Genomic DNA, 113,327 nt, shown 5'->3' on the forward strand with positions numbered 1-113,327 from the left:
ATGGCCACTTTCATGGGATTCGCAACCTCCGTCGCAAGTTTCTGCACCTGCACAATAGACTGGCAGGTCTTTTCTACAAAGCTGCGACAAGCTGCCGGCGACGCCTTGCGGTAAAAGGCCTTCCTTGACCCGTTCCCATTAGCGCGGTTGTTACAGAGCTGTGCTGCACTGCAGATAACACAGGAGACGCCCATGTTCTCGCTCGACGGAACCACTGCTCTCGTCATCGGCATCGCCAATGCAAACTCCATCGCCTACGGCTGTGCCGCCGCCTTGAAAGCGCAGGGCGCGAAACTGGCGGTCACCTACCTCAACGAAAAGGCCCGGCCCCATGTCGAACCCCTGGCCGAGCGGCTGGGGGCCGAGATTTTCCTGCCGCTCGACGTGCGGGATGAGGCGCAGGCCGATGCGCTCTTCGACGAGATCACCGAGACATGGGGGCGGCTGGACACTCTGCTGCACTCGATCGCCTTTGCCCCGCGAGAGGACCTTCACGGCCGGGTGGTGGATTGTTCGGCCCATGGCTTCGGGCTGGCGATGGATATCTCGGTTCATTCCTTCCTGCGGATGATCCGCCGGGCCGAGCCGCTGATGCCGCAGGGCGGGACCTGCATGACCGTGTCCTTCCAGGGCTCGGAAAAGGTCGTCGAGCATTACAACCTGATGGGCCCGGTCAAGGCCGCGCTGGAGGCCAGCGTCCGCTACGCCGCGGCCGAGCTGGGGCCAAAGGGCATCTCGGTCCATGCGCTGTCGCCGGGGCCGCTGAAGACGCGGGCCGCCTCGGGTATCGCCGAATTCGACGAGCTGCTTGAGGCCGCCGCTGCCCGCGCGCCCACCCATCACCTGGCCACGATCGAGGATGTCGGCGCCTATTGCGCCTTTCTCGCCAGCCGCGAGGCCGCGAACGTGACCGGTGGGGTTCACCTGATCGACGGAGGATATGGCATTGTCGCCTGAACGTTCCGACACTTTCGACGCCGCAGAGCTGACCGCCGCCCCGATGGAGGCGCTGCAGCGCCGCCTTGAAGCAAGGTCCGAGCGGCTGGCCCGTTCGGGCGCGCTGATGGATCTGCTGATGCGGACCTCGGCGATGCATTCCGAGGCGATCTCGCGCACCCATGGCAAGCGCAGCAAGGCCAGTTTCGACCGGATGTCCGAGATCATCGACGGCATGACCCCCGACACGATCCTGGACGCCTGGCGCGCCTATGTGGTGGACGCGGCGCAGCGCGCGGTGCTGACGATGGATACGCTGCGCGAACGGGGCGATATCTTTCTGGAGCACGAGGCGGCCGGCTGCCCGCCGGTTCTGATCTATGATTACGAGGTCGTGCTTGACGGCGCCGACCTGCCGCGGCCCAGCAACTACGTGCTGCTGCGCATCATCCCGCCCGAAGGCGTCGAGGTCCGGCAGGACAAACGCCCTTACATCATCATCGACCCGCGCGCGGGCCACGGCGGCGGCATCGGCGGCTTCAAGCCCGACAGCCAGGTGGGCGTCGCGCTGAAGGACGGGCACCCGGTTTATTTCGTCAACTTCAAGCGCGACCCGGAGCCGGGCCAGGTTCTGGCCGACGTGACGCGGTCCGAGGCCGCCTTTGTCCGCAAGGTGATGGAGCTGCATCCCGACAGCCCCAAGCCCGTGGTCACCGGCAATTGCCAGGGCGGCTGGGCCACGCTGCTTCTGGCGGCGACAAACCGCGATATCGTCGGCCCCATCGTGCTGAACGGTGCGCCGGTGGCGCCCTGGTCGGGCGAGGTGGGCAAGAACCCGATGCGCTACAACGCGGGCGTCCTGGGCGGCACCTGGATCCCGATGTTCCTGTCGGACCTGGGCGGCGGCGTCTTCGACGGGGCCAACCTGGTGATGAACTTCGAGATGCTGAACCCCAGCCGGACCATGTTCCGCAAGTACACCGACCTTTACGAGACGGTGGACGACGGGCGCGAACGCTTCCTGGAGTTCGAACGCTGGTGGGGCGGCTATTTCCTGATGAACGAGGCCGAGATCCGCTGGATCGTGGAAAACCTCTTTGTCGGCAACAAGCTCACGCGCAACATGGCCCAGCTGGAGCCGGGCCGCTCCGTCGACGTCAGCAAGGTCGAGGCGCCGATCATCGTCTTTGCCAGCCACGGCGACAACATCACCCCGCCGCAGCAGGCGCTGAACTGGATCATCGACAGCTACACCGACGAGCAGGAGATCCAGATCCGGGGCCAGCGCATCGTCTACATGGTCCATGAAGAGGTCGGGCATCTGGGCATCTTTGTCTCCTCCTCGATCGCGAAGAAGGAACATACCGAGGTCACCTCGACCCTGAAGACGATCGAGGCGCTGGCACCGGGCCTGTACGAGATGAAGATCGACAAGGTCGAGGGGGAGGGGCAGGACAAGTCCTTCCTCGTCAGCTTCCACGCCCGCACCTTCGACGATATCCGCGCGGTGGACGACGGGCGCTCGGACGAACGCCCCTTCGCCGCCGTGGCCCGGTTCTCGGAGATCCAGGCCGAGCTTTACGACATCGCGATGCGGCCCTTCGTGAAATCCATGGTCACGCCGGAAAGCGCCAAGGCGCTGCGTCGCTTCCATCCCATGCGCTTCCAGCGCGAGCTGATGTCGAGCGCGAACCCCTGGATGCAGATGGCCACCGCCTTCGCCGCGACGGTAAAGGAGCGCCGGCAGAGGGCCGAGCCCGACAACCCCTTCGTGCAGCTGGAAAAGACCTGGTTCGAGCTGGTCGGCCAGCTGATCGACATGGGCCGCGACGTGCGCGACGCGGGATACGAGGAGACCTTCTTTGCGCTTTGGGGGACGCCCTGGGCGGACCGCTTCGGCGCACCGCGCTATGCGGCACGGACGCTGAAGACCCACGAAGAACTGCGCGGCCTGCCGGCGGTCAAGACCGCGCTGCGCCAGATCGCGCGCGGGGGCTTTGTCGAGGCGGTGATCCGCATGCTGGTCCTGATGGCCGACAGCCGCCACAGCGTGCGCCGGGACCGGCTGGAACGGTCGGCCCGGGTGATGACGCAGGACGAACCGTTCAAATCCCTGACGATGGAATGCAAGGCGCAGATGATCCACGAACAGACGCTTGTCGCCACCTTCGAACCCGACCGCGCGCTGGAAACCCTGCCGGAGCTGCTGATCGAGCCGGAAGAGCGCCGGCTGGCCGTCGACGCCGTGTCCTTCATCGCCGGCCCCCTGGCCGAGATGGCGCCGCATACGGTGACGCTTCTGGAAAGTTTCCGAAAGACCCTTGGCCTGGAGGGCCAGCCGTCGGATGTTACCGAGGATCCCCTGGCGCACCTGACCGCCGGGGCGCCCCTGGTAACGGCCGCGGAATGAGAGCGGAATGAAACTCGAGAACAAGACCTACGACGAGCTGAGCGTCGGCGACTCCGCCACGCTCAAGCGCATCGCGCGCGAGGATGATTTCCTGATCTTCGCCAATGCCTCCGGCAACCATAACCCCCTGCACATCGCGGCCTATGACGGTGATGGAGACGGCCAGGCCGAGGCCATCGCGCCCTCGCTCTGGGTCGGCTCGCTGATCTCGGCGGTGCTGGGCAACGTGCTGCCAGGGCCGGGAACCGTCTACATGGGCCAGAGCTTTGCGTTCCATGGCAAGGTCGAGGCCGGAGACGAGCTGGAGGTCGCCGTCGAGGTGGCCGAGAAGATGCCCGGCGATTGCGTCCGGCTGGTCACCTCGGTGACGCGGCTGTCGGACGGCGTTAACGTCGTCACCGGCGAGGCCATCGTGCGGGCGCCCGCGCACAAGCTTGGCTTCGACGCGCTCGACGTGCCGGGGCTGGTGGTCCAGCGCCACCGCCATTTCGAGAAGCTGCTGGACCGGGTCACGGACCTGCCTGCGCTGGTCACTGCCGTGGTCGCCCCCGAAGAGCCCAATTCGCTGGGAGGCGCCCTGCTGGCGGGCGAGCGCAAGGTGATCTTGCCCATCCTTGTCGGCGCGGTCGAAAAGATCCGCGCCGCGGCCGAGATCCTGGGCCGCAGCCTCGACGGGATCGAGATCATCGACGAGCCCGATCACCGGAAGGCGGCGAACCTGGCCGTCGACCTGGTGGCCGATGGCCGGGCGGGGGCGCTGATGAAGGGGCACCTGCATACCGACGACCTGCTGCACGCGGCACTTCGCAAGGAACGCGGGCTGCGGGCCGGGCGGCGGTTCACCCATGTCTTCGTGATGGACGTGCCGGGGCTGGCGCATCCGTTGCTGGTCAGCGACGCAGCGGTTAACATCCAGCCGGACCTGAAGACCAAGGTCGACATCGTGCAGAACGCCATCGACGTGGCGATCTCGATCGGCATCGAGGAACCCAAGGTCGGCGTGCTGTCGGCGGTGGAGACGGTGAACCCCGACATGCCTTCGTCGATCGACGCGGCGCTGTTGTCGAAGATGGCCGAGCGCGGCCAGATCACCGGCGGGCTGGTCGACGGGCCACTGGCGATGGACAACGCCATGGACCTCGGCGCGGCCCGGACAAAGGGCATTCGGTCCCCCGTTGCCGGTCGGGCAGAGGTGCTGATCGTGCCGAATATCGACGCCGGCAACATGCTGGCCAAGCAGCTGGCCGTCGTCTCCCATGCCGAAGGGGCCGGGCTGGTGCTGGGGGCCTCGGTTCCGATCATCCTGACCTCGCGCGCCGATGACGACATGGCGCGCCTGGCCTCCTGCGCCGTCGCCGCCCTGCATTACGCGCGCACGAAACAGCCCTCGACGTTGTCCAAGGCGGCCGAGTGACATCTTGAATTCCTTCATCCTCACGCTGAACGCCGGCTCATCCTCTCTGAAGACCGCGTTTTACGACACCGCGACGGGCGGTGCGTCGTTGATGACCGGCCAGGTCGACCGGATCGGCTCGGCGCCGCATCTAAAGGCCACCTGGGCCGATGGCACCCGGGTCGAACGTGACCTGGACAATCCCCAGGCTGGCCATGCCGGGGCGATGAAGGCCGTGCTGCGGCTGGTCGAGGAGGGCGCCCCGGAGGCGCGGATCGAGGCGGTCTGCCATCGCATCGTCCACGGCGGCCCCGACCGGACCGACAGCGTGGTGCTGACCGAGGCCATCATCAAGGAGCTCTCGGCCCTGGCGCCCTATGCCCCGCTGCACCAGCCGCACAACCTGTCGGGCGTGCGCGGCGCGATGGAGGCCTTTCCCGACGCGCTGCAGGTCGCCTGTTTCGACACGGCCTTTCACCGGGGCCACCCCTGGGTGAACGACACCTTCGCCCTGCCGCGCGAATATTACGACAAGGGCGTACGCCGATACGGCTTCCACGGGCTCAGCTACGATTACATCGCCTCCAGGCTCGCCGCCGATTATCCGACCCTTTACGCGGGGCGGGTCGTGGTGGCGCACCTGGGCAACGGCGCCTCGATGTGCGGCCTGCATGGCGGCCGGTCCATCGCCTCGACAATGGGGTTCTCGGCCGTCGACGGCCTGCCGATGGGAACGCGCACCGGGCAGCTGGACCCGGGCGTCCTGCTTTACCTGATGACGGAAGAGGGGATGGACGCTGCGGCGATCACCGACCTGATCTATCGCCGCTCCGGGCTGCTGGGATTGTCGGGCCTGTCCAACGACATGCGCACCCTGGAAGCCTCGGACGACCCGGCGGCGAGACAGGCGATCGAATATTTCACGTTCCGCATCCGGCGCGAGCTGGGCGGGCTGGCCGCGGCGCTCGGGGGGATCGACGGGCTCGTCTTCACCGGCGGCATCGGCGAGCATTCGGCCCATGTGCGCGCGGCGGTCTGCGAGGGGATGGGCTGGATCGGCATCGACCTCGATCGTCAGGCCAACCGGACCCATGGCCCGGATCTCACGGCGCCCGGCGGGCGGGTGAAAGTGCTGACGCTGGCGACGGATGAAGAGGGGGTGCTGGCCCGGGAAGGGCGTCGGCACCTGGCCGCCTGAGGGAGAAGAAGCGGCCAGGTGCTCGGGGTCCCGGTCCCGGACGGGGCAGAAGGGACCGGGGGGCCTTGCCGACAAGAGCCTGAGACGGCGAGGCCGGATCGGGACTGCGGGCCCGATCATCCTTTCATGACAGCCGGACTTGGCGCCGGTTCTGTGTCACGGGTTCTCCGTTCGTTGCCCCGGTTGTCCTGCAGCAGGGCCGGGGAAGGCCTGTGGCCTGTCGGGCTGGGCCCAGCGTGTCCGGACCCGTTGCCGCCAAGGCCGTCCCGGGACGTGCCGTTTCAGGCGCGGCCCGGGGATGGCCGTAGGTGCGGTGTCTTTGAAGGCGCGCCGCATGAACAGGGCAGACGCGGCGCGCCAGATGATCCCCGGGGTAAACTCCTCCTCCTTATCCTGCCCGGGGTATCTCTCGGGATCAGACCCAGCTGGCCGGCGCACCGCGCGAGACAGAGGGGATCGGCCCGCCCGAGAAGGCTTCGCGCATCATGGCGGCGAAATTCGCGTGGGTCGTGTGCTGGTCGTCCTGCTGGGTCAGGGCCTCGCGCATCATGGCGATGGCATTTTCCGCTTCGGGGTCCGCCGGGCGGCTGCGCGTCAGGAAGTGCAGCTGATGCGCGCGGGCGGCGGGTTCGTATTTCTCGAAGAACGGCGGATCGGCGGGGCGCAGGGCGGCGACCATCTGATCCCAGGCGGCCGCGCGTGCCCCGGCGTTGCGCCGGATCGTGTCCAGGCTGACGCGCTGGCGGGTCAGGACATCGGGCAGGCCCATGATCTCCCATCCGGTGGTCAGCGCCATGCGCAGCCAACATTCGAAATCGTCGTACCCTTTCAGCATCTCGTCGAAGACCCAGTCGCGCTGATCCTCGCAATAGGGGCGGTACGAGACATCCTCGAGCGCCTCGCGCCGGGCGACAACTGTCGAGATCACGCCGACCGGGTTGCGCTTGAACAGCAGCGAGGGCGACAGGCTCTGGCCTTTCGGGCGCTGCACCTCGCCCAGCGGACGGCCGGCCTCGTCCACCAGGGCGGCGGCCGAGAAGCTCACGCCGATGTCCGGGTTCGCGTCCAGGTGGGCGACGTGGCGGGCGAGTTTCTCCGGATGCCAGGCGTCGTCGGCGTCACAGAAGCCGATGTAGCGCCCGCGTGCGGCGGCGATGCCGGTGTTCCGCGCGGCCGCCGCGCCCCGGTTGATCTGACGCACCACCCGCATGCGCGGATCGGCGCAATAGGCCTCGGCCAGGCGGCGGGTCGCATCGGTGGATCCGTCATCGACGAGGATGACCTCGAAATCCGGGAAGGTCTGGGCCAGCAGCGAATCCAGTGTTTCCAGCAGGGTCGGCGCGGCGTTGAAGGCGGGAACGATGATCGAGCATTTGGGCATGGAAACGACCTTTCTGTTGAGCCGGTCAGGCGAAGCTTCAGGCGTAGGCAGGGTTGGGGGCAGAGCGCCGCGCACGGGCGGGCGGAGAGACGAAGGCGGCCGGGTTGCGGGCCAGTCCCGCGAGACCGAGGCGGATGGCGTGGACCGGGCCGGCCCCGACGCGCAGGGCGCGCTCTGCCAGGCGGCGCAGGTGGCGGGCCTCGGCGCGGGCACAGGCGCGGTAGCCCAGCCGTTCGGCCGAGGCGAGCACCTGGGCCCGGCTGCGGCACTCGGCCACCAGGTCCGAGGTCAGGCCGGTGCGGCTGCGGCGATACCAGACCTGCAGGGCGTCGATGCCCTGGATCCTGGCGCCGGCGTCGATCATGCGAACCAGGAAATCGAGGTCGGCATTCTGTATCATCTCTTCGTCGAAGCCGCCGGTGGCCACAAAGGCGTCGCGGCGCAGCGAGAGGTTCGACAGCGTGCAGACCGGGTTGTCGCGCAGCAGCGCGGACACGGTCAGCGGGTCGCGCCGCACCGTGCTGTGGCGGCGCACGTCTCGGGGGCACGCGTCGAAGAAGGCGACCTGGCCATAGGCGCCCTCGGCGCTGTTGTTCAGGTAGAAGCGGTGCAGCTGCGAGAGCTTCTCGCTCGACCAGATGTCGTCGGCGTCGCAGAAGGCGATGATCCGGCCGCGGGCAACGGCGAAGGCGGCATGGTTGCGCGCGGCGCTCGGGCCCTGACCGGGGTTCGAGACGACGATGAAGCGCGGATCGCGGGCGGCGCGGTCCCGCAGCAGCGTGGGGCTGCGGTCGGTCGAGCCGTTGTCGATGATGATGGCTTCCCAGTTCTGGAAGGTCTGCGCGACAAGGCTGTCCAGTGTGGCGGTCAGCGTGGCTTCGGAATTGTAGCAGGGCACGATGATCGAGAAGTAGGGCATGGTGGAGGCTCGCGTCGCGGCTGGAAGTCTGTGGGCGGCGACGGTCGTCTTGGGGTCGACCGTCGCCATCGAGGTTGCCGGTTGGGTGGCCGGCGTGGTGGAAATGCACCGACCCGAACCCATGTGCGGTGCGGCAGCGGCCATTCCCGGGGGAAGGATGTCAGGCGCTTGGGGGGAGCGCTGGAATGAGCCGGTGCAGAACTGAGGCTGGGTCATGGGGCGGTGATCTCGCTTGGTGTAAGATCTTTTAACGCGCCGGCCTGGGACCTGTCGTGGGAGCGGAGGGAGGGCCGGCGGGGACGTACGGGTCGGGAACTATCCGATGGTGTCGAAGCCCTGTTCGATTGGGGCTGTTCTGGCGGTTGTCGGGAGTGTTTTCCGCGGGGCGCTGTGCCGTGGCGATGGCGGCCTGCGCGGCAAGGGGATGCGGTTGCGCGGGATCGCGGGTCGCGCTCAGGCCTCCAGAAGTACGCGCGTGCGCTGCCAGCAGGGCGCCAGGCGCGCCAGCAGTTCGGGCAGGGGCATGTCCAGCTCGCCTTTGGCGGCGCGCTCGGTGTCGTTCAGCAGTTTGCGGAATTCGGTGGTGCCAAAGCTCGCGGCACTGCCCGAGACCTTGTGGATGCGGCCGATCATGTGCTCGGCGATATCCTCTTGCGGGTCCTGTGCCGAGAGATCCCTGATCAGCGTATCCGCCTCGTCCAGGAAGCGGCCGAGCAAGCGCTCGAATCCTGCGTCGCCAAGGGTCTGGCGCATATCGCTGATCTTGTTGGCGTCAATCGACGACGTCTGAGCGTTGGAAGTTGGGTTGGAAGATGGCCGGTCCGTCGCGCCGGGGTCTTTCGCCGCGGCCGCGCGGTCGCCGGGCGCCCCGGCGTGTCGCGGTTCTGCTGCCCGCCCGCTCCCGGCCTCTTCGACGCCGGTCGGTCCGCTGTAAACGGTGCAGAGCGCGCGGCGCAGGGCATCGAGCGTCAGCGGCTTGCCGAGGAAATCGTCCATCCCCGCCGCGTGGAAGCGTTCGGTATCCTGCGGCAGAACGTTGGCGGACAGCGCGATGATCGGCGCCTGCGCCGAGGGGCCGCAGCCTGCGCGGATCTGCCGGGTTGCCTCCAGCCCGTCGAGCACGGGCATGGAGATATCCAGCAGGATCAGGTCGAACCGGTGCGCATTGGCCTTCTCGACCCCCGACTGCCCGTCCCGGGCACAGGTGACACTATGCCCTTCGCGTTCCAGCATGGAGCAGGTGACCTGCAGGTTGATGTCATTGTCCTCGACCACAAGGATACACAGCGCGCCGCGCACGGGATGGCGACTGGGCGGCTTGTCCTTCGGCGCCGGTGCTTCTGTCGGAATGACCGGCAGGCGGACCCAGAAGGTGCTGCCTTCGCCGGGCATGCTCTCCACCCCGATCTCGCCGCCCATGGCGTTGGTGATGCGCCGGCAGATGCCCAGCCCCAGCCCCGCGCCCCCGGCGGCGCGCCCGAAGGAGGTGTCGCTGGTGTGGAAATCGTCGAAGATCGTGGTGATCTGGTCCTCGGCGATGCCCTGGCCGGTGTCGCTGACCCGGAACTCGATCATCAGGCGCTTTGGCGCGTCGGGCAGGGGGGCCGGATCGGTCTCGGCCTCGATCGTGATGCGGCCCTGTTCGGTGAACTTGATCGCGTTGCCGACGAGGTTCAGCAAGATCTGGTAGATCCGCTGCGCATCCGAGTTCACCCAGTGCTGCGGCGGGCCGACCCACGCCCAGTCGAGCCGGTTGCCGCGGCCCGCGGCATTGCCGATCTGCCCGCCGACAAGGTTCTGCATCAGCTCGTCCACGTGCACCGGCTCCTGGGCCAGCTGCAGCTTGCCGGCCTCGAACCTGGCGATGTCCAGCACGGCATCGACGTGTTTCAGCAGGATTCGCCCGGAGACATCCATGTTGCGAAGAAACTGCCGCTGCTCCTCGGTCAGGTCCGAGCCGCCGAGCAGCGACAGGTTGCCCAGCAACCCATTGAGCGGCGTGCGGATCTCGTGGCTCATCACCGTGAGGAAATCTGCCTTGGCCTTCTCGCCTGCCAGCGCGCGGTCATGGGCCTCGACCAGTTTCTTCTCGTCGGCGTCCTGCTGGGACACGTCGCGCACGAAGGCGATCAGGATCTCGTCCTCGCCGTCGTGGGCGGCCTGCACGGCCAGTTCCATGGGAAAGATCTCGCCGTCGCTGCGCCGTGCCTCGCGCCGGACCCGTCCCTGGCCGACGATCTGGCGCGCGCCGCCTTCGCGCAGTTGGGCCATCGCCGCCGGGCCGCCGTCTCGCAGGCGATCGGTGTGAAACAGGTCGGTGACAAGCCGGCCCTTCATCTCGGCGCTGCTGAGGCGAAAGATCGTCTCGGCCGCGCCGTTGAATTCCAGCACGCGGCCCGTGGCGTCGGTGACGATCACCCCGTCCAGGGACGTGGAAAGGATCGTGTTCATGCGGTGGTTGGCCTGTTCCAGCGCGATGCCGCGGCGGGACTTCTGACGGTTCACCAGCAGGAGATAGAGGCTGAGCGCGGTCAACAGGACCAGCAGCGAGGCGGCGTCGAAAGCCAGCCGGCGCAGGGTCGCGGCGATTTCGCGGCGATGAAGATCGGCGTTTACGGCGAAATAGGCCAGCCCGGTGGTGGACAGTCTGCGGACTTCCTGCCGGGCGGCGCGTGTCTGCTCGGCCAGCGCCGGAAGGGCCGCGCGCAGGGCCTCGTCCGGCCCGTCGATCAGGGGCATGGCGGCCTTCATGAAATCGTGCACACCGGTGAGCGCGGCCCGAAACTCGGGTTTGGTCGCCACGAGATCATGAAACAGGGACCCGTTGCGCAGCGTGGCGAGCCGGCTGAAGAGCACGTCGTAAGCCTCGCGCACGCGGGGCAGGTCGGCCTCTCCGTCGGCCTCCCGCCGCTCCAGCGCGTTCAGGAACGAGAGATGTTCGACCTCCACCTGGGTCAGCGTCCATTGCACGTTGTCCGATCGTGCCGACTGAAGCTGTTCGAGACGGTTCAGGACATCGCGGCTGTAGAACAGAGACAGCGACAGGACGACCGTCAGCATGAGCGCCAGGCAGCAGCCCAGCACGACGTCGAAGTCGCGGGGCGTATGTCTCTGGGTAAGATCGGGCGCCTTGGCCATGGGCGTCGATTACGTGGCGACGATGATGCGGTCCAATTGCCGGCCTGGGGGGGGACAGATCAATTCGGTGCGACAGTCCGCGCCCGTGTCGTGGAGATGGACGTCGTGGGGATGGACGATCCACCCAGGCCGCTTGGTGCGCCGCGACAGCGAGTCACCGTCCATCGGCCGAAAGGAGTTCCGCAAATTGTCTGTCAGATCGATCACGGACAATCTGGCGGCATAGGCCCTGACCTTCATGGCCGCTCCGCCCGGCTTTTGAATGAGCGTCGAGAGAGGAACGCCGAGGAACGACTTTTCGCCATCGGGGCATATGGTCCTTTTCCTGAAGTCCGCTTGCGATAAAGCCCGCAGCTGCTCCCGGTCGAACCGTGCCGCATCCCCATGCGTCGCGGCGTGAATATCGCCCGACACGGTCGGAAGACCCTGCCCGGATGGCGCTGGCGTTGCCTCCGGGGACAATACCCCGGTCGTGAGTGGCGGCATAAGCCTGGCGGCCAGGCCGAAAATGATCCTGCGCAAGCTGAACATTCCGGCGGTCCTCTCTCGTGAAACCTCTTTAGCCCGGTCCGATCTCGGGATCATGCGGGCATGGGGATAGCTCCCTATCCGTTCGAGGTAGCGAAAGGATGTTAAGAAAGGACTGTCGGATCCCGTGAAATCCGCAGTCAAATTAAGGCGCATTCTCCGCATTGTCCCGGGCAAATTCGCGTTTGATTAACCTCTGCCGCGCAGATTGGCGACCAGTAGCAAGGCTCGCCAGAGGGGGTTGGCGTGAAGATCCTGATAGCCGATGACCATGACCTCGTCCGGGATACGCTTGTCGCCTTCGTCGAGGCGTGCGGTGATATCCAGACGGAAACCGCACCCGACCTGGACACGGCCTGTTCGCTGGTGGACAGCAGCGGGCCCTTCGATCTGGTGCTGCTGGATCTCAACATGCCGGGGATGAACGGGCTGGATGGCCTGGAACGGGCCCTGAGCATGGACAAGGCGCCACGCGTGGCGCTGATCTCGGGCCAGGCCTCGCGCGAGGTGGCGGAAAAGGCACTGGAATGCGGCGCCGCCGGCTTCGTGCCCAAGACCCTGCCGGCAAAATCGCTGGTCAACGCGATCAAGTTCATGGCCATGGGAGAACAATACGCGCCGGTTGATTTCATGACGGCCGAGCCCGCGACCGCCGAACACCCCATGGCCAGCCAGCTGACCGGGCGTGAAAGACAGGTGCTCAAGGGCCTGACGAAGGGCCAGTCGAACAAGGAGATCGCCCGCGATCTCGACCTGTCCGAACCCACGATCAAGCTGCACGTGAAGACGCTTTATCGCAAGATCGGCGCGGCCAACCGGACTCAGGCGGCACTTCTGGCGCGCGAGGTCGGGCTGTTCTGATCCGCCACGAAAGGGCGGCTCAACTGGCGGTTTGCGGGCCATGCCGCGGGCCTGTCGTGGCCGGTTCCCGGAACTGATTGACGTACCTCAGAAATCGCGCCACCCTTGTTGTTTCAGGAGGGCGCATGGCACGGCCGACCGTTCATGACATCGCACGAGAGGCGGGTGTGAGCCTGGCAACCGTGGACCGCGTGCTGAACGCGCGCCCGGGTGTGCGCGCGCAGACCGTCAGCCGCGTGCGCGAGGCGGTGGAGCGGCTGGGCTATGTCCGCGACACCTATGCCGCCAACCTCGCACGGCAGCGGCATTACCGCTTCGCCTTCGTGCTGCCGGACGGGCCGAACCAGTTTCTCGACACCTTCCGCGCCGCCCTGCGCGAGGCGGCCGAGGCCCAGGCCGCCGATCGTCTGTCCGCAAGGATCGAGGCGGTTCCGGCCCACGATCCCCACGCGGTGGTGCGGATGCTGAACGGGTTACCCCTGTCGCGGCTCGACGGTGTGGCGATCATGACGCCCGAGACGCCGCAGGTTCGCGACGCGGTGGGCCGGCTCAAGGCCGAAGGGATCCCGGTTGTGGCGCTGGTCTCGGACCTGCCGAATTCCCCAAGGGACCATTTCGTCGGCATCAACAGCTTCCAGGCGGGGCGCACCGCCGGCGTCCTGATGGGCCGCTTTATCCGAAGCGATGCCGCGCGGATCCTGGCCGTGACCAATTCCATGCAGGCGCGGGATTCAATCGAACGCCGCCTCGGCTTCGATCAGGTCATGGCCGAGGATTTTCCCGGCATGGCGGTCCTGCCGTCCATCGAATCCCACGACGATCCCGAACGCATGGCCCGGATCGTCGAGGAAGCCTTCCGCTCCACCCCCGACATCGCCGGCGTCTACTCGATGGGGCCGGGCAACGTGCCCCTGCTGGAGACGCTGCGCCGCATCGGCCGGGCCCGCGACCTTGTCGTCGTGGCGCATGAGCTGACGCCGACCACCCGTGCGGCCCTGCTGAACCGCGAGGTCGACGCGGTGATCAACCAGAACGTGGGGCACCTTGTCCGCAGCGCCCTGCGTGTGCTTCGGGCCAAGTGCGACGGGGCCGAAATCTTCGAGGCGCAGGAGCGGATCCGCATCGACATCGTCCTGCGCGAGAACCTGCCCTGACGGGCCAATGCGCCCTCGATTCGGTAGCTTCATAGCCCGTGACCAGGTGACGCGGTGCATGGCCAGATATCGCTAACCTCATTCCTCTCAGCAAGAATCTATCTGTGAGGTGCGTACCTCAAGAATTTTCTTTACGTGATGAGCGTACCTCAACTACGCTTTCCGTAGATCCTGCGGGCGTCGATCGGGGAGGTGGCCGGTGCGGATCGACAATAGGGAGGAAAGCAAATGACAAGACCCGGACTTCTGGCCGCGACGATCCTGTCGGCGGCCGGGCTGGCGGCTTCGACAGCCGCGGCCGAGGATCTGACGCTCTGCTGGGCGGCCTGGGATCCTGCCAATGCGCTGGTCGAACTGTCCAAGGATTTCGAGGCGCAGTCGGGCCACACGATGAATTTCGAATTCGTGCCCTGGCCCAATTTCGCCGACCGCATGCTGAACGAACTCAACTCTGGCGGGAAACTGTGCGACCTGCTGATCGGCGACAGCCAGTGGATCGGCGGCGGGGCGGAGAACGGCCATTACGTGAAGCTGAACGAGTTCTTCGAGACCGAAGGGATCAGCATGGACGATTTCGCGCCCGCGACCGTCTATGCCTATTCGACCTGGCCCAAGGGCGAGCCGAACTACTATGCGCTGCCGGCGATGGGCGACGCGAACGGCTGGTTCTACCGCAAGGACTGGTTCGAGGATCCCGACATCCAGGCCGCTTTCAAGGACGCCACGGGCCGGGACCTGGGCGTGCCGGAAACCCAGATGGAGCTGATGGAAATCGCCCAGTTCTTCCAGGGCCGCGAGATCGACGGGCAGACCCGATACGGGGTTTCGATCTTCACCGAGCGTGGCTCGGAAGGGATCACCATGGGCGCGACCGGGGCGCTCTATGCCTGGGGTTTCAAGTACGAGAACGAGCCCGGCAGCTATGACATGGAAGGCGCGGTGAACTCTGCCGACGCGGTGGAAGCCCTTGAGTTCTATAAAGAACTTTATGAGACCGCGACGCCGCCGGGCTACACCGACAGCTACATGGAGCAATCTCTCGACGCGTTCAAATCCGGCCAGGTGGCGATGGCGATGAACTGGTTCGCCTTCTTCCCTGGCCTTTATGCGGACCCGGACGTGGGCGGCGACAAGATCGGGTTCTTCGTGAACCCGCCGCAGAAGGTCGCGGCCTCGACCCTGGGCGGGCAGGGGATTTCCGTTGTCTCCTATTCCGACAAGCAGGACGCGGCGCTGGAGTACATCAAGTGGTTCGCGCAGCCCGAGGTCCAGCAGAAATGGTGGGACCTGGGCGGCTATTCCTGCCATGTCGACGTGCTGAACGCGCCCGGCTTCAAGGACAGCGCGCCCTTTGCGCCGGACTTCCTGCAGGCGATGGATGCGGTGCAGGACTTCTGGCAGGAGCCGGCTTATGCCGAACTGCTGCTGGCCATGCAGAAACGCCTGCATGACTACATCGTGGCCGACCAGGGCACGGCGCAGGAGGCGCTGGACATGCTGATCGAGGACTGGACCGAGGTCTTCGAGGACGAAGGCAAGATCTGAGACCGGCGCGGCGGGGATCTCCCCGCCGCCCCCACTCGAGCCGAGGCACCCAACATTGACCGACAGTCCCATTACCCGCGTGGCCCGGGCGACGCCCCCCGGCATGGCCCGCCAGGTGCGCGGCCTCAGCGACCGCGCCATCGCCTGGATCTTCGTGGCGCCGACGATCTTCCTGCTTCTGGCGGTGAACATCTTCCCGCTGATCTGGACGATCCGGCTGAGCTTCACCAATTTCAAGGCCAACCGGAACCGTCCCGTCGAATGGATCGGCACCCGGAATTACGAGCGCATCCTGACCGACAGCGACATCTGGCTGTCCATGCAGGCGACCGCGCATTTCCTGTTCTGGACGATATTTTTCCAGGTTCTGATAGGGTTTACCCTGGCCTGGCTGATCAATCGCAAGTTCAAGGGCAACGATCTGTGGACCACGATCATCGTGCTGCCGATGATGCTCTCGCCCGCGGTGGTGGGCAATTTCTGGACCTTCCTCTACCAGCCGCAGATCGGGCTGTTCAACTACGTCATCTCCTTCTTCACGGGCGTCGACCCAAGCTCGTTCCAGATGATCGGGGACGTGAACCTGGCCCCTTGGGCGATCGTGATCGTGGACACCTGGATGTGGACCCCTTTCGTGATGCTGATCTGTCTCGCGGGACTGCGGTCGATCCCCGAGTACATCTACGAGGCGGCCGAGATCGACCGTGCCTCGAAATGGCGGCAGTTCTGGACCATCACGGTGCCCATGGTGCTGCCCTTCCTGATGCTGGCGGTGCTGTTCCGGGGGATCGAGAATTTCAAGATGTTCGACCTTGTGGTGCAGCTGACCGGCGGGGGGCCGGGGTCGGTGACCGAGGTGACCAGCATCAACCTCAAGCGCGAAGCCTTTGAAAAGTGGCGCACGGGCTATGCATCGGCCTATGCGATCATCCTCTTTGTCACCGTCTTCGGGCTGGCGTCGATTTACGTGAAGGCGCTCAACAAGGTGAAGGAGCGCTGAGATGGCGGATGTCGTTTTGGAGTATTTTGCCCAAGAAGAAGCAGCAGGGTGCGCCATGGTCCGGAGATGGGTCGCATGAGCGCCTGGTCGATCACCGAGCCGACGTCGCGGCAGAAATGGATCGCGGGAATTCTTGTTGTTTTGTATGCGGTTATAACGATCATCCCGCTGATCTGGATCGTCGCGACGGGGTTCAAGTCGCCGGCGGATGCGATTTCTTACCCGCCGAAGGTGCTGTTCGAGCCGACGCTGGAGGGATACGTCAATCTCTTTACCACGCGGACGCGGCAGACCGAGGAATACCTCGCCGCGAACCCGCCGCAGACCTGGTACGAGGAGATCGTGCGGCAGTATGACATGGTCATCGCGGGGCCATCCAGATACGGCGAAAGGTTTGTAAACTCTGTCATAATCGGGTTCGGGTCGACCTTCCTGTCGGTCTTTCTGGGCACCCTGGCGGCCTATGCGTTCAGCCGGTTCAAGGTGCCGCTGAGCGATGACCTGCTGTTTTTTATCCTGTCGACGCGGATGATGCCGCCGATTGCCGTGGCGATCCCGATTTTCCTTATGTTCCGGACACTTGGCCTGTCGGATACGCATCTGGGGATGATCCTGCTGTACACGGCGGTCAACATCTCGCTCGCGGTCTGGCTGCTGAAGGGGTTCATGGATGAAATCCCCCGAGAATACGAGGAAGCGGCGCTGATCGATGGCTACACGCGCTTCCAGGCGTTCCGAAAAGTCGTTTTGCCTCAGGCCACTACGGGGATCGTGGCGACCGCGATCTTCTGCCTGATCTTCAGCTGGAACGAATATGCCTTCGCGGTTCTGCTGACCTCTGGCACCGCCCAGACGGCGCCGCCGTTCATCCCGACGATCATCGGCGTGGGCGGCCAGGACTGGCCCGCCGTGGCCGCGGGGGCGACGCTGTTCCTGCTGCCGGTGCTGGTGTTCACCGTGTTCCTGCGCAAGCACCTGCTGCGCGGCATCACCTTTGGGGCGGTGCGGAAATGACCGTTTTGTACAAGCCCGCGAAGCCCGGAAACAGCGTTTTGACCATTTTGTACAAAGTCGGAAGAGGCCCCCATGCGCGCGTTTCTTAACGGATTGTTCAGGCTCAGGCGCGGCCCCTGGGAGATGATCGCCTCGATCCTGATCGGCGTCGGCATTGTCATGTTGATGCAACCCTATGTGCTCATCCTCTACACCTATTCCTTTGCCGTCACGCTGACCGGCACGGTGATGTTCCTGGTGGTCAGCCATTTCCCGGAGGACGAGACATGACATCCGGGGTGCGGGCGGTCTTCGATGCCATGAAGAAACCGGAACGGGACCGCGCGCTGGCGTTGCGCGCGCTGGTTCTGCGCGTGGCGGAGGCCGAGGGGATCGCCGTGGAAGAGACGCTGAAATGGGGGGAGCCGGCCTATTTGCCGGGGCCGGGCGGAACGACTGTGAGGATCGGGCCGGACAGGGCCGGGGATCACGTGAAACTGCTGGTGAATTGCCGGACCAGCCTGGTCGAGGACTGGCGGGCGATGTTCGGTGACCGGCTGGCGTTCGAGGGGAGCCGGGCGGTGCGTATCCCGGCCGATGGTGCGGTGGACGAGCCGGCGCTGGAGATCTGCGTGGCCATGGCGCTGAGCTATCACAGGGACAAGCGCGCAGGCGCGGCAACGGGACGGAAGGTGGCGCATGGCTGAGATCGTGATCGAGAACCTGCGCAAGGAGTTCGGCGACTTTACCGCCGTGCAATCCTCGTCCTTCCGGATCGAGGATGGCGAGTTCTTCATGCTGCTGGGGCCATCGGGCTGCGGCAAGACCACGACGCTGCGCATGATCGCGGGGCTGGAGCTGCCGACCAGCGGCGAGATCTATATCGACGGCGAGGAGGTCGCCAATCGCCCGGCCAGCCAGCGCGACATCGCCTTCGTCTTCCAGATGTTCGCGCTCTATCCGCATATGAACGTGCGCAAGAATATCTCGTACCCGCTGATCAGCCAGGGGATGAAGCGGGCGCAGGTGAAGGCCAGGGTGGCCGAGGTGGCGCGGATCCTGGGGATCGAGGATATTCTCGACCGGCCGGTGGGCGGGCTGTCGGGCGGGGACCGGCAGCGCGTCGCGTTGGGCCGGGCCATCGTGCGCGAGCCCAAGGCCTTCATGATGGACGAGCCGCTGGGCGCGCTGGATGCCGAATTCCGCGAGCGCATGGCCGAGGAGCTGCGCGCGCTGCATGACCGGATGGGGGCGACGACGGTCTACGTCACCCACGACCAGCTCGAGGCTATGCAGATGGGCGACAAGATCGTGGTCATGAACCACGGCGTGATCGAGCAGTTCGGCGTGCCGCAGGATATCTATGACAAGCCGGCCAGCATGTTCGTGGCCGATTTCATCGGCTCGCCTCCGATGAATTTCCTGAAGTTCCCGGGCGTTCTGGCCAGAGGCGACCGCGCAGTGCGCATGCATGACGTGGAGCTCGGCGTGCCCCTGGCCGAGGAGGGCTTTCGCGGCGATCTCGTGTTCGGGGTGCGGCCGGAGCATGTGCGCTTTGACGATGCGGCGGCCTACCGCGGCCGGGTGCTGGCCACCGAATACCTGGGCACGACGCAGATCGTCACGGTGGACACGGAGGGCGGTCAGCTGAAGGTGCGGGCGCCCTCGGACCAGAGGGTGACGGTGGGCGACCAGGTCGGGCTGGCCTTTGACCGGCGGACGATCACGCTGTTCGAGGCGGCGAGCGGGCGCGCGCTGTGCTCGGAGCTGAACGCGGGGGTGCTGGGCCATGGCTGAGGTGATCCTGCAGGGCGCAACCAAGCGGTTCGGGTCGACCGTCGCGGTGGATGACGTGAGCATGGAGGTCGCCGATGGCGCCTTTGTCGTGCTGTTGGGGCCGACGGGGGCGGGCAAGACGACCATGCTGCGGCTGATCTCGGGGCTGGAAAAGCTGGACTCGGGGGACATCCGCATCGGCGGCCGGTCCGTCGTGGGCGAGACGCCGGCGCAGCGGGACGTGGCGATGGTGTTCCAGCAATATTCGCTTTATCCGCATCTGACGGTGCGGGAGAACCTGGAATTTCCCCTGCGCTCGCCGATCCTGAAGACGCCGGAGGACCAGATCCGGCGCAAGGTGGGCGAGGTGGCCGAGGTGCTGCATATCGCGCACAAGCTGGACAACAAGGCGACGGCGCTGTCGGGGGGCGAGATGCAGCGGGTGTCGATCGGGCGCGCGCTGGTGCGCGATCCGGCGGTGCACCTGATGGACGAGCCGCTGTCGAGCCTTGATGCCAAGCTGCGATCAGGCCTGCGGGTGGAGCTGAAGCGGATCCAGTCGAGCCTGGGGGCCACGATGCTGTACGTGACCCATGACCAGATCGAGGCCATGACCATGGCGACCCATGTCGGCGTGCTGGATCATGGGCGGCTGGTGCAGTTCGGCACACCGCGCGAGATCTACGAGACCCCGGTGAGCCTGTACGTGGCGAGCCGGCTGGGCCTGCCGCGGATCAACGCGCTGCCGGCGGATGTCTTTCCGGGCGCGCCGCCGGGGGCGCGGACGATCGGGCTGCGGCCCGAACACCTGGTGCATGGCGCGGGGCAGGAGGGCGAGGTCACGCGGATCGAACAGCTGGGCGATCAGACCCGGCTGCATCTGCGGCTGGCGGGCCATGACATCGTGACGCTGACGGATGTGCATACGGATCTGGCGCCGGGCGACCGGCTGGCGGTGGCGCCGCGCAATGCGCTGTATTTCGACGCCGCGGGCGCGCGGATCGGCTGAGGGAGGACAGACATGACCCAGTTCATCAACACGCGCGAGACGCTTGTGACCGAGGCGATCGACGGGACCCTTCGGACCGGCGGCGGGCGGCTGGCACGGCTGGACGGCTATCCGCATGTGAAGGTCGTGCTGCGCACCGATTGGGACAAGTCGAAGGTGGCTTTGGTCTCGGGCGGGGGATCGGGGCACGAGCCGGCCCATGCGGGCTTTGTCGGGCAGGGCATGCTGACGGCGGCGGTCTGTGGCGAGGTCTTTGCCTCGCCGTCGGTGGACGCGGTGCTGGCGGGGATCCTGGCGGTGACCGGCAAGGCGGGCTGCCTGCTGATCGTGAAGAATTACACCGGGGACCGGCTGAACTTTGGCCTGGCGGCGGAACGGGCGCGGGCGCAGGGGCTGAAGGTGGCGATGGTGATCGTGGACGACGACGTGGCGCTGCCGGATCTGCCGCAGGCGCGCGGCGTGGCGGGGACACTGTTCGTGCACAAGATCGCGGGCGCGCTGGCGGACCAGGGCGCGGACCTGGAAACGGTGGAGAAGGCGGCGCAAAGGGTGATCGGCGGGGTCGTGTCGATCGGCATGTCGCTGGACACCTGCACGATCCCGGGCTCGCCCAAGGAGGCGCGGATCGGGCCGGGCAAGGCAGAGCTGGGCCTGGGCATCCACGGCGAGGCCGGGGTGGAACAGGTCGATTTCTCGACCGCCGCGGATGCGATGGAGATGGTGGTGGACCGGCTGGCGCCGAAACTGGGGCCGGGACCGCATGTGGCGCTGCTGAACAACCTTGGCGGGGCGACACCGCTGGAGATGGCGGTGCTGGCCGAGGAACTGCTGGGCTCGCGGATCGGATCCCAGGTCCGGTGGATGGTGGGCCCGGCGCCGATGATGACGTCGCTCGACATGCAGGGCTTTTCGGTGTCGCTTATGCCGGTGAGCCAGGCCGACGAGGCGGCGCTGAGCGCGCCGGCGGCGCCCTGGGCCTGGCCGGGGTGCCTCTCGGTCGGGCCGGTGGCGGTGCTGCCGCTGCCCGACGGGCTGAGCCCGATCCAGCCGATGCCCTCGGCCAGTCCTGAGACGCGGGCCTTCATCGAAAGCTGCTGCAGGCGGCTGATCGCGGCGGAGGCGGAACTGAACGCGCTGGACGCGAAATCCGGCGATGGCGACACCGGGAGCACGCTGGCCACGGCGGCGCGGGCGCTGATCGGCGCGCTGGACCGGCTGCCGCTGGCGGACCTGACGCAGCTTTACCGGGCCATCGGGCTGGAGCTGAGCCAGACCATGGGCGGATCCTCGGGCGTGCTGCTGGCGATCTTCTTCGCCGCCGCCGGCGATGCCTCGGCCAGCGGGCGGGATGCGATAGGCGCGCTGTCGGCGGGGCTGGAGCGGGTGATGCAGGTCGGCGGCGCGCGGCCGGGGGACCGGACGATGATCGACGCGCTGGCCCCCGCTCTCGAGGCCCTGCCGCAGGGCTTCGGGCCGGCGGCGCAGGCGGCGCGCTGCGGCGCGGATCACACCGCAACGATCACCCGGGCCCGGGCGGGGCGGGCCTCTTACGTCGGGCAGGACAAGCTGGCGGGGCACAATGATCCGGGGGCCGAGGCGGTCGCGCGGCTGTTCGAGCACCTGGCAGGGTGAGGACGGCGCCGCTGGCGGGCGTCGGGGTGGAGTATTTTTGCATATATTTTTGCATAGATGAAGCAGGGGGACGGCGCGCCGGAGCGATGCAGGCGCCCTTGAAGGGCGGGTCCTGCCGGCGTTTCGGGACTTTTTTGGCCGCTCACGAGGCTGTGGGTCCGGGGGGCCGGGACCCGGGGTGGCCGGGCGGTGCGGTGGGACGGACGGTGTGGTGTCGAGGCGCCCGGCGGAGCGATCATGGAGGGGGCCGAGCGGGATCGGGAGGGCGGTGCCGGACGGGGTCACGCCGGCGTGTGATGTCGTGAGGAGAGGGCGACCGGGGCGCCGGGTGCCGTAAGGTAACCCTCTGTGGCAGAGCGATTTTCAGGAACGATCCGACGAGGTCGCCGTTGTCTCACCAGCAACGCAAGACGAAAGGAAAACGTCATGAAGACCGCACTCATTACCTTCGCCAGCGCCACCGCACTCTCCGCTTCGCTCGCCTTCGCGCAGGGCGCATTTGCCCCGATGGACTTCGGCGACACCGCCGTGATCGAAAGCGTGAACGGCTCCGAGCTGCACACGATCGACGGCAAGCTGATCGGCACCGTTTCGGACGCCAACGTGGACGCCAACAAGGCCGAATTCATCGTCGACGTGAACCCCGAATCCACGCTGACCGAGGAAGAACTGTACCTGACGGTCGAAGAAGGCATGCTGGGGCAGGACGCCTCGGGCCTGGTGGTCAACGCCACGATGCAGGACATCAGCGTTGATACCGTGGGCGACGAAGGCGACGCGAACGAGCCGGCCCGCGCGATGATCATGAACAAGTAACATCGCTTTCGCGATACGCCACCTCCGGGTTTCCGGGGGTGCGGAACCAGGCGTCGGGTTTATCCCCGGCGCCTGTCTTCGTTTCGGAACCGGTGCAGACGGGTCGCAGATATCCCTGCCGGCGAAGACAGGGCACGCGGTCCTGTCTTCTTCTTGGCAAAAATACCTCACTGCACCGTCGCCTCCGCCGCGACGCCGGACATTCAGGCGGCAGCGCTGCCTTCCGACAGGTCCGACAGGATCTCTGCCGCGATCTGAAGCGACCGGATCCGCGCCCCGTGGTCGTGGATCATGCCGGTGATGATCAGCTCGTCGGGCGCGTGGGCTTCGATGATCCGGGACAGCTGTTGCCGGACCGTCGCCGGGCTGCCGGTGGCCGAGACCGACAGCGCGGCCTGCACCTGGTGCATCACCTGCGGCGGGATCTGCGCCTCGACGTCGCGAACCGGGTGGGGCAGCTTGCCGGGGCGGCCGGTCCGCAGGCGCGCGAAGGACAGCATCTGCGAGGACCTGTGATAGGCCGCTTCTTCGTCCGTATCCGCGGCGCAGACACCGGCCGCCACCATCACGTGGGGCCGGTCGAGGAAGACGGAGGGCTTGAACGTCTCGCGGTAGATCCGCAGCGCCTCGGTCAGGGCCTGGGGCGCGAAATGCGAGGCAAAGGCGTAGGGCAGGCCGAAATGCGCTGCGAGCTGTGCGCCGTAGAGGCTGGAGCCGAGGATCCAGACCGGGATATGCGTGCCTTCGCCGGGGATCGCGCGGACCGGCTGGTTCGGGTCGCCGTCGCCGAGAAAGCCCAGCAGTTCGATGACATCCTGCGGAAAGCTGTCTTCGGGCGCCATGTGACGGCGCAGCGCGCGGGCGGTGTTCATGTCCGATCCCGGCGCGCGGCCAAGGCCAAGGTCGATGCGGCCGGGGTAGAGCGTGGCGAGCGTGCCGAAGTTCTCGGCCACCATCAGCGGCGAATGGTTGGGCAGCATGATGCCGCCGGCGCCGACGCGCATGGTGGAGGTGACGGCCGCGACCTGGCCGATGACCAGCGCGGTCGCGGCGCTGGCGATGCCGGGCATGTTGTGATGCTCGGCCAGCCAGTAGCGGTGATAGCCAAGCTTTTCAGCGTGTTGCGCGAGATCCGTGGTGTTGGCCAGTGCATCCGCGACGGTGCCGCCTTCGGGCACCGGCGAGAGATCGAGGAGGGAATAGCTTTGCATGTGGAGCCCCTTTCGGGACGCAAGCTAAGGGCGCGGGACCCCGGTTCCAAGGGCCCGGGACGCCTTAGTGGCGCCGTTCCTCCATCCGGTGCGTGGCGTAATTATGCGCGCCCAGCAGTCCGAAATCGGGATTGCGCAGCAGGTAGAGGTTCATTTCGCCGCGCAGGCGGGTGAACCGGCCGCCCTGGTTGAACCCGTCGACGAAGCTGTCGTCGAAGAGCCAGGGGTTCTTGGTCGCGACGCCGCCCACGAGAAAGACGCTGTCGGCGCCGGAGGCGAGCCCGAGATCGCCGGCAAGCCGGGCGAGATGGGATTTGAACAGCATCGCGACGCGATGGGCGACCGGCGAGCGGTCCTCCTGCGCGGCGGTCAGCACGCCCTTTGCGTCGAGATGCGGGCCGGTATCGCCCATCACCGCCTGAACCGCCTGGTACAGCAGGGGCAGGCCGGTGCCGCTGAGCATGGCCTCGGCCTCGCAGGTGAGCCCGTCGCCGAAGAAGGTTTCGGGCCAGAGGGCGCGGAAGGCTTCGAAGATCTCGACCTCTTCGCGGGAATTGGGCGCCAGCGAGACATGGCCGCCTTCGCCGGGCATCGCCGTGTGGACGCCGTTACGGAAGATCAGCGTGCCGACGCCCAGCCCGGTGCCGGGGCCCACGACGACGTGGATGCCTTCGTCGGTGGGGGCGGGGGCGCCCTGCAGGCACAGAAGGTCTTCGGGCGCGACCCGGGCGGTGGCCCAGGCGGCGGCGCCGAAATCGTTGATCAGCCAGGCCTCGGCCGCTCCGGTGGTGCGTTTCAGATCCTCGCCGCAGAGGGATTTCGCCGCGTTGGTCAGTTGCACGCGGTTGTCCGAGACCGGGCCGGCCACGGCGGCGGCGACCAGCTCGGGTGCGGAGCCCCGTTCCGCGGCGAAGGTGCCGAAGATGTCGGCCAGTTCCCGGGCGCCGCGGGTGTCGTGCTGCTCGGTGGCGAGCGTCGCCCCGCCGTCACAGGCGAAGGCGCGCAGCCGCACGTTGGTGCCGCCGATATCGGCGCAGAGAAGCCAGGGGGTCGTCATGGGATCGGATTCCGTCAGGTCAGGGACTTTTGCAGCGCGTGATAGGACGCTTTGGGCGTGCGCGCCAGCGTGTCGAAATCCATGTGCACGAGGCCGAAGCGCTTTTCATAGCCCAGCGACCATTCGTAATTGTCCAGCAGCGACCACAGGAAATAGCCCTTGACGGGTGCGCCGTCGGCCATGGCGCGCCGGACCTGGGCGACATGGTCGTTGATATAGGCGATGCGGGCGGCATCGTCGACCACGCCGCCGGTCAGCACGTCGTTGTTGGCCAGGCCGTTCTCGGTGACGAGGAGCGGCAGGTCCCCGGTATAGTCCTGCGCGGTGCGAACGAGGAACTTGTAGAGCCCCTCGGGGTAGATTTCCCAGTCGGTCTGGGTCTTGGGCAGGGGGCCTTCGATCTCGTCCAGCGAGGGCCAGGGGCCGGTGTTGGGAGCGATGACCTTGCGGGTGTAGTAATTGACGCCGCACCAGTCGAGCGGGGCGGCGATCGTGTCGAAATCGTCCTCCCAGCCCTTGGGCATGTGGGGTGCGAAGCCTTCCATCACGTTGTCGGGGTAGCATTTTTTGAACACGCCGGAAAGGAAGAAGCGGTTGTAATAGCCGTCGTATAGGGCTGCGGCCTTCTGTGCCTCGGGGCTGCCGTCGGCGGGGGTGGCCCATTCCATGTTGAAGACGCCGCCAAGGTTGCCCATGCCGAGGCCGCGCATGGTTTCGATGGCGCGGCCATGGGCGAGCAGCACGTGGTGCATGGCGCGGGCGGTGGCGCGGATGTTGCGCAGGCCGGGCGCGTGGTGGCCCATGAAATGGCTCAGCCAGCCGACGCACCAGGGCTCGTTGATCGGGGCCACCGAATACATGCGGTCGCCGATGCGGGACATGATCACTTCGGTGAAGTCCGCGAACCAGTTGGCGATGTCGGGGTTGGTCCACCCGCCGAGGTCGGCCAGCGGCGAGGGCAGTTCCCAGTGGTAGAGCGTCGCGCAGGGCTTGATGCCGCGTTCGAGCATCGCGTCGGTCAGGCGGTCGTAGAAATCGAGGCCGTCGGCGTTCGGCGTGCCGCGGCCCTCGGGCAGGACGCGCGCCCAGGAGGTGGAGAAGCGGTAGCAGTCGAAGCCCGCGGCGGCGATCAGGTCGAGGTCTTCCTCGTAGCGGTGGTAATGGTCGCAGGCGATGTCGCCGTTTTCGCCGCGCACCACGTTGCCGGGGGTGGCGGCGAAGGTGTCCCAATGGGTCGATCCGGCGCCACCGAAGGAATGGCCTTCGATCTGGTAGGCCGAGGTGGCGGTGCCGAAGAGGAAGTCTTCGGGAAAGTCCTTGCGCGTGAAATCCATGGGATCAGGTCCTTTGGGGTGCCGGGCCGGTGGAACGGCCCACGAGGAGGTCTGCCTCGAGCATCCTCTGCTCGGGCGGGGCGTCGGGGGCGTTGATCTGGTCGACAAGGCACTGGGCGAGGATCTCGCCGGCCTTGCGGACCGATGACCTTATGGCGGTGAAGATCGGCACGTCCTGGCCGTTCTTGAGGTAGCTGAGGTCGTCGTCATGGGTGATGACCGACACGTCGCGGCCCATGGTCAGGCCGGTCTCCTCGATCGCGCGGCGCACGCCGAGGGCGGCGATCATCGAGGCGGCCATGATCGCTGTCGGCGGGTCTTCCTGCGCCAGCAGGGCGCGGGTTTCGCGGTAGCCGAAATACTCGGTCATCTCGTCCGAGCGCATCAGCGCGGGATCGACGGGAATGCCGGCGGCCTTCAGCGCGGCCTCGTAGCCGGCGCGGCGGCGCTGGGCGAAATCCATGCCCTCCAGCCCGTTTATCAGGGCGATGCGGCGGTGGCCGAGATGCACGAGAAACTCGGTCGCGTGCTGGAAGGCGCGGGTGTTGTTCACGTCGACGAAGGCATAGGGTTCGGTGATGCCGGTGGAGCGGCCATGCACGATGAAGGGCAGGCCGATCCTGTTCAGCAGCGGGATGCGCTGATCGTTGACCAGCGGGCCCTGCAGGATCACCGCGTCGACGGCGCCGCGCGCGCGGTATTCGCGGTAGATGTCGCTTTCGTCCACGTCCGGAACCCGGCTGAACATCATGTCGTAGCCATAGCGCGAGAAGGTCTGCGAGGCGCCGGCGACGAAATCCCCGAAGATCGGGTTGACCATCTCGTGCTGAACCGAGGTCGGGATCACCTGTCCGATCACCATGGCGCGCCCCGTGGCCAGCCCCTTGGCGCGGCTGTTGGGCCGGTAATTGTACCGGCGCGCGGCCTCTTCGACCCGCTTGCGCGTGGCTTCGGACACCTCCGGATACCCGTTGAGCGCACGGCTCACCGTGGTCTGCGACAGGCCCAGTTCTTCGGCGAGTCTCTTGAGGTTCATGGGTTCAAAGCGCTTTGGGAAACACGACCCCTTGTGTGGGTGCAACGGCGCAAAACGTCAACGCATTTGTCGTGGCAAAGTTCCGATTGGTCGGAAAAGGACTGAAAACACGAAACTTCCAGGGGATTTGGACGCCCGTGTTGACAGAAGGTAACGGAAGCGCGTTTATCCCCGGTATCCAAAGCGCTTTGAAAACGATTCGCCTTGGACGCTGGTGAGAGGGCGCCGAGGTCTGATCGGGAGGTAAAGACAAATGACAAAGACGACACTATTCGCCGGGGCCGCCGTGGCTGCCCTGATTGCCGGTTCCGCATGGGCCGACAACGTGACGGTCTTCGGCCCCTGGCTGGGCCCGGACCAGGAAGACGTGGAGGCGGTGCTGGACGGTTTCGCCGCGGCGACCGACCACACCTATTCCTATGTCGGCTCTGACAGTTTCGAACAGCAGATCCGCATCGACGCCGAGGCCGGATCGGCCCCCAACATCGCGATCTTTCCGCAGCCGGGGCTGGCCGCCAACATGGCCGAGGCCGGGTTCCTGACGCCGCTGCCCGAGGGCACGGCGGAATGGGTCGAGGAGAATTACGCTGCCGGCCAGTCCTGGGTCGACCTGGGCACCTACGCGGGCCCGGACGGCGAGGATCACCTCTACGGCTTCTTCTACAAGGTCGATGTGAAATCGCTGGTCTGGTACGTGCCGGAGAACTTCTGGGACGCGGGTTACGAAGTGCCAGAGACCATGGAAGAGCTGAAGGCGCTGACCGAGCAGATCGCCGCGGATGGCGAGACGCCGTGGTGCATCGGGCTGGGCTCCGGCGGGGCGACCGGCTGGCCGGCGACCGACTGGGTCGAGGACATGATGCTGCGCACCCAGCCGCCCGAAGTCTATGACGAATGGGTCAGCAACGAGCGCCCGTTCAACGACCCCGCCGTGGTCGAGGCGATCGAGGAATTCGGATGGTTCGCGCGCAACGACGATTTCGTCGCCGGTGGGGCGGGCGCCGTGGCCACCACGGATTTCCGCGACAGCCCCAAGGGCCTCTTCGACGCGCCGCCGCAATGCTACATGCACCACCAGGCGTCGTTCATCCCGTCCTTCTTCCCGGAAGGCACGATGATGGGCGAGGACGCGGATTTCTTCTACTTCCCGGCCTACGAGGAAAAGGACCTGGGCACGCCGGTGCTGGGCGCCGGTACGCTTTGGGCGATCACCGACGAGAGCGACGGGGCCAACGCGCTGATCGAATATCTCAAGACGCCCGAGGCGCATGAGATCTGGATGGCACGCCAGGGCTTCCTGACGCCGCACACCGGTGTTGATCCCGAAGTCTTCGCCGATCCGGCCCTGCGCCAGATGAACGAGATCCTGCTGGACGCCACCACCTTCCGCTTCGACGCCTCGGACCTGATGCCCGGCGCGGTGGGCGCGGGCAGCTTCTGGACCGGCATGGTCGACTACGTGGGCGGCAAGGATGCGCAGGCCGTGGCCGACGACATCCAGTCGTCCTGGGACGGCATCAAGTAGATAACCGACGACAAGAGGGGGGCATTCCGGCATGATCGGGATGCCCCCTTTCCCTCCTGACCAGCGGAGCGCGTGATGGCCCAAGCCCTGCAAGCCCTGACAACGATCCTGATCGGCCTGGGCGCCTGTGTCGGTTACTTTTTCCTGTCCAACAAGCTGGTGGACGTGATCTGGCCGCCGCGCGGCGCCAACGCGGGGCGCAACATCAACCGCGCCAACATGATCCGGCCCTGGCTGTTCCTGTTTCCCGCGCTCTTCGCGCTGGGGCTCTACCTGGGCTACCCGGTGTTCGAGACGCTGCGCCTGTCGCTGCTGGAACGGGTGCCGGGGGGCGGATACCAGTGGGTCGGGTTCGAGAACTATGCCCGCATGAGCGGCGAGGCGAAGTTCTGGGAGGCCATGCGCAACAACATGCTGTGGCTGCTGGTGGTGCCGGCGGCCTCGACCGGGTTCGGGCTGCTGGTGGCGCAGCTGACGGATTCGATCCGCTGGGGGCGCATCGCGCAGATGCTGATCTTCATGCCGATGGCGATCTCTTTCGTGGGTGCGGCGGTGATCTGGAAGCTGGTCTACGATGCGCGTCCCATCGACCAGGAGCAGATCGGCATGCTGAACGCGCTGGTCGTGACGCTGGGCGGCGAGCCACAGACCTGGCTGACCATTCCCTTCTGGAACAACTTCTTCCTGATGCTGGTGCTGATCTGGATCCAGACGGGCTTTGCCACGGTGATCCTGTCGGCGGCGCTGCGCGGCATCCCCGAAGAGACGATCGAGGCGGCCATCGTGGATGGCGCCAACCCGTTCCAGATCTTCTTCAAGATCAAGGTGCCGCAGATCTACGGCACGATCCTGGTGGTCTGGACGACGATCACCATCGTGGTGCTGAAGGTCTTCGACATCGTCTACGCGATGACCAACGGCCAGTGGCAGACGCAGGTTCTGGCCAATTACATGTTCGACAAGCTCTTCGTCGCCAATGACTGGGGCGTGGGATCGGCCTCGGCCATCGTGATCATGGTGCTGGTGCTGCCGATCCTGGTCTGGAACGTGCGCAACGCGCGCAAGGAAATGGAGTAACCCGGATGTCGGACATGCATTACGGGCCGAGCGGGGTTGCGGGGCAGAAGGCGATCCTGACCTGGGCGGTCCACCTGTCGGTGGGACTGTTGGTGCTGCTTTGGGTGGTGCCGACGCTGGGGCTGCTGGTGTCGTCCTTCCGGACCGCCGACCAGATCTCGTCCACCGGCTGGTGGAAGGCGCCCTTCGCGGCGGAACAGGTGCTGCAGGTGCGCACCGCCGATCCCGGGACCCAGGTGCAGGAGGGCGATCTTTACGTGATCGAAGGCCAGCTGCTGGACGAGACGCAGGCGGAGAAGATTGCGTCCTGGGGCACGTCCTCGCGCGATGTGGCGGCCTATCAGCCCGGCGACGTGGCCGAGGTGCGCGGCGGCGGGACGATCACGGTGGGCGAAGACGGCGCCTACCGGATGGAGAACACCGAACCCTTCGAGGGCGGGCGCGGGCAGCGGGTGTTCATCACCGCCATGGTGCCGCCTGAGCTGACGCTGGAGAACTACCGCTACATGCTGTTCGACGACAGCAACGTGAACGGGATGAGCCGGGCGTTCTTCAACACGCTGACCGTGTCGATCCCGGCCACGGTGATCCCGATCCTGGTGGCGGCCTTCGCGGCCTATGCGCTGGCGTGGATGGAATTCCCGGGCCGCGCGCTGCTGGTCGCGGTCATCGTGGGGCTTCTGGTCGTGCCGCTGCAGCTGGCGCTGATCCCGCTGCTGAAGCTGCATCTGGGGATCGGCATCGGCAAGGGCTACCTGGGCGTCTGGCTGGCGCATACCGGCTTTGGCCTGCCTCTGGCGATTTACCTGTTGCGCAACTACATGGCCGGCCTGCCGCGCGACATCATCGAAAACGCCCGCGTGGATGGCGCGACCGAGTACCAGATCTTTGTCCGCATCATCCTGCCGCTGAGTTTCCCGGCGCTGGCCTCCTTCGCGATCTTCCAGTTCCTGTGGACCTGGAACGACCTGCTGGTGGCCAAGGTCTTCCTGATCGACGCGACGGGCCAGACCACGGTGATGACCGCCCAGATCGTGGAGCTGATGGGCACGCGGGGCGGCAACTGGGAAATCCTGGCGACGGCGGCCTTCGTGTCGATCCTCGTGCCGCTGCTCGTCTTCTTCTTCATGCAGAAATACCTGGTCCGCGGCCTGTTGGCCGGATCGGTGAAGTAAGGTTTACATCATGAACGACCAAACCCTTGTGCAGCCCGAGACTCAGGCCGACCAGGACTGGTGGCGCGGCGGCGTGATCTACCAGATCTACCCGCGCTCGTTCCAGGACAGCAACGGCGACGGCATCGGGGATCTGAACGGCATCACCCGGCGGTTGGAGTACCTCGCCGGGCTTGGCGTGGACGCGATCTGGATTTCGCCCTTCTTCACCTCGCCGATGAAGGATTTCGGCTATGACGTCAGCGATTACTGCGACGTCGACCCGATGTTCGGCACGCTGGGCGATTTCGACGGGCTTTTGGCCAAGGCGCACAAGCTGGGCCTGAAGGTGATGATCGACCTGGTGCTGTCGCATACCTCGGACGAACATCCCTGGTTCCAGGAAAGCCGCGCCAGCCGCGACAACCCGAAATCCGACTGGTACGTCTGGGCCGATCCGAAGGAGGACGGCACGCCGCCCAACAACTGGCTGTCGATCTTCGGCGGGCCGGCCTGGCAATGGGACAGCCGCCGCCAGCAATATTACCTGCACAATTTCCTGATCGCGCAGCCCGACCTGAACTTCCATTGCGAAGAGGTGCAGGTGGCGCTGCTGGACGTGGCGCGGTTCTGGCTGGATCGCGGCGTCGACGGCTTCCGCCTGGACACGATCAACTTCTACGTCCACGACAAGGAGCTGCGGTCGAACCCGGCGCTGCCCTACGAGCTGCGCAACGATTCCATCGCGCCCCAGGTGAACCCCTATAACCACCAGGAGCACCTGTATTCCAAGAACCAGCCCGAGAACATCGCCTTCCTGGAACGGCTGCGCAAGCTGACCGACGCCTACGACGCCCGCGCCTGCCTGGGCGAAGTGGGCGAGGCGCAGCGCGGCATGCAGATCCTGGGCGAATACACCAAGGGCAACAGCCGCGTGCACATGTGCTACGCCTTCGAGTTCCTGGAAAACCGCCGCGCCACGGCTGACTGGGTGGTCGAGACCTTCCGCCGCTTCGACACCCATGCGCCGGACGGCTGGGCCTGCTGGGCGTTTTCGAACCATGACGTGCGCCGCCATGCCACCCGCTGGGACCTGAGCGACGCAGCCAACCGGGCCTATGTCATGCTGATGATGTGCCTGCGCGGCTCGGCCTGCCTGTACCAGGGCGAAGAGCTGGGCCTGCACGAGGCGGACGTCCCCTACGAGGCGCTGCAGGATCCCTATGGCAAGGAATTCTGGCCCGAATTCAAGGGCCGCGACGGCTGCCGCACGCCCATGGTCTGGGAGGCGCAGGACGAGTTCGGCGGCTTTACGACCAACGATCACCCCTGGCTGCCGGTGAGCCCCGCGCAGCTGGAATGGGCGGTGGACCGGCTGGAGGACGATCGCGGCTCGTTGCTGCACCATTACCGCCGCGCGGTGGCGCTGCGGCGCGATAACCCGGCGCTGGCCAAGGGCGCGCAGAGCAGCCCGGTCAACGAGGGCGACCTGCTGACCTTCACCCGGTCGGATGGCGAGGAGGAGCTGTTCTGTGCCTTCAACCTCAGCGACATCGCCGCCCATCTGGAGATGCCCGAGGGGCAGTGGCGCGCCGTGGCCGGCGTACAGACGGAGCTGTCGGCGGGGCCGATGGACCTGCCCGGGTGGGGCTACGTGATCGCCAAGCGCGAAGGGGAGTGAGACCATGGCCGAGCTGGTTCTGAGAGATGTCGAGAAGACCTACGGCAAGTCCGTGCAGGTGCTGCGCGACATCAACCTGGAGATCGAGACCGGGGAGCTGATCGTCTTCGTCGGGCCGTCGGGCTGCGGGAAATCCACGCTGTTGCGGATGATCGCGGGGCTGGAGCGGATCACCGGCGGCGAGCTGACGATCGAGGGCCAGCGCATGAACGACGTGCCGCCGGCACAGCGCGGCATCGCCATGGTGTTCCAGAGCTACGCGCTTTACCCGCATATGACGGTGCGCGAGAACATGGCCTTTGCGCTGAAACTGGCCAAGAAATCCAAGGCCGAGATCGACGAGGCGGTGGACCGCGCCGCCGCCGCGCTGCAGCTGGAGCCCTATCTGGACCGCCTGCCCAAGGCGCTGTCCGGCGGGCAGAGGCAGAGGGTGGCGATCGGCCGGTCGATCGTGCGGGATCCGAAGGTCTACCTCTTCGACGAGCCGCTTTCGAACCTCGACGCGGCGCTTCGGGTGGCGACCCGGATCGAGATCGCGCATCTGAAAGAGGCGATGCCGGATCGCACGATGATCTACGTGACCCACGACCAGGTCGAGGCGATGACGCTGGCCACCCGGATCGTGGTGCTGGCCAACAAGGGCATCGCCCAGGTCGGCACGCCGCTGGAACTGTACGAGACGCCGGACAACGAGTTCGTGGCGCAGTTCATCGGCTCTCCGGCGATGAACCTGCTGCCGGGCAAGATCACCGGCACGGGCGAGCAGACGACGGTTGAGCTGGCCCATGGCGAGGTCGCGGTCTCGGCCATTCCGACGACGGAAGAGGACAAGGGCAAGATCGTCAATATCGGCGTGCGGCCCGAGGATCTGGTCCCGACAGAGGACACGCCGCTGTTCCGGGGCCGGGTGGATTTCACCGAGGCGCTGGGCGAGGTGACGCTGATCTATTTCGAGGAGGTCAACGGCGCGCCGGCGATGACGGCGAAGCTGCCGGGGATCCATCGGGATCTGCGCGGCAACGACGTGAGCCTGGCGGCGGATCCGGCGAAGGTTCACCTGTTCCACAAGGGGCAGAGCATGCGGCGCAGATAGGTCCGCGGCCGGAGGTTTGAGTGGACGGGGGCGCCTTGCGGCGCCCTTTTCGCGTTTCCCGGGGCCGCCCCTTCGGGAGGGATGGGGTGAACGGCCTCCCGTTCGTGAGGATTGGGATAAGCGGCCTCCCGTTCGGGAGGCCGAGGCGCGCTGCGCGCGGGGTGACGGTGGCGCGCTGCGCGCGCTTTCCGGGGGCGGGGCGCTGGCGCGCCCCGGTCACCAGCGGCGTCGGGGCACCAGGGGATGCCGGCGCAGACGCCAGCTGCAGCCGTCCGTCGCCGGATCGGCGCGGCGCCGGTCCGAAAGGCGGGCCGGGGCGCCGATGTCGCGCGCCAGGTGCGGGGTCATGCCGAGGAGGTAGGTGCGCTGCCGGGCGCGGCGGCGGCGGCGGAGAGCGGTGTCCAGCACTGCGGCGGCGAGGGAGCGGAGCCTGGCGGGGCGGGTCGGAGCGTTCACGGTCTTGTCCTTTCACGTACGGGGAACGCTGGCGAAGATGGTTTCTCAAGTGCACTTGAGGTCAAGCGGTTTTTCGGGGGACGCTGTGAGGGGCCCTGGAAGCATCGGGCAGGGGCGCCGCACCTGGGGCTGTGCAACCTGGGCGGGCGGGGATCCGCAGGGGTTTGTATGCATTATGGGGCCAGAGAGCCCCTATTTAGCGTTATTGACAGGTTAATGTATACAACCTAGCGTCCTTCACCGAGGGTAGGGGGATGTGCCGCGATGGCCGACCGGTCCACGCAATTTGAAAAGGCGCTGCTGGGACTTCGATCGCTGATCCTGGAAGGCGCGTTCGAGCCCAATTCGAGATTGCCGGAGGTCGCCCTGTCGGAACGGCTGGGCCTGTCGCGCACGCCGCTGCGCCGCGCCATGGACCGGCTGATCGAGGAGGGGCTGCTGGAGCGGATCGAGACCGGCGGCTGCCGGGTCGCGCGCTTCACCTTCCAGGACATCATCGATTCCATCGAGCTGCGCGGTGTCGTCGAGGGCACCGCAGCGCGGCTGGCCGCCGAACGGGGCGTGCCCGAGGCGTTGATGGCGCAGGCCGACGGGATCCTGGCGCGGATCGACAGCGCCCTGGCCGGAGAGGTCGACTTCGACGCCTATGTCGAGGGCAACGCCGCCTTCCACGACCTTCTGGCGCAGCTGGCCGGCAGCCCGGTGATCCAGCGCGAGGCGACGCGGATCCGCAACCTGCCGCTGGCCTCGCCCTCGGCCTTCCTGCACCGCCAGGACCTGCTGCCGGATTTCCAGGCCTCGCTGACCCGGGCCCAGGTCCAGCATCGGGCCATGATCGAGGCCATCGCCGCCCGCGAGGGGAGCCGGGCCGAGGCGCTCGCCCGCGAGCACGCACGGCTGGCGCGGCAGAACCTCGAATACCTGACACGGACCGAGCCGGGCCTCGCGCCGCAAGTGCCGGGGCTGGCGCTTGTGTCCAGTGAAGACACCTGAGACAGGAGGAGTTCCAGGATGACCAGTCTGACCGAGAAGATGGCGGACTATGCCAACCCCGTCGAGATGCTGCGCAACAGCCAGATCGGCATGTATGTCTACCCGGTGGTGACGCCGGAATTCACCAACTGGCGGACGGAACAGGCCGCCTGGCGCGAGAGCGCGGTGCTGTTCGACCAGAGCCACCACATGGACGAGCTGATCGTCGAGGGCCCGCAGGCCGAGGCCTTCCTGGCCCATCACGGCATCAACAGCTTCTCGAACTTCGGGCTGAACCGGGCCAAGCATTTCGTCCCCGTCACGCCCAATGGCCACGTGATCGGCGACCACATCATCTTCCGCGAGCGCGAGGACAAGTTCATCCTTGTGGGCCGCGCGCCGACCTCGAACTGGCTGATGTTCTGCGCGGCCTGGGGCAACTGGAACGTGCGGCTGCGCTATGACCCGCGGTCTCCGTCCCGGCCCGAGGGCGAGCGGGTGCTGCGCGAACATTACCGCTTCCAGATCCAGGGCCCGGACGCGCCGAAGATCTTCGAGAAGATGAACGGCGGGCCGATCCCGGAGATCAAGTTCTTCCATGTCGACTGGATCAACATCGGATCGAAAAAGGTGCAGGCCCTGCGCCACGGCATGTCCGGCGCGCCGGGGCTGGAGGTCTGGGGGCCCTACAAGGACAAGGATTACATCCACTCGACCATCATGCAGGCCGCGAAGGACGCCGGCGTGACCCTCGTGCAATGTGGCAGCCGGGCCTATTCGACCAACACGCTGGAAAGCGGCTGGATCCCCAGCCCGCTGCCGGGGATCTACACCGGCGATGGCATGCTGAAGGAGTACCGCGACTGGCTGGGTGCCGACATGTACGAGGCCGCCGGCGCGATCGGCGGCAGCTTTGTCAGCGACAACATCGAGGATTACTACGTCAATCCGTTCGAGTTGGGCTATGATTTCTACATCGGCTGGAAGAAGGACGATTTCATCGGCAAGGACGCCCTTCTGAAGATGAAGGAGAGCAAGACCAACCGCAAGAAGGTCACCTTCGAGTGGAACAAGGAGGACGTGCTGAAGGTCATCGCCACCGCCTTCGAACAGGGCCGGCCGGCCAAGTGGATCGACTTCCCGCAGCCCAATTATGCCTCGTCCTCGGCCGACATGGTGATGGACGGCGACAGGATGGTCGGCATGTCCATGTTCAACGGCTATTCCTGGAACGAACGCTGCCTCTTGTCGCTTGGCGTGGTGGATGCCAGTGTTCAGGTCGGGGATGTCCTGACGCTGAAATGGGGTGAACCGGACGATACCGCCAAGACCTCGGCCGAGCCGCATGACCAGGCCGAGATCCGGGTGCGCGTCTCGCCCACGCCCTATGCGCGGGAAGCCCGCGAGAACTATGCGGACAGCTGGCGGTCCAAGACCGCCTGAGACCAAGACCCAACAGAACTGACCGCAGACCAAACGAGTGGCGGGGGGCGACGGGAGAGAGCGCCCCTTGCCTGGACATGGGCGCAGAGGAGGCGCCCGTATTGGGAGGACACCATGAAGATCAAGACCCTTGCGGCCACCTGCGCCGCGGCGGCGGCGCTGGCCATGCCCCTTGCGGCAGAAGAGCTGAGCTTTGCCAACTTTACCCCGCCGTTCCACACGATCAACGCGTCCGTCATAGAGAAACTGAATGCCGACCTGTCCGAGGCGACGGGTGGCGAGCTGACCGTGCGCGGCTATCACGGCGGAGAGCTGGGCGCCGGCCCGGTGGAGCAGTACGTGCGCGTCCTTCAGGGCGTGGCCGACATGGGCTGGGGGCTGCCGGGCTATACCTCGTCGCAGTTCGGCAAGACCATGATCGCCGAGATGCCCAACGCGATCCCGCTGGACGCGCCGGGCTACGAGGCGCTCTGGGCCGCCTATGACGAGATCTCGGGCGAGTTCCCCGGCACGGTGCCGCTGGCGCTTTGGACGTCGGAGCCCAACATCTTCATCATGAAGGACCACGACATCCGCACGCCCGCGGACCTGGAAGGGCTGAAGATCCGGGTGGCCGGGGCCACGGCGGCCGAGGTGGCCAGCGCCATGGGCGCAACCCCGGTGCAGATGCCGATCAACCAGGTCTACAACGCCCTGCAGACCGGGCTGATCGACGGGGTGATCACCGGGGCCTCGACGCTGTCAGATTTCAAGCTGGACGAAGTCGCCAATTCCTACACGCTGGGCGCCAACCTGGGCCGGCTGGTGTTCTGGACGGTGATGACCGAGGCCAAGTACGACAGCCTGACAGATGAGCAGCGCGCGGCGCTGGATTCCGTGTCCGGAATGCCCCTGTCGCAAAGCGCCGAGGAGGCGTGGAACGCCACCGCCGATGCCGCGCTGGAGGCCGCACGCGCATCGGGCGACAACACCGTCATCGACCTGAGCGACGCCGAGATCGCCGCCTTTGCCGAGGCCGTGGCCGCGGTGACCGACGCCTACGTGGCCGAGGTGGATGGCGAGGCGGCGCTGGCCGCGATGAAGGGCGAGTAAATGCGCGCTGTCAGGCGGGCTGCGGACGGGCTGATCGGCCTGTCCGCGACCATCGGCGCGCTGGGCCTTTTCGTCGAGACCGGGGTGATCCTGATCGACGTGATCGGCCGCGCCTTCGGATCGCCTCTGTTCGGGTCACAGGACGTGATCACGATGACCATGGTCGTCGTCGTCTTCGGCGGCATGGCCTTGTGCGACCGGGTGGGGGGCCATATCGGCGTGGACATCTTCGAGGCGCGCTATCCGGACTGGCTGAACCGCTGGATCGACATCGTCTCGGCGCTGCTGGGGGCGGCGATCTTTGCCGCCATCGCCTGGGCGGTGTGGGAGTCGTCGAAGATCAGCCAGATGCTGAACCTGTCGACCAACCTGATCGGCCTGCCCAAGGCGTGGTTCCAATGGGCCCTGGCCGGGTTTTCCGCGCTGACCGCGCTGGGGCTGCTGCTGCGCGCGGCCGAGCTGACGGCGACGGGGCGCGATGTGCGCAAGGATGACACGCGGCTGACGGACAGCCCCGCATGAGCGCCGAGCTGACCGGCACGCTGGGCATCGTCGTGCTGCTCGTGCTCCTGCTGCTGAGGGTGCCGGTGGCCTTCGCGATGTTCGCCGTGGGCTTCGCCGGGATCACGATCCTGCAGAATGTCTCCTCGGCCATGGCGCTGCTGGCCTCCGAAAGCTTCACGCTGGCCTCCTCGCCCGAACTGGTGATCATCCCGCTCTTCATCCTGATGGGCAACGTCGCCTCGGCCACGGGGATGAGCCGGCAGCTTTACGATGCGGCCTATGCGATCGTGGGCCAGATCCGGGGCGGGCTGGCCTCGGCCACGGTGATCGGCTGCGGCGGCTTTGCGGCGCTGTCGGGGTCGTCCGTCGCTTCGGCCCTGACCATGGGCAAGGTGTCCCTGGCCGAGATGGACCGCTTCGACTACGACAAGCGCCTGTCCACCGGCGTGGTCGCGGCGGGCGGCACGCTGGGCATCCTCATCCCGCCGTCCACCGGTTTCGTGATCTACGCGATCCTGACCGAACAGAGCATCGGCCGGCTGTTCCTCGCCGGCGTGCTGCCGGGGCTGCTGCTGCTGACGTCATTCGTCACGGCCATCGCCATCATCTGCCTGCTGCGGCCCGGCGCCGGGCCGCGCGGCCCCTCGACCACGATGTCGGAAAAGGCCCGCGCCATCGCCGGCGCTCTGCCGATCCTGACGGTGATCCTGCTGACCATCGGCGGCATCTACGGCGGCCTCTTCTCTCCGGTCGAGGCGGCGGGCGTGGGGGCCGGCGCGGTGATCCTCTACGGCGCGGTGACCCGCCGCCTGTCGTTCCGCATCCTGTTCCAGTCAGCCCGCGACAGCGTGGTAACCACGGCGACGGTGATGCTGATCCTGATCGCCGCGCATATGATCAACCCGTTCCTGGCGCTGTCGCACATCCCCACCTTCGTGGGCGAGGCCCTTCTGGGGCTGGAGCTGTCGCGCCTCGGCACGCTGGCGGTGATCCTCGCGGTCTACCTCGTGCTGGGCTGTTTCCTCGAAGGCTTCGCCATGCTGGTGCTGACCCTGCCGATCTTCTTCCCCGTCGTGCTGGACCTCGGCATCGACCCGATCTGGTTCGGAGTGCTGGTGGTTCTGACGCTTGAGATGGGGCTGATCTCGCCGCCCGTGGGGCTCAACGTCTTCATCGTGAAATCCGTCGCGCCCTCGGTGCCGCTGGGCGACATCTTTCGCGGAGTGATCCCTTTCTGGCTGGCGATGCTGGCGACGCTGCTGATGCTGATCGCCTTCCCGCAGATCTCGCTTTTCCTGCCCGACACGATGATGAACTGAAGGAGCCATCCATGACCGAGCCCTGTTTGGATGTCGCCCACCTGGGCCACGTGGAACTCCTGACCGACCGCTTCGATGAAAGCCTCGATTTCTTCACCCGCGTCTACGGGCTGAAGGCGAGCCTGGTCGAAGATGGCATCGCCTGGCTGCGCGCCTGGGACGATTACGAGTACCACACGCTCAAGCTCACCGCCTCCGACTCCACCGGCGTCGGCCACATCGGTTACCGCACCTCTTCACCGGAGGCCCTTGCCCGCCGCGTCGCCGCCATCGAGGCCTCCGCCTACGAGACCCTCGGCTGGACCGAGGGCGACGCCGGACACGGCCCGTCGTTCCGCTTCCGCGACCCCTTCGGCCACATCTTCGAGCTCTACTGGGAAACCACCCGCTACCAGCCCGGCCCCGACGACACGCCGGCGCTGAAGAACATGTCCAGCCGCTTCCACGCCCAGGGCGCCTGCCCACGGCGGCTCGACCATCTGAACCTGCTGGCCGAGGACGTCACCGCTTTCCGCGATTTCATGACCACCTGCCTCGGCGCGCGCGTGACCGAACAGATCCTGCTCGACAACGGCCGCCTCGGCGGCTGCTGGTTCACCATCAACAACAAGACCTACGATCTCGCCTGCACCGAGGAACACGGGCGCGGCGAGGCCCGCCTGCACCATGTCACCTACGCCACCGATCAGCGCGAGGACATCCTGCGCGCCGCCGACATCTTCCTTGAAAACGGCGTCCACATCGAAACCGGCCCCCACAAGCACGCGATCCAGGGCACCTTCTTCCTCTACGTCTGGGAACCCGCCGGCAACCGGGTCGAGCTGGCCAATGCCGGCGCCCGCCTAATCCTCGCTCCCGACTGGGAAACCGTCACCTGGACCGAAACCGAACGCAGGAAGGGCCAGGCCTGGGGCCTGAAGACGATCGAGACCTTCCACACCCACGGCACGCCCCCCGCCAGGGATTGACGCGCCCAAGGCCCGCCCCGGCGGCTCCTACGATGCGTCACAAGCCCCAACCGGGGACGCCTCTCACCGTCCCCCTGCTTCTTCTTGGTCCAAATACTCCAGCGCGGCCCCGGCCAAAGGCGGTCCTCCAGACTGACGCGGCCGCCACTGCCACCTGCGGGTCCCCAAACCCACCGCGCGCACGAACAGGGGGCGGCTCTCACCACCCCCTGTCTTCACCTTTGCCCAAATACTCAACGCAACACCGGCAAGCGGACCGCGGCCAGCCTGATTCACCACGCCGGCCGCGCCCCGGATCACGCGTCCACGCCGCCCCAGATCGCCTCGGCCGTCTTCACCACCAGCTCCAGCTTGCGCCGCTGGTCGTCCGCGGTGACGGTGTTGCCTTCCTCGGTCGAGGCAAACCCGCATTGCGGCGCGATGCCCAGCTGGTCGAGGTCGGCATGTTTCGACGCCTCCTCGAACTTCGCCTTCAGATCGTCGATGCTCTCCAGATCGCCGGTCTTCGTCGTGATGAACCCCGGCAGCACCCGCTTCTTGCCCTTGGGCAGCAGGCGCAGCGGCTCCAGCCCGCCGGCGCGGTCGGTGTCGTATTCCATGAAGTAGATATCGACATCCGTCTTGTTGAAGATCGCGTCCGCCGCCGGGTCATAGGCGCCCTCGGCCGCGTGGGTCGACCGGAAGTTGCCCCGGCACATGTGCATCCCGATCACCATGTCGTCGGGGCGGTCCTTGATCGCCTCGTTCATCATCCAGGCGTAGCGGTCGATCAGCCAGTCCGGGTCCTGCCCGGCGGCCTCCTTCTCGGCCCGGTGCTTCGGATCGCAGAGATAGGCGAAGAAGATGTCGTCCATCTGCAGGTAGCGGCAGCCGGCATCGTAGAAGGCCTGCACGGCCGCCTTGTAAGTCGCGGCGATATCGGCGGTCAGCACCTCGATGTCGCGGTATTCCGGCACGTGGATGTCCTCGGGCGCCGTGCGGAAATGGCAGCAGGACGGCCCGGGGATCGAGATCTTGGGCGTGACCTTCGTGTTTTCGGCCACGAATTTGAAATGCGCGAGATGCGGGTGATCGGCCGGGAAGCCCAGCTTGCCGGTGATCGTCGGGAAGATCGGGCGCAGCTTCACCCCGGCGAATTGCACGCCGCCCTCCGGGTCGCGCTCGTCCAGGTCGAGCCCGGTCAGCGCCCCCATGAAATCGTAGTGCCAGAACGACCGGCGCTGCTCGCCGTCGGTCACCGCCATCAGGCCAACCTCTTCCTGCATGGCGATCAGCTCGCGGATCGCGGCATCCTCCACCGCCTCCAGCTCGGCTGCGGTGATGCTGTGATCCTCGAAGTAGCCCTTGCGCGCGGCCTTGACGCTTTCGGGCCGCAACAGGCTGCCGACATGGTCGGCGCGATAGGGCGGGGTGGGCATGGTGCATCCTCCGTTACACATTGCCTCCCCGGTCTAGTCCCGATGCACGGAGCTTGGCAAATCCCGATATCGGCGCAGGGCCCGGGCCGCCTCGGCCGCGTTGACAGGGCGTTCGAATATTGTCTACTTGGAAACAGAATTGACCGGGCAGGCCCGGAGCAGGGGGGGAACAGTCGATGGGCGGGACCGAGCACAGCGGACCGGACGCGACGGGGGCGGACGGGGACGATCTTGTCACCTACGACCTGCAGGGGGATGTCGCGATCATCGGGCTGAACCGGCCCGACAAGCGCAACGCCATATCTGACCGCGTCGTCGAAGCCATCGGCGCCGCCGTCCTGCGCGCCACGGACGAGGCGAAGGCCGGGGTGATCTGGGGCGAGGGCACGCATTTCTGCGCCGGGCTCGACCTGGGTGAGCATTCCAAGAAATCGCTGATCGACTCGGTCAAGGGCTCGCGCCGGTGGCACCGGATCTTCGACCTGATCGAACGCGGCTCGATCCCCTTCGTCTCGGCGCTGCAGGGCGCCGTGGTGGGCGGCGGGTTCGAACTGGCGGCCTCCACCCATATCCGCGTGGCGGAAGAGAACGCCTTTTTCGCCCTGCCAGAGGGCCAGCGCGGCATCTTCGTCGGCGGCGGCGGATCGGTGCGGATCGCGCGGCTGATCGGCTCGGGGCGGATGGGTGACATGATGCTGACCGGCCGGGTCCTGAGCGCGCAGGAGATGGAGCGCTGGGGCGGGGTGTCATACGTGGTGCCCGAGGGCGGGGCGAAGGAGAAGGCCATCGAACTGGCCACGCAGACCGCGACCAATGCCGAGATGACGAATTTCGCCATCCTCAACGCCCTGCCGCGCATCCGCGACATGTCGTCGGAGGACGGGCTGTTCACAGAAAGCCTGATGTCGGCGCTGACCACCGGCACGCCCGAGGCCGAGGAACGGCTGCGCGCCTTCCTCGAGAAACGCGCGGCCAAGGTCGCGGCGCCGAAGGATGCGTGACGGCGGGGGCAGCGACGACGGCACCCTTGGTGTCCGGTTCGGCCCCCTCACGGACTCACTGGGCTTCCTGCTGAGGCTGGGGCAGTTGTCGGCCTTCGAGGCCTATTACGACGAGATCGGCGCGCTTGGCGTGCGCCCGGGCGAGATGTCGGTGCTGTTCCTGGTCGCCGAGAACCCCGGCGTGCGGCAGGGCGTATTGGCCAGCAGCCTGCGGATCAAGCGCGCGCATATGACCAAGATGATCCGCGCAATGGAGGACGCCGGGCTGGTGCACCGCACCGTGCCCGAGGATGACCGCCGCTCGGTGGAACTGTGGCTGACCGCGGCGGGTAGGGCGCGGGTGGCGGAACTGACCGGCCCGGTCCTGGCGCACGAGAGCCGTGCTCAGGGACGTCTCGACCAGCGCGAGGCGGCACAGCTGAAGCGTCTGCTTCGGGCCTACCTGAACATCCCGGAGGACCCCTCCGGGCCCGGACACGACCCGTTGGAGGAGAGCGGATCATGAATGTCGACGACCTTGTCGCGATCGATTTCCACACCCATGCCGAGGAGCCCTGCTGCGGTCCGCGCGACGATGGCTACGACGATTTCCAGGCCGGCATGGCGAAATACTTCCGCAACCCGGCGGGGGCTGACGGCATGCTGCCCTCGGTCCGGCAGACAGCAGAGTACTTTCGCGACAGGAAGATCGGCGCGGTGATCTTCCCGGTCGATGCCGAGCGCGAGACTGGGTTCCGCCGCTATTCCAACGAGGAGGTCGCACAGATCGCGGCCGAGAACAGCGATATCCTGATCCCCTTCGCGTCCATCGACCCCGCCAAAGGCAAGGCCGGCGCCCGCGAGGCACGGCGGCTGGTGCGCGAGTTCGGCGTGAAGGGGTTCAAGTTCCACCCCACGATGCAGGGGTTCTACCCCAACGAACGCTGGGCCTATCCGCTTTACGAGGCGATTGCCGAGGAAGGCTCGATGATGCTGTTTCACACCGGCCAGACCGGGGTGGGATCGGGCATGCGCGGCGGCATGGGGATGCGGCTGAAATATTCCAACCCGGTGCATGTCGACGACGTGGCGGTGGATTTCCCCGACACACCCATCGTTCTGGCCCATCCCAGCTTTCCCTGGACGGAAGAGGGGCTGATGGTCGCCCAGCACAAGCCCAACGTCTACATCGACATGTCGGGCTGGTCGCCGAAGTATTTTCCGCCGATCTTCGTCCATTACGCCAATTCGATCCTGAAGAAGAAGATGCTCTTCGGCTCCGACTGGCCGGCGATCACGCCGGACCGCTGGCTGGCCGACTTCGACGGGATCGGCATCAAGGACGAGGTCAAGCCTCTGATCCTGAAGGACAACGCCCGCAGGCTGCTGAAGCTCTGAGTCGTGCACGCGGCCGGCAGGCGCAGGGCGGACATGCTGCGCAACTACCCAAAGGTGGAATTGACGCAAGGTGACATTCTGTCCTCCGATAAGATGGCGGGACTGCCCTGGCCGAACCCGGTCGGGCCCCGCCATCCCAGGGAGGAAAACAATGTCTCACAAGTATGAAGGTGGCTGCGATCACATCTCGACACATGCCGATGCCGAGCCCATCGACAACCACACCTGCCATTGTTCCGTCTGCAAGGGCGTGACCGGGCAGCCGACCACCCATGTGGTCTTCTTCAAGCACTCCGACCTCGACGCGGAGGGCGGCGCGATGAACCGCCAGCCCTTCAATGCCAACAACCCCGACGGCCCGCTTGAGCTGTGCACCTGCGGGGAGTGCGGCGCGCCGATCATGCTGGACGACAAGCAGAGCCGGATCCGCGCCATCGTGCCCAACCTGATGGGCTTCTCGGCCGACATGCCGGCGACGTACCACGCCTTCTACGATCCCGGCACGGGCGAACCGGCGCCCACGGACGGCCGCCCGGTCTACGAGGCGCTGCGCCCGGACTTCGTCTGGCCCGCACCGAACTGACACCGGCTGCGGACCTGCGACCGCCGCCCGGGTCTCCCTCCCCGGGCGGCGGCCTTTTCTTTCGGATGCGGCATGGACGGGCGCCGCGATGCGGCGGAAAGGAGGCTGGCCACGGCCACGTCTCCCGCGCTATCGCAGAAGTCCGACACTGTTCCGGAGGTTCCGATCCATGCCCGATACCGCCCCCGTAGCGCAGCCCGACGCGCCCGCCGTCCTGATCGCCGGCGCCGGCATCGGCGGGCTTGCCACCGCGCTGACCCTGCACCAGCTGGGCGTGCCCTGCCGCGTGTTCGAGGCCGTCTCCGAGCTGAAGCCGCTGGGCGTGGGGATCAACCTGCAGCCGAACGCGGTGCGCGAGCTTTTCGACCTGGGCATCGGTCCCGACCAGCTGGACCGCATCGGCATCGCCTGCCGTGAATGGGCGCTGGTCGGCCTGAACGGGGCCGAGATCTATGCCGAGCCGCGCGGGCTCGATGCCGGCTACAACTGGCCGCAATATTCCGTCCACCGGGGCGAATTGCAGATGCTGCTCTACCGCACGGCGCTGGAGCGTCTGGGGCCCGAGGCGATCTGCACCGGACAGAAGGTGACCGGGTACGAGGCGACGGCCGAGGGCGTCACCGTCACGCTGCGGGCGTCGGATGGCGCCGAGAGCACGGCCAGCGGCCGGCTGCTGATTGGCGCCGACGGGATCCATTCGGCGATCCGCGCGCAGATGCATCCCGACCAGCCGCCGATCAACTGGGGCGGCGCGATCATGTGGCGCGGCACCACCCGGGCCCGGCCAGCGCGCACCGGCGCCTCCTTCGTGGGGCTTGGCACCCATCGCCACCGGCTGGTCTTCTACCCGATTTCGCAGCCCGATGCCGATGGCCTGGCCGACATCAACTGGATCGCCGAGGTCACCGTCGACAATTCCCGGGGCTGGACCAATTCGGACTGGAACAAGAAGGTCGCGGTCGAGGATTTCATCCACCATTTCGACGGCTGGGATTACGGCTGGCTGAACGTGCCCGAGCTGCTGCGCGGTGCCGGCGATGTCTGGGAATACCCGATGATCGACCGTGACCCGGTGCCGACCTGGGTCGACGGACCCGTGGCGCTGCTGGGCGACGCGGCGCATGCGATGTATCCCACCGGATCGAACGGGGCGAGCCAGGCGATCGTGGATGCCCGCGTGCTGGGCTCCAGCCTGCTGGAGCACGGGATCACGCCGCAGGCGCTTTCGGCCTTCGACGCCCGGCTCTGCGGCCCGATCTCGAAGGTGGTGCTGCGCAATCGCGGGGCCGGGCCCTTCGGCCTGCTGAACCTGGTGGACGACCGCTGCGGCGGCACGTTCGACGATATCGACGCGGTTGTCTCTCCCGCCGAGCGGGCGGAGTTCATGGCGGCCTACAAATCCGCCGCCGGTTTCGCGATCGAGACGCTGAACGCCGCGCCCCGGACCATCGCGCTGGAGGCGAAGGTGCGGCCGGTTCCGGTCGGCTGAGACCCCGGCGTGCCGGTCTCTCGGACCCCGGTCGCGGGGCACCCGGGGCGGCCCGGGACGGGGGATCGCGGCGGCGGTCCGGACCCCGGCGGCGATCCGTGGAAGGGGCGCGCCGGGGAGCGGACCCGCGACAGGCCCCGCCCATATCGCCTGCCGGCCGGACCCGGCGACGGGATAGTTTCCAAACTATTCATCTATCCGGTCGTGTTCCTCAGTTGGATGGAGCCCCCCCGGATGCTACCAGATTTGAATAAGATCGCGTTTCGAGGGAGGATTACATGAAACGACGTTCGTTGATGGCGGCCGTGGCCGCCGGCGCTGTTGCGCTGGCCGCCGGTCCCGCACTTGCACAAGACGTCACCTTGCGCCTGCACCAGTTCCTGCCGCCGCAGGCGCCGCTGCCGGCCCACGTGATCAAGCCCTGGGCCGAGAGCATCGAGGAGGCCTCGGACGGGCGGATCGAGATCCAGCATTTCGACGCCATGGCGCTGGGGGGCACGCCACCCTCGCTGATGGACCAGGCGCGCGACGGGGTGGTCGACATCTCGATGACGCTGACGGGCTACACGCCGGGCCGTTTCCCGCGCTCCGAGGTGTTCGAACTGCCGTTCATGATGACCTCGCCCGTTGCCACCTCGCTGGCCTTCTGGGACCTGGTCGAAAGCGACCTGCAGGAGAGCGAGTTCAAGGACGTGCATGTGCTGGGCGCCTGGGTTCACGGGCCCGGCCTGGTGCACAGCCGCGACGGCGTGACCAGCCTGGAGGACATGCAGGGGCTTAAGCTGCGCGGGCCGACCCGGGTCATCAACGATCTGCTGGCCGAGCTGGGCGCGACGCCGGTGGGCATGCCGCTGCCGGGGATCCCCGAGGCGCTCTCGACCGGGGTGATCGACGCCACCGTGATCCCGTGGGAGGTCACGCCCTCGATCCGGCTGGCCGAGCTGCTGGACAACCACACCGAGTTCGGCGGCGACCGGGCGCTGTACACGGCGGCGATTGTCATGGTCATGAACAAGCGCAGCTACGACAACCTGCCCGACGACCTGAAGGCGATCATCGACGAACAGAGCGGCGCAAAGCTGTCGCAACTCGCCGCCGAAGTGATGTGGGAATACGATGCGCCGGGCCGCAAGATCGCCGAGGACGCCGGCAACACCATCGTGACGCTGGACGAGGCCGAGGTGGCGCGCTGGCAGCAGGCGGCGTTGCCGGTGGTGGACCGCTGGGTCGCCGAGATGGACGGCAAGGGCATCGACGGCATGGCGCTGATTGACCAGGCCCAGGGCCTGATCAAGAAGAACGAGACCGAGTAACCCGCTCCTGACGCCTTGGGGCCGGGCGCGCGCCTGGCCCCCCTTCATGGGATATCCCGCATGTATGCCCTGCTGTCCCGCCTCGCGGAGCTGATCGCGCGTGGCATGGCCCTTCTGGGGGGGCTGGCCCTTGTGGCGCTGGTGGTGATGACCTGCGTGTCGATCACCGGGCGCGCCCTGATCCCGGTCGGCCTGCAGCCGGTGAAGGGCGATTTCGAGCTGATCTCGATCGGGATGGGCTTTGCCGTTTTCGCCTTTCTGCCCTGGGGCCTCTATGCCCGTGCCCACGCCACGGTGGACCTGTTCCTGACCCGCTTTCCGGCGCGGGTGAACCGGGTGATCGACCTTCTGTCGGACCTGGCCTTCCTGGGCGTTGCCGTGGTCATGGCCTGGCGGCTGTGGCTGGGGATGCTGGACAAGAAAAGCTATTACGAGACCACGCTGATCCTGCAGTTCGACATGTGGCAGGCCTATGCGCTGGCTCTGGTGGGGGCTGTGGCCTTCGCGCTGGTGGCGGCCTTCTGCGTGCTGCGTTCGGCCCGGGCCTTGGCCGGCTACGCGGAGGAGGCGGGCCATGTCTGATTTCGATCTGGCGCTCTGGTCCTTCCCGGTCCTTCTGCTGCTGATCTTCCTGCGCTTTCCCATCGCGCTGGCCATGCTGCTGGTGGGATTCTTCGGCACCTGGATGGTCACCGGTTCGCCGATGATGATGCTGGCGCAGCTGAAATCGCTGACCTATTCGACCTTTTCGCAATATTCCTTCTCGATCATCCCGCTGTTCTTGCTGATGGGGCAGTTCGCGACGCTCTCGGGCATGTCCGCCTCGCTGTTCCGCGCGGCCGAGGGGTTCCTGGGCCATCGCAAGGGCGGCATGGCGATGTCGGCCATCGGCGCCTGCGCGGGCTTCGGCGCGATCTGCGGATCGTCGCTGGCCACGGCCGCCACGATGGGGCAGGTGGCCCTGCCGGAGCTGCGGCGCTACGGCTATCCCAACACGCTGGCCACCGGCGCGCTGGCCGCGGGCGGCACGCTGGGGATCCTGATCCCGCCCTCGGTGATCCTGGTGATCTACGCGATCCTGGCCGAGCAGAATATCGCCAAGCTCTTCGTCGCCGCGATCGGGCCGGGGATCCTGGCGGCCCTGGGCTACATGATCGCCGTGGCGGTCTGGGTCCGGGTCTCGCCCAATTCCGCCGCGCTGGCGCCGCGCGTGCCCTGGGGCGAACGGCTGAAGATGCTGGCGGGGATCTGGCCGGTGCTGGTGATCTTCGTGGCCGTGGTGGGCGGCATCTACCTCGGCATCTTCACCCCGACCGAGGCGGCGGCTGTGGGCGCGGCCGGCACCGGGGTGGCGGCGCTGTTCTCGGGGCAGATGAGCTGGAAGACCTTTTCGCAATCGGTCTATTCCACCGCCGCCTCGACGGCGATGATCTTCATGATCGTGCTGGGGGCGGGGATCTACAATTCCTTCCTGGCGCTGACCCAGCTGCCGCAGGAAACCGCCGCCTGGGTGTCGATGCAGGACCTGTCGCCCTGGATCGTGCTGGCGGTGGTGCTGGTCATGTACCTCGCCTTCGGGTGCATCATGGATTCGCTGTCGATGGTGCTGGTGACGGTGCCGATCATCTACCCGATCATGATCACGCTCGACTTCGGGATGAGCTTCGACGATTTCGGACTGTGGTTCGGCGTGCTGGTTCTGATCGTGGTCGAGGTCGGCCTGATCACGCCGCCCGTCGGCATGAACCTGTTCATCATCAACAACATGGCGCGTGACGTGCCGATATCGGAAACCTTTCGGGGCGCTCTGCCGTTCGTCCTGACAGATATCGTCCGCGTCGTGATCCTGACGCTGTTCCCGGCGCTGACGCTGGGTCTGGTCTGGGCGATCTACTGATGAAGAGGGAGACCCTGATGCCACTGCCGAAGCCCAACCTGCGCCATGTCTGCGACCTTGACGTGGAGCTTGCCCCGATCCGAGACATGGGACGGGGGCGCGGCGGGCAGCGGCGGATCATCCCGATCGTCGGAGGCACCGTGCAGGGGCCCGAGCTGCAGGGGAAGATCCTGAACGTGGGCGCCGACTGGCAGACGATCTTCGATGACGGCCTGGCCGAGCTTGACACGCGCTATGCGATGGAGACGGAAGACGGTGCGACGATCGAGATCATCAACTACGGCTACCGCTTCGGCCCGCCAGAGGTCATCGCGGCGCTGGCGCGCGGCGAGGTGGTGGCGCCGACATCTTACACGATGCGCACCATGGCGCGGCTGGAAACCGGTGACGAACGGTACGATTGGGTGAACCGGACGCTCTTTGTCGGGACCGGCGCGCGGCAGGCGGAGAAGGTGCACGTCACGCTCTTTGCAGTGGAATAGGGGGCGAAGCGCCCGGGCCCCCATCGAGGGGGCCCGGGCGCTGCCCGGCCGGGGCCGGGCGGCGCGGCGGCGACCGCTGTGCCCCGAAGGGCGGCCGGTGCGCGGGCGGGAACCGCGGGACCGGGCGTTTCGCGAGCGAGGCCATTGACGTCGCGGGGGGCTTGGCCGAAGGATGCGCCGATCTTCTGCAAGGAGCGCGCGCCCCATGTCCGACCCCGTGTCCGACCGCATGTCCGACCGTAAGGACCTTCTGACATCGGCCCATTGGGGCACCTACCGGGTCGAGACGCGGGACGGCCGCATCACGTCCATGCGCCCCTTCGAGGCCGATCCCGATCCCTCGCCCATCGGGCCGGGCATCCTTGACGTGCTGGACGGGCCGACGCGGATCAAGCGGCCCGCCGTGCGCAAGAGCTGGCTGGAGCAGGGCCCCGGCGCGCGCGGCGATCTGCGGGGGCAGGAGGCCTTTGTCGAGGTCTCCTGGGACGAGGCCGAACGGCTGGTGGCCGCCGAGCTGGACCGGGTGCGCGGGACCCATGGCAACGGGGCGATCTATGCCGGATCCTACGGCTGGGCCTCGGCCGGGCGGTTCAACCATGCGCAATCCAACCTGAAGCGGTTCGTGAACTGCGTGGGCGGCTTCACGTCATCGGTGAACACCTACAGCTTCGCCGCCGGCGAGGTGATCGTGCCGCATGTGATGGGGCATTTCTACCCGCTGGTCTATTCCGCCACCAGCTGGCGGTCCGTCGTGGCCGAAACGGACCTGTTCGTGGCCTTCGGCGGCGTGCCGCTGAAGAACGGCCAGATCGCGCAGGGCGGTGTGGGCCGGCATGTGCAGCGTGACGCGGTCAAGGCGGCGGCGCAGGCCGGCGTGCGTTTCGTCAACATCTCGCCGCTGCGCTCGGACGTGATGGAGGAGGCCGGCGCCGAATGGCTCGCGCCGAGGCCCTCGACCGACACGGCGCTGATGCTGGGGCTGTGCCACACGCTGCTGGCCGAGGGGCTGCAGGATGGCGACTTTCTCGCGCGCTACACCACCGGGTTCGACCGTTTCGCGGCCTATCTGACGGGCGAGACCGACGGCGTGGCGAAGTCCGCCGACTGGGCCGCGCCGATCTGCGACCTGCCGGCCGACACGATCCGCGACCTTGCGCGGCGGATGGTGAAGGGCCGCACGATGATCTCCATCGCCTGGGCGCTGACCCGGCAGGATCATGGCGAGATGGCCTATTGGGCGGCGATCGCCCTGGCCTCGATGGTGGGGCAGATCGGCCTGCCCGGGGGCGGGATCGGATTTGGCTACTCGGCGGTGAACGCCATCGGCAACGACCTGGCGCGGCTGCCGATGATCGCGCTGCCGCAGGGGCAGAACGCGGTGACGGATTACGTGCCGGTCGCGCGCATCACCGACATGCTGGAAAACCCCGGCGGGGCCTATGAATTCGACGGGCAGCACCGGACCTACCCGGACATCCGCCTGGTCTGGTGGGCCGGGGGCAACCCGTTCCACCATCACCAGGACCTGAACCGCATGCGCCGGGCCTGGACGAAGCCCGAGACCGTGATCGCCAATGAATGGTGCTGGAACGCGCTGGCGAAACACGCGGACATCGTGCTGCCCTGCACCGTGCCGCTGGAGCGGACCGACATCGCCATGACCAACCGCGATCCCTGGCTGGCGCGCATGGACAAGGCGGTGGAGCCGCCGGGCGAGGCGCGGGACGACCACATGATCTTTGCCGGCATCGCGCGGGCCATGGGCGTGGAGGAGGCCTTTACCGAGGGGCGCACGCCCGAGGAGTGGATCCGGTGGATCTATGACCGCACGCGGCAGAGCGCGGCGGAGCGCGAGATCGAGCTGCCTTCGCTGGACGAGCTGCGCGAGAAGGGCACGCACCAGATCCCGCCATCGGAGGAACCGCATGTGATGCTGAAGGGCTTCCGCGCGGATCCGGACGGTCATCCTCTGGACACGCCCTCGGGACGGATCGAACTGTTCTCGGAGGTGATCGCGGGCTTCGGCTATGACGATTGCCCGCCGCATCCGGCCTGGCTGGAGCCGGCGGAATGGCTGGGCCAGGGGAGAGGCCTGCACCTGATGTCGAACCAGCCGAAGGGCAAGCTGCATTCGCAGCTGGACCACGGGGCGCATTGCCGCTCGCTGCGGCCCGACGGGCGCGAGGTGCTGAGCCTGCATCCCGAGGATGCCGCAGCGCGGGGGATCGGTGACGGGGACCGGCTGCGGGTGTTCAACGCGCGCGGCTGGTGCCTTGCGACAGCGGCGCTGAGCGACGGGGTGCGGCCCGGCGTGGTGCAGATGGCGACGGGGGCCTGGTACGATCCGGCGGTGGATGCCGAGGGGCGGCCCGGCTGCCGGCATGGCAATCCCAACGTGCTGACGCTGGACAAGGGGACCTCGCGGCTGGCGCAGGGGCCGATCGCGCATTCCTGCATCGTGGAGGTGGAGATCGACCGTTCGGGGCTGGAACCCGCGCCCTTTGCGCCGCCGCAGCTGGTGACGCGCGGGCGGTAAGCCGGCCGGCGCGCTCCCACCCCGGCGAGGGTGGGGTTATGCCGGCGGTTTGCGCGGCCCACCCCGCGCACCGGCCGGGGTCTCAGGCCCGGCGGCGCGTTCCGGGGGCGGGCGGCATCTCGGGCGCGCCCGCGAAGCACTGGGCATGGGCCATCCAGGTCCGGGCCACCGGTCCTTCGACCTCCAGTCCGGTGTCGGCCAGCGCCCGGGTCTGGGTGACCACGGAGGCGAAATCGACCGCGGTGCCGGCAATGCGCCCGGCCTCCGGCGCGCCGTAGGTCCAGAGCTCGCCCGACGGCGCGGTCAGCTGCAACCGGGGCATCTGCGCCGGCACCTCGAGCCCGTGCACCCTGTGGGACCAGCCAAAGGTGTTCACGCCCAGCACCACGATGTTGCGGATCCGGTCGGTGTCTTCCCGCGTCACGCCCAGCAGGTCGAAGATCTCGAACCCATGCGCCCAGGTCTCCATCTGCCGGGCGGTGATCGAGGAACGCGCGGACATCGACGGCCCCGCCCAGGGCAGCCGCGCCTTCGGGTCCATCCCGGCCCAGCGGTGGGCCATCTCGCGGGCATGGGTGATCCAGGCGGCCAGCAGCGCGGGCCCGCGGTCCTCGATCCGGGCGTTCTCCACCGCGCGAAAACGGCCCCTTGCGATCTCGGGGCCGACCTCTTCCATCAGCACACCGAAGGCCTCGCCATCCAGCGCCGACAGATCGGCCGCGCGGTTCCAGAACTGCAGGTGGATCAGCACCTCTTCGACGGTCCAGCCCTTGAACTGGGTCACCCGGGTGAAGACCCCGGCCTCACGGCCGTCAAGCAGCGCATGCAGCGCCTCGCACTCTGCCAGGAAATCCGCCGCCTCACCGATCGCCATCACCCGGCCCCCCGTTTCGTCGCGCCACACTGGCCTGACGGTGCGTCCCGCGCAAGCGCCGCCTCGGATCCGCCCTTGAGGCGCGGGCGCGGCTGGGGAATGGTACGGCCAAATCGCAAAGCGTGGAGGAGAACGTCTTGGATATCAGCGGAGCAGGCGCGGTCGTCACCGGTGGCGCATCGGGACTGGGGGGCGCCACGGCGGCGCATCTGGCGGCACTGGGTGCAAAGGTCACGATCTTTGATCTGAACGAGGACCTGGGCCAAAGCCATGCCGAGGCGATCGGCGGGACCTTCGTCAAGGTGAACGTCACCGACGAGGCCGAGGTCGAGGCCGGGCTCGACGCCGCGCAGGCCTTCAGCGACAAGCTGCGGATCTGCGTGAACTGTGCCGGGATCGGCCCGCCCGCCAAGGTCATCGACCGCGAGGGCAAGCCGCTGCCTCTGAAGGATTTCGCGACCATCGTGAACGTGAACCTGCTGGGCAGCTTCAACGTGCTGTCGAAATTCGCCGCCCGCATCCAGGGCAGCGAGCGCGACGGCGAGGAATGCGGCGTGATCGTCAATACCGCCTCCGTTGCCGCCTTCGACGGGCAGATCGGCCAGCCGGCCTATGCCGCCTCCAAGGGCGGGATCGTGGGCATGACCCTGCCCATCGCCCGCGAATTCGCGCGCCACGGCATCCGCGTGATGACCATCGCGCCGGGGCTTTTCCTGACGCCGCTGCTGGCCTCGCTGCCGGAAGAGGCGCAGGCCTCGCTGGGCGCGCAGGTGCCCTTTCCGAACCGGCTGGGCGATCCGGCGGAATACGCGAAGATGGTCGAGGCCATCGTCACCAACCCGATGCTCAACGGCGAGACGGTCCGCCTGGACGGCGCGATCCGGATGGCGCCGAAGTAAGCGAAAAACGGGGCCGGCCCTCAAGGCGCCGGCCCGCACGCTGCGGGCGGTCCGGGCGGAGACGTGCCGAGCCTGACCGTGCGCCTTGACAGGTGGCTATACGCTTAACATGTTAAGCGCGAATGGGAGGTCAGGAGGAGATCGCCCATGCCGCGTCTGTCGATTGCCTTTTCGCCGGGGCTGGAGGCGCGCGCCGACATGGCCGGGCTGTGCCGTGCCCTGCATGGCGCCTTGGTCGCGTCGGGGCTCTTCCCGCTTGCGGGTATTCGGGTGCGGGCCTTTCGCGCCGATTACTGCATGATCGCCGATGCTCTGCCCGAGAACGACTTTGCCGCCATGACGCTTTCGGTCGGCGCGGGTCGCGACAGGGACCTTCCGCACCTGGTCCAGCACCCGGGGCCGGAGCGCCGTTCCATCCTGTTGCGAGGGCGCCCAATCTGAAACCCTGCATTTCGAGCCGGGCGGCGATCGAGATCCTGGACACCCGGATCCTGCGCGCCGATCCCCAGACCGGCACCCGCCGCCGCATCGTCGACACCGTCGCCGACAACGCGGCCAACGCGGGCATCGTGCTGGGCGCGCAACGGCATGATCCGGCGGCGGTCGACCTGCGCTGGACCGGTGCGATCGTGAAGAAGAACGGCGCGGTCGAGGCGACGGGGCTGGGCGCGGCGGCGCTGGACGACCCGGTGACCCGGCTGGTCTGGCTTGCGCGGCGGATGGGGCATTATGGCCAGCGGATCGAGGCGGGGCAGTTGGTTCTGACCGGCTCCTTCATCGGTCTGGTTCCCGGCGTGAGGGATATGGGTTCGACGACCCTGCGGGACAATTTTTTTCGTACGAAAAAAATCGACCCGGCGGCACCGTCAAAATCACCCTGCCAGGCCACCACCCGGACCGTCGCTCACCGGTCTTCGCCGCTCAGTACGGCAGCCCCACGTAATTCTGCGCCAGCGCCTCCTGCGCCGCGCGGCTGGAGGCGAGGTAATCCAGCTCTGCCGCCTGGATCCGCAGGTCGAAGGCCGTCTGGTCCGGGAAATGATGCAAGAGCGTCGTCATCGACCACGAGAACCGCTCGGCCTTCCAGACCCGGGCCAGCGCCGTTTCCGAATAGCGGTCGAGCCCCTCGCTTTCGCCGTCGCGGAAATGCGCCACCAGCCCGTGATAGAGGTAATGCACGTCCGAGGCCGCCGTGTTCAGCCCCTTGGCCCCGGTCGGCGGCACGATATGGGCCGCGTCCCCGCACAGGAACAGCCGCCCCCAGCGCATCGGCTCGCTGACGAAGCTGCGCAGGGGTGCTATGGATTTCTCGATCGACGGGCCGGTCACCAGCGCCTCGGCATGGCGGGCGGGGATGCGGGATTTCAGCTCGGTCCAGAACGCCGCGTCCGACCAATCCTCGGGCCGGTCGGCCAGCGGGCATTGCACGTAGTAGCGGCTGAGATGCGCATTGCGCATGGAACACAGCGCAAAGCCCCGGTCCGAACTGGCATAGATCAGCTCGTCATGCACCGGCGGGGTTTCCGACAGGATGCCGAGCCAGCCGAAGGGATAGACCTTCTCGTATTCTCTACGCACCGTCCCGGGGATGGTCTGGCGGGTGATCCCGTGGAACCCGTCGCAGCCCGCGATGACATCGCAGTCGATCCGATGTTCGGTGCCGTCCAGCACATAGGTGACGTGTGGCCTGTCGCTGTCGGCGCCGTGGATCTGGACGCCCTCGACCCCGTGCACGATCGCCCCGCCGGTGGCCTCGCGCGCCGCGTAAAGGTCGCGCGTCACCTCTGTCTGGCCATAGACCAAAACCGTCTCGCCGGTCAGCGCCCTGAAGTCGATGCCGAATTCGTCGTCGTTGCGCGAGATCACCGTGCCCTCGTGGACGAACCCTTCGCGATCCATCCGCTCGCCCACGCCCGCCTCGCGCATCAGCCGGCAGAAGCCGCTTTCCAGGATGCCGGCCCGGATCCGCGACAGCACATGCGCCTTGCTGCGCCGCTCCAGCACGACGGTCTCGATCCCCTGCCGGAACAGCAGCTGACCCAGCAGCATGCCAGACGGGCCTCCGCCCACAATCACCACCTGTGTCCGCATGCCGGATCCTCCCGGCAGGAAGGGTCGCCTGCTGGTTTCGAAATGTAAATTGAGATATCACGCGGTTTGGTTGCAGAATCGGGAAGCCATCTTGATCGACCGCCGCATCAAGTTCCGCCACATCCAGTGTTTCGTGGAAATCGCCCGCGAGCGCAGCTTCAAGCGCGCGGCCGAGCGGCTTTATCTGACCGGCCCGGCGATCTCCAAGACATTGAAGGAGCTCGAAGACATCCTGGATGCCCCGCTTCTGACCCGCAGCCGCGCGGGCGTGGCGCTGACCCCGCAGGGAGAAGTCTTCCTGCATTTCGCGCAGATGTCGCTGGCAGCCCTGCAGCAGGGGCTGGACGGGGTCGAACATGCGGGCGCCATGGCGCCCGAGTCCCTGGCCGTGGGCGCCCTGCCCAGCGTGGCGGCGCGGCTGATGCCGGCGGCGGTTGAGGTCTTTGGCCGGATGCGGCCGCAGGCGCGGCTGCGGATCATGGACGGGCCGCATGGTTTCCTGACAGAGCGGCTGAAACTCGGAGAGCTGGACCTGGTGCTTGGCCGCCTCGCCGGGCCGGAGCAGATGCAGGGGATCTCCTTCACCCAGCTTTTCACCGAACGCGTGGTCTTTGTCGTCCGCGCGGGCCATCCGCTGCTGGACGACCCCGAGCTTGCCCGGATCACCGACTGGCCCGTGGTCTACCCGTCGCCCGGCTCGGCGATCCGGCCGCTGGTTGACCGCTACCTCGTGGAACACGGCGTGGGCGAGATCCAGCGCCAGGTCGAAACCGTCTCGGGCGCCTTCGGGCGCGTCTACACGCGGCGGACCGATGCGGTCTGGATCATCTCGGCCGGCGTGGTCGCGAACGAGATCGACGACGGGCACCTGGTGCAGCTGCCCTTCGACACCGCAATCACCACCGGCTCCGTCGGGCTGATGACCCGCGGCGGCGAGGCGCCGTCGCCGGCCGAACAGGTCTTCCGGCTGGCCGTCGCCCAGGCCGTGGCCGAGCTGGGGCTGACCGCGTGATCACGTTTGCGGATATGGCTTGTGCTTCGGGGCAAGGGCCTGTTCCTTGGGCCGGAGTTGAAGGGACAGCGGAGTGAGCCCCATGCGAAGTCTTCTGGCGATGGCGGCGGCCGCCCTTCTGGCCCTGCCGGCCGCGGCCGAAACGGTCACGGTGTTTGCGGCCGCCAGCCTGAAGACCGCCCTGGACGAGATCGCGGCGGGCTATTCCGCGCGTATGGGCGATGACGTCACGGTCTCTTTCGCGGGGTCTTCGGCGCTGGCCCGGCAGATCCAGGCAGGCGCGCCGGCGGATGTCTTCATCTCGGCCAATACCGACTGGATGGACAGGCTGGAGGCCGAGGGGCGGATCGCCGCCGGGACACGCAGCGATCTGCTGGGCAATTCCATCGTGCTGATCGCCCATGGCGAGGTGCCCGCCACCGACGACATCGCCGCCGCCCTGGCCCAGGGCCGCATCGCCATGGCGCTGGTCGAGGCGGTGCCGGCGGGTATCTACGGCAAGGCGGCGCTGACGCATATGGGCCTTTGGGACCGGGTGCAGACGCGCGTGATCCAGGCCGACAACGTGCGCGCCGCGCTGGCCTTCGTGGCCCTGGGCGAGGCACCCCGCGGCATCGTCTATGCCACCGATGCGGCGGTGGAGCCGCGCGTCTCGGTCCTGGCGACCTTTCCGCCGGACAGTCACCCGCCGATCGTCTATCCGGCCGCCCTGACGGCCGATGCCGGCCCCGAAGCGGCGGCCTTTCTCGATTATCTGAAGGGCCCCGAGGCGCGCGCGGTCTTCGACCGCCTGGGCTTCTCCGGGCCCGGGGACTGACGCGGTGGCCTGGCTTGGCCCCGAGGAATGGAGCGCCGTGGCGCTGTCCCTCAGGGTGTCGACCTGGGCGATGCTGGTCAGCCTGCCGCTGGGCGTGCTGACCGCTTATGCGCTGGCGCGCTGGCGCTTTCCGGGCAAGCAGCTGCTGAACGGGCTGGTGCACCTGCCGCTGATCCTGCCGCCAGTGGTCACCGGCTACCTGCTGCTGCTGGGCTTCGGCACCCAAGGGCCCATAGGCCGCGCGCTGGAAAAGATCGGCATCACCTTCGCCTTCCACTGGACCGGCGCGGCGCTGGCCGCCGGGATCATGGCCTTTCCGCTGATGGTCCGCGCCATCCGCCTGTCGATCGAGGCGGTGGATCCCCGTCTGGAACAGGCCGCCGCCACGCTGGGCGCGCCGAAGCCCTGGGTCTTTGTCACCGTGACGCTGCCGATGATCCTGCCGGGTATCCTGGCCGGCGCGATCCTGGCCTTTGCCAAGGCGATGGGTGAATTCGGCGCCACGATCACTTTCGTCTCCAACATCCCCGGCCAGACCCGCACCATACCCTCGGCGATCTACGCCTTCCTGCAGGTGCCGGGCGGCGAGGGGCCGGCGATGCGGCTGGTGGTGGTGTCGGTCGTGGTGGCGATGGCGGCGCTGCTGGCGTCCGAGGCGATCTCGACCCGGGTGGCGCGCCGGGTGGCGGGCACGTGATGCTGTCGGTCGCGCTGCGTCACCGGCAGGGGGAGTTCACGCTGGACGTGGGGTTCGAGGCGCCGCCGGGCATCACCGTGCTCTTCGGGCGCTCTGGGTCGGGCAAGACGACGATCGTGAACGCGGTGGCCGGGCTCTTGACGCCCGATGCCGGACGGATCGCGGTGGGCGACAGCGTGTTGCTGGACACCGAGACTGGCCTGCGCCTGCCGCCGCATCGCCGGCGGCTGGGCTATGTCTTTCAGGAGGGGCGGTTGTTTCCGCATCTGACCGTGCGGCAGAACCTGTTCTACGGCCGTCTCTTCGCCCCGCGCGGTGTGGCGGCCGAGGATCCCGACCGGGTGATCGAGATGCTGGGCATCGGTCCGCTGCTCTCCCGCCGCCCTGGCCTGCTTTCGGGCGGTGAAAAGCAGCGCGTCGCCATCGGCCGCGCCCTGCTGGCCGCGCCCCGGCTGATCCTGGCGGACGAGCCGCTCGCCGCGCTGGACGAGGCCCGCAAGGCCGAGATCCTGCCCTATTTCGAACGGCTCCGTGACGAGGTATCGGTGCCGATCCTCTATGTCAGCCATTCCGCGGCCGAGGTCGCGCGGCTGGCCACCACAATCGTTGCGCTGGATGCCGGGCGGATCACCCGGCAGGGCCCGGCGGGCGAGGTGCTGTCGGACCCGATGGTGCTGCCCACCGGCATCCGGGCGGCGGGCGCGGTGATCGAAGCGAAGGTCGTGTCGCACCACGACGACGGTATCACGGAACTGGAGGCCGGGGGCGTGCCGATCTACCTTCCGCAAGTGCCGCAGGCGCCGGGGCAGGTGATACGCCTTCGGATTGCCGCGCAGGAGGTTCTGCTGGCGCGCGAGGCGCCGCGGGGGCTGTCGGCGCTGAACGTGATCCCGGGCGTCATCGACCGGGTGCGGACGGGCGACGGGCCCGGCGCGCTGGTGTCGCTGCGCACGCCCGCCGGGCCGGTGCTGGCCCGCGTGACGCGCCGCTCGGTCGAGACGCTGGGGCTGGCCGAGGGCGTGACCTGCCATGCCATCGTGAAATCCGTGGGCATCGCGCCGCAGGACGTGGGCCGGGCCAGGGCGCTGTCGAGCGACTGATCGGGACGCCCGGTGGAGAGCCGGGCAGCCCGCTACCCTCCCGCCCACCCACCCCGGTTCGCGGGCTGCCCTTCGCGTCGGGGGGCAGGCGTCGGGTGGTGTCTTGGCCTACTGGTCGGTCGCTGTTCTGTCGGCCATCTCCTGCGCCGTGATCGCCAGCTCCATCACCTTGAACGCATGGGCCTGCGGCATCGCCGTTTCGGTCCGGTCGCGGATATCGGCCACCAGCCGGGCGAAATAGGGCAGGCCTGCGCCGCTGGCGTCGATGGTCTCGCAGCGGCTGCCATTGGTCAGGATCAGCGTGTCGCTCTTCTCCGACCGGCCGGCATCGACGTATTTGCGCAGCTCGATCGTGCCCTCGGTGCCCAGCAGGAACAAGCGTCCGTCGCCCCAGGTCGGCAGCCCGTCCGGCGTGAACCAGTCCAGCCGCACATAGCCGTCCACCCCCTCCGCCCGCAGTGCCATCTGCCCGAAATCGCGAAAGTCCGGATCCTGTGGATTGGCGCGGTTGGCGGTGGTGGCCATGGTGATCTCGGCCGTCTCTGCCCCCGCGAAGAACAGGAACTGGTCGATCTGGTGCGACCCGATATCGGCGAGGATCCCGCCGTTGCGCGCGGGATCGAAGAACCAGCCCGGCCGCGTGGCCCGGTTCAGCCGGTGCGGCCCCAGCCCCAGCACCTGGATCACCCGGCCGATGGCGCCCTCGGCCACCAGCTCCGCCGCCATGGTGACCGAGGGCACCTCGAACCGTTCCGAGAAATCCACCGACCAGATCCGGCCCGTCTCGGCCACCTTGGCCCGCAGCGCCTGCAGGTCCGCGAGGGTCAGGCAGCCGGGCTTGTCGGTCATCACGTCCTTGCCGGCGTCCATGGCGCGCAGGGCGATGCCGGCGCGGTCGCAGGGCACCGCCGCTGTCAGGATCACGTCGATCGACGGGTCGTCATAGAGCGCCTCGGCCGTCGCCACCCTGCGCGCATCGGGGAACCGTTTGAGGAAGCCCTCCAGCGGTTCGGGCGTGCCGTCGGTCCACCAGCCCGCCAGCTCTGCCCCGGCGGCCTGCATATGCGAAACCATCGTGTAGATATGCCGGTGGTCGATCCCCACGACCCCCATGCGCAGCGGCTCAGCCATGGGTGTTCTCCTTCAGTGTCACACGCCGTCCTTGGGCCGAGGACAGGGCGATGGCGTCGATCAGCCGGTGCACCGCCAGCGCGTCGCGGCCGGTGATGGCGGGCGGGCGGTTCCCGGTCAGGGCGGCGGCGAAATCCTCGATCACCGCCTGGTGCCAGGCATGGGTGAAGGCCATCGGATCCGCCCCGCCGCCGGTGGCGGAGCTGCCCGATGTCTCTTCCACGCGCCCGTCGCGCCAGTGGATCGTCAGGCTGTCGCCGGCCAGCCGCGCGGTGGCGCGGTCGGTCGCGATCACGATCTCCTCGCCGGCGCCGGGATATTGCGCGGTGGTGGCCATGACCGCCCCCGGCGCGCCATTGGCGAACAGCACCCCGGCGGCGGCGAAATCCTCGGCCTCCATCCGGTGCAGCCGGGTGGTCGCGGTCAGCGCAGTGACCGAGGTGACGGGGCCGCAGAGGTGCAGCATCAGGTCCAGCGTATGGATCGCCTGGGTCAGCAGCACGCCGCCGCCATCGCGGGCATAGGTGCCGCGGCCCGGCTCGTCGTAATAGGCCTGGTCCCGCCACCAGGGCACGCGCAGGTCGACCATGGCGATCTCGCCCAGGGCGCCGGAGTCCAGAGTCTGTTTCAGCGCCAGGGCGGCGCCGCGCATCCGGTGCTGCAGCGTGACGCCGCAGGGCAGACCGGCGGCTTCGAGGAGCCCGACGATCTGTTCGGCCCGGGCCGTGTCCCGCTCGACCGGCTTTTCCATCAGCACCGGCAGGCCGGCGGCGGCCAGGCGGTCGACGATGTCGATGCGGGCGTCGGGCGGGGTGACGAGGATGGCGAAATCCAGGTCCCTGTCGGCCACGATCTCGTCCAGCGTTGCATAGACCCGGGGGGATCCGTGATCGTCGGCAAAGCGCGCGGCCTTGTCGGGCGACCGGGCAAAGACCCCGTGCAGACAGGCGCCGGAGGCCTCGGCCAGGGCCTTTGCATGGGTTCCGGCGACCATGCCAAGCCCGATCAGAACGGCGCGCTTCGGACTCACGCCGCCCCCTCCGCCAGCGCGGTCCGGGGCAGGATCGCGCCTTTCACGCCGACCACGCGCGCGGCCAGCGCATGGCCTGCCTGCAGCGCCTCGGGCTCGGCCGCGCCGCCAAGGCGGGCGGCCAGGTAGCCGGCGTTGAAACTGTCGCCGGCGGCGGTGCTGTCGATCACCCTCTCGGCCGGGGCGAAGGGTCCGGCGGCGGTGCCGTCCAGCGCCAGGGGCCCCTGCGCGCCCCGCTTCAGCGCACCTGAGGTGACGCCGAAGGCGGCCAGCCGGTCCAGCACCTCCGTCTCCGAGCGGTCGCCGAAGAGCGCCATCTCGTCATCCACGCTGGGCAGGCCGATATCGGCCTGGCGCCACGCGGCCTCCACCGCCGCGCGGGCGGTGGGCACATCCGGCCAGAGGCGGGGCCGATAGTTGGAATCGAACGCGAAGCGCCCGCCGCCCGCCCGGTACCCCGGCAGCCAGTCAAGGAAGCCGCGGCGGTGCGCCTCGGGCAGGATCGCCAGCGTGATCGCCGAGAGGTACAGGACCCGGCCCTGCGCCAGCTGATCCAGCCGCAGACCGCCATCGCCCAGCATCTCGCGCGCGGCGGAATTGTCGCGCCAGTAGTAGAAGGCGCGTTCGCCTGCCTCATCGGTCGAGATGGCGTAAAGCCCCGGCAGGCGGCTGTCGTGGCGGGCGACGAGGGCGGTTTCCAGCCCCTCGTCCTCCATCATCGCGACCATCTGGTCGGACAGCGGATCGCGCCCCAGCCGCGTGGCATAGGCCACCCCCAGCCCCGGCGCCTCGCGCTTGAGATAGATCGCCGTGTTCAGCGTGTCGCCGGCGAAGCCCACCGCCGCGCGCCCGCCGGGGTCCGAGGCCAGCGACAGTTCCACCATGGCCTCGCCCATGCAGATCACGTCGGTCATCGCGTCAGCCCTTGAAGCGGGCGGCGTAGAAATCGACCATCTCGGGCACCATGGCTTCGCCCCGGCCGTCTTCGATCGCGGCGCTCAGGGCGCTGTCGGCGCAGGCGGACATGATCGTGTCGGCGCCCAGGTCGGCGGCCATCTGGCGGTAATATCCCACGTCCTTGGCGCCGTTCTTGATGGCAAAGGCCAGCATCTGCGGATCGCCGTCGACGGCATAGGCTTTCACGAAGTCCATCATGCCGGATTTCAGCGGCCCGGCGGACATCACGTCATAGAGCCCCTGGCGCGGGATCCCGGCGGCATCGGCCATGGCAAAGGCCTCGGCCATCGCATTGGCCGTGGTCATGGCGAAGAAGTTGTTGATCAGCTTGATCGTGTGGCCCGAGCCCAGCGGGCCCAGGTGGAAGACATTCTCGCCCAGGTCTTCCAGCACCGGCTTCACCCGGTCATAGGCGGCCTGGTCGCCCGAGGCCATGATGTTGAGCAGACCGTCCTTGGCGTGGCTTGGCGTGCGGCCCAGCGGCGCGTCGAGATAGGTGGCACCGGCTGCGGCGACCTCTTCGCCCAGGGCCAGGGTGGAGGCGGGCAGGGAGGTGCCGAAATCGATCACCACCGCGTCGGGCTTCAGCCCCGCGATCACGCCATCGTCGCCGCGCATCCGGCTCTCGACCTGGGGCGAGGTGCCCATGCAGAGCATGACGATGTCGCAGGCCGCGGCCAGCTCCTTTGCAGTGGCGGCCTCGGTCGCGCCACGGGCGATGGCGGCCTCGACGCCGCTGCGGTCGCGGTTGCCGAGCACGGTGAGCGCATAGCCCTTGTCCTGCAGCCGGCCGACCATGGCCGCGCCCATCAGGCCGAGGCCGATGAATCCGATTGTGGGTTGGGTCATGTGTGATCTCCTTTCGGCCATGTGGCGGCCTCTATTCGAAGGGTTGTATCAAGCGTGGCGCGGGCATCTTGCGCGCTGACGATGGGGGTGGCCCGGCCTGCGATGACATCCGCGAAATGTTCCAGCTGGCGGATCAGCGGCACGGCATCCTCGATCTCCGGATCGGGCAGGGCGGAGGTCGGCAGATCGTTCCAGGTGTCTGCCCCGGACCAGATCCGCAGCGAGGGAAATTCCACCGCGCCGCGCGTGCAGGCGATGCGCAGGAAGTCTTGGCCGGTCTTCGGGATGGCCGCGCTTTCGCCGGTGCCGGCCTCGAAACCCCAGGGCGTCGGTGTGGTGTCGGCGAAGGCTATGGTAACGGCGACGCCGCTGGCAAAGCCCAGCACCGCGCCGCCGCTTTCGGTGCGCGCGGCGCCCCGCACGGCGTTGGAGCCGAAGCCCGAAACATGCACGACCTCTCCGAACAGCCAGCGCAGGGTGTCGACATCGTGGATCAGGTTCTGCCTGACCGGCGCGCCGTCGATTCCGGCGCGCCAGGGCACGTCGAAATAGGCGTCGGGCTTGCGCATGGTCCACAGCAGGGCGGCGGCGACGGGCTGGCCAAGGTCGCCGCTGGCGATGATCTGCCTGAGCCGGGTGATGCGGGGATGGTGGCGGCGGTGATGGCCGACAAGGATGTGGCGGCCGGCCCGCTGCGCGGCGTCGATCATGGCCTGCGCCGAGGCGAGGTCTTCGGCCACGGGCTTTTCCACCAGCACGTGCCAGCCGCGTGCCAGCGCGGCCAGGGTCAGCGGCGCGTGGGTCGGCGTGGGGGTGGCGATGACGATGCCGTCGGCCTCCACGTCGACATCCGCGATATCGGCGAAGCCGGGGATGTCGTCGGGCCGGCGTTCGGGCATCGGGTCGATGACCCCGGCAAGCGTGAGGTCGGGATGCGCGCGGATATGGGCCATGTGGCGCTGGCCGATCATGCCGGTGCCGGCCATCAGCAGGCGGGTCATGGGCGGCCCCGCTCGCCGGGCCCTTGCAGGCCCGTCTGGCTCTTTGCGCTCATCACATCACCGCCCCGATCTGCCAGGGGACGAATTCGTAATCGCCCAGGCCCTGGGCCTCGGATTTCGACATCTCGCCCGAGGCCACGCGCAGGAACATCTCGTAGATCTCGCGGCCCTTCTCCTCGACGGTGACGCCATCGCTGAGGATGTCGCCGGCGTTCACGTCCATGTCCTCGGTCATGCGGCTGTACATCTCGGAATTCGTCGCCACCTTGATCGTCGGTGCCGGTTTCGACCCGAAGGCCGAGCCGCGCCCGGTGGTGAAGCACACCAGGTTGCAGCCCCCCGCGATCTGCCCCGTGACCGAGGCCGGATCATAGCCGGGGCTGTCCATGAAGGTGAAGCCGGGGGCCGTCACCGGCTCGGCGTATTTGTAGACCCCGGTCAGAGGCGTCGTCCCGCCCTTGGCCGCGGCGCCGAGCGACTTTTCCAGGATCGTGGTCAGCCCGCCCTTCTTGTTGCCGGGCGAGGGGTTGTTGTCCATCGAGCCGCGGTTGCGGGCGGTGTAATCCTCCCACCAGCGGATCAGCCCGACCAGCTTCTCGCCGGTTGCGGGATCGGCGGCGCGGCGGGTCAGCAGGTGTTCGGCGCCGTAGATCTCGGGCGTTTCGGCCAGCACGCCGGTGCCGCCCTGTGCGACCAGCAGGTCGCAGGCATATCCCAGCGCCGGGTTCGCCGTGATCCCCGACCAGGCGTCCGATCCGCCGCATTGCAGCGCCACCTTCAGCTCCGAGACCGGGCAGGGCTCGCGCCGCGCGGCATTGACCACGGGCAGCATGGCGCGGACCTTCTCGATCCCCATCTCGATCGTGCGGCGCAGCCCGGCGACCCCCTGGATGTTCATGGTCTGGAACAGCGGCCCCTGCTTCAGCCCGTAGGCCTCGAGCAGCCAGTCGATCTGGTTCATCTCGCAGCCGAGCCCCACCATGATCACCCCGCCGTGGTTGGGATGTTTCGCATAGCCCCACATCACCCGCTGCAGCGCCTCGAAGCCTTCGCCATCGCCGCCCATGCCGCAGCCCGTGCCGTGGACGAAGGCCACGACCCCGTCGACATTGGGATAGGCGGCCAGTTCCTCGGGTCCGAAGGCATCGGCAATGCGCCGCGCGGCGGTGGCCGAGCAGTTCACCGAGGTCACGACCGCGATGTAGTTCCGCGTTCCCACCGCGCCGCTCTCGCGCCGGTAGCCCATGAAGGTGTCCTGCACCGCCGCCCGCTCGACCGGGCGCAGATCGGTGCCGAATTCGTAATCCACGTCGGTGTTGCGGAACGCCACGTTGTGGGCGTGCACGTGATCGCCCGCGGCGATGTCCCCCGAGGCATAGCCGATCAGCTGGGCGTATTTGCGCACCGGCTCACCCGCGGCGATGTCCCGCGTGGCCACCTTGTGACCGGAGGGAATCAGCGCCCGCGTGGCAATCTCTTCGATCGGGGTTCCGACCTCGAGGGCACGGGTGGCGGTGACGACGTTGTCGCTCGGGTCGAGACGGACATAGGCGCGCATTTGGAGAACCTCGGAATGGGCTGGGCGCCGTGCGGCGCGGGAGGACTGAGAGGAGATGGGGCGGCATGCGCCTCACCCCAGCAGGATTTCGATGATCGGCGGCCAGATCAAGAGCACGGAGAGCGCCAGGAGCTGAATGCCGATGAAGGGCAGGAAGCCCTTGAAGATGTCTGTCAGGGCGATATGCGGCGGTGCCACCGATTTGAGATAGAAGGCGGCCGGCCCGAAGGGCGGCGACAGGAAGCTGACCTGCATGTTCATGCAGAACAGCACGCCGAACCAGACTGCAAGGTTTTTGGGCTCCAGCGTGCCCAGCAGGCCGATTTCCTCGATCGGCAGGCGCTGCACGATGGGCAGGAAGACCGGAATGATCAGCAGCACGATGCCGACCCAGTCCATGAAGGCGCCCATGAACAGCAGGATCAGCATCATCACCAGCAGGATCCCCATGGTCGGCAGGTCCGCCCCGATGATCAGGTTGGCGACAAAGGTCGGCCCCCCGGCGATCGTGTAGGCACCGGCAAGTGCCGCGGCGCCGATGGTGACCCAGATGATCGTGCCGGTGGATTTCAGCGTCCGCATCAGGCTGTCCCAGACCAGGTCGAAAGAGGCCTCGCCGCGCAGGATCGACAGGATCAGCACGCTGATCGCCCCCATGCCCGCGGCCTCGGTGATGCCGGTGATGCCCCCGTAGATCGAGCCCAGAACAACGCCGATCACCACGATCGGCGCCACCAGGCCCTTGCCCATGGACCATCCCAGCGCCGTCCGCGCCCGGCCGAAGCCGAAAAACGCAAGCAGCAGGCAGACCACGACGATCCCGCCCAGCCAGGGCACGTGTTCGGCCATCCCGAGCGAGATCGGATCCTCGCCCTCGCCGATGACGTTCTGCCCGGTCAGCGTGAAGAACAGCGCCCGCAGGAACAGGATCGAACAGAAGCCCGCCGCGAGCACGTTCAGGAACGCGCCGAACAGCGCCAGCTTGGCCAGCCCCACCGGCTCACCCGGCTGCGGGTCGGGCAGGGGGGCGAGCGACGGGTTCATCTGCGTGCGGATGACGATGTAGATGATGATGAAGCTGGCCAGCATGAAGCCGGGCAGGAAGGCCGCGGTGAACAGCGCCTTGATCGAGGTTTCGGTGATCAGGCCGAAGATGATCAGCACGATGGACGGCGGGATCATCGTGCCGAGCGAACCGGAGGCGCAGATCGTTCCGATGGCCAGGTTCTGGTCATAGCCCAGCCGCAGCATCTGGGGCAGGGCGATCAGGCCCAGCAGCACGACCTCGCCACCGATGATGCCCGACATGGCGGCCATGATCACGGCCATGATCGAGGTCACGATGGCAATGCCGCCCCGCGTCCGGTTCAGCCAGACATTGAGCGACGAATACATGTCGCGCGCGATGCCGGACCGTTCCAGCAGCGAGGCCATGAAGATGAAGAGAGGAATGGATATGAGGACATAATCCGTCAACAACCCGTATATCTTCTGCGCCAGGATGTTCAGCGGCCCCGACCCGGGCCGCCCCGTCAGCATCCCGTCGCCAAAGGTCCAGGGCGCGGTCAAAAGCTGGGGTTCGAACTTCATCACCAGCACCAGCACCGCCAGCACGGCCGAGGCCAGCCCCAGCGGCATGCCGATCGCCAGCAGCAGAATCAGCCCCAGCAGCAGGACCATCGAGATCGTTCCGATATCCATCAGCCATGGTCCTTTATTTCTTTGGCCTTCATCTGCTTGCCCTGAATGTGGCCCCGGGTCACGTCCAGCTCCCCGGTGCCCTCTGCGGCGACGGCGGCGCGCATCCGCTCCAGCTCGTCCTCGTCGATGTCGTCGGCGGCCGAATGCAGCACCGGCTCGGCGTTCCAGTCGGCAAACAGGTTCACCACCGCCTGCACGGCCACCAGCCCCACGATCAGCAGGACCATGGGCTTCAGCGTTGCCGGGATCGGCGGGTCGAAGGCCGTGCCAAAAGTTTCCCACCGGTGCAGCTTGGTCAGCGCCTCGCCGTAGCCGCCGTAGATCAGCGCAAAGGCGAACAGCACGATCAGCAGAGTCGTGATCACGTCGCAGATCCGTTGCGCCCAGCGGGGCATGACATCGTAAAGCAGGAAGATCCGGATATGGCTGCGCTGCTGCATCGCGTAGAACCCGGCGCAGAGAAACACGAAGCCCGCGATCCACAGCGACAGCTCGTTCGCCCAGAGCGTCGGCGCCTCGAAGACATAACGCACGACCACCTCGTAAAGCATCACCGAGGTCAACAGCGCGATCAGCATCATCACCACCCGGCCGATGAACACCGCGAGACGGTCGAAGGGAGAGCCGTTCCGGATTTCCATCGGGGCGCGCTGCACGGTCAGCACGCCCAGGATCAGGAAGATCACGATCCCCGCCATCGCCAGCCAGTCGACCGGATCGGCCATGCCGCCGAACAGCCCGGCCATCCCGGGCGTCACGTCGTTGCGCGCATGGATCGCGGCAAGGTTGTCAAAGGCGGATTGATCCGCCGGCGGGTTGAAGGTGAGCGTGAAGGCCGGCAGATGCCAGACCACCCAGCCCGCGCAGGCGATGAAGGCAAGCGGCACCAGCCACTCCACCGGTCCGGCGGTTTTCTCTTGCATGGCCCCCTCCCCAATTGCGCCTGCCGGGCACATCGCGGCCCGCTTCAGGCAAAAAGGGCGCGCCCGTCGCCGGACGCGCCCGGTTTGTCGTCAGACGATGATCACTCGGACACCAGGCCAAGCTGCGTCAGATAGGTCATGTGGCTGTCCACCAGCGCCTTCGCCTCGGGCGTCGTGGCGAATTCTGGCCAGGTCGCCTGGGCCGCATCGCGGAAGGCCTGCAGGTCCTCGTCCGACCAGGCATAGACGTTCACGCCTTCGGCGCGCAGTTCGGCCACCGCCTCGGCATTGGCCTTTTCGAAGGTCAGCGCCGTGCGCAGCGCCAGCGCCTCCATCGACACTTTCAGGATCCGCTGCTGGTACTCGGGCAGGGCGTCGAAGACCGCCTTGTTGCAGGCCAGGTGATCCGACGGCATCGAATGGAAGCCGGGGAAGTTCGCATGCTTGGCGATGTCGTAAAGCCCCATGCCCTTGTTGTTGGCGATGCCGCTGGCATCCGCCCCGTCGATGATCCCGGTCTCCAGCGCGGTGAAGATCTCGGTAAAGTCCATCACGATGGGCGAGGCGCCGAGCTTCTCGAATATCTTGGTCTCCATCCCCGGGGGCGAGCGGAATTTCCAGTCCTTGAAGTCCTCCGCATTCCGGATCGGCTTGGTCGAGGCAAGGCTCTCCTGCCCGTAGACCCACCAGCCGATCAGCTCCATGTCGTACTTGTTGTAAAGCTGTTGCGCCGCGTCCAGGCCGCCGCCGTAATACAGCCAGCTGAGCTGCTGGTAGGGGGTGGCATAGCCGCCCATGATGTCCCCCACGAACTGGAACGCCGGGTTTTTGCCGGTCTGGTATCCGCCGCCGGTCATGTCGCAATCGAGGATGCCGGTCGCGGCGGCATCGAAGGCCTCGACCGATTTCACAACCGAGGACGAATAGAACATCTCGATCGCGATCTCGCCGTTCGACATGGTCTGGACGTTATCGACGAATTCCGCCGCCAGCTTGCCCGACACCGTTTCGGGCGCGTAATGCGTCTGGATCCGCAGGGTCGTGGACTGTGCCAGCGCTGCGCTGCCGGCAAGGATGGCCGCCGCGCCGACGGCGCCGGCGACATGGTTCGCAAGTGTCATGAAGGTCTCCTCCCAGTGACCGATTTGCCGGCCCCGGCGTCTTTCGTGCCAGTGACCGGAAAAGGTGGAAGGAGCGTAACAACGCGATCCGGCCCTGCCAACAGAAATTTGAAAATTGCAAAAATTTTGAAATTTCCTTGCCTTCGCAGGTTTTCCTCATATCCTGCGGCGCGGGGGGACGACCATGCGCGTGGAAACACCTGAGATCTTTGCGGATCTTCAGCGTAAGCTGATGACGGCCGAGCTGCAGCCGGGCGAGAAGCTCAAGCCTTCGGAATTGCAGGGCTTTTATGGCTGTTCGGCCAACACGGTGCGTGACGTTCTGCTGCGCCTGTCCAAGGTCGGGCTGGTCGAGTTCGAGATGCAGCGCGGCTTTCGCGTGCGCGCCTCCACCCCCGAACGACGCGGAGACGTGACCCGCTTTCGCATCCTCCTGGAACAGGAAGGCGCGCGGCTGTCGATGCTGAACGGCGGTGTCGGATGGGAGGCCCGCCTGACCGCCGCCCATCACAAGCTCAGACACATCGAATCGCAGATCGCCCGGTCGGAGGACGTGGTGCCCTTCATGGGGCTGTGGTCCGATGCCGAGCTCGAATTCCACGAGACCTTGATTTCCAGCTGCGGCTCTCCGATCCTGCGCGAGACATACGGTGACATCTACGTGCAGTTCCGCCAGCAGATGGTCGGGCTCGAGCGGGACTTCGGTTCGAATTACTTTCATTCCATCATCGCCGAACACCAGGCCATCCTCGACGCGGCTCTGGTCCGCGACATCGAGGCCTGCCGGACGGCGATCTACGATCATCTCAAGCGAAACCTTTAGGCGTCGCGAGAGAGCGGCGCATGACCATGAACGGAGCGACCACATGAGCGGACGACTGACGGGCAAACGCGCCCTGACCACGGCGGCGGGGCAGGGGATCGGCAAGGCGACCGCGCTGGCCATGGCCCGCGAGGGCGCGCATGTCTTCGCCACCGATATCGACAGCGCCGCGCTCGATGCGCTGAAGGCCGAGGCGGAGGGCCTGCCCGGCACGCTCGATGCCTTCGTGCTCGACGTGCGCGACGACACCTCCGTCTCGGTGGGCGTCGACCATGCCGCGCCCGACATCCTCTTCAACTGTGCCGGCTTCGTGCATCACGGCACGGTTCTGGATGCCACCGACGACGAATGGGCCTTTGCCTTCGACCTCAACGTGCAGTCGATGTTCCGGACGATCCGTGCGGCGCTGCCGGGCATGCTGGACCGTGGTACCGGGTCGATCATCAACGTCTCGTCGGCGGCCTCGTCGATCATCGGCGCGCCCAGCCGCTTCGTCTATGGCACCACCAAGGCGGCGGTGATCGGGCTGACGAAATCCGTGGCGGTCGACTACGTCCGCCAGGGCATCCGCTGCAACGCGATCTGCCCCGGTACGGTCGAAAGCCCCTCGTGGAACGACCGCGTCGCCGCCGCCGGCGCCGAGACCGGCGATGTCGAGGCCGCCCGCCAGGCCTTTGTCGACCGCCAGCCCATGGGCCGCGTCGGCAAGCCCGAAGAAATCGCCGCACTGGCCGTTTACCTCGCCTCCGATGAAAGCGCCTTCACCACCGGGCAGGCGCATGTCATCGACGGCGGCTGGTCGAACTGAAGGACATCCCCATGACGTACAAGACCAAACTCCGCTCGCAGCAATGGTTCGACAATCCCGACAACCGGGAAATGACGGCCCTCTACCTTGAACGCTACCTGAACTACGGGCTGACCCGGGAAGAGCTGCAGTCGGGCAAGCCGATCATCGGCATCGCCCAGACCGGCAGCGACCTGTCGCCCTGCAACCGCCACCATATCGAGCTGACCAAGCGTGTCCGCTCGGGGATCGAGGCCATGGGTGGCACGGTGATGGAAATCCCCGTCCACCCGATCCAGGAGACCGGCAAGCGCCCCACCGCCTCGCTCGACCGCAACCTGGCCTACCTGTCGCTGGTCGAAAGCCTGTATGGCTACCCGATCGACGGCGTCGTGCTGAACATCGGCTGCGACAAGACCACGCCCGCGCTGCTCATGGCCGCGGCGACCGTCAACATCCCCGCCATCGCCTTTTCCGTGGGGCCGATGCTCAACGGCTGGTTCCGCGGGCAGCGCACCGGCTCGGGCACCATCGTCTGGAAGGCGCGCGAGATGCACGCCGCCGGCGAGATCGACGACGACGGCTTCATGGAGCTGGTGGCGTCGTCCGCGCCCTCGGTCGGCTATTGCAACACCATGGGCACGGCGACCACGATGAACTCGCTGGCCGAGGCGCTCGGCATGCAGCTGCCCGGCTCGGCGGCGATCCCCGCCCCCTACCGCGAGCGCGGGCAGATGGCCTATGCCACCGGCAAGCGCATCGTCGAGATGGTGCACGAGGACCTCAAGCCATCGGACATCATGACCCGCGCGGCTTTCGAGAATGCCATCGTCATCAACTCGGCCATCGGCGGGTCCACCAACGCGCCGATCCACCTCAACGGGATCGCCCGCCATCTCGGCGTGCCGCTCGACAATGACGACTGGCAGCGCCTCGGCCATGACATCCCGCTGCTGGTGAACCTGCAGCCCGCCGGCGAATACCTGGGCGAGGATTACCAGCATGCCGGCGGCGTCCCCGCCGTGGTCGGAGAACTGCTGGCCGCCGATCTGCTGCCCAACCCCGACGCGCTTACCGTGAACGGGCAAAGCATGGGCCGGAACTGCGCCGAGCGCCGCAGCGAGGACACCAATGTCATCAAGACCGTGGCCGAGCCGCTGATGGCAAAGGCCGGCTTCGTGAACCTCAAGGGCAACCTGTTCGACAGCGCGATCATGAAGACCAGCGTCATCAGCGCAGGGTTCCGCAAGCGGTACCTGTCGAACCCCGACGACCCCGAGGCCTTCGAGGCCCGCGCCATCGTCTTCGACGGGCCCGAGGATTTCCACGCCCGGATCGACGACGAAAGCCTGGCCATCGACGCCGATTGCATCCTGATCATGCGCGGCGCCGGTCCCATCGGCTATCCGGGCGGGGCCGAGGTGGTGAACATGCGCGCGCCGGCCTACCTGATCAGGAAGGGCATCACCGAGCTTCCCTGCCTGGGCGACGGGCGGCAATCGGGCACCTCCGGCTCGCCCTCGATCCTCAATGCCTCGCCCGAGGCGGCGGCGGGCGGGGGCCTGGCGCTGGTACAGACCGGCGACCGGGTGCGCATCGACCTGGGCAAGTGCACCGCCGACATGCTGGTCGACGAGGCGACGCTGGCCGCCCGCCGCGACGCCCTGCCGGATCGGCCCTACACCCCCGAAAGCCAGTCGCCCTGGCAGGAGATCTTCCGCGAACGCGTCCGCCCCTTCTCGGAAGGCATGACGCTGCGGGGCGCGGATGCGTTCAGGGACATCGCGCACAAGACCATGCCGCGCGACAACCACTGACCGCGGCGCATCCTGCCCGCGCCTGTGCGCCCCCCTGTGGGGCGCACGCCCCCGACACCGCGCATCCCGCGCATCGTGTCCCAGCGCGCCTTCGGCGTGATTTAGACCAAGCGCGCCTTTGGCGTGATGAAGACCAAGCGCGCCTTTGGCGCGACCAAGGAAAAAGGAGTTCCCCATGAAACTCGTCCGCTATGGCGAACCCGGCCAGGAAAAGCCGGGCCTGATCGACGCCGAAGGCGCGCTGCGCGACCTCTCGGCCCATGTGCCCGACATCACGGGCGCCACGCTCGACGAGGCCACGCTCGACCGGCTCCGCGCGCTCGACCCGGCCGAACTGCCCCCCGTCGCCGGCACCCCGCGGCTGGGCGCCTGCGTCGGCGATATCGGCAAGTACCTGTGCATCGGCCTGAATTATTCGGACCATGCCGCCGAAACCGGCCTGCCGATCCCCGAACACCCGATCCTCTTCATGAAGGCCAATTCCGCCATCGTCGGCCCGAACGACGATGTCTATCTGCCCCGCGGCTCCGAAAGCTCCGACTGGGAGGTCGAGCTGGGCGTGGTGATCGGCAAGCCGGCGAAATACGTCTCCGAGGCCGAGGCGCTGGACTATGTGGCGGGCTATTGCGTCTGCAACGACGTGTCGGAACGGCATTTCCAGACCCAGCTTTCGGGCCAATGGACCAAGGGCAAATCCTGCGACACCTTCGGCCCCACCGGCCCGTGGATGGTCACCAGGGACGAGATCGCCGATGTGCAGAACCTGTCGATGTGGCTCGACGTCAATGGCAAGCGGATGCAGAACGGATCGACCAAGACGATGATCTTCACCGTCGCGCAGATCGTGGCGCATCTGTCCGAGCTCTTTACCCTGCAGCCGGGCGACGTGATTTCCACGGGCACGCCCCCGGGCGTCGGCATGGGCATGAAGCCCGAGCCGGTCTACCTGAAGCCGGGCGACGTGATGGAAGTGGGCATCGAAGGGCTTGGCGAACAGCGCCAGGATGTGAAGATGGATGCCTGAGCAAGAGCAGATCCTGCAGCTGGGCGGGATGACCGAAAACATCATCGCCCGCCTGAGCGAACGCTTCACTCTGGTGAAGCTTTCGGATCAGCCCGACCGCGCGGCCTTCCTGGCCGAGCGGGGCGGGGAGTTCACCGCCGCCGTCACCGACGGCCATGCGGGCCTGCCCGAGGACGTGATGGCCGCGATGCCCAATCTGCGCGTCGTCTCCTCGCTGGGCGTGGGCTATGACGCGATCGACGCCGATGCGGCGGCCGCGCGGGGCATCGTGGTCACCCACACGCCCGACGTGCTGAACGACGAGGTCGCCGACACCGCGATCATGCTCTGGCTCGCCGCCAGCCGCCGGCTGGTCCCGGCGGACCACTGGGCGCGGTCGGGCCGTTGGGAGACCGACGGCGCCTTCCCGCTGGCGAAATCGGTGCAGAACCGCGTCGTGGGCATCGTCGGCCTCGGCCGCATCGGCCAGACCATCGCGCGCCGGGCCGAGGCGTTCAACGCCACGATCCTCTACCACGCGCGCAGCGACAAGGACGTGGGCTGGGAATACTGCCCGGACCTGGAGGAGATGGCCGGGCGCGCCGAGGTGCTGATCGTCATCACCCCCGGCGGCGCGGCCACGCGGCACCTGGTCTCCGACCCCGTGATCCGCGCGCTGGGGCCCGATGGCATCCTGGTGAACGTCGCCCGTGGATCGGTTGTGGACGAAGAGGCGCTGGTCAAGGCTCTGGAAGAGGGCGCGCTGGGGGGCGCCGGGCTCGATGTCTTCGAGGACGAACCGCACATCCCCGAGCCGCTCAAGCGGATGGAGAACGTGGTGCTGGCCCCGCATATCGGCAGCGCCTCGGTCGAGACCCGCGCCGCCATGGGCGAGCTTACCTGCCAGAACCTGTTTCACTTCTTCGACGAGGGCAAAGTGCTGACCCCGGTGCCGGAGTGCCAGGGCCTGATCTGAGCCCAGGAAAACCCCGGATTTTCTTGCCAGGATTTTCCGGGAAAATCTTGCCTAGCCCGACCGCCGGAGCAGGTAGATGTCCATGATCCAGCCATGCGCCTCGCGCGCACGGGCCCGGGCCGCCACGATGCGCGGCCCGGCCTCCGCCAGGGGTCCGGCCTCGAGGATCTGGTTCTCCATCCCCAGGAACGCGCCCCACCAGATGGCGATACCGTCGGGCTCCAGCACGTCGAAGCTGCATGCGCCGTCCAGCATCACCGCCACGGTCTCGGCCCCCTCGGGCCAGCCGTGATCGCGCAGCTGCCGGCCAGTTGTGATCACCACCGGCCCGTTCACGGTGTTGAGCGGGATCGCATGGGCCGCCGTAAGCGCCTGCAGAGAGGTGATCCCCGCCACCACGCGCAGGCGGGGCTGCGGGTCCAGCCGCGCCGCGATCCTCAGCGTGCTGTCGTAAAGCGAAGGATCGCCCCAGACGAGCAGCGCCACGTCCCGCGCCTGCGGGTGCCGCGCGATCGCCTCGGACCAGCGCGCCGCGATGGCGTCGTGCCAGCGCTCCACCCGCTCCAGATAGGGCAGGGCCGGATCGCGCACCGGCATCCCGAAGCCCTCGATCACCGGCGGCGCGTCGCAGACCTGCGCGACGATCTGCCGCCGCAGGTCGGCGAGGTCGGATTTGCCGTCACCCTTCTCGGGCACCAGCACAAGGTCCGCGCCCGCGATCGCATGGCGCGCCTCCATCGTGACGTGATCGGGGTTGCCCGTGCCGATGCCGATCAGGTGCAGGGTGATCATGGCGCCTCGCCCGCCAGCGGCCCGTAGAGGATCAGCGCCGGGTTCGTGCCCGGCCCGTCCTCCAGCCGCCGCGCCAGCTCTTCCAGCGTGGAGCGCGCCAGCAGCTGATCGGGATGGCTTACGTTCTCGGCCAGCAGGGCGGGCGTGTCGCCCGGCAGACCGTGGTCCATCAGCATCTTGACCAGCTTCGGAAAGGTCCGCTTGCCCATGAACACCACGGTCGTCGCCTGCCCATCCGCCAGCGCGGCCAGGTTCAGATCCTCCGGCAGCGCCCCGGTCACGTCGTGGCCCGTCACGAACTGCACCCGCCGCGCCGTCAGCCGCCGGGTCAGCGGGATCCCCGCCGCCGCCGCCGCCGCGCAGGCGGAGGGAATGCCGGGAATGATCTCGTAGGGAATGCCGGCCGCCTGCAGCGTCACCACTTCCTCTTCCAGCCGCCCGAACATCCCGCCATCGCCGGATTTCAGCCGCACCACCCGCTGCCCGCTTTCCGCGTAATCCAGCAGCAGCCGGCTCACATGGTCTTGCTTGGGCGAGGGCCGCCCGGCGCGCTTGCCCACGCCCACCAGATCGGCGCCCGCGCGCACATGGCTCAGGATCGGCCCCGAGGACAGGTCGTCGAACAGCACCGCATCCGCCTGTTTCAGCCGGTTCACCGCCTTCAGCGTCAGCAGCTCCGGATCGCCCGGGCCGGAGCCCACGAAACTCACGAACCCGCTCATGCGCTCTCTTCCGCGATCAGGTGAAAGAAGGTCCCGGTAACGTTGCCCCGGACCGACCCGGTCTCGGGCACCGGGTTGCCATCGGCATCGGCCACCTGCGCCAGCGGCGCATCCGGCTGGTCAAGGATCGTCGAGTAATGAAACTCGTGCCCGCGCAGGGCAGCCCCCGGCGCCAGCCCGGGCATCCCGGATGTCAGCACCGCCCGGCGATAGCCCAGGTGGAACTTGCGTGTCTCATAGGACGTCACCAGACCCAGCAGCCCGGCCATCTCGTGCCGCATACCTTCCTTGTCGATCAGCGCCGCTCCCAGCGCCATGTAACCCCCGCATTCGCCATGCACGGGCCGTGTCTCGGCATGCGCGCGCAGCCCGGCCCTGAACCGTTCGGCGGCGGCCAGAGGCCCCGCGTGCAGTTCCGGATACCCCCCGGGCAGCCAGACCAGATCGGCCTCCGCATCCGGCGCCTCGTCGGCCAGGGGCGAGAACGGCAGGATCTCGGCCCCCGCCGCGCGCCAGGCGTCCAGCAGATGCGGATAGGTGAACGAAAACGCCGCATCCCGGGCCAGCGCGATGCGCTGCGCCGGGGGCTTCGGCATCACCCGGCTACCGGCCAGCGGCGCCGATCCCGCCGCCGCCCGGATCGCATCCAGGTCCACATGCGCCCGCAGGAACTGCGCGTAACCGGCGATCGCGGTCTCCAGGTCGGGATGCTCCACCGCCTGGATCAGGCCCAGGTGCCGCTCGGGCAGGGTCAGGTCCCCGCGCCGGGGCAGCACGCCCAGGACGGGGATATCCACCGCCTCTATCCCGCGCCGGATCAGCCGCTCGTGCCGGGGCGAGGCGACCCGGTTCAGGATCACGCCCGCAAAGGGCAGCTCTGGCCGGTAGGCCCGGAACCCCAGCGCCGTGGCCGCCGCCGATTGCGCCTGTCCGCCCGCGTCGACCACCAGCACCACGGGCCAGCCCATCCGCGCCGCCGTCTCGGCCGAGGATCCAAAGCCCGAAAGCCCCTCGGTCGCGACCCCGTCGTAAAGCCCCATGGAGCCCTCGGCCACCACGATATCGGCGCCTTCGGCCCGCTGGCCTATGGCGTTCAGCAGCCCGTCTTCCATCGACCAGGTGTCAAGGTTGAACGACGCCCGCCCGGCCGCCGCGAAATGAAACGCCGGGTCGATGTAATCGGGCCCCGACTTGAACGGCTGCACCACCAGCCCGTCCTCGGCCAGCGCCCGCAGCAGGCCCAGCATCACCGTCGTCTTGCCCGTCCCCGAAGCAGGGGCCGAGACCATCAGGCCGGGGGGCATCTCAGTCATCGCCTTCGGTCCATTCGCTCCAGGGGCTGTCGGCGGTCTGCGGCCGATAGCGGCGGTCGTAATCCGGCGAATAGAGGCAGCTTTCGGCAAAGCCTTCGGCCTTCAGGGCCGGGCCGACAAGGATCAGCGCGGTGCGCGTGATGTCCGGCTCCAGGGCCGCCTCGATTGTCTCCAGCGTGGCATGGATGATGCGCTCGTCCGGCCAGGAGGCGCGGAACACGATCGCCACCGGACAATCGGCGCCGTAATGCGGCGTCAGCTCGCTGACCACCTTCGCCATGTTGCCCACCGAAAGGTGAATGGCCAGCGTCGCGCCGGTCCGGCCAAAGTTTTCAAGGCTTTCGCCATCGGGCATCGACGACGCCCGCCCCGAGGTCCGGGTCAGCACCACCGATTGCGCCACGCCGGGCAGCGTGAGCTCGGCGCCAAGGGCGGCGGCGGCGGCGGAAAAGCTTGGCACGCCCGGGGTCACGGTAAACGGGATCCCCTCGGCCTTCAGCCGCCGCAGCTGTTCTCCCATGGCCGACCAGACCGACAGGTCGCCGGAGTGAAGCCTTGCGATATCAAACCCTTGCGCATCGGCGGCCTTGATCTCCTCAATGATGGCATCCAGGTCCATCGGCGCGGTGTTCACGATCTTCGCACCGTCAGGGCAGTGCTCCAGCACCGCCTTGGGCACCAGCGATCCGGCATAAAGGCACACCGGGCAGCTGGCGATGATGTTGCGGCCCCGCAGGGTCAGCAGGTCGGGCGCACCCGGCCCGGCGCCGATGAAATGTACAGTCATAAGGTCTCTCCCACGGCGATGGCGCAGGTGGCCATCCGGTCTGAAGATATGGCCCTCGGGCCGATGAGTCGGGCGCCCGGTCCGGCAGCGGCCAGCGCCGCGGCCTCGGCCACGCTGCCGGTGCCATGGGCGGCCAGCGCGGCGGGCGATGTCGTCAGGGTCGGGCGTCCGTCGGGGGCAACGGCGCGCAGGGGCAGGGCGAGCCGGTCGGCCAGTGCGCGCAGGGCGTCATGGCCGGCCTTGGCGGGCAGGGTGGCGATGACCTCCGGCGCGGGGCCGCCCGCCCGCGCCGCCTGCAGCGCGTCGGCAAGGCTTTCGACCCCGGCGCCCTCGCGAAATCCGAAGCCCGCGGCGATCACAGCGTCACGCTCCATTGCACGATCGGGTAGGCCGATTTCCACCCCGTGCGCGTGCCGATGGGCTGCGCCTGTGCCAGCTCGATCCGCAGCAGATCCCCGCCCAGCCGCGCCCGGGCCGCGCTCAGCAGCGCCTCGCTTTCCAGTGTCACCGCATTGGCCACGATCCGCGTGCCCCCGGGCAATGCGGTCAGCCGGTCCAGCAGCGCCTCTGACAGCCCGCCGCCGACGAAGACCGCATCCGGCGGCTCCAGCCCCTCCAGCGCTTCCGGCGCCCGGCCGGTCACGCAGTGCAGCCGGTCCACGCCCAGCCGCGCGGCATTGCCCTGCAACCGCTGGGCGCGCGCCGCGTCGCCCTCGATGCAGGTCGCGCGGTTTCGCCCGTGGGTCAGCAGCCATTCGATGGCGACGGATCCCGATCCGCCGCCGATGTCCCACAGATGCTCCCCCGGTCGCGGCGCCAGCGCCGACAGCGTCAGCGCCCGCACCGGCCGCTTGGTGATCTGCCCGTCGTGGTCGAACAGCTCATCCGGCAGGCCCGGCGCGCAGGGCAGGGCCGGGCCGTCGCTCAGCTCCGCCGCGACGACGACAGGATGGCCGAACCCGCCCGCCACGGCGCTGGCCTTGGCCTGCGACACCCGTTCCCGCGGGCCGCCCAGCGCCTCCATCACCCAAAGCTCCGAGCCGCCAAACCCGGTCTCGCACAGATACGACGCCAGCGCCGCGACAGCGGCGCCATCGCGCAGCGTCACGATCAGCCGCTCACCCTGCGCCAGCAGGGGCCGCAGCCGCGTCAGCGGCTGCGCGTGCAGGCCCAGGCACGCCACGCCCTCCAGGCCCCAGCCCAGCCGCGCAGCGGCGAGGCTGAAACAGCTCGCGCCCGGCAGGGCGCGCCATTCGCCCGGCGCCAGCCGGCGCGCCAGCGCCGTGCCCGCGCCGAACCAGAACGGATCGCCGGAGGCGAGCACCGCGACCTTCCGCCCGCGCATCTCCATCAACTGCGCGACACCATCGGCAAACGGCACCGGCCAGGCCACCACCTCTGCGCCGACAGGTCCCAGCAGCTCCAGGTGCCGCGGCGGTCCCATCACCACCTCGGCCGCCTCCAGCGCCGCGCGGCTTGCAGGCGGCAGCCCTTCCGGTCCATCCTCGCCCAATCCGACAATCGTCAGCCAGGGATCACCGACCATGCGCCCCAACCTCCTGATCCTCGGCGGCACCTCCGACGCCACAGCGCTGGCCGGTGCCGTGGCCCGGGCCGGGTTCACCGCCACGCTCTCGCTCGCCGGGCGCGTCGATCACCCGATCAAAAGCCCGCTGCCGCAGCGCATCGGCGGCTTCGGCGGGGCGCAGGGCCTCGCCGCCTACCTCGCCGAACACGAGGTCACGCATCTGATCGACGCCACCCATCCCTTCGCCGCGCAGATGAGCCGCAACGCCATCACCGCCGCCGAAGCCGCCGGCGTGCCGCTTGTCGCGCTGACCCGCCCGGCCTGGCGCGCCGAAGCCGCCGATCACTGGATCCATGTCCCCGACATGTCCGCCGCTGTCGCGGCACTCGACGGCCCGGCCCAGCGCATCTTCCTCGCCATCGGCCGCCAGCAGCTGACCCTCTTCGCCGACCAGCCGCAGCATCACTATGTCCTGCGCCTCGTCGATCCGCCCACGGCCCCCCTGCCGCTGCCCGATTGCGAGGCCATCGTCTCCCGCGGCCCCTTCGCGCTCGGGGACGACCTGCAGCTGCTGAAGGATCACCGCATCGACTGCGTCGTGTCGAAGAATTCCGGCGGATCCGGCGCCTATGCCAAGATCGCCGCCGCCCGCGCGCTTTCGCTGCCGGTCGTCATGGTCGACCGGCCCGAACTGCCCGAGCGGCTGGAAATGTCCAGCGTCGAGGAGGTGCGGGACTGGGTGCATCAGGCCACCACCTTGCGCGGCGTGTAGACGAAGGGCGCGCCGTCCCGGTCGATGATCCGCGTGGTCGACGACCCCACCAGCACCACGGTCTGCATGTCCGCCATCTCCGGCGTGGCGTAGGTCAGCGGCACGACCCGCAGGCTTTCGTCCGCGCGGCTGACCGCACGGGCGAAGATCACCGGCCGCGCATCGCCGGCCGCTGCGCGCAGCACCTCCAGCGCGCGGGTGAACCCCTCGGGCCGGCTCTTGGAGCGCGGGTTGTAGAAGGCCATGGCGAAATCCGCCTCGACCGCCAGTCGCAACCGTTTCTCGATCAGCGCCCAGGGTTTGAGATTGTCGCTCAGGTTGATGGCACAGAAATCATGGCCCAAAGGCGCCCCGGCCTTCGCCGCCGCCGCCAGCATCGCGGTGATCCCGGGCAGCACCCGGATGTCCAGGTCGCGCCACTCTTCCGGGCCGTCCTCCACCGCTTCGAACACCGCCGCCGCCATGGCAAAGACCCCGGGATCGCCCGACGAGACCACGACAACCCGCTTGCCCTCGGCACACATCCGCAGCGCATGCTGCGCCCGGTCGACCTCGACCCGGTTGTCGGAGGCATGAAGCCGCAGCCCCTCGCGCTCCGCCACCCGCGCGACGTAGGGGATATAGCCCACCACATCCGTGGCCTCGGCCAGCGCGGCCGAAACCTCTGGCGTCACCAGCGCCGCGTCCCCGGGGCCAAGCCCCGCGATGGCGAGCCAGCCGCTCACGGCCTGCGCCCCTGCCCATGCACGATGACGATCGAGAAATAGGGCGTCACCCCGTCGCCGACCTCGGCCAGCTTGCGCACTGTCTGCTGCGGCATCGCGGCAAATTCCACGATCCACGCGGCCTCGGCCCGACCCGCCCGGGTCAGCGCCCGGCGCACCTTCTCGAAATTCCGCCCGATCTTCATGACGACCACGGCATCGGCGGCCTCCATGTGCCGCACCAGGTCATCCTCGCCCAGCGTGCCCATCAGCACGGTCAGCACGTCGTCGCCCCAGGTCACGGGCATCCCCGTCGCGGTCCAGGCCGCCGACATGCCGGTGGTCGCGGGGATCACCTCGACCGGGACCTGCAGCCGCGAATGCAGGTGCATGAAGGACCCGTAGAAGAACGGATCCCCCTCGCACAGAACCACCACGTCCTCGCCCACTTCGGCCAGCTTCGTCAGCCGTTCGGTGCATTCGGCATAGAAGGCCGACAGGATCTGGTTGTAGCGCGGATCGCTCACCGGGATCTCGGTCGTGACCGGGTATTCCATCGGATGCTCGGTCGCCCCCTCGGCGATCATCCCCTCGACGATCCGCCGGGCCTGCCCCGCGCGACCCTTCTTGCGGAAGAAGGCCACGTGGCGCGCATTGCGGATCAGCCGATCCGCCCGGACGCTCATCAGCTCCTGGTCGCCGGGGCCGAGGCCCACGCCATGAACCACACCCTGCGCGACGTTTTGCGCGCCCCCTTTCACCGGCCCGCTCATTCCGCGCGGCTCGCAATGGCGTTGACGGCGGCGACGGTGATCGCGCTGCCACCCAGACGGCCCTTCACGATGCAGCAGGGCACCGGCTGCGCCTCCCACAGGGCGTCCTTGCTTTCCATCGCGCCGACAAAGCCCACCGGGCAGCCGATGATCGCGGCGGGGCGGGGGCAGGCGGGGTCTTCGAGCATGTTCAGCAGGTGAAACAGCGCGGTCGGCGCGTTCCCGATGGCCACCACCGCGCCCTCCAGCTTCGGCCGCCACAGCTCCAGCGCCGCGGCCGAGCGCGTGTTGCCCATCTCTGCCGCCAAGCCGGGCACCGCCGCGTCCTGCAGCGTGCAGATCACATCGTTGTCCTTCGGCAGCCGCTTGCGCGTCACGCCCTCGCTCACCATTCGCGCGTCGCACAGGATCGGCGCACCGGCCTCCAGCGCCGCGCGCGCCGCCGCCACGAAGCCGGGCGAGAAGCGGATGTCGCGTTCCAGCCCCACCAGCCCGGCAGCATGGATCATCCGCACGGCCACCTGTTCCTCGTCCGGCGCAAAGCCGTCCAGCTCCGCCTCGGCACGGATGGTGGCAAAGGACTGGCGGTAGATCGCCGCGCCGTCGGTCTCGTATTCATAGGGCATCAGGTGGTCCCGGTTGCATGGTCATCGCAGGGTCTTCTTCGGATCGTCGGTCTGTCGTGGCGTCACGGGACCGGCGCCTGTCGGACAAGCGCGTCCAGCTCGTCCGGTCCCGATCCGCGCTGGCAGGGCTCATCCCATGCATGGCCGTTCGCGACAAGGTCGAAGCGCCCCTCGCGCCCCACCAGCACCAGATCGGCAGGCCGCGCCCGCGCGCATCCCTTGGCACAGCCCGACACATGCAGGCTGCGCCCCGCCAGCCCCGGCTCCCGCGCCAGCCGCCGGGCCAGCGCCCGGGTCTCGACACTGGCCGAGGGGCAGAGGGGCGCGCCGGGGCAGGCATCGATGCCCAGCAGCGGATCGCCCGGATCGGTGATCGCGTGGTCAGGCGCATGGGCGACGGCCCGTCCGCCCTCCAGCACAAGGCAGCGCCAGGGCGTGACCCGCACGGCCTGGGCCCCCGCCGCCTTCAGGATCTCCGGCAGACGCCCGGCCCGGGCCTGGCCGAAGGCAAAGCCCACCACCGGCCCGATCCGTGTCATCCCCGGCCCCCGCGGAGCGGCGCGCCCGGCGCAGGGCGCAACGCCCGTCCACGCCTCGGGCAGCGGCACAGCCTCCAGCAGCCGCGCCATCCGCGTCATGCGCCGTAGGGTGGGGCTTGCCCCACCGCTTGCCCGCCCGGCCGCCACGGCGAACCACTCCGCCAGCTCGACCACCCGGTCCACGGCCTCGTCCTCGCGCACCGCCCGCCCGCTGGCCGCGCCATCGGCCCGCAGCACCAGCCCGCCATCCGCACCCGTCTCCAGCCGGATATCGGCCGAGGCGCCTTCCAGCCACAGCGCCGCCCCGGCATCGACGGCAAATCCGAACTTCGCCGGCAGCTCCGGCAGATCGGCCAGCCGCGCCAGCAGCGCCTCGGCCAGCCGCGCGGTCCGGTCCCCGGTTCGCCAGTCCGGCGCCACCAGCACGTTCCGCCGCCCTTCAAGGCCCGGATCCACGTCCAGCAGACCAAGCCGCGCCAGCTCCTGCAACAGCGCCTCGTGATCGGCCTCGGCCACGCCCCGCAGCTGCAGGTTGGCCCGGCTGGTGATGTCGATCACCCCCGATCCGTAGCGCAGCGCCACGTCGCACAGCCCCTCGACCTGGGCCCGCGACAGCCGCGCCAGCCGCGGCCGCACCCGCACCACCAGCCCGTCGCCCGAGGCCATCGGCACCCAGGCGCCCGGGCACCAGCCCTTCACGCCGGGCGCCGCGGCAGCCCCGGCCCGCGCGCCCTCCGGCGCCTTGTCCGACGCCCGGCTCATTCCGCCGCCTCCAGCGCCGCCCGGATCGAATTCCGCCGGCTCTCCCACAGCCCCGCCGCCTGCAGCGCGCGGAACCGGTCCCACATCGCCGCATGGGCCTGCGGGTTTTCCTGCCTCAGGAAATCCTCCACCGCCGCATCCCCCAGCGTCGCATCGAAATAGAGATCAAACAGGTGATCCCCCACCACGCCCGCCAGATGCGCGAAAGCCGCCATGTGATCCAGCGTCGCCGCGATCTCCGCCGCGCCGCGGAACCCGTGCCTTTGCATGCCCGCGATCCAGCCCGGATGCGCCGCCCGTGCCTGCACGACCCGCGCGATCTCCTCGGGCAGGGCGCGCACCCGCACCGCGTCCGGATCGGTATTGTCCACGTGCCACAGCGCCGCCTTGCCGCCCGTCACCGCCTGCGCCGCGGCAAAGCCCGCCTCATGCGCGGCATAATCCGAGGCCAGCAGCAGATCGCTTTCCGCCAGGTCCTGCAGGTGCACGAAGGCATCCGCCTGCCGGACCCGGTCCCTGATCCCCTGGTCATCGCGCACCGGCTTCGCACCGTCCAGCGCCCAGGCGCTCGCCGTCAGCCAGGCCTCGCCGGCGCGCCGCTTCGCCTCTTCGGAATAGGTCTCCAGCGCCTCGCCCATGCCCAGCCCGTAGGACCCCGGCGCCGGCCCGTAGACCCGCGCCGCCTCGCGGCCCACATAGGGGTTGAAATCCACCGCCTCGTCCCGCGCCGCCAGCAGCCGCACCGCCTGCGCAAACAGCGTCGCCAGCGTCGGAAACACGTCCCGGAACAGCCCCGAGACCCGCAGCGTCACGTCGATCCTCGGCCGGTCCATCTCGGTCAGCGGCACCACCTCGATCCCCGAGACCCGCTCCGATCCCGCGTCCCAGACCGGCGTCACGCCGACCAGCGCCAGCGCCATGGCAAACTCTTCCCCGGCGGTCCGCATCGTCGCTGACCCCCAAAGATCCACGACCACGCCCCTCGGCCAGTCGCCTTCCTCCTGCAGATGCCGTCGCACCAGCTCCTCGGCCAGCCGCTTGCCCTGCCGGTAGGCCGCGCGCGTCGGCACCGACCTCGGATCGGTCGTATGAAGGTTCCGTCCCGTCGGCAGCACATCGCTGCGCCCGCGATAGGGCGACCCGGACGGCCCGGCCTCCACGAACCGCCCCGCCAGCGCCGTGGCCAGGGCCCTGCGCTCCGCCACCGCCGACGGCCCCGCATCAAAGACACCGCCAGCCGCAGGCGCCCGCCCGAAGACGTGCAGACCGTCGCCGAACTGGCTCTCCTTCACGTCGCAGACAAAGCGGTCGATCCGGGTGATCGCCTCGGCCGCGCAGGCGCCGGCCTCCAGCCCCAGGTCCTGCTCCAGCCCCAGCGCCTGCGCCTCGCCGCGAATATCCTCCTGCAGCGCATCGCGCCGCCGCGGGTCCAGCCCGTCGGCATTGGAGAACTCGTCCAGAAGCGCCTCCAGCCGGGCCAGCCGCTCCGGCGTGCCGGAATCCCGCAGGGGAGGGGGCACATGCCCGATCGTCACTGCACCGATCCGCCGCTTGGCCTGCGCCGCCTCGCCGGGATCGTTCACGATGAACGGGTAGATCACCGGCAGATCGCCCACCAGCGCCTCGGGCCAGCATTCCCCCGACAAGGCCACCGCCTTGCCCGGCAGCCATTCAAGCGTGCCATGCGCGCCGATATGCACCAGCGCCCGCGCCCGCGCCCTCAGCCACAGGTAGAACGCCACGTATCCATGCCGTGGCACCCGGGCGAGGTCGTGGTATTCGTCCTCCCGCGCCGCCACGTCCCCGCGCTCGGGCTGCAGCGCCACCACGGCCTCGCCCACCCGGATCGCGGCAAATTCAAAGGCCCCGTCCACAACTGCCGGATCCTCCTCCGCCGCGCCCCAGGCCGCCCGCAAATCCGCCCTCAGCCGCTCCGGCACCCCCTCCAGCGCGGCACCATAGTCCTTCAGCGAAAACCGCAGACGCCCGGCCTGCAACGCGCCCGCCAGATCCTCGGGCGCCGCATGCCCCAGGTCCTCCAGCATCGCCCGGGCCGAGGCCAGCGCATCCAGCCCCACGGCATGACCGATCTGCCAGTTCTTGCCCGGATAGGTCGACAGCACCAGCGCGACCTGCCCGCCGTGCCCCGCCTGCAGGCCCAGCCAGCCACTGACCCGATCCGCCAGCGCCTCGACCCGCGCGCCTTCGGCCACATGGGCCACCCGCGCGAATTCCAGCGCCGGATCCCGCGCCTGTTCCTCCTTGAACGACACCACGCCGCCCGAAATCCGCCCGTCCACCTCCGGCAACACCACATGCATCGCCAGGTCGGCGGGCGACAGCCCACGCTCCGCCTCCGCCCAGGCCGCCCGGCCCGAGGTCGCAAGCGCCGCCTGGAACACCGGCACACCGCCGGCATCCAGCGGCGACACCCCGCCTGACCCTTTCCCCGAAAACGCCGTCACGTTCACGATCGCCGCCGGCTCCAGCGCCCTGACCCAGCGCTCCATCCAGCCCGCCGCCTCCGGCGCCTTCAGCGACGGCGCAAACAGCCCCATCACCTCGCAGCCACGCGCGCGCAACGCCCCGAACAAGGCCTCGACCGGTCCCAGATCCGCCGCCGCAAGATAGGACCGGTAGAACACCACCAGCACTTTCTTCTTGGGAGAAATACCTCTCGGGGGGGGCTCGGCCCCGCCGAGCCGGGGGGCAGACAGCCCCCCTCCGACCGCGCCAAAGGCGCCAACCGCGGGACAGCACAGCCCGCTCTCCGGCACCCATCCGCCCACCAGCGGCAGCGCCTTCGCCCCCCTGACCGGCCCGGCATACAGCCCCGCCGCCAGGGCCAACTGCGCCAGCGCCGCCTGCGCCGCCACCGCGCCGCCGGTGTCGCACAGATGCCGCAACCGCCGCAGCGTCGAGACCGGCAGCGTCGAATAGCCGTCCAGCGCCGGATCGTCCCGCCCGTCCGCCGGCAGCACCGCCAGCGCCAGCCCGCTCCGCTGCGCCAGGTCGCGCAGCTGGTCCAGCCCATAGCGCCAATAGGGCACTCCGCCGATCAGCCGCACCAGCACCGCCCTGGCGGCGCCCAGCGTCTTCTCGACATAGGTATCGACCGACAGCGGATGCTTCAGCGCCGCCAGGTTCGCCAGCCGCAACGAGGGCATGCGCCCGGCGCCGCCCCCGCGATGCCAGCCGGCGGCGAAGGCGCCCAGGTCACTGTCGGAAAACGACAGCACCACCAGCTCGGCCGGCGACTGGTCGAGGTCGACGGGCGTGTCGCTCTCCTCCAGTCCCTGGCGCTCGCGAAAGACGACATGCATGGCTCAGCCCAACAGCACCTCGTGGATCTTCGCCGGCGCGATATCGTCATGCTCGGCGATCACCACCAGCTTGCCCACACGCGCGTCGCCATTCCACATCCGGTCATACTGGTGGCGCACTCGCGCGCCCACCGCCTGCACCAGCAGGCGCATCGGCTTGCCCGACACGGCCGCATAGCCCTTCACGCGCAGGATGTTCTGCTCCTTCGCCAGCCGCTCGATCTTTGCCACAAGCTCGGCGGGGTCGGCCAGCTCGGGCACCTCGACCACGATCGAATCGAAATCCTCGTGGTCATGCTCCGGCACACCGTCATGATGGCTGGGCCGCCCGTCCAGGTCGTCCTCGGCCGCCGCTTCCAGCCCCAGGATCACCCGCGGATCCACCGCGCCCTCGGCCACCTCGATCACCGGCAGGCTGCGGGGCGCTTCCGCCGCGATGACCGCCCTGGCCTTCGCCACGCCCTCGGCCCCGGCGAGATCCGGCTTGGTCAGCAGGATGATGTCCGCGCAGGAGATCTGGTCCTCGAAGACCTCCGACAGCGGGGTTTCATGGTCGATGCTGTCATCCGCCATCCGCTGCGCATCCACCCGCGCCACGTCCGGCGCGAACCGCCCGGCGGCCACGGCCTCGGCATCGGCCAGCGCGATCACGCCGTCCACGGTGATCCGGCTCTTGATATCGGGCCAGTCGAAGGCCTTCAGCAGCGGCTTCGGCAGCGCCAGGCCGGAGGTCTCGATCAGGATGTGATCGGGCCGCGGCTCCAGCGCCATCAGCGCCTCGATCGTGGGGATGAAATCGTCGGCCACGGTGCAGCAGATGCAGCCGTTGGCCAGCTCCATGATGTTCTCTTCGGGGCAGTCGGGGATCGCGCAGCCCTTCAGGATCTCGCCATCCACGCCGACATCGCCGAATTCATTCACCACCACGGCCAGCCGCCGGCCGCCGGGGTTCTGCATCAGGTGGCGGATCAGGGTCGTCTTGCCGGATCCGAGGAAGCCGGTCACGACGGTGACGGGCAGTTTTTCAAGCGTGGTCATTCGGGCAGCTCCAGGGGGGGAATGCGGGCGATGCAGTTCTTGCGGAAATGGACGGGACGTTCGCGCCAGGGCACGAGCCCGTTTTCGGTGTCGAGGTAACGCGTCACGCCCTCGACGATGGTCTCGACCGATGCCTCCTGGGCATCGAGGTTGCCATAGACATAGGTCCAGCGTTTCGGCCCGCCGCGCAGGGCGACCGAACAGCCGTGATCACAATTCGACAGGCACTCGACGGCATGCAGGCGCACGCCGTCCGGCAGACCGGCTTGCCGCAGCGCGGCATGAAGCTTCACGCCGGGCCGGTCGGCCTCGTCCTCCACCGGCAGCCCCATTTTGCATTTTGTACAAATCAGCAAATCCACCGGTTCGCCCCCGGTTTCGCCTTTGTACAAAACGGAACAATCGTCCATCGCGCCCTCGCATGTCTTTCGCATGTCTCTGGGGCAGGCCGGGACCGCTTGTGTCAAGCAAACCCGCCACCGACACACCCCGTCCGGTACCGTCATTCGTCGCTGGCAGGTCTCCCGGCTTGCGGATGTCAGGCCCCTTGGGGCGCCTGTCGGACAGCCTGCCTTCCCGATTTCTCAGTGGCATTGGCCGGCCTCTCCGGTCACGGTCGCGGGGGCGGCTGCGCTTCGGGGCCGCTTTGAACAGGCCCCTATCGCATTCCCTTTTCACCTGTCCTAAGACAGGCACCAGCAGGGCGCGACCATCAAGGGACGCCCGGCATAAGTCAAGCGGCGAAAACGGGGGCAGGGACCATGTCATCGGGCGACTTCGACCTTGTGGTCTGGGATTTCGACGGCGTGCTGAACGCCAATATCGTCGATGGCCGCTTTGTCTGGGCCGATGGCCTGGAGAGGGATCTTGGCATTGATTCCAATGCCTTTTCCGATTTCGTCTTCCGCTCCGGCCGGATGCGCGAGGTGATCTCGGGCCGGCTTGACCTGCACGACCTGGTGGGGCCGTGGCTGGCCGATCAGGGCCATGCCATCAACGCGCGGGACTTTGTCGCCTACTGGTGGAAGAAGGACGCGCGCCCGGACCGGGAGATCATCGCGCTGTCCGAACGACTGTCCGAACGGCTGGCCGTGCGGCAGGTCATCGGCACCAACAACGAACAGCACCGCGCGCGCTACATCGAAGAGGACATGGGCATCGGCCGGCTGGTCGAGCGGATCTTCGCCTCGGGCCGGATGGGCGTGGCCAAGCCCGATGCGGGCTTCTTCCGGCAGATCGAGGATTGGGCCGGCGTCCCCTCCGACCGGATCCTGCTGATCGACGATCTGGGGAAAAATATCGCGTCCGCTCAGAACCTTGGCTGGCAGGTCTTCCATTTCACGCCCGCCACCCGGGCGGCGCTTCCCGCACGGCTGGGGCTTTGACATGCCCGCGCTGATGATCCAGGGCACCGGCTCCAACGTGGGCAAATCCATGCTGGTCGCGGGCCTGTGCCGCGCCGCCCGCCTGCGTGGCCTCAGCGTCGCGCCCTTCAAGCCGCAAAACATGTCCAACAACGCCGCCGTCACCGCCGACGGGGGCGAGATCGGCCGCGCCCAGGCGTTGCAGGCGCAGGCCTGCGGGCTGGAGCCCGTGACCGACATGAACCCCGTCCTGCTGAAGCCCGAGACGGATGTGGGCGCGCAGGTCGTGGTGCAGGGCCGGCGGCTGACCACCACCAGGGCCGCCGACTACGCGCGCCTGAAACCGACGCTCATGACCTCGGTTCTTGAAAGTTTCCAACGGCTTGAGGCCGCCCATGACCTGGTGATCGTCGAAGGCGCCGGCAGCCCGGCCGAGGTCAACCTGAGGCAGGGCGACATCGCCAACATGGGCTTTGCCGTGGCCGCAAAGGTCCCCGTGATCCTTGCCGGAGACATCGACCGCGGTGGCGTCATCGCCCAGATGGTCGGCACCCAGGCGGTGCTTTCGCCCGAAGACGCCGAGCGGGTAAAAGGCTTCCTGATCAACAAGTTCCGCGGCGATCCCCGGCTGTTCGACGACGGCTATTCCTTCATCGCAGACCGCACCGGCTGGCCCGGGTTCGGCGTCTGCCCCTGGTTTCCCGAGGCCTGGCGTCTGCCGGCCGAAGACGCGCTCGACATCTCCTCGGGCCCCGCGACCGAAGGGCTGCACGTGGTCTGCCTCGCCCTGTCACGGATCGCCAATTTCGACGATCTCGACCCGCTGTCGCAGCATCCCGGGGTGCGGGTGACGATGCTGACGGCCGGGCAGGCGCTACCGGGTGACGCCGACCTCGTGATCCTGCCGGGCAGCAAATCCACGCGTGGCGATCTGGCGTTCCTGCGCGCCCAGGGATGGGATGTGGACCTTGCCGCGCATCGGCGCAGGGGCGGGGCGATCCTGGGAATTTGCGGGGGATACCAGATGCTTGGCACCTCTGTCTCTGACCCCGAGGGGATCGAGGGGCCGGCCGGCGACACCCCCGGCCTGGGGCTTTTGAACGTCGAAACCCGGATGAGCCCCGACAAGCGGCTGACCCGCGCCACCGGTCGCCACCTGGCCACGGACAGGGCCTTTTCGGGCTACGAGATCCACATCGGCCGGACCGAGGGAGCCGATTGCGCGCGCCCCTTCGCCGAGGTCGATGGCCGCCCCGAAGGCGCCACCAGCCCCGACGGCAAGGTCATGGGCAGCTACCTTCACGGCCTGTTCCGCGACGATGGCTTCCGCACCGCATTGCTGGCCGGCCTGGGCGTCACCGGCGCCGCCACCGCGTTTGACGCGGGCGTCGAAGCCGCGCTTGACGCGCTGGCCGCCCACCTGGAAACCCATCTCGACATCGACGGTCTGATCGCCCTGGCGCGCTGACCACGCCTTGCCCCGCACGCGACCAGGCCCCGGCGCGCCGCCCGGCCTGTCTTCCCCTGTCCCGACGGCGCTGCGTCTTTGCCTGCGCCGCGAGCCTTGTCGGCGGAGCTCCACTTGAATGACAGGGGCGACGCCGCGCGATCTCTGTACATGGGCGGGTCAGGACCCATATCATGACCATGCCGCGGCGCGGAAAGAGCAATCGCCGCGGCGAGGAAAGGGCGATGCATCACAGCGACAACCGCAACCTGATCGACGCTCTGCGGGCGGCGGCCCATTCGGGCTCTGACCGCAGGATCACCATGTACGACGGCCGCTGCCGGCCGGTGAGCGACCGCAGCTATCAGGATTTCCTGGACGCGGCCCGGGCCATGGCCGGACGCCTTAGCGCGCGCGGCGTGGTCCCGGGCGACCGGGTCCTGATCTGCCTGCCGAATTCCTGGGACTGGCTGGATTGCTGGCTGGGCGCCGTCTGGCTCGGCGCGATGCCGGTGGCGGCCTCTCCGGGGCTGGCCATGGGCTCGGGCTCCTTCTTGGCCGAGAAGACCTTCGGCATCGCCGCCCGGCTTGGCGCGCGGATGGTGATCTGCGGCGAGGGGCTGCGCAAACGCGCCGACATGGCGCCCGAGGGCTGCGATGTGATCACACCCGCCCTGCTGAGCGGGACAGAGGCGGCGCCGGGGCCCGAGCCCTTTGATGCGGCGCCGGAAGACGTGGCCTATATCCAGCTCACCAGCGGTTCCACCGGGGCGCCGAAGCCGGCGCAGGTGACGCACCGGGGCATGATGCACAACATCTGGGCCATGTTCGACGCCGCCACCCGCCGCCGCGCGGGCGTGGCGCCCCGGTCGGGGACGACATGGCTGCCGCTTTACCACGATTTCGGGTTGGTCATGACGATCGGCGGCATTCTCAACGGCGTCGACGTGGCGGTCTTTCCGCCCAATGCCTTCCTCGCGCGGCCCCACGAATGGCTGCGCCTTCTGGGCGAGATGGACGCGCCGATGTGCGGCATGCCCAATTTCGGCGTGCACCACGCGGTCAACAAGGTCAGCGAGGCGCGGCTGGCCAAGATGGACCTGTCCGGCTGGCACACCTGCTTCATCGGGGCCGAGATGACGCGGGCCGAGACCCTGTCGGATTTCATGGGCAAGTTCTCGGAGGCCGGTTGCCCGGCCGAGATGCTCGCGCCCTCCTACGGCATGGCCGAGGCGACGCTGGGCGTGACGCTGGACCAGAAGGCCGTGGGTCTGCGCATCGGCATATCCGAGCCCGACGACCGGGGCGACCGTGTCGATGTCGTCTGCTGCGGCGCGCCCCTGAAGGAGACCGAGCTGAAGATCATGGGCCCCGAGGGCGAGATGCCCGAAGGCCACGTGGGCGAGGTCTGGCTGCGCGCCGGCGGTCTGGTCTCGGGCTATTTCGGCGCGCCGGGCCTGACGAAGGACGCCTTTGTCGACGGCTGGTTTCGCACCGGCGACCTGGGCTTCATGCGGCGCGGAGAGATGTACCTGACCGGTCGCGCCCGCGAGGTGCTGATCCTGGACGGGACCAGCTACATGCCCGACGAGATCGAGCAGCTGGCCGAGGGAGAGGGCGGATCGGGCGCCATGGAACGCGCCGCCGCCTTTACCGTGACCCGCGACGGCTCCGGCACGGTGGCGGTGCTGGTGGTCGAGGTCGACAGGCGGTCGGCGCCCGAGATGCTCGAGGACATGGCCGGCCGCATCAGCCGACGCATGACGCGCGAGCTGGGTATTGCGCCCGGCGAGATGCTCTTTGTGCCGCGGGGCGCGATCCCGCGCACCACCAGCGGCAAGCTTCAGCGCGGCGCCCTGCGCGAGGCGTACATGGGCGGCTCCCTGACCCCCTTGCCCAGCGGGCAAGGATAGGGTTCTTATGCATCCGAACGCATGCACCCCCTTTGACACGCCGGCCCGTCGCCGGCGATGTTAGCGGGAACATGCCGGAGGACATGTCCCGGTGGGGTGACCCGGCGGGACATTTTGCAAAAAAGAGGGAGAGCGCCATGTTCATCGGTCTGGACCTGGGCACATCCGGGCTGCGCGCCCTGCTGGTGACGGAGACGGGCGACGTTGTCGGCCAGGCCGAGGCGGCCTATCCCGCCGAGCACCCGCATCCGGGCTGGAGTGAGCAGGACCCCGCCGACTGGATCCGCGCCCTGGGCACCGTGCTGACCGAACTGCGCGCCGCCCATCCCGAGGCGATGGCGGCGGTGAAGGGGCTGGCGACCTCAGGGCACATGCACGGGGCGGTGACGCTGGATGCCGGGGGCGCGGTGCTGCGCCCGGCGATCCTGTGGAACGACACGCGCAGCCATGCCGAGGCCGCCGAGCTTGATGCGACGCCCGGCGTGCGCGACCTGTCGGGCAACATCGTCTTCCCGGGCTTCACGGCGCCAAAGCTCGTCTGGATGGCGCGGAACGAGCCCGAGCTTTTCGCCCGCGTGGCCACGGCCATGCTGCCCAAGGATTACCTGAACCTCTGGCTGACCGGGCGCGCGACCTCCGAGATGTCGGATGCCGCCGGGACCTCGTGGCTGGACGTGGGCGCGCGCGCCTGGTCCGACGAGTTGCTGGCCGCCTCGGGCATGCGCGCCGACCAGATGCCCGAGCTTCTGGAAGGTTCGGACGTGGTCGGCCCGGTGCTGCCGGAGCGCGCGGCCGAACTGGGCCTGCCCGAGGGCTGCCTGGTGGTGGCCGGCGGCGCGGACAATGCCGTGGCGGCCTGTGGCATCGGCGCGCTGGGGGAAGGGCAGGGGTTCGTCTCGCTCGGGACCTCGGGCGTGCTGCTGGCCGGGCGCGATGGTTTTGCGCCCCGGGCCGAGAGCGCGGTGCACACCTTCTGCCACGCGATCCCCGGCGCCTGGTACCAGATGGGTGTCGTGCTGGCCGCGACCGACAGCCTGAACTGGCTGGGCCGCATCACCGGCGAGAGCCCGGCGGCACTGACCGGCGCTTTGGGCGACGATCTGCAGGGGCCGGGGCCTGTGCGCTTCCTGCCGTACCTGTCGGGCGAGCGCACGCCGCATAACGACAGCGTCCTGCGCGGCGCCTTCCTGAACCTCGATATCGCGACCGACCGCACGGCCATGGCCAAGGCGGTGATGGAGGGCGTCAGCTTTGCCCTGCGCGATTGCCTCGACGCGCTGAAGGGCACCGGCGCGCGGCTTGACCGGGTGATCGCCATCGGCGGCGGGGCGCGCTCTCTCTACTGGTGCAAGCTGCTGGCGACCGTGCTGGACCTGCCCGTCGACCGGCCCGAGGCGGGCGAGTTCGGCGCGGCCCTGGGTGCGGCGCGGCTGGCGATCTGCGGGGTGACCGGCGCCGATCCCTCCGCCGTCATGACCCCGCCCGCCATCGCCGAGACCATCGACCCCGATCCAACCCTCGTTCCCGCATTCGCCGAGGCCCAGGCCCGGTTCCGCGGCAGCTATCCGCAAGTGAAGGAGTTGCAATGAGTTTTTTCGCCGACATCGCCCCGCTCAAATACGAGGGGCCCGAGAGCACCTCGGACCTGGCCTTTCGCCATTACGACCCCGACAAGGTGGTCATGGGCAAGCGGCTTGAGGATCACCTGCGCTTTGCCGTGGCCTACTGGCATTCCTTCGCCTGGGAAGGCGGCGACCCCTTCGGCGGCCCGACGTTCATGCGGCCCTGGCAGCAGGCGGCCGACATGGACCATGCGCGCGCCAAGGCCGACGCGGCGTTCGAGCTTTTCGACATCCTGGGCCAGCCCTTCTTCTGCTGGCACGACGCCGATGTCCGCCCCGAGGGCGCGACCTTCGCCGAGAGCCTGAAGAACTTCGAGGAGATCATCGACTATTTCCTTGGCAAGATGGAGAGCCGCAAGGTCAAGCTGCTTTGGGGCACGGCGAACATGTTCAGCCACCGGCGGTTCATGTCGGGCGCCTCGACCAACCCGGATCCGGATGTCTTTGCCTGGTCGGCGGCGACGGTGAAGGCCTGCATGGATGCGACCATGAAGATGGGCGGCCAGAACTACGTGCTCTGGGGCGGGCGCGAAGGCTACGAGACGCTGCTGAACACCGACATGGGCCGCGAGATGGACAACATGGCGCGGTTCCTGTCGATGGTCGTCGACTACAAGCACAAGATCGGGTTCGAGGGCACGATCCTGATCGAGCCCAAGCCGCAGGAGCCGTCGAAGCATCAGTACGATTACGACGTGGCGACCTGCTACGGCTTCCTAAAGCGCTACGGGCTGGAAAACGAGGTCAAGCTGAACATCGAGCAGGGCCATGCGATCCTGGCCGGCCACAGTTTTGAACACGAGCTGGCGCTGGCCGGCGCGCTGGGAATGCTGGGCTCGATCGACATGAACCGCAACGATTACCAGTCGGGCTGGGACACGGACCAGTTCCCCAACAACACGCCCGAGGTGGCGCTGGCCTATTACTACGTGCTGAAGGCCGGGGGCTTCTCGACCGGGGGCACCAATTTCGACGCCAAGCTGCGGCGGCAGTCGCTGGATCCGCAGGATCTGGTGGCGGCGCATGCGGGCGGCATGGACATCTGCGCGCGCGGGCTGATGGCGGCGGCGGCGATGATCGAGGACTGCGGCCTGCAGGCGGCGCTGGACGCGCGCTACGCCGGCTGGGACACGCCCGAGAGCAAGGCGATGCTGGACAGCGACCTTGGGTCGATCTTCGACAAGGTCGTGGCCGGAGGGATCGATCCGCAGCCGAAATCCGGCAAGCAGGAGATCCTGGAGAACTACGTCAACCGCTTCGTCTGATCCGGAGCGCGGACGGGGATCGGGGGGCGTCTGCGACAGCAGGCGCCCTTTTCATTTGGATGCCAAGCGGAGGCATTGCGCCGGCTTCGCCGGCGCCCGGCCGCAAAGAGAAAGCGCCGGCTCTGCCGGCGCTTTCTCTTTGCGGAACCACTCGGGCAGGGGGGCGACGCGCCTCAGAAGTCCTTCGAGAAGAACAGGCCGAGCGCGCTCTGGCCCTCGCTGTCGACGGTGCCCTTGGCGGTGATCCGGTCGGTCAGGTCGAGGTTCAGGTTCAGTTCCGTCCGGCCTTCGGTGTTCACCGTCACGTCGGTATAGATCTCGTCCGACAGATACGCGCCGACGCCGACCTGGGCATTACCCTCGGAATCCGTCGTCAGGTCCAGCGAGGCCGCCCCCAGCGAGTTCCGCGCCGAGCCCAGCAGCCCGCCGTCGGCGCCCACGGTCCCGGTCAGGATCGCCAGCGAATTGGCCAGCTGCGCGATCCGCAGCGGCGACAGGTTGGCGAACTGGTCGCCGAAGATCAGCATCCCCAGCGCCTCTTCCGCCGGGCGGTCGGGGTTCGAGGTCACCTCGACCTGCGGCGCCTGCAGCGGGCCGTAGATGTTGATCATGGCGGTCCCTGCCGAGGAGGTGTTGGAGGCTTCGAAGTCGATGTAGGGATCGAAGCTGCCCTCCAGCGTCACCTGCCCGCGGTCGAGCTCCAGCCGCCGTCCGACGATGTCGAGCCGTCCGCGGATCAGGTCGATCTGGCCGGCCGGCACGATGTTGTTCGTCGTGCCGCGCAGCGTCAGCCCGCCGCCCAGTTCCGCATCCAGCCCGCGGCCGCGCACAAAGATCTGCTGCGGCGCCGAGATCGTGACGTTGAGCCCGTAGCCCGGTCCGCCGCCGCCTTCGCCGCCCTCGCTGTCCTCCGCGCTCTCGGTCAGCCCGGCGCGTTGCCGCGTCAGGTAAGAGGCCCGATCCTCGCCCTCGTGCCGGATGTTCGGGATCGGCGATCCGCCGGCCCCGCCCGAGGTAGCGGCGATGTTCAGCTCGGTCCGGCCCACGTTGACGACGCCGCTGATCTGGCCATTGCCCACCAGCGGCCCGTCGATGCCGACCTGGCCGTCCAGCACCGTGCGATAGAGCGCCTGATCGGTCAGGACCATGCCGTTCATCACGACGTCGATGCCCGAGTTGTACGGCGCCGACAGGGTCACCGGCCCGTTGACGGTGAAGCTGCCGCCGTCGAGCCACTGGCCGCGCAGGTCGATCTGCGCCTGGCCATTGTTCAGCGCGATGCGCCCGGTCAGCGGGTCGATCTGGCCGAAGATCTGCGGGATCGCGACCCGCGTGCCCGGCAGGTCGATGGTGCCCGAAAGCGATTGCAGCGCGGGCTGCCCGTTGAGGCGCAGGTTGAACTGCGCCGGCCCGGACACGGCCATGGGCGAGATGAAGGCATTGGCCGCCGCCAGCAGCGCCTGGCCCTGCGCCGTGACATCGGCGGTGCCATTGGCCTGGTTGTAGCTGCCGGCCACCCGCGCATCGAGCCCGGCTGGCCCGGTCGAGCTGCTGTCGATGGTCCAGCGGTCGCCGTTGCGCGAGGCGGTGCCCTGCGAGCGCAGCGTGCCGGGGAAATCGGGCACGAAGCGCTCCACCCGGGCCAGCGTCGCCTCGTAGGTCACATTTGCCGCGCCCTGCGGGGTCAGCGAGCCACTGGCGTTCAGCGTGACCCCGGCCGTGCCATCGGCGGTGACATTGCCGGAGTAGGCCCCGTCCGAGCCTTCGCTGGCGGTGCCCTGAAGGCGGACATTGCCCGACAGCTGGTCCACGAAGGCGCCGACCTGGGCCAGCAGCGCATTGAAGGTCACGCTCTTCTCGGCCTCGCCATAGGCGCCCCGGGCGCTCAGCGTCGATCCGTTGGCGGTATTGGCCTCGACCGTGCCGCGATAGGCGTTGTCGCGCTCTTCGACATTGGCGGTGACCGTGGCGCGGCCCGGCATCTGGGGCACGAAGGCGGCGAGGTTCATCAGCTCGGCATTCAGCCGGCCCTTGGTCTGGCCCGGCCCGTAGGTGCCGGTGGCGTTCAGGCGGCTGCCGTCGGCGGCATTGGCCTGCACGGTGCCGTCATAGGCCTCGCCGGTCTGGGTGACCTCGCCGGTGACGCTGGCCCGCCCGGCCATCTGCGGCACGAAGATGCCAAGGTTGGTCAGCGCGGCGTCGAACTGCGCCTGCAGCTGGTCCGGCCCATAGGTGCCGCGCGCATTGGCGGTGCTGCCATCGGCGGTGCGGGCCTGGACGGTGCCGGTATAGGCCTCTCCGTCCTGCCGGACCTGGCCCGTGACGGTGGCGCGGCCGGGCATCTGCGGCACGAAGATCCCAAGGTTCGCCAGGGCGGCATCAAAGGTGCCCTCGGTCCGGCCCGGACCGTACGTCCCTTCGGCGTTGATCTCGGAGCCGTCGGCGGTCTCGGCGGTGAGGGTGCCGTCGTAATCCGATCCGTTCTGCTTGATCTCGCCGGTGATCGTCGCCTCGCCCGGAAGCTGGGGCACGAAGAGGCCCAGATCGGTGAGCACGCCGTTGATCGTGGCCTCGGTGCTGGCGGCGGCATAGGTGCCGTCGGCGACGATGGTGCTGCCATCGGCGGCGCGGACCTGCAGCGTGCCGGTGAAGCCGTTGGGATCCTCCGGCGCGGTCTGGATGCGGCCGGTGACATTGGCCTCGCCCGGCAGCTGGGGAACGAAGATGCCGAGATCGGTCAGCGTCGCGTTCAGCCGGGCGTTGGTGGCGGCGGGACCATAGGTGCCGTCGGCGGTGATCTCGCTGCCATCGGCGGTTGAGACGTTCAGGTCTCCGGTAAAGATCTCGCCGTCCTGGGTGATGTCCGCCGACAGCTGCGCCTCGCCCGGCAGCTGCGGAACGAAGACGCCGAGATCGTCGAGGCTGCCCTGCACGTTGGCGCGGCTTGCGCCGTCCTCGTAGCGGCCGTTGGCTGTCAGGCTGATGCCTTTCGGCGCCGTGAGATCGACGTTGCCGACATAGGCTTCGCCGTCCTGTTGCAGGTCGCCGGTGATCCGCCCGGGGCCGGGCAGATCGGGGACCACGCGCGCCAGGTCGTCGACCTCGGCGTCGAAGGTCAGCTGGGTGCCGGTCGAACTCAGCGCGCCCTGCGCCTCGGCGGTGATCGCGGTGCCGTCGATGTTGAACGCGCGCAGGGTCACGCCGGTTTCGTCGCGGGCGGCGTCGATCACCAGGTCGGTCTGACCGGTCAGCAGCGGATCGACCTCGGCGATGCCGGCCTGCAGATCCTGCGCGGTGCCGGTCAGGCGGATGTCGAAGGCACCGCTGAGCGGCACGACATTGCCTTCAAGCCGGGCCGAAAGCGCGCCGGCCAGCGGCCGGTCGGCCAGCGCGTCGAAACGCGACAGATCCGCGACGGTGAGCTGGGTCGTCGTGTCCAGTTCCAGCCCGCTGTCCAGCCCGTCGAGCGTCGCGTCCACGGTGGCCTGCAGCCCGCCGCCGGTGAAATTCATCGCCTCCAGGATCAGCTCGCCGGCGTTGATCAGGCGGAACCCGCCATCAAGGCTGACCGTGTCGCCGATCGCCTTGTCCAGCGCGGCATCCGACATCGCCAGCCCGGCGATCTCGGCGTTGATCGTGCCGCCGATCAGATCGTCGTCAGGCGTAGCGCCGGTCTGGCCGCTGCCGGTGATCGTCGCCGTGTCCAGGGTGAATTCGCTCGAGGCCAACCCCTCGACATCCAGGTCCAGCGCCCAGTCGCGGCTTTCGGTGACGTCGTAATTGGCGCTCAGGCTCACCTGTTCGACCGTGGTCACCTGGCCGGGGACGGGCAGGGTCACGACCTCGCCGGTCACGGGGCGGATGCCGCCCTGCAGCACCACGACCTGCACCGCGCCATCCGCGCCCATGTCCAGCGCGCCGTCCAGCGACAGCGCCTCGGAGCTGATGCGCAGCGCCTCGACCGACAGCGCGCCGTCGGGATTGCGCTGGCCGTTGGCCAGGATCCGGGTGTCACCGCCGAAGAACTCGTGGAACTGCTCGGGCAGGAGCGGGCGGATATCGCCGCCCAGATCGGCGGCAAAGCGCAGCGGGCCCTGTTCGACAGTGCCGTTGCCGGTGTCTTCGGGCGTCAGCCCCTGCAGCGTGACATCGCCGCCAAACCGCAGCTGGTCGTCGGTTTCCAGCGCCAGCGTGGCGACGAACTGCTCCAGCGGGCCGCGCCCGTCGATGCTCAGGTCGATCGAGGGGTTGCCGGGCAGGTTGGCCAGCGTGCCAACCAGGCCGCCGGGCGCCTCGGTCAGGCGGATGTCCAGGTCAAGCTGGCGGGTCGCGTTGTCGAAGCTGGTGTCGATCACCACGTCGTCGCTGTCCCGGTCCAGCCGGTCCAGGTTCAGCAGCGCATCCAGCGTGCCGTCTTCAAGCCTGACATTGCCGTCCAGGCTCAGCGTGGCGGGGGTGCCCAGCACCGGCTCGCCCAGCTCGATCTCGGCGACCTCGATCTGGCCGATGTTGATCGCCACCGGAAGTTCCGGCACCTGGAACGGCGTGGCCTCGGGCGTGGGGAGATCCTCGGCCGTGGGGGTGGTTGTTCCCGGCGGGCGGGCGACGATGATCTTCTCGGCCGACAGCTCGTTGACCGAGAAGCGTCCGCGCACCAGCGCCAGGCGGTTCCAGTCCAGCACCGCGTTTTCCAGCGTGAACCAGACGCCGGTGTCGTCCGACACCTCGATGCGCCGGATCGTCGCCCGGGACGACAGCGCGCCCTCCAGTCCGACGACGCGGATGGTGCGCCCGTCGCCCGAAAGCGTGTTCTCCAGCAGCCGCACCAGGCGGCCGCCGCTTTCCTCGTCGGCATCCTGCGCCAGCACCGGCGCCGCGGTGGAAAGGCTGAGGGCGGTGAGCCCGGCGATGGTGATCCTGGTGACGTAGAGGGTCAAAATGCCTGTCCGATCCCGATGTAGAATTGCAGCCCGTCGCCGGTGTCGCCGCCGACCGGATAGCCGACATCGACCCGGATCGCGCCGATCCCCGCCAGCGAGTAGCGCACGCCAAGGCCCGCGCCGGCCTGGTCCGGATCATCGCCGTCCACGAAGCTGTCCGGCCCGATCACGCCGTAATCGTAAAAGCCCACCACGGTGATCGCGTCTGTCACCCGGGTGCGCAGCTCGGCGCTGAGGCCCAGGAAGGATTTGCCGCCGGCCAGTTCGTCGCCCACCGGCACACCGAGCGACTGGTAGGGCTGGCCGCGGACGGTGTCCGCGCCGCCCGAGAAGAACAGCAGGTCCGGCGCCGTCCCGGTCAGCGACGAGCCCAGAACCGACCCGATCTGCGCGCGTCCGGCCAGCACGAAGCGTTCGCCGAGGCTGAGATAGGTGCGCCCGTCGACCAGCGCCGATACGCCGCCCTCGGTCTCGCCCATGCCCACGAAGGGGACGACATTGCCGCGCAGGTAGAAGCCCTCGCTGGCGTTGATCGGATCGTTGCGCTTGTCCCACTCGAGGCGCGAGGGCAGGCGGATCTCCTGGAACTCGCGGTTGTCGCCATAGGCGTCGTCCACGGTGCTGTAGAACGGGGTGAACGAGATCTCGCCGTTCAGCTCCTCGGAGAACACCCGGCGGATACCGGCGCCGCCATAGAGGTTGGTCGAGGTGTAATGCGGTTCGTCGTTGTACTCGATCCCGCCGAGGAAGAAGAGATCGTTGTCGGTGCCGAAATAGGCCGGCAGGTCGAGGCGGAAGGTCAGCTTGCCGTCAAAGCCCAGGTCGGAATAGTTCGTCCCGGTCTCGGCCACGATCTTCAGCCGCTCGGCACCGCCGAAGAGGTTGCGATGGATCCACTCGCCGGTGAGGGTGATGCCTTCGTCCGAGTCGATCTCGGCGCCGAAGGAGATCCGGCGCTTGAGCTGTTCGCCCACCACCAGCCCCATGTCCAGCGTGCCGTCCGGGTTGGGGGTGTCGGCCTCGCGCAGGGTGACGGAGGAAAACGCGCCGGTGCGCCGCAGCCGGCTGGTGACCAGGCTGACCTGCTCGGGATCGAACCGTTCGCCCTCCGGGTAGCCGGCAATGCGCAGGATGGCATCGGTGCGCACGTCCTTGTTGCCGGTGACGGTGAGGGGCCCGAAATCCAGCTCGGGCCCGGGCAGGACCTCGACCGAGACATCCAGCTTGGCCTCGGGGTGATCGGCGACGATGCGTTCCTGTCCCAGGCTGGCCTTGGCATGGCCGTCGTCGCGCCAGGCGTTGATCGAGGCCACGGCGGCGCCGCGAATCGTGCGGGTGCCGGCGGGCTCGCCCGTGCGAAAGCCCTCGGGCAGATCGGTGTCCGGCGCCAGCGGCCCTATCTCGGCCCGGCCGAAGGTGAAAAGCCGCCCGGGCTCCACGGTGATGTCGACCCGGTTGACCGCGTCCGGCGCGTCCAGCGGCGGGATCGAGGCGGCCTCGCGCCCGTCGACCATGATGTGGATCTCGGGCGAGAAATAGCCGGCATCGTAGAGCAGGCTGATCAGGGTCGCGTAATCGGCGCGCGCGGCGGCGATGATCTCTCCCGGCGTGTGGCGGGTGTCGTCTTCGTTCGACAGCGTCACGGTCAGGGAGCCGGCGGAAAGCCGCCGTTCCAGCCGCTCCGGCGCGCCGGGTGCCGAAAGCTCCGCCTCGAACGCAGGTGATCCCACGGGGGCCAGCGCCGGCAGAACCGCGAGTGCAAGGATGCGTCCGGACGGACGCCTTGTTTTCTTCAGTTTCGTCAAGCCGCCCGAGCCCAAATTATGTTCCCTCGTTTCCCACCTGTTTAGCAAACCCCGATCCTGACGTTAACGACTAATGCGCGCGACACGGACCAGCGGTGGCGGATGTTGCGCGATAACATCCCCCCGGCGCCTTGTCGTTTCACGCGCGCCCGGCCCGGCCGGCGCCAAGGTTGCCGGCACGCGGGCGCGGCGGGCTTTCAGATCGCGATCATCAGCGCCCAGCCGCCGAAGAAGGCCAGCGGGAACAGGTAGCGCGCGTGCCGGTCGATGCGCAGGGCAAGGTCCTCGCGCTCATGTGTTGCCAGCCGCGCGGTGTACAGCGCCTCCACCGAGGCCAGGAAGATCATCAGCACCGCCCAGATCACCATCCGGTCCATCACTGTCAGGTAGCCCACCGGCGGCAGGTGCGAGGCGATGGAGAAATTGAAGGCGATCGCCGTCAGCATCGCGGTGGCGCAGATGCCGATCTGGAACTCGTAGCGCGACGGCGGCACCCAGAAGATCACCCAGGACATCGCCACCACGATCACCAGCAGCAACAGCACCCGGTAGACGTAATAGGCCGAGTTCCTCTGCGCCTGCAGCTGCACCGTCGCGATCGAAACCTCGCGCTGGACCTGGGGCAGGAACCGCTCCTCTTCCTCAAGCGAGATGCCGCTGAAATTCCAGCCCTCGATGTTCAGCTTTTCGCCCAGGAAGGTCCGTTCGTAATCGGGCTCCAGGATGACCTCGGTGGTGCTGGCCTCGGGGATGCTGATCTCGATGCTGAAGACCTGGCTGTCGAACGGGAAGCGGCGCAGGTTGTGATAGGTGGAGATCTCGCCGATGTAGCGGTTCACCCAGACCACGCGGCCGCCGTCCTCGATGCCCAGGTCGTTGCGCGCGTTGCGGCGCTTCTGGGTCAGCCTCGAGGAATTGAGGATGTAGATCTCGGGAAACCAGACGCTGGTGACGGCAAACCGGCAGCCGACGAACTCGGCCAGTCGCGGATCGGTCCAGGTCATGCGGACATAGAAATCCAGGACCAGCTGCTGGTTCACGTCGTCCACGCCCAGAACGTCGGCCGCGCCGAAGCCCAGCGAAATCGCGGTGGGCAGCCCGTCCGGGTCGGGCCGGATGTCGCGCAGGTAATCTTCCGGAATATCGCAGGCCGAGGCGGCGGTGGCGCCCAGCATCACGACGACGACAAACAGCCTCAGCAGGGTCTGCCGGATGGCGCGGGCGACGGGCCCTGCGCCTCTAAAGGTCTTCGCGCGACGCATCTCGCCCCGCTGCCTCCCTCTGGACATGCGGGGCCGGGATCGGATCCGCACAGTGGATCCATCTGACACGGCGAAGGCGATCCGAGGAAGCGGATTCTTGCGGTGCGGGCGGGATGATTGCCGACCTGTGGCCGGCGCGTGTCCTTCGCCGGGCCGGAGCGGGGTGGCGGTTGCCCGACCTTCGGGCGCTCAGCCCTCGGCGCCCTCGTACCAGCGCACCAGCGCGGCGCGGCTCTCGTTGTCCATGTAGGTCAGGTTGGCGGGGGGCATCGCCATGCTCATCCCCGCCTGCAGGTAGATCTGGCGCGCGTGCATCGCCACGTCCTCGGGCGTCTCAAGATAGACGCCGCGCGGGGCGTGGGCCATGCCGTCCCACAGCGGCTCGCGCGCGTGACACATGGAACAGTTGCCCATCACGATGTCGGTCGCGTCCTCGAACCCCTCGGCGGCGGCGAATCGCGCGGCATGGGGCGGCAGGGCGGTGGCGTCCTCGGCGTATTCCACCGTGGGCCGGCCCGCGACCGACAGCGCCACGATGGCCAGGAACAGCGCCAAGGTCACGCCCCAGGTCCACCAGGGCATCCCCTTGCGCGCATGCATCGTGTTGAAGAAATGCCGGATGGAAACGCCCATCAGGAAGACCAGCGCCGCGATGATCCAGTTGTACTGGGTCGCGAAGGCCAGCGGGTAGTGGTTCGACAGCATCAGGAAGATGACCGGCAGCGTCAGGTAATTGTTGTGCAGCGACCGCAGCTTGGCGATCTGGCCGTATTTCGGATCGGGCGTTCGGCCCGCTTTCAGATCCTCGACCACGATCTTCTGGTTGGGGATGATGATGAAAAAGACGTTGGCCGTCATGATCGTCGCCGTGAAGGCGCCCAGATGCAGCATCATCGCCCGGCCCGTGAACACCAGCGTATAGGCCCAGCCCATCACGACGAGCAGCGCGAAGAGGACCAGCATCAGCCGCGTCGGCGTTTCGGCCAGGCCGGATTTGCACAGCCGGTCATAGACCAGCCAGCCGATCGTCAGCGAGGCGGCCGAGATCACGATGCCCAACCAGGACGGGATCGCGGTTTTGGACTGGTCGATCAGGAACAGCTCGGCCCCCGCCCAGTAGACCAGGACCAGCAGAGCGGCCCCGCTGAGCCAGGTCGAATAGGCCTCCCATTTGAACCAGGTCAGATGGTCGGGCATCTGGTCGGGCGCGACCAGGTATTTCTGGATATGGTAGAAGCCGCCGCCATGAACCTGCCATTCCTCGCCATCGGCGGGGCCGGGGATGTCGCGGTTCAGGCCGAGGTCCAGCGCGATGAAGTAGAACGAGGATCCGATCCAGGCGATGGCCGTGATCACGTGCAGCCAGCGGACCGCGAAGCTGGCCCAGTCGAGCAGGATGGGCAGGTCGAACATGAGCGTCTCCGTGTTGATGAGCCGGTTGTCCGAAGTTCCGGCGGGTTGATCAATGCTTAAGCGCGGCGGCGCCGGTCCGGGCAGGCTGCGCGCGGCGCCTTGGCCCATGATGCGGGCAGTTGGGCCGCGGTGTCGGGCCGGGCCGCGGGCACAGCCATCCGGTGCGCCCGCGGCCCGGCGCGCTCAGCTGCCCCGGTAGGTCGAATAGCCGAAGGGCGAAAGCAGCAGCGGCACGTGGTAATGCGCCGGTTCGGACATGCCGAAACGGATCGGCACCTGGTCCAGGAACCGAGGGCTTTCGGGCGGGGTGCCGGTGCGGTCCAGGTAGCTGCCCGCGTGGAACACCAGCTCGTAAGTGCCGGTTTCGAATTCCTCTTCCGGCAGGATCGGCCCGTCCGTCCGCCCGTCTTGATTGGTCGTCAGCGTGCGCAGATGGACCCGTTTGTCCCCGGCCAGGCGAAACAGCTCGATCTGCAGATCTTCCGCTGGGCAGCCCCGCGCCGTATCGAGCACATGGGTGGTCAGATATCCCGTCATCCTGGTCCTTCCCTGGATCGTCCCGGCGGGCTTTGCCGCCAAATTGAGCAAACGCTTGCCTTCTGACAGGTTTGCCCCTGAATTCTGACCACGCGCCGCGCCGCAGCGCAATAGAACGGAATTGGAAAGAAAAGAGGTCATCCATGAACCGATATCCCCGCGACCTGATCGGCTACGGCCCGAATACGCCCGACCCGCAATGGCCCGGCGGCGCGAAGATCGCCGTGCAGATCGTCGTGAACTACGAGGAAGGCGGCGAAAACAACCTGCTTCACGGGGATGCGGGGTCCGAGGCCTTCCTGTCCGAGATCGTCGGCGCCGCCCCCTGGCCGGGCCAGCGGCACTGGAACATGGAGACGATCTATGAATACGGCGCCCGTTCCGGGTTCTGGCGACTGCACCGGATGATGAAGGACATTCCCGTCACGGTCTACGGCGTCGCCACCGCCATGGCGCGCGGCCCCGAACAGGTCGCCGCGATGAAGGAGGCGGGATGGGAGATCGCCTCGCACGGGCTGAAATGGATCGAATTCAAGGACATGGAGCGCGACGAGGAACGCGCCATGATGGAGGAGGCGATCCGCCTGCACACCGAGGTCGTGGGCGAACGGCCGCGCGGCTGGTACCTGGGGCGGACCTCGATGCATTCGGTGGAGCTGGCCGCCGAAGAGGGCGGTTTCGCCTATATCGCCGACACCTACGACGACGAGCTGCCCTACTGGAAAAAGATCGCCGGCCGCGACCAGCTGATCGTTCCCTACACGCTGGATGCCAATGACATGCGCTTCGCCTCGCCGCAGGGGTTCAATTCGGGCGATCAGTATTTCGCCTATCTGCGCGATACCTTCGACGTTCTCTATGCCGAGGGCCTGGCAGGGTCGCCCAAGATGATGTCGATGGGCCTGCATTGCCGGCTGGTCGGCCGCCCGGGCCGCGCCGCGGCGCTGCAGCGGTTCCTGGATTACGTGAAGGGGCACGAGGGCGTCTGGTTCGCCACGCGCCTGCAGATCGCCGAACACTGGGCCCGGGTCCATCCGCCCGTGGATCGCGCGCGCCCGTCCGAAATGGAAAAGCCCGCCTTCGTCGAGGCCTACGGCGGCATCTTCGAACATTCCCCCTGGATCGCCGAAGGCGCCTTCGAGCTGGAGCTGGGCCCCGCCCACGACACCGCCGTGGGGCTGCAGAACGCGCTGGCGCGGGTGTTCCGGTCGGCTGGCGAGGATCGCAAGCTGGAGGTGCTGCGCGCCCATCCCGACCTGGCCGGCAAACTGGCCGAGGCGAAGCGGCTGACCGAGGACAGCACCTCCGAACAGGCCTCCGCCGGGCTGGATGCGCTGACCGATGCGGAGCGCGACGAATTCACCGCGCTGAACACGGCCTATACGGAGAAGTTCGGCTTTCCCTTCATCATCGCCGTGCGGGACCATGACAAACCCGGCATCCTCGCCGCCTTCAAGCGCCGGCTGGAGCAGGACCGCGACACCGAATTCGCCGAGGCCTGCAAACAGGTCGAGCGCATCGCGCTGCTGCGGCTGAAGGCGATCCTGCCATGAGCGACATCTTGATCGAACCGCTTCACGCGGCGGCCTTCGCGCCGTTCGGCGACGTGCTTGAGACCTCCGGCGACCCGGACAAGATGATCAACCAGGGGCTTTGCGGCCGCTACCACGACCGCGCGGTGATGGATTTCGCCGACGGGCGGGCAGGCGTCAGCCTGTTCGATGCCGAGCCGCGCGCGCTGCCACTGGTGCTGGACATGGTCGAACGGCACCCCGAGGGCAGCCAGGCCTTCCTGCCGATGACCGAGCATGCCTTCCTGGTGATCGTGGCGCCCGATGATGGCGGCGTGCCGGGCCATCCCCGGGCCTTCCAGAGCGCGCCGGGACAGGGGGTGAACTATCACCGCGGGACCTGGCACGGGGTTCTGACGCCGCTCCATGCGCCGGGGCTGTTTGCCGTGGTCGACCGGATCGGCGGGGGCGCCAACCTGGAAGAACACTGGTTCGACACGCCCTACAGGGTGGTCGCGCCGGACTGATCCGACCAGGACCAGTAGAACCAGGACGAAAAAAACAAGACAAAAAACAAGAAAGGAACAGGGACATGACAGCAAGCATCGGTACCCCGGAGCAACTTCGGGATCCGGATTACACACCTCCGCTTTACAAGGCGATCCCGCTTGGGATCCAGCACGTGCTCGCGATGTTCGTCAGCAACGTGACCCCGGCGATCATCGTCGCCGGGGTGGCGGGCTTCGGGTTCGGGTCGAACTCGGCGGATTTTCCGGAACTTCTATACATGATCCAGATGGCGATGCTGTTTGCCGGGCTCGCCACTCTGCTGCAGACGATCACCATCGGGCCCGTCGGCGCGGCGCTGCCGATCGTGCAGGGGACATCCTTTGCCTTCCTGCCGATCATGATCCCGCTGGTCGCGGGCAAGGGGGTCGACGGGCTGGCGGCGCTCTTCACCGGCGTGCTGATCGGCGGGCTGTTCCATGCCTGCCTGGGCTTCGTGATCGGCAAGATCCGCTTTGCCCTGCCGCCGCTGGTCACCGGGCTGGTGGTGCTGATGATCGGGCTGGCGCTGGTCAAGGTGGGGATCGAATACGCCGCCGGGGGCGTGCCGGCCAAGGCGGGCGGGGCCGATGAATACGGCGGCTTCCTCAACTGGTTCATCGCCGTTTTCGTCATCGTCGTGACGCTGCTGGTGAAGTTCTTCACCAGGGGCATGCTGTCGGTCTCGGCCGTGCTGGTGGGGATTGGCGCGGGCTATATCCTGTCGCTGCTGACCGGCGTGCTCAGCGTCGAGGCGATCACCTCCAGCTGGGACCGCGCGGCAAGCTTCGCCCTGCCGCAGCCGTTCCGCTACGGGTTCGAACTGTCCTTCGCCGCCATCGTGGGCTTCTGCCTGATGGCCTTCGTCTCGGCGGTGGAAACCGTGGGCGACGTCTCGGGGATCTGCAAGGGCGGCGCCGGGCGCGAGGCGACGGACAAGGAGATCGAGGGCGCGACCTTTGCCGACGGGATCGGCACGGCGGTGGCCGGGATCTTCGGCGGCATGCCCAACACCTCGTTCAGCCAGAACGTCGGGCTGATCGCCATGACCGGCGTGATGAGCCGGCACGTGGTGACCTTCGGGGGCATCTTCCTGATCATCTGCGGGCTGGTGCCGAAGGTGGGCGCGGTGATCCGCACCGTCCCGATCGAGGTGCTGGGCGGCGGGGTCGTCGTGATGTTCGGCATGGTCGCCGCGGCGGGCGTGTCGATGCTGGCCGACGTGGTCTGGAACCGGCGCAACATGGTGATCTTCGCGCTGGCCCTGTCGATCGGACTGGGGCTGCAGCTGGAGGTTCTCAACACCGCGCCGGGGGCGACGAACGCGCTGCAATACCTGCCCGACACGCTGCGGATCCTGGGCGCCTCGGGGATCCTGCCGGCGGCGCTGATCGCCATCGTGCTGAACCTGATCCTGCCGGAGGAGATCGGCGAATTGTGAGGCATGCCCGCCCCGTGTCCCACGCGTGGGACACGGGGCGGGTGTCATGTTTCCAATGGGTTACAAGGGCGGATTTACCATTCGTTAGGGAATGGGTTCGTCTGCCGGGTTGCCGCACCGGGACGGCAGGCACCGCAAAAAGACAAGGGCCGGAGCCGCGATGCTCCGGCCCTTGTCGTGACTGGCCCCTTTTCGTGACTGGCCCCTTGTTCCGACTGGCCCCTGATCTGCCGGAACCGGGGCCGTCGGGGCGCGCCGCTCGAACCCGGGGGTAGGGTGGGGTTATACCCCACCGCTCCCTCAGCGGATGCGCAGCCTGGGGTGCCGGTTCACGTCCTTGTAGAGCAGGTAGCGGAACGGCCCGTCGCCGGCGGCATAGCAGCATTGCGGGCAGAAGGCGCGCAGCCACATGAAATCGCCGGCCTCGACCTCGACCCAGTCGCCGTTGAGGTAATAGACCCCGCGCCCCTCCAGCACGTAAAGCCCGTGTTCCATCACGTGGGTCTCGGCGAATGGGATCACCGCGCCGGGCTGGATCGTCACGATTGTGACATGCATGTCGTGGCGCAGGTCCTCGGGGTCGACGAAGCGGGTCGTGGCCCAGCGGCCGTCGGTCTCGGGCATCTCGACCGGGTCGACATCGTCGTCGTGCGACAGGAAGAAATCCGGCGGCGGCAGCCCCTCGACCGGCTCGTAGGCCTTGCGGATCCAGTGAAACCGCGCCTCGGGCCCTGCGTGATTGTGCAGCGAGTAATCCGCGCCGGGCGGCAGGTAGGCGAAGGAGCCGGGCTCCATCACGTAATCCTCGTCGCCGATCGACAGCGTCATGGCGCCGTCGACCATGAATATCGCGCCCTCGGCCTCCGGGTCCGGTTCGGGCCATTCCGAGCCGCCGCCGGGCGAGAGTTCCACGATGTATTGCGCGAAGGTCTCGGCGAAGCCGGTCATCGGGCGGGCGATGATCCAGGCGCGGGCGTCGTCCCAGTAGGGCAGGGCGGAGGTCACGATGTCGCGCATCGTAGCGCGCGGGATCAGGGCGTAGGCTTCGGTGAAGCGCGCGCCGCCGGTGGGCCCCGCCGGGCGGTCGCTTTGCGGGGGCAGGCCTCCGGGCGGGATGGCATAGCTGCGTTTTGTCATGGGTCTCCGGGCTCTTGTCCTGTCCGGTCCGCCGGGAACGGCCGGGGACCGGTCCGCGCAACTATGCCGCCCCGCGCGCCCGAGGGCCAGATGTCATGCGAGATCGGTTCCGGGTGTGGCTGACGGGTCCGGGGCGGGGGGGGCGCGCGCCATGGTTCGCCCCCGGGTCGCCAGCGCCGGCCTCGGCGGCCCCGGCGGTCATGGTCATCCCGCGCCCCGGACCCGACCGCCGGGGCAAGGCTGCGCCGCGCGGCGGCCGGGCGGTGCAATTGGCGGTTTGACGGCGGCCGGGGGGATGCTAACCATGGGGCCGTGAAGGACAACAGCCGCAATGGGGCCGTAACGATGCGCATGACTTTTGTAACCGGAGCGCTGGCGCTCTGCCTCGGGCTGACGTCCGTGCCGCTGGCCCAGGCCCAGCCGATCTCGCAGATCCTGCGCCGCACCGGGCTGACACAGGCGGACATCAACATCATGACGCAATCCGCATCGACGCTTTATCGCGGCGACAGCCGCACCGTCGGGAGCGAGGCGGACTGGTCCAACCCCGATACCGGCGCCAGCGGCAAGTCGATGCTGGTCGCCTTTGCCGACGATTGCGCCGACGTGCGCCATACCGTGATCACCCAGCGCCGGCCCGAGCCGCAGGAATTCACGTTCCGCAACTGCAAGACGGCCGACGGCAACTGGATGCTGGCCCCCTGACCCTGCGGGGCGGGCGTGGCGCAGCGACCGGGTCCCCGGTCGGGCGCATGCCGCCCGTGCGGCAGTGCCGGGCCGGAACCGCCGCCCCGGCCCGGGCGTGCCATGCCCCCGAGCCGCGTATGCCCTACACCCCGGCCCGTGTCGTCCCCTTTCATCTTTAGATTTCGCAACTTTCAAGGAGGCCGGATCTGATGTCTGACAGCGCTCCCGCGGAGGCCACGCTCAACCCGCTGGCCCCGGATCATCTGCCCTATTACCTTCCGCTGGCCGACGGCACCGACACGATGATGCACACGGCCATCATCGCCCTGGTGCTGGTCGCCTTCCTGGGCGGTGTCTTTTACCTGCACCTGCATTCGCTGCCCGAGCGCATGGCCCATGGTCATGGCCGGACCCAGTTCCAGATCGTCGCGATCCTGGGTCTGCTGGCGCTGTTCACGCACCAGAACATCTTCTGGATCATCGCGCTGCTGCTGGCGGCGACCACCCTGCCGGATTACCTGACGCCGATCACCTCGGGCGCGCGGTCGCTGGCGCGCCTGTCGGGGCGCGACTACGAGGGCGACGACGAGCTGGAGGACGATCCCGGGCACACCCCCGGCACGCCGCCGAAGCACCGCCCGGACACGCATGTGCGGCAGGACGCGGGTCAGGATACGGGCCAGGACACAGGCCAGGACAGGTCGCAGGATCGGGCATCCGGGGCCGCGACCCGCACCGGCGCAAAGGACTGATCCATGCTTGAATTCATCATCTGCTCGATGCTGACGATCCTGCCGGATTTCCTGATCCGCCGCTATGGACAGGGCAAGCGCATCGGCCACGAGATCACGCTTTATTCCGTCTGGTTCGAACTGCGCTACGGG

99 protein-coding genes, 1 pseudogene and 1 riboswitch (2 of these 101 running past the window's edge) are annotated in these 113,327 nt (G+C 68.0%); of the genes and pseudogenes, 60 read left to right on the top strand and 40 right to left on the bottom strand.

Annotated features, from left to right (window positions below; translation table 11 throughout):
* Positions 1-14: the beginning of a CoA transferase subunit A gene (locus ATO3_RS14455; protein ID WP_088650728.1), read on the bottom strand. It extends 643 nt beyond the left edge of the window; 14 of the gene's 657 nt are visible here — the first part of the coding sequence; its start codon is at positions 12-14; its stop codon lies beyond the left edge, outside the window.
* 178 nt (positions 15-192) lie between these two features.
* On the opposite strand from ATO3_RS14455, the gene fabI reads away from it, so the two are divergent.
* From fabI to ATO3_RS14475, 4 genes are read left to right on the top strand one after another with little or no spacing between them, the layout of a single operon-like run.
* Complete coding sequence (fabI, locus tag ATO3_RS14460; protein WP_088650581.1) at positions 193-957, top strand: enoyl-ACP reductase FabI; 765 nt, start codon at positions 193-195, stop codon at positions 955-957.
* Positions 947-3,346, top strand: a complete 2,400-nt coding sequence (locus ATO3_RS14465; protein WP_233152152.1) for a DUF3141 domain-containing protein — start codon at positions 947-949, stop codon at positions 3,344-3,346. Before fabI ends, ATO3_RS14465 begins: the two co-directional genes overlap by 11 nt.
* A gap of 7 nt (positions 3,347-3,353) precedes the next feature.
* A complete protein-coding gene (locus tag ATO3_RS14470) occupies positions 3,354-4,760 on the top strand; it encodes a bifunctional enoyl-CoA hydratase/phosphate acetyltransferase (RefSeq protein ID WP_088650582.1) in 1,407 nt (468 codons plus the stop codon).
* A gap of 4 nt (positions 4,761-4,764) precedes the next feature.
* Positions 4,765-5,937: an acetate/propionate family kinase gene (locus ATO3_RS14475; protein ID WP_233152153.1), complete on the top strand. Its 1,173-nt coding sequence runs from the start codon at positions 4,765-4,767 to the stop codon at positions 5,935-5,937.
* 415 nt (positions 5,938-6,352) lie between these two features.
* Here the strand turns inward: ATO3_RS14475 and ATO3_RS14480 are convergent, their stop codons facing one another.
* The 4 genes from ATO3_RS14480 to ATO3_RS14495 form a co-directional block, all read right to left on the bottom strand.
* Positions 6,353-7,318 carry a glycosyltransferase family 2 protein gene (locus ATO3_RS14480; RefSeq protein WP_088650584.1) on the bottom strand — a complete coding sequence of 322 codons (966 nt, stop codon included), beginning with the start codon at positions 7,316-7,318 and terminating at the stop codon, positions 6,353-6,355.
* A 37-nt stretch (positions 7,319-7,355) separates the two neighbouring features.
* Complete coding sequence (locus ATO3_RS14485) at positions 7,356-8,237, bottom strand: glycosyltransferase family 2 protein (protein ID WP_158217979.1); 882 nt, start codon at positions 8,235-8,237, stop codon at positions 7,356-7,358.
* A gap of 453 nt (positions 8,238-8,690) precedes the next feature.
* On the bottom strand, positions 8,691-11,375 hold the full coding sequence (locus ATO3_RS14490) for an ATP-binding protein (RefSeq protein WP_088650586.1): 2,685 nt from the start codon (positions 11,373-11,375) through the stop codon (positions 8,691-8,693).
* Between the two features lie 9 nt (positions 11,376-11,384).
* On the bottom strand, positions 11,385-11,906 hold the full coding sequence (locus tag ATO3_RS14495; RefSeq protein ID WP_088650587.1) for a hypothetical protein: 522 nt from the start codon (positions 11,904-11,906) through the stop codon (positions 11,385-11,387).
* A 243-nt stretch (positions 11,907-12,149) separates the two neighbouring features.
* On the opposite strand from ATO3_RS14495, the gene ATO3_RS14500 reads away from it, so the two are divergent.
* The 11 genes from ATO3_RS14500 to ATO3_RS14550 all read left to right on the top strand — a co-directional run bounded on the left by ATO3_RS14500 (position 12,150) and on the right by ATO3_RS14550 (position 22,689).
* A complete protein-coding gene (locus ATO3_RS14500; RefSeq protein WP_088650588.1) occupies positions 12,150-12,764 on the top strand; it encodes a response regulator transcription factor in 615 nt (204 codons plus the stop codon).
* A gap of 125 nt (positions 12,765-12,889) precedes the next feature.
* On the top strand, positions 12,890-13,918 hold the full coding sequence (locus ATO3_RS14505; protein ID WP_088650589.1) for a LacI family DNA-binding transcriptional regulator: 1,029 nt from the start codon (positions 12,890-12,892) through the stop codon (positions 13,916-13,918).
* A gap of 228 nt (positions 13,919-14,146) precedes the next feature.
* On the top strand, positions 14,147-15,463 hold the full coding sequence (locus ATO3_RS14510; protein WP_088650590.1) for an ABC transporter substrate-binding protein: 1,317 nt from the start codon (positions 14,147-14,149) through the stop codon (positions 15,461-15,463).
* A gap of 55 nt (positions 15,464-15,518) precedes the next feature.
* Positions 15,519-16,463 (top strand): carbohydrate ABC transporter permease, encoded by a 945-nt coding sequence (locus tag ATO3_RS14515; protein ID WP_088650591.1) that lies wholly within the window; start codon positions 15,519-15,521, stop codon positions 16,461-16,463.
* Positions 16,464-16,538: 75 nt separating this feature from the next.
* The gene (locus ATO3_RS14520) at positions 16,539-17,477 is read left to right on the top strand and encodes a carbohydrate ABC transporter permease (protein WP_088650592.1); all 939 of its coding nucleotides are present in this window, start codon (positions 16,539-16,541) and stop codon (positions 17,475-17,477) included.
* A gap of 72 nt (positions 17,478-17,549) precedes the next feature.
* Entirely contained in the window at positions 17,550-17,747 is a 198-nt protein-coding gene (locus ATO3_RS14525) for a hypothetical protein (RefSeq protein ID WP_088650593.1), read from the top strand.
* Positions 17,744-18,163, top strand: coding sequence for a DUF1801 domain-containing protein (locus ATO3_RS14530; RefSeq protein WP_088650594.1), 420 nt, complete (start codon positions 17,744-17,746; stop codon positions 18,161-18,163). Before ATO3_RS14525 ends, ATO3_RS14530 begins: the two co-directional genes overlap by 4 nt.
* Entirely contained in the window at positions 18,156-19,253 is a 1,098-nt protein-coding gene (locus tag ATO3_RS14535; RefSeq protein WP_088650595.1) for an ABC transporter ATP-binding protein, read from the top strand. Before ATO3_RS14530 ends, ATO3_RS14535 begins: the two co-directional genes overlap by 8 nt.
* Positions 19,246-20,241 (top strand): ABC transporter ATP-binding protein, encoded by a 996-nt coding sequence (locus tag ATO3_RS14540; RefSeq protein ID WP_088650596.1) that lies wholly within the window; start codon positions 19,246-19,248, stop codon positions 20,239-20,241. The genes ATO3_RS14535 and ATO3_RS14540 overlap by 8 nt, the downstream gene beginning before the upstream one ends.
* A 12-nt stretch (positions 20,242-20,253) precedes the next feature.
* A complete protein-coding gene (locus ATO3_RS14545; protein ID WP_088650597.1) occupies positions 20,254-21,873 on the top strand; it encodes a dihydroxyacetone kinase subunit DhaK in 1,620 nt (539 codons plus the stop codon).
* A 426-nt stretch (positions 21,874-22,299) separates the two neighbouring features.
* On the top strand, positions 22,300-22,689 hold the full coding sequence (locus tag ATO3_RS14550) for a hypothetical protein (RefSeq protein WP_088650598.1): 390 nt from the start codon (positions 22,300-22,302) through the stop codon (positions 22,687-22,689).
* Between the two features lie 203 nt (positions 22,690-22,892).
* Here the strand turns inward: ATO3_RS14550 and ATO3_RS14555 are convergent, their stop codons facing one another.
* The 4 genes from ATO3_RS14555 to ATO3_RS14570 all read right to left on the bottom strand — a co-directional run bounded on the left by ATO3_RS14555 (position 22,893) and on the right by ATO3_RS14570 (position 27,327).
* Entirely contained in the window at positions 22,893-23,900 is a 1,008-nt protein-coding gene (locus ATO3_RS14555; RefSeq protein ID WP_088650599.1) for an LLM class flavin-dependent oxidoreductase, read from the bottom strand.
* 64 nt (positions 23,901-23,964) lie between these two features.
* Positions 23,965-24,957: a glucokinase gene (locus ATO3_RS14560; protein ID WP_088650600.1), complete on the bottom strand. Its 993-nt coding sequence runs from the start codon at positions 24,955-24,957 to the stop codon at positions 23,965-23,967.
* A 14-nt stretch (positions 24,958-24,971) separates the two neighbouring features.
* Positions 24,972-26,291: a GH1 family beta-glucosidase gene (locus tag ATO3_RS14565; RefSeq protein ID WP_088650601.1), complete on the bottom strand. Its 1,320-nt coding sequence runs from the start codon at positions 26,289-26,291 to the stop codon at positions 24,972-24,974.
* A gap of 4 nt (positions 26,292-26,295) precedes the next feature.
* Positions 26,296-27,327 (bottom strand): LacI family DNA-binding transcriptional regulator, encoded by a 1,032-nt coding sequence (locus tag ATO3_RS14570; protein ID WP_088650602.1) that lies wholly within the window; start codon positions 27,325-27,327, stop codon positions 26,296-26,298.
* Between the two features lie 253 nt (positions 27,328-27,580).
* Between ATO3_RS14570 and ATO3_RS14575 the strand changes: the two genes are divergently transcribed.
* The 11 genes from ATO3_RS14575 (at position 27,581) to ATO3_RS14630 (ending at position 40,611) form a co-directional block, all read left to right on the top strand.
* A complete protein-coding gene (locus tag ATO3_RS14575; RefSeq protein ID WP_088650603.1) occupies positions 27,581-28,852 on the top strand; it encodes an ABC transporter substrate-binding protein in 1,272 nt (423 codons plus the stop codon).
* Positions 28,853-28,927: 75 nt separating this feature from the next.
* The gene (locus tag ATO3_RS14580; RefSeq protein WP_088650604.1) at positions 28,928-29,929 is read left to right on the top strand and encodes a carbohydrate ABC transporter permease; all 1,002 of its coding nucleotides are present in this window, start codon (positions 28,928-28,930) and stop codon (positions 29,927-29,929) included.
* Between the two features lie 5 nt (positions 29,930-29,934).
* Positions 29,935-31,104 (top strand): carbohydrate ABC transporter permease, encoded by a 1,170-nt coding sequence (locus ATO3_RS14585; RefSeq protein ID WP_233152154.1) that lies wholly within the window; start codon positions 29,935-29,937, stop codon positions 31,102-31,104.
* A 10-nt stretch (positions 31,105-31,114) separates the two neighbouring features.
* Positions 31,115-32,764 carry an alpha-glucosidase gene (locus ATO3_RS14590; RefSeq protein WP_088650605.1) on the top strand — a complete coding sequence of 550 codons (1,650 nt, stop codon included), beginning with the start codon at positions 31,115-31,117 and terminating at the stop codon, positions 32,762-32,764.
* A gap of 4 nt (positions 32,765-32,768) precedes the next feature.
* Positions 32,769-33,857, top strand: coding sequence for an ABC transporter ATP-binding protein (locus ATO3_RS14595; RefSeq protein WP_088650606.1), 1,089 nt, complete (start codon positions 32,769-32,771; stop codon positions 33,855-33,857).
* Between the two features lie 720 nt (positions 33,858-34,577).
* A complete protein-coding gene (locus tag ATO3_RS14605) occupies positions 34,578-35,306 on the top strand; it encodes a GntR family transcriptional regulator (RefSeq protein WP_088650608.1) in 729 nt (242 codons plus the stop codon).
* A gap of 18 nt (positions 35,307-35,324) precedes the next feature.
* On the top strand, positions 35,325-36,728 hold the full coding sequence (gene ligM / locus ATO3_RS14610; RefSeq protein ID WP_088650609.1) for a vanillate/3-O-methylgallate O-demethylase: 1,404 nt from the start codon (positions 35,325-35,327) through the stop codon (positions 36,726-36,728).
* 114 nt (positions 36,729-36,842) lie between these two features.
* Positions 36,843-37,820, top strand: a complete 978-nt coding sequence (locus tag ATO3_RS14615) for a TRAP transporter substrate-binding protein (RefSeq protein WP_088650610.1) — start codon at positions 36,843-36,845, stop codon at positions 37,818-37,820.
* Positions 37,821-38,342 carry a TRAP transporter small permease gene (locus tag ATO3_RS14620; protein WP_088650611.1) on the top strand — a complete coding sequence of 174 codons (522 nt, stop codon included), beginning with the start codon at positions 37,821-37,823 and terminating at the stop codon, positions 38,340-38,342.
* Complete coding sequence (locus ATO3_RS14625; protein WP_088650612.1) at positions 38,339-39,643, top strand: TRAP transporter large permease; 1,305 nt, start codon at positions 38,339-38,341, stop codon at positions 39,641-39,643. Before ATO3_RS14620 ends, ATO3_RS14625 begins: the two co-directional genes overlap by 4 nt.
* 11 nt (positions 39,644-39,654) lie before the next feature.
* Positions 39,655-40,611, top strand: a complete 957-nt coding sequence (locus ATO3_RS14630) for a VOC family protein (protein ID WP_088650613.1) — start codon at positions 39,655-39,657, stop codon at positions 40,609-40,611.
* Positions 40,612-40,907: 296 nt separating this feature from the next.
* Here ATO3_RS14630 and ATO3_RS14635 read toward each other — a convergent pair whose 3' ends face one another.
* On the bottom strand, positions 40,908-42,029 hold the full coding sequence (locus tag ATO3_RS14635) for a 5-methyltetrahydropteroyltriglutamate--homocysteine S-methyltransferase (RefSeq protein WP_088650614.1): 1,122 nt from the start codon (positions 42,027-42,029) through the stop codon (positions 40,908-40,910).
* A gap of 176 nt (positions 42,030-42,205) precedes the next feature.
* On the opposite strand from ATO3_RS14635, the gene ATO3_RS14640 reads away from it, so the two are divergent.
* The 10 genes from ATO3_RS14640 to ATO3_RS14685 all read left to right on the top strand — a co-directional run bounded on the left by ATO3_RS14640 (position 42,206) and on the right by ATO3_RS14685 (position 52,707).
* Positions 42,206-43,030 (top strand): crotonase/enoyl-CoA hydratase family protein, encoded by an 825-nt coding sequence (locus ATO3_RS14640; protein ID WP_088650615.1) that lies wholly within the window; start codon positions 42,206-42,208, stop codon positions 43,028-43,030.
* A complete protein-coding gene (locus tag ATO3_RS14645; RefSeq protein ID WP_088650616.1) occupies positions 43,023-43,535 on the top strand; it encodes a MarR family winged helix-turn-helix transcriptional regulator in 513 nt (170 codons plus the stop codon). Before ATO3_RS14640 ends, ATO3_RS14645 begins: the two co-directional genes overlap by 8 nt.
* Positions 43,532-44,407 carry an amidohydrolase family protein gene (locus tag ATO3_RS14650; RefSeq protein ID WP_088650617.1) on the top strand — a complete coding sequence of 292 codons (876 nt, stop codon included), beginning with the start codon at positions 43,532-43,534 and terminating at the stop codon, positions 44,405-44,407. The genes ATO3_RS14645 and ATO3_RS14650 overlap by 4 nt, the downstream gene beginning before the upstream one ends.
* Positions 44,408-44,558: 151 nt before the next feature.
* On the top strand, positions 44,559-44,990 hold the full coding sequence (locus ATO3_RS14655; protein ID WP_088650618.1) for a GFA family protein: 432 nt from the start codon (positions 44,559-44,561) through the stop codon (positions 44,988-44,990).
* 169 nt (positions 44,991-45,159) lie between these two features.
* Positions 45,160-46,479 carry a flavin-dependent oxidoreductase gene (locus ATO3_RS14660; RefSeq protein ID WP_088650619.1) on the top strand — a complete coding sequence of 440 codons (1,320 nt, stop codon included), beginning with the start codon at positions 45,160-45,162 and terminating at the stop codon, positions 46,477-46,479.
* 278 nt (positions 46,480-46,757) lie between these two features.
* On the top strand, positions 46,758-47,792 hold the full coding sequence (locus ATO3_RS14665) for a TRAP transporter substrate-binding protein (protein WP_088650620.1): 1,035 nt from the start codon (positions 46,758-46,760) through the stop codon (positions 47,790-47,792).
* A 60-nt stretch (positions 47,793-47,852) separates the two neighbouring features.
* Positions 47,853-48,374, top strand: a complete 522-nt coding sequence (locus ATO3_RS14670; protein ID WP_088650621.1) for a TRAP transporter small permease — start codon at positions 47,853-47,855, stop codon at positions 48,372-48,374.
* The gene (locus tag ATO3_RS14675) at positions 48,367-49,689 is read left to right on the top strand and encodes a TRAP transporter large permease (RefSeq protein WP_088650622.1); all 1,323 of its coding nucleotides are present in this window, start codon (positions 48,367-48,369) and stop codon (positions 49,687-49,689) included. The genes ATO3_RS14670 and ATO3_RS14675 overlap by 8 nt, the downstream gene beginning before the upstream one ends.
* 17 nt (positions 49,690-49,706) lie before the next feature.
* Positions 49,707-50,171, top strand: coding sequence for a DUF3237 domain-containing protein (locus ATO3_RS14680; protein ID WP_088650623.1), 465 nt, complete (start codon positions 49,707-49,709; stop codon positions 50,169-50,171).
* A 205-nt stretch (positions 50,172-50,376) separates the two neighbouring features.
* Positions 50,377-52,707 (top strand): molybdopterin guanine dinucleotide-containing S/N-oxide reductase, encoded by a 2,331-nt coding sequence (locus tag ATO3_RS14685; RefSeq protein ID WP_233152155.1) that lies wholly within the window; start codon positions 50,377-50,379, stop codon positions 52,705-52,707.
* An 82-nt stretch (positions 52,708-52,789) separates the two neighbouring features.
* On the opposite strand, the gene ATO3_RS14690 is transcribed toward ATO3_RS14685, so the two are convergent.
* Positions 52,790-53,581, bottom strand: a complete 792-nt coding sequence (locus tag ATO3_RS14690; RefSeq protein ID WP_233152156.1) for a TIGR03084 family metal-binding protein — start codon at positions 53,579-53,581, stop codon at positions 52,790-52,792.
* A gap of 137 nt (positions 53,582-53,718) precedes the next feature.
* On the opposite strand from ATO3_RS14690, the gene ATO3_RS14695 reads away from it, so the two are divergent.
* The 3 genes and pseudogenes from ATO3_RS14695 to ATO3_RS29210 form a co-directional block, all read left to right on the top strand.
* Positions 53,719-54,480 (top strand): SDR family NAD(P)-dependent oxidoreductase, encoded by a 762-nt coding sequence (locus ATO3_RS14695; protein WP_088650624.1) that lies wholly within the window; start codon positions 53,719-53,721, stop codon positions 54,478-54,480.
* 147 nt (positions 54,481-54,627) lie between these two features.
* Positions 54,628-54,921 carry a hypothetical protein gene (locus ATO3_RS14700; RefSeq protein WP_088650625.1) on the top strand — a complete coding sequence of 98 codons (294 nt, stop codon included), beginning with the start codon at positions 54,628-54,630 and terminating at the stop codon, positions 54,919-54,921.
* 23 nt (positions 54,922-54,944) lie between these two features.
* Positions 54,945-55,259: pseudogene (locus ATO3_RS29210) on the top strand (2-oxo-hepta-3-ene-1,7-dioic acid hydratase); the annotation flags it as partial.
* 142 nt (positions 55,260-55,401) lie between these two features.
* Here ATO3_RS29210 and pobA read toward each other — a convergent pair.
* Complete coding sequence (pobA, locus tag ATO3_RS14710) at positions 55,402-56,571, bottom strand: 4-hydroxybenzoate 3-monooxygenase (protein WP_088650626.1); 1,170 nt, start codon at positions 56,569-56,571, stop codon at positions 55,402-55,404.
* Positions 56,572-56,662: 91 nt separating this feature from the next.
* Between pobA and pcaQ the strand changes: the two genes are divergently transcribed.
* The 4 genes from pcaQ (at position 56,663) to modC (ending at position 60,197) form a co-directional block, all read left to right on the top strand.
* Complete coding sequence (gene pcaQ / locus ATO3_RS14715) at positions 56,663-57,583, top strand: pca operon transcription factor PcaQ (protein ID WP_198963284.1); 921 nt, start codon at positions 56,663-56,665, stop codon at positions 57,581-57,583.
* An 82-nt stretch (positions 57,584-57,665) separates the two neighbouring features.
* Positions 57,666-58,400, top strand: a complete 735-nt coding sequence (gene modA, locus ATO3_RS14720) for a molybdate ABC transporter substrate-binding protein (RefSeq protein WP_088650628.1) — start codon at positions 57,666-57,668, stop codon at positions 58,398-58,400.
* A 4-nt stretch (positions 58,401-58,404) separates the two neighbouring features.
* Positions 58,405-59,097 (top strand): molybdate ABC transporter permease subunit, encoded by a 693-nt coding sequence (modB, locus tag ATO3_RS14725; RefSeq protein ID WP_088650629.1) that lies wholly within the window; start codon positions 58,405-58,407, stop codon positions 59,095-59,097.
* On the top strand, positions 59,097-60,197 hold the full coding sequence (gene modC, locus ATO3_RS14730; protein WP_088650630.1) for a molybdenum ABC transporter ATP-binding protein: 1,101 nt from the start codon (positions 59,097-59,099) through the stop codon (positions 60,195-60,197). Before modB ends, modC begins: the two co-directional genes overlap by 1 nt.
* 108 nt (positions 60,198-60,305) lie before the next feature.
* On the opposite strand, the gene ATO3_RS14735 is transcribed toward modC, so the two are convergent.
* From ATO3_RS14735 to ATO3_RS14775, 9 genes are all read right to left on the bottom strand, one after another.
* Positions 60,306-61,328, bottom strand: a complete 1,023-nt coding sequence (locus ATO3_RS14735) for a Gfo/Idh/MocA family protein (protein WP_088650631.1) — start codon at positions 61,326-61,328, stop codon at positions 60,306-60,308.
* Positions 61,321-62,358, bottom strand: a complete 1,038-nt coding sequence (locus tag ATO3_RS14740) for a Gfo/Idh/MocA family protein (protein WP_233152157.1) — start codon at positions 62,356-62,358, stop codon at positions 61,321-61,323. The genes ATO3_RS14735 and ATO3_RS14740 overlap by 8 nt, the downstream gene beginning before the upstream one ends.
* Entirely contained in the window at positions 62,355-63,272 is a 918-nt protein-coding gene (locus tag ATO3_RS14745) for a sugar kinase (protein WP_088650632.1), read from the bottom strand. The genes ATO3_RS14740 and ATO3_RS14745 overlap by 4 nt, the downstream gene beginning before the upstream one ends.
* A gap of 4 nt (positions 63,273-63,276) precedes the next feature.
* A complete protein-coding gene (locus ATO3_RS14750; protein ID WP_088650633.1) occupies positions 63,277-64,164 on the bottom strand; it encodes an NAD(P)-dependent oxidoreductase in 888 nt (295 codons plus the stop codon).
* Positions 64,161-65,165 carry a Gfo/Idh/MocA family protein gene (locus tag ATO3_RS14755; RefSeq protein WP_088650634.1) on the bottom strand — a complete coding sequence of 335 codons (1,005 nt, stop codon included), beginning with the start codon at positions 65,163-65,165 and terminating at the stop codon, positions 64,161-64,163. The genes ATO3_RS14750 and ATO3_RS14755 overlap by 4 nt, the downstream gene beginning before the upstream one ends.
* A 52-nt stretch (positions 65,166-65,217) precedes the next feature.
* Positions 65,218-66,723, bottom strand: coding sequence for a UxaA family hydrolase (locus ATO3_RS14760; RefSeq protein WP_088650635.1), 1,506 nt, complete (start codon positions 66,721-66,723; stop codon positions 65,218-65,220).
* 72 nt (positions 66,724-66,795) lie between these two features.
* The gene (locus ATO3_RS14765) at positions 66,796-68,424 is read right to left on the bottom strand and encodes a TRAP transporter large permease (protein ID WP_088650636.1); all 1,629 of its coding nucleotides are present in this window, start codon (positions 68,422-68,424) and stop codon (positions 66,796-66,798) included.
* Positions 68,424-69,347 (bottom strand): TRAP transporter small permease subunit, encoded by a 924-nt coding sequence (locus ATO3_RS14770; RefSeq protein ID WP_088650637.1) that lies wholly within the window; start codon positions 69,345-69,347, stop codon positions 68,424-68,426. Before ATO3_RS14770 ends, ATO3_RS14765 begins: the two co-directional genes overlap by 1 nt.
* A 101-nt stretch (positions 69,348-69,448) precedes the next feature.
* Entirely contained in the window at positions 69,449-70,468 is a 1,020-nt protein-coding gene (locus tag ATO3_RS14775; protein ID WP_088650638.1) for a TRAP transporter substrate-binding protein, read from the bottom strand.
* Positions 70,469-70,652: 184 nt separating this feature from the next.
* Between ATO3_RS14775 and ATO3_RS14780 the strand changes: the two genes are divergently transcribed.
* From ATO3_RS14780 to ATO3_RS14800, 5 genes are all read left to right on the top strand, one after another.
* Positions 70,653-71,291, top strand: coding sequence for a GntR family transcriptional regulator (locus ATO3_RS14780; RefSeq protein WP_088650639.1), 639 nt, complete (start codon positions 70,653-70,655; stop codon positions 71,289-71,291).
* 43 nt (positions 71,292-71,334) lie between these two features.
* Positions 71,335-72,099, top strand: a complete 765-nt coding sequence (locus tag ATO3_RS14785; RefSeq protein WP_088650640.1) for an SDR family oxidoreductase — start codon at positions 71,335-71,337, stop codon at positions 72,097-72,099.
* Between the two features lie 11 nt (positions 72,100-72,110).
* On the top strand, positions 72,111-73,895 hold the full coding sequence (locus tag ATO3_RS14790; protein ID WP_088650641.1) for an IlvD/Edd family dehydratase: 1,785 nt from the start codon (positions 72,111-72,113) through the stop codon (positions 73,893-73,895).
* Positions 73,896-74,070: 175 nt separating this feature from the next.
* Positions 74,071-74,919 carry a fumarylacetoacetate hydrolase family protein gene (locus ATO3_RS14795; protein WP_088650642.1) on the top strand — a complete coding sequence of 283 codons (849 nt, stop codon included), beginning with the start codon at positions 74,071-74,073 and terminating at the stop codon, positions 74,917-74,919.
* Entirely contained in the window at positions 74,912-75,874 is a 963-nt protein-coding gene (locus tag ATO3_RS14800; protein ID WP_088650643.1) for a 2-hydroxyacid dehydrogenase, read from the top strand. The genes ATO3_RS14795 and ATO3_RS14800 overlap by 8 nt, the downstream gene beginning before the upstream one ends.
* Before the next feature lie 51 nt (positions 75,875-75,925).
* Here the strand turns inward: ATO3_RS14800 and cobF are convergent, their stop codons facing one another.
* The 6 genes from cobF to cbiE are packed head-to-tail and all read right to left on the bottom strand — an operon-like array spanning position 75,926 to position 81,034.
* On the bottom strand, positions 75,926-76,666 hold the full coding sequence (gene cobF / locus ATO3_RS14805) for a precorrin-6A synthase (deacetylating) (RefSeq protein WP_088650644.1): 741 nt from the start codon (positions 76,664-76,666) through the stop codon (positions 75,926-75,928).
* On the bottom strand, positions 76,663-77,388 hold the full coding sequence (gene cobA / locus ATO3_RS14810; protein ID WP_088650645.1) for a uroporphyrinogen-III C-methyltransferase: 726 nt from the start codon (positions 77,386-77,388) through the stop codon (positions 76,663-76,665). Before cobA ends, cobF begins: the two co-directional genes overlap by 4 nt.
* Positions 77,385-78,701 (bottom strand): cobyrinate a,c-diamide synthase, encoded by a 1,317-nt coding sequence (locus ATO3_RS14815; RefSeq protein WP_088650646.1) that lies wholly within the window; start codon positions 78,699-78,701, stop codon positions 77,385-77,387. Before ATO3_RS14815 ends, cobA begins: the two co-directional genes overlap by 4 nt.
* On the bottom strand, positions 78,694-79,488 hold the full coding sequence (gene cobM / locus ATO3_RS14820) for a precorrin-4 C(11)-methyltransferase (RefSeq protein WP_088650647.1): 795 nt from the start codon (positions 79,486-79,488) through the stop codon (positions 78,694-78,696). The genes ATO3_RS14815 and cobM overlap by 8 nt, the downstream gene beginning before the upstream one ends.
* A complete protein-coding gene (locus tag ATO3_RS14825) occupies positions 79,485-79,862 on the bottom strand; it encodes a cobalamin biosynthesis protein (RefSeq protein ID WP_233152158.1) in 378 nt (125 codons plus the stop codon). Before ATO3_RS14825 ends, cobM begins: the two co-directional genes overlap by 4 nt.
* A complete protein-coding gene (cbiE, locus tag ATO3_RS14830; protein WP_088650649.1) occupies positions 79,844-81,034 on the bottom strand; it encodes a precorrin-6y C5,15-methyltransferase (decarboxylating) subunit CbiE in 1,191 nt (396 codons plus the stop codon). Before cbiE ends, ATO3_RS14825 begins: the two co-directional genes overlap by 19 nt.
* Here cbiE and ATO3_RS14835 point away from each other — a divergent pair.
* Positions 81,033-81,788: a cobalt-precorrin-6A reductase gene (locus ATO3_RS14835; protein WP_088650650.1), complete on the top strand. Its 756-nt coding sequence runs from the start codon at positions 81,033-81,035 to the stop codon at positions 81,786-81,788. The two genes, cbiE and ATO3_RS14835, sit on opposite strands and share 2 nt — an antisense overlap.
* Here the strand turns inward: ATO3_RS14835 and cobJ are convergent.
* From cobJ to ATO3_RS14870, 7 genes are all read right to left on the bottom strand, one after another.
* The gene (gene cobJ, locus ATO3_RS14840; RefSeq protein WP_088650651.1) at positions 81,761-82,513 is read right to left on the bottom strand and encodes a precorrin-3B C(17)-methyltransferase; all 753 of its coding nucleotides are present in this window, start codon (positions 82,511-82,513) and stop codon (positions 81,761-81,763) included. The two genes, ATO3_RS14835 and cobJ, sit on opposite strands and share 28 nt — an antisense overlap.
* Positions 82,510-83,265: a precorrin-2 C(20)-methyltransferase gene (gene cobI / locus ATO3_RS14845; protein ID WP_088650652.1), complete on the bottom strand. Its 756-nt coding sequence runs from the start codon at positions 83,263-83,265 to the stop codon at positions 82,510-82,512. The genes cobJ and cobI overlap by 4 nt, the downstream gene beginning before the upstream one ends.
* Positions 83,262-83,891 carry a precorrin-8X methylmutase gene (locus ATO3_RS14850; protein WP_088650653.1) on the bottom strand — a complete coding sequence of 210 codons (630 nt, stop codon included), beginning with the start codon at positions 83,889-83,891 and terminating at the stop codon, positions 83,262-83,264. Before ATO3_RS14850 ends, cobI begins: the two co-directional genes overlap by 4 nt.
* Positions 83,892-83,953: 62 nt before the next feature.
* Complete coding sequence (locus tag ATO3_RS14855; protein WP_233152159.1) at positions 83,954-85,192, bottom strand: cobalamin biosynthesis protein CobG; 1,239 nt, start codon at positions 85,190-85,192, stop codon at positions 83,954-83,956.
* Positions 85,189-88,515 (bottom strand): cobaltochelatase subunit CobN, encoded by a 3,327-nt coding sequence (gene cobN, locus ATO3_RS14860; protein ID WP_088650654.1) that lies wholly within the window; start codon positions 88,513-88,515, stop codon positions 85,189-85,191. The genes ATO3_RS14855 and cobN overlap by 4 nt, the downstream gene beginning before the upstream one ends.
* Before the next feature lie 3 nt (positions 88,516-88,518).
* Entirely contained in the window at positions 88,519-89,553 is a 1,035-nt protein-coding gene (gene cobW / locus ATO3_RS14865; protein ID WP_088650655.1) for a cobalamin biosynthesis protein CobW, read from the bottom strand.
* On the bottom strand, positions 89,550-89,963 hold the full coding sequence (locus ATO3_RS14870) for a DUF1636 family protein (RefSeq protein ID WP_088650656.1): 414 nt from the start codon (positions 89,961-89,963) through the stop codon (positions 89,550-89,552). The genes cobW and ATO3_RS14870 overlap by 4 nt, the downstream gene beginning before the upstream one ends.
* Before the next feature lie 87 nt (positions 89,964-90,050).
* Positions 90,051-90,268: riboswitch (cobalamin riboswitch) on the bottom strand.
* 46 nt (positions 90,269-90,314) lie between these two features.
* On the opposite strand from ATO3_RS14870, the gene ATO3_RS14875 reads away from it, so the two are divergent.
* The 5 genes from ATO3_RS14875 to xylA all read left to right on the top strand — a co-directional run bounded on the left by ATO3_RS14875 (position 90,315) and on the right by xylA (position 97,164).
* Positions 90,315-90,938, top strand: coding sequence for an HAD family hydrolase (locus ATO3_RS14875; RefSeq protein ID WP_088650657.1), 624 nt, complete (start codon positions 90,315-90,317; stop codon positions 90,936-90,938).
* Between the two features lies 1 nt (position 90,939).
* A complete protein-coding gene (locus tag ATO3_RS14880) occupies positions 90,940-92,385 on the top strand; it encodes a cobyric acid synthase (RefSeq protein WP_088650658.1) in 1,446 nt (481 codons plus the stop codon).
* A gap of 224 nt (positions 92,386-92,609) precedes the next feature.
* Complete coding sequence (locus ATO3_RS14885; RefSeq protein ID WP_158217980.1) at positions 92,610-94,277, top strand: AMP-binding protein; 1,668 nt, start codon at positions 92,610-92,612, stop codon at positions 94,275-94,277.
* A gap of 137 nt (positions 94,278-94,414) precedes the next feature.
* Positions 94,415-95,866, top strand: coding sequence for a xylulokinase (gene xylB, locus ATO3_RS14890; RefSeq protein WP_088650660.1), 1,452 nt, complete (start codon positions 94,415-94,417; stop codon positions 95,864-95,866).
* Positions 95,863-97,164 (top strand): xylose isomerase, encoded by a 1,302-nt coding sequence (gene xylA / locus ATO3_RS14895; RefSeq protein WP_088650661.1) that lies wholly within the window; start codon positions 95,863-95,865, stop codon positions 97,162-97,164. Before xylB ends, xylA begins: the two co-directional genes overlap by 4 nt.
* Before the next feature lie 173 nt (positions 97,165-97,337).
* Here the strand turns inward: xylA and ATO3_RS14900 are convergent, their stop codons facing one another.
* The 5 genes from ATO3_RS14900 to uraH all read right to left on the bottom strand — a co-directional run bounded on the left by ATO3_RS14900 (position 97,338) and on the right by uraH (position 107,121).
* Positions 97,338-102,101, bottom strand: a complete 4,764-nt coding sequence (locus ATO3_RS14900) for a translocation/assembly module TamB domain-containing protein (protein WP_088650662.1) — start codon at positions 102,099-102,101, stop codon at positions 97,338-97,340.
* Positions 102,098-103,834 (bottom strand): autotransporter assembly complex protein TamA, encoded by a 1,737-nt coding sequence (locus ATO3_RS14905; RefSeq protein ID WP_143747283.1) that lies wholly within the window; start codon positions 103,832-103,834, stop codon positions 102,098-102,100. Before ATO3_RS14905 ends, ATO3_RS14900 begins: the two co-directional genes overlap by 4 nt.
* A 272-nt stretch (positions 103,835-104,106) precedes the next feature.
* Positions 104,107-105,171, bottom strand: coding sequence for a ligand-gated ion channel (locus tag ATO3_RS14910; RefSeq protein ID WP_158217981.1), 1,065 nt, complete (start codon positions 105,169-105,171; stop codon positions 104,107-104,109).
* 189 nt (positions 105,172-105,360) lie between these two features.
* The gene (locus ATO3_RS14915; protein ID WP_088650665.1) at positions 105,361-106,584 is read right to left on the bottom strand and encodes a urate hydroxylase PuuD; all 1,224 of its coding nucleotides are present in this window, start codon (positions 106,582-106,584) and stop codon (positions 105,361-105,363) included.
* A gap of 183 nt (positions 106,585-106,767) precedes the next feature.
* Entirely contained in the window at positions 106,768-107,121 is a 354-nt protein-coding gene (gene uraH / locus ATO3_RS14920; protein ID WP_088650666.1) for a hydroxyisourate hydrolase, read from the bottom strand.
* A 143-nt stretch (positions 107,122-107,264) separates the two neighbouring features.
* Between uraH and puuE the strand changes: the two genes are divergently transcribed.
* The 3 genes from puuE to ATO3_RS14935 all read left to right on the top strand — a co-directional run bounded on the left by puuE (position 107,265) and on the right by ATO3_RS14935 (position 110,619).
* Positions 107,265-108,674 (top strand): allantoinase PuuE, encoded by a 1,410-nt coding sequence (puuE, locus tag ATO3_RS14925; RefSeq protein ID WP_088650667.1) that lies wholly within the window; start codon positions 107,265-107,267, stop codon positions 108,672-108,674.
* Positions 108,671-109,159: an ureidoglycolate lyase gene (locus tag ATO3_RS14930; RefSeq protein ID WP_088650668.1), complete on the top strand. Its 489-nt coding sequence runs from the start codon at positions 108,671-108,673 to the stop codon at positions 109,157-109,159. The genes puuE and ATO3_RS14930 overlap by 4 nt, the downstream gene beginning before the upstream one ends.
* A gap of 65 nt (positions 109,160-109,224) precedes the next feature.
* Positions 109,225-110,619 (top strand): uracil-xanthine permease family protein, encoded by a 1,395-nt coding sequence (locus ATO3_RS14935; protein WP_088650669.1) that lies wholly within the window; start codon positions 109,225-109,227, stop codon positions 110,617-110,619.
* A gap of 300 nt (positions 110,620-110,919) precedes the next feature.
* Here the strand turns inward: ATO3_RS14935 and ATO3_RS14940 are convergent, their stop codons facing one another.
* Complete coding sequence (locus ATO3_RS14940) at positions 110,920-111,756, bottom strand: bifunctional allantoicase/(S)-ureidoglycine aminohydrolase (RefSeq protein WP_088650670.1); 837 nt, start codon at positions 111,754-111,756, stop codon at positions 110,920-110,922.
* Positions 111,757-112,107: 351 nt separating this feature from the next.
* Here ATO3_RS14940 and ATO3_RS14945 point away from each other — a divergent pair, with 351 nt between their 5' ends.
* The 3 genes from ATO3_RS14945 to ATO3_RS14955 all read left to right on the top strand — a co-directional run.
* Positions 112,108-112,461: a hypothetical protein gene (locus ATO3_RS14945; protein WP_143747284.1), complete on the top strand. Its 354-nt coding sequence runs from the start codon at positions 112,108-112,110 to the stop codon at positions 112,459-112,461.
* A gap of 191 nt (positions 112,462-112,652) precedes the next feature.
* Complete coding sequence (locus ATO3_RS14950) at positions 112,653-113,195, top strand: hypothetical protein (protein WP_088650672.1); 543 nt, start codon at positions 112,653-112,655, stop codon at positions 113,193-113,195.
* Between the two features lie 3 nt (positions 113,196-113,198).
* On the top strand, positions 113,199-113,327 hold the 5' end (the start) of the coding sequence (locus ATO3_RS14955; RefSeq protein WP_088650673.1) for an HlyD family secretion protein. Its footprint extends 1,116 nt past the window's final position; the window shows 129 of its 1,245 coding nt (coding positions 1-129); the start codon lies at positions 113,199-113,201; its stop codon lies beyond the right edge, outside the window.

Source organism: Marinibacterium profundimaris, assembly GCF_002210095.1.
GTDB classification, from domain to species: domain Bacteria; phylum Pseudomonadota; class Alphaproteobacteria; order Rhodobacterales; family Rhodobacteraceae; genus Marinibacterium; species Marinibacterium profundimaris.

What these genes read in the sequence shown, in the direction of transcription:
- fabI (WP_088650581.1), top strand. Translation starts at nt 193, where the DNA reads ATGTTCTCGCTCGACGGAACCACTGCTCTCGTCATCGGCATCGCCAAT.
- ATO3_RS14470 (WP_088650582.1), top strand. Translation starts at nt 3,354, where the DNA reads ATGAAACTCGAGAACAAGACCTACGACGAGCTGAGCGTCGGCGACTCC.
- ATO3_RS14480 (WP_088650584.1), bottom strand. Translation starts at nt 7,318, where the DNA reads ATGCCCAAATGCTCGATCATCGTTCCCGCCTTCAACGCCGCGCCGACC.
- ATO3_RS14485 (WP_158217979.1), bottom strand. Translation starts at nt 8,237, where the DNA reads ATGCCCTACTTCTCGATCATCGTGCCCTGCTACAATTCCGAAGCCACG.
- ATO3_RS14490 (WP_088650586.1), bottom strand. Translation starts at nt 11,375, where the DNA reads ATGGCCAAGGCGCCCGATCTTACCCAGAGACATACGCCCCGCGACTTC.
- ATO3_RS14495 (WP_088650587.1), bottom strand. Translation starts at nt 11,906, where the DNA reads ATGTTCAGCTTGCGCAGGATCATTTTCGGCCTGGCCGCCAGGCTTATG.
- ATO3_RS14505 (WP_088650589.1), top strand. Translation starts at nt 12,890, where the DNA reads ATGGCACGGCCGACCGTTCATGACATCGCACGAGAGGCGGGTGTGAGC.
- ATO3_RS14510 (WP_088650590.1), top strand. Translation starts at nt 14,147, where the DNA reads ATGACAAGACCCGGACTTCTGGCCGCGACGATCCTGTCGGCGGCCGGG.
- ATO3_RS14520 (WP_088650592.1), top strand. Translation starts at nt 16,539, where the DNA reads ATGAGCGCCTGGTCGATCACCGAGCCGACGTCGCGGCAGAAATGGATC.
- ATO3_RS14525 (WP_088650593.1), top strand. Translation starts at nt 17,550, where the DNA reads ATGCGCGCGTTTCTTAACGGATTGTTCAGGCTCAGGCGCGGCCCCTGG.
- ATO3_RS14530 (WP_088650594.1), top strand. Translation starts at nt 17,744, where the DNA reads ATGACATCCGGGGTGCGGGCGGTCTTCGATGCCATGAAGAAACCGGAA.
- ATO3_RS14535 (WP_088650595.1), top strand. Translation starts at nt 18,156, where the DNA reads ATGGCTGAGATCGTGATCGAGAACCTGCGCAAGGAGTTCGGCGACTTT.
- ATO3_RS14540 (WP_088650596.1), top strand. Translation starts at nt 19,246, where the DNA reads ATGGCTGAGGTGATCCTGCAGGGCGCAACCAAGCGGTTCGGGTCGACC.
- ATO3_RS14545 (WP_088650597.1), top strand. Translation starts at nt 20,254, where the DNA reads ATGACCCAGTTCATCAACACGCGCGAGACGCTTGTGACCGAGGCGATC.
- ATO3_RS14550 (WP_088650598.1), top strand. Translation starts at nt 22,300, where the DNA reads ATGAAGACCGCACTCATTACCTTCGCCAGCGCCACCGCACTCTCCGCT.
- ATO3_RS14555 (WP_088650599.1), bottom strand. Translation starts at nt 23,900, where the DNA reads ATGCAAAGCTATTCCCTCCTCGATCTCTCGCCGGTGCCCGAAGGCGGC.
- ATO3_RS14560 (WP_088650600.1), bottom strand. Translation starts at nt 24,957, where the DNA reads ATGACGACCCCCTGGCTTCTCTGCGCCGATATCGGCGGCACCAACGTG.
- ATO3_RS14565 (WP_088650601.1), bottom strand. Translation starts at nt 26,291, where the DNA reads ATGGATTTCACGCGCAAGGACTTTCCCGAAGACTTCCTCTTCGGCACC.
- ATO3_RS14570 (WP_088650602.1), bottom strand. Translation starts at nt 27,327, where the DNA reads ATGAACCTCAAGAGACTCGCCGAAGAACTGGGCCTGTCGCAGACCACG.
- ATO3_RS14575 (WP_088650603.1), top strand. Translation starts at nt 27,581, where the DNA reads ATGACAAAGACGACACTATTCGCCGGGGCCGCCGTGGCTGCCCTGATT.
- ATO3_RS14580 (WP_088650604.1), top strand. Translation starts at nt 28,928, where the DNA reads ATGGCCCAAGCCCTGCAAGCCCTGACAACGATCCTGATCGGCCTGGGC.
- ATO3_RS14585 (WP_233152154.1), top strand. Translation starts at nt 29,935, where the DNA reads ATGTCGGACATGCATTACGGGCCGAGCGGGGTTGCGGGGCAGAAGGCG.
- ATO3_RS14590 (WP_088650605.1), top strand. Translation starts at nt 31,115, where the DNA reads ATGAACGACCAAACCCTTGTGCAGCCCGAGACTCAGGCCGACCAGGAC.
- ATO3_RS14595 (WP_088650606.1), top strand. Translation starts at nt 32,769, where the DNA reads ATGGCCGAGCTGGTTCTGAGAGATGTCGAGAAGACCTACGGCAAGTCC.
- ATO3_RS14605 (WP_088650608.1), top strand. Translation starts at nt 34,578, where the DNA reads ATGGCCGACCGGTCCACGCAATTTGAAAAGGCGCTGCTGGGACTTCGA.
- ligM (WP_088650609.1), top strand. Translation starts at nt 35,325, where the DNA reads ATGACCAGTCTGACCGAGAAGATGGCGGACTATGCCAACCCCGTCGAG.
- ATO3_RS14615 (WP_088650610.1), top strand. Translation starts at nt 36,843, where the DNA reads ATGAAGATCAAGACCCTTGCGGCCACCTGCGCCGCGGCGGCGGCGCTG.
- ATO3_RS14620 (WP_088650611.1), top strand. Translation starts at nt 37,821, where the DNA reads ATGCGCGCTGTCAGGCGGGCTGCGGACGGGCTGATCGGCCTGTCCGCG.
- ATO3_RS14625 (WP_088650612.1), top strand. Translation starts at nt 38,339, where the DNA reads ATGAGCGCCGAGCTGACCGGCACGCTGGGCATCGTCGTGCTGCTCGTG.
- ATO3_RS14630 (WP_088650613.1), top strand. Translation starts at nt 39,655, where the DNA reads ATGACCGAGCCCTGTTTGGATGTCGCCCACCTGGGCCACGTGGAACTC.
- ATO3_RS14635 (WP_088650614.1), bottom strand. Translation starts at nt 42,029, where the DNA reads ATGCCCACCCCGCCCTATCGCGCCGACCATGTCGGCAGCCTGTTGCGG.
- ATO3_RS14640 (WP_088650615.1), top strand. Translation starts at nt 42,206, where the DNA reads ATGGGCGGGACCGAGCACAGCGGACCGGACGCGACGGGGGCGGACGGG.
- ATO3_RS14645 (WP_088650616.1), top strand. Translation starts at nt 43,023, where the DNA reads ATGCGTGACGGCGGGGGCAGCGACGACGGCACCCTTGGTGTCCGGTTC.
- ATO3_RS14650 (WP_088650617.1), top strand. Translation starts at nt 43,532, where the DNA reads ATGAATGTCGACGACCTTGTCGCGATCGATTTCCACACCCATGCCGAG.
- ATO3_RS14655 (WP_088650618.1), top strand. Translation starts at nt 44,559, where the DNA reads ATGTCTCACAAGTATGAAGGTGGCTGCGATCACATCTCGACACATGCC.
- ATO3_RS14660 (WP_088650619.1), top strand. Translation starts at nt 45,160, where the DNA reads ATGCCCGATACCGCCCCCGTAGCGCAGCCCGACGCGCCCGCCGTCCTG.
- ATO3_RS14665 (WP_088650620.1), top strand. Translation starts at nt 46,758, where the DNA reads ATGAAACGACGTTCGTTGATGGCGGCCGTGGCCGCCGGCGCTGTTGCG.
- ATO3_RS14670 (WP_088650621.1), top strand. Translation starts at nt 47,853, where the DNA reads ATGTATGCCCTGCTGTCCCGCCTCGCGGAGCTGATCGCGCGTGGCATG.
- ATO3_RS14675 (WP_088650622.1), top strand. Translation starts at nt 48,367, where the DNA reads ATGTCTGATTTCGATCTGGCGCTCTGGTCCTTCCCGGTCCTTCTGCTG.
- ATO3_RS14680 (WP_088650623.1), top strand. Translation starts at nt 49,707, where the DNA reads ATGCCACTGCCGAAGCCCAACCTGCGCCATGTCTGCGACCTTGACGTG.
- ATO3_RS14685 (WP_233152155.1), top strand. Translation starts at nt 50,377, where the DNA reads ATGTCCGACCCCGTGTCCGACCGCATGTCCGACCGTAAGGACCTTCTG.
- ATO3_RS14690 (WP_233152156.1), bottom strand. Translation starts at nt 53,581, where the DNA reads ATGGCGATCGGTGAGGCGGCGGATTTCCTGGCAGAGTGCGAGGCGCTG.
- ATO3_RS14700 (WP_088650625.1), top strand. Translation starts at nt 54,628, where the DNA reads ATGCCGCGTCTGTCGATTGCCTTTTCGCCGGGGCTGGAGGCGCGCGCC.
- pobA (WP_088650626.1), bottom strand. Translation starts at nt 56,571, where the DNA reads ATGCGGACACAGGTGGTGATTGTGGGCGGAGGCCCGTCTGGCATGCTG.
- modA (WP_088650628.1), top strand. Translation starts at nt 57,666, where the DNA reads ATGCGAAGTCTTCTGGCGATGGCGGCGGCCGCCCTTCTGGCCCTGCCG.
- modC (WP_088650630.1), top strand. Translation starts at nt 59,097, where the DNA reads ATGCTGTCGGTCGCGCTGCGTCACCGGCAGGGGGAGTTCACGCTGGAC.
- ATO3_RS14735 (WP_088650631.1), bottom strand. Translation starts at nt 61,328, where the DNA reads ATGGCTGAGCCGCTGCGCATGGGGGTCGTGGGGATCGACCACCGGCAT.
- ATO3_RS14745 (WP_088650632.1), bottom strand. Translation starts at nt 63,272, where the DNA reads ATGACCGACGTGATCTGCATGGGCGAGGCCATGGTGGAACTGTCGCTG.
- ATO3_RS14750 (WP_088650633.1), bottom strand. Translation starts at nt 64,164, where the DNA reads ATGACCCAACCCACAATCGGATTCATCGGCCTCGGCCTGATGGGCGCG.
- ATO3_RS14755 (WP_088650634.1), bottom strand. Translation starts at nt 65,165, where the DNA reads ATGACCCGCCTGCTGATGGCCGGCACCGGCATGATCGGCCAGCGCCAC.
- ATO3_RS14760 (WP_088650635.1), bottom strand. Translation starts at nt 66,723, where the DNA reads ATGCGCGCCTATGTCCGTCTCGACCCGAGCGACAACGTCGTCACCGCC.
- ATO3_RS14765 (WP_088650636.1), bottom strand. Translation starts at nt 68,424, where the DNA reads ATGGATATCGGAACGATCTCGATGGTCCTGCTGCTGGGGCTGATTCTG.
- ATO3_RS14770 (WP_088650637.1), bottom strand. Translation starts at nt 69,347, where the DNA reads ATGCAAGAGAAAACCGCCGGACCGGTGGAGTGGCTGGTGCCGCTTGCC.
- ATO3_RS14775 (WP_088650638.1), bottom strand. Translation starts at nt 70,468, where the DNA reads ATGACACTTGCGAACCATGTCGCCGGCGCCGTCGGCGCGGCGGCCATC.
- ATO3_RS14780 (WP_088650639.1), top strand. Translation starts at nt 70,653, where the DNA reads ATGCGCGTGGAAACACCTGAGATCTTTGCGGATCTTCAGCGTAAGCTG.
- ATO3_RS14785 (WP_088650640.1), top strand. Translation starts at nt 71,335, where the DNA reads ATGAGCGGACGACTGACGGGCAAACGCGCCCTGACCACGGCGGCGGGG.
- ATO3_RS14790 (WP_088650641.1), top strand. Translation starts at nt 72,111, where the DNA reads ATGACGTACAAGACCAAACTCCGCTCGCAGCAATGGTTCGACAATCCC.
- ATO3_RS14795 (WP_088650642.1), top strand. Translation starts at nt 74,071, where the DNA reads ATGAAACTCGTCCGCTATGGCGAACCCGGCCAGGAAAAGCCGGGCCTG.
- ATO3_RS14800 (WP_088650643.1), top strand. Translation starts at nt 74,912, where the DNA reads ATGCCTGAGCAAGAGCAGATCCTGCAGCTGGGCGGGATGACCGAAAAC.
- cobF (WP_088650644.1), bottom strand. Translation starts at nt 76,666, where the DNA reads ATGATCACCCTGCACCTGATCGGCATCGGCACGGGCAACCCCGATCAC.
- cobA (WP_088650645.1), bottom strand. Translation starts at nt 77,388, where the DNA reads ATGAGCGGGTTCGTGAGTTTCGTGGGCTCCGGCCCGGGCGATCCGGAG.
- ATO3_RS14815 (WP_088650646.1), bottom strand. Translation starts at nt 78,701, where the DNA reads ATGACTGAGATGCCCCCCGGCCTGATGGTCTCGGCCCCTGCTTCGGGG.
- cobM (WP_088650647.1), bottom strand. Translation starts at nt 79,488, where the DNA reads ATGACTGTACATTTCATCGGCGCCGGGCCGGGTGCGCCCGACCTGCTG.
- ATO3_RS14825 (WP_233152158.1), bottom strand. Translation starts at nt 79,862, where the DNA reads ATGGAGCGTGACGCTGTGATCGCCGCGGGCTTCGGATTTCGCGAGGGC.
- ATO3_RS14835 (WP_088650650.1), top strand. Translation starts at nt 81,033, where the DNA reads ATGCGCCCCAACCTCCTGATCCTCGGCGGCACCTCCGACGCCACAGCG.
- cbiE (WP_088650649.1), bottom strand. Translation starts at nt 81,034, where the DNA reads ATGGTCGGTGATCCCTGGCTGACGATTGTCGGATTGGGCGAGGATGGA.
- cobI (WP_088650652.1), bottom strand. Translation starts at nt 83,265, where the DNA reads ATGAGCGGGCCGGTGAAAGGGGGCGCGCAAAACGTCGCGCAGGGTGTG.
- ATO3_RS14850 (WP_088650653.1), bottom strand. Translation starts at nt 83,891, where the DNA reads ATGCCCTATGAATACGAGACCGACGGCGCGGCGATCTACCGCCAGTCC.
- ATO3_RS14855 (WP_233152159.1), bottom strand. Translation starts at nt 85,192, where the DNA reads ATGAGCCGGGCGTCGGACAAGGCGCCGGAGGGCGCGCGGGCCGGGGCT.
- cobN (WP_088650654.1), bottom strand. Translation starts at nt 88,515, where the DNA reads ATGCATGTCGTCTTTCGCGAGCGCCAGGGACTGGAGGAGAGCGACACG.
- cobW (WP_088650655.1), bottom strand. Translation starts at nt 89,553, where the DNA reads ATGACCACGCTTGAAAAACTGCCCGTCACCGTCGTGACCGGCTTCCTC.
- ATO3_RS14870 (WP_088650656.1), bottom strand. Translation starts at nt 89,963, where the DNA reads ATGGACGATTGTTCCGTTTTGTACAAAGGCGAAACCGGGGGCGAACCG.
- ATO3_RS14875 (WP_088650657.1), top strand. Translation starts at nt 90,315, where the DNA reads ATGTCATCGGGCGACTTCGACCTTGTGGTCTGGGATTTCGACGGCGTG.
- ATO3_RS14880 (WP_088650658.1), top strand. Translation starts at nt 90,940, where the DNA reads ATGCCCGCGCTGATGATCCAGGGCACCGGCTCCAACGTGGGCAAATCC.
- ATO3_RS14885 (WP_158217980.1), top strand. Translation starts at nt 92,610, where the DNA reads ATGCATCACAGCGACAACCGCAACCTGATCGACGCTCTGCGGGCGGCG.
- xylB (WP_088650660.1), top strand. Translation starts at nt 94,415, where the DNA reads ATGTTCATCGGTCTGGACCTGGGCACATCCGGGCTGCGCGCCCTGCTG.
- xylA (WP_088650661.1), top strand. Translation starts at nt 95,863, where the DNA reads ATGAGTTTTTTCGCCGACATCGCCCCGCTCAAATACGAGGGGCCCGAG.
- ATO3_RS14910 (WP_158217981.1), bottom strand. Translation starts at nt 105,171, where the DNA reads ATGCGTCGCGCGAAGACCTTTAGAGGCGCAGGGCCCGTCGCCCGCGCC.
- ATO3_RS14915 (WP_088650665.1), bottom strand. Translation starts at nt 106,584, where the DNA reads ATGTTCGACCTGCCCATCCTGCTCGACTGGGCCAGCTTCGCGGTCCGC.
- uraH (WP_088650666.1), bottom strand. Translation starts at nt 107,121, where the DNA reads ATGACGGGATATCTGACCACCCATGTGCTCGATACGGCGCGGGGCTGC.
- puuE (WP_088650667.1), top strand. Translation starts at nt 107,265, where the DNA reads ATGAACCGATATCCCCGCGACCTGATCGGCTACGGCCCGAATACGCCC.
- ATO3_RS14930 (WP_088650668.1), top strand. Translation starts at nt 108,671, where the DNA reads ATGAGCGACATCTTGATCGAACCGCTTCACGCGGCGGCCTTCGCGCCG.
- ATO3_RS14935 (WP_088650669.1), top strand. Translation starts at nt 109,225, where the DNA reads ATGACAGCAAGCATCGGTACCCCGGAGCAACTTCGGGATCCGGATTAC.
- ATO3_RS14940 (WP_088650670.1), bottom strand. Translation starts at nt 111,756, where the DNA reads ATGACAAAACGCAGCTATGCCATCCCGCCCGGAGGCCTGCCCCCGCAA.
- ATO3_RS14945 (WP_143747284.1), top strand. Translation starts at nt 112,108, where the DNA reads ATGACTTTTGTAACCGGAGCGCTGGCGCTCTGCCTCGGGCTGACGTCC.
- ATO3_RS14950 (WP_088650672.1), top strand. Translation starts at nt 112,653, where the DNA reads ATGTCTGACAGCGCTCCCGCGGAGGCCACGCTCAACCCGCTGGCCCCG.